Genomic DNA, 111,429 nt, shown 5'->3' on the forward strand with positions numbered 1-111,429 from the left:
CACCCGGCCGGCGGACAGTCCCGGCTGCACCTTGCGCCACAGCACCGGCGAGAGGTTGAAGCCGACCAGGTAGTCCAGCGCGCGGCGCGCCTGCTGGGCGTCGACCAGGTCGCCGGCGATAGAACGCGGCTGGGTCATCGCCTCCTTGATCGCGCGCGGGGTGATCTCGGTGAACACCACCCGGTGCATCGGCTTGTCGAGCCCGCGCTCGCGCAGGATCTCGGCGATGTGCCAGCTGATCGCCTCGCCCTCGCGGTCCGGGTCGGTCGCCAGCCAGATGTCGTCGGCGCCCTTGGCGGCCCGGGCGATGGCCTCGACATGCTTCTCGTTCTTCTCGATCAGGTCGTAGCGCATGGCGAAGCCGCGCTCGGGGTCGACCGCGCCCTCCTTCGGCACCAGGTCGCGGACATGGCCATAGGAGGCCAGGACGGTGAAGTCCTTGCCGAGGTATTTGTTGATCGTCTTGGCCTTGGCGGGCGACTCGACGATGAGCAGGTGCTTGGGCATGGCGGCATTCTGGGGGGTACGGCGGCGGTCCTTCCGGGACCGGATGCGGGCGGTGAGCGTCGTGTGAAGGAGCGTCCGCCAGAGAAGCCGACGCCCGGGGGAGGTCCCCCGGGCGCGGTCGCTGTCCTTTTTATACGTGAATCACGCCGCGGCCGGCCGTGTCAAGCCGGCCGCGCCCGGCCCCCGTCCCGGCCTACCCCTTCATCGAGGAAATCAGGCCGACCATGGCCAGGCCCACCGCCAGCGCGCCGGCGATGAACAGGCCGAACAGCACGAGGATGACCACGGTGACCGTGCCGAGGCCGCGTTCCTGCCACTCCGGGCGGTCGGTGAAGGCCCACTTGTCGACCACCAGGGTGTCGCAGAGCATGTCGTGCAGGGCCTGCTTGCGCTCGGTGAAGGCCACCATCAGGCCGGAGATCAGGACGCCGATGCCACAGGTCATCAGCACGAACAGGAAGTACGCCACGTACCGCAGCAGCGCGCGCCAGAAGCCCACCGGCTCGCCGCTGGTGCGCACCACCTTCACGCCCACGGCCATCTTGCCGAGGCTGGCCTGGGTGCCGGACGAGTGCATCCAGGCGAAGTACAGCGCCGGCAGGCCCAGGCTGATGCCGTAGTAGAGCAGCATGAAGGTCACGCTGGCGCCCGCGCCGGCCAGCTCGTTCTGTGCCAGGCTCGACAGGCTCAGGCCGAACAGCAGCATCAGCGGGATCAGCAGCGCGTAGGTGAGGATCGCGGTAACGATGCCATCGAGGAAGCTGGCCGCGACGCGGCGCCAGAGTCCGCCCATCACCACGTCGCCGCCGTGGACCGGGGCCGGGCCGGCGTGGCTGTCGAAACCGGTGGCCGGCGCCGCGTAGGGGCTGTAGGCGCCGGCCGCGGTCGCCAGCGTTTCCGCCGGCACGTCGCCCGCCGGGCCCAGGGTCGGTTCGACCCGGAAGTCCAGCGTCGCCGGCGCCTCGTCCAGGCCCAGTTCGCCGCGCAGCGACCCCAGCGGCTGCCACGCCGGCAGGCCGTCGCGCCAGACCAGGGTCGCGGCGTCGATCTCGCCGGCGCGGAAGCGCTGGGCCAATGCCTCGGCGCTCTGGGGGCCAATCTGCCGGCGCTGGCGGTCGGCGTAATACCACTCGGTCATGCGTTGCGTTCCTCGCTGTCGGATTCCATGGCCGCGGTTCAACCGCGGCAGAAGGCGGGCAGGTGCTTGTCCTCGATCTCGGAACTGCACTGCCAGGTGCTGCTGGCGGGGTCGTACTCGAGCCAGATCCGTTGCCCGTCGAGCACGGGCTTGCCGGGCGTGGCCAGGGTCGCCTGCAGCCCGCACAGGTCGCTGCCTTCGAACTCGCCGAAGGTGACGTCCGCCAGCGCGCCCTGGGTATACCGCGCGGGGTCGTCGAAACCGGTGTCGTCATTGGTCGGGCAACGGCCCTGGGCGTCGAGGAATTCGACGACCTGCGGCTGCAGCGCCTGCGCCTGGCTGATGGCCGCGGTGGCCTGCGCGCGCAGGGTGTAGTCCTGGTAGGCCGGCAGCGCGATCGCGGCGAGGATGCCCACCACCGCCACCAGGAAGATCCCCGCCACCGCGACCAGCGCGGCGATCGCGCAGCCGGACAGGCCGCTGGGCCGCGGCGTCGCCACCGTCGTCGCGGCCATGGCGGCGGGCAGCGGCGGCGGCAGCGCCGGCAGCTCCAGCTCGGCGGCGAATTCCTGGAGGGGGCGCCACTGGGCCATGCCCTCGCGCCAGACCAGGGTGTGGGCGCCGATCGTGCCGCCCGCGGCCAGCGCGCGCAGTTCTGCGGCCGGCAGCGGTCCGTGCCGCTGCCCGCTGGCAGTGGCGTAATACCAGTCGCTCATGGATTTTCCCCGTGGCTTGCGCGTCCAGTGTGCCGCATGGCCCCTGCGCACGGAAGCCGGCTTGCGCCGGCTTCCTGTCGGTACACGCGTCAGGCCTCGCCGCTCAATGCACCGGCTCGGGTTCCTCGCCGAACATCTGGGTCTCCAGCCAGGCATACGCCGCTTCGGCACCGGGCTGGTTGAACAGCACCATCAGCACCACCCACTTCAGGTCGTCCAGGTCGATCTCGTCCTGGTCCAGCGCCATCGCCCGGTCCAGCACCAGTTCGCGCTGGCCGGCGTCGAGCACCCCCTGCTGTTCGAGGAACAGCAGGAAGCCGCGGCAATCGACGTCCAGGCGGTCAAGTTCCGGGCCGTGGTAGACGCGCACCGGGCCGTCGACCCGCGCTTCGCCGCCGGCCAGGCGCTGCTGCGCCAGTCCGTCGAGCCAGTCGAAGGCCTTGCTGATCTCCGCGGGGCTGAAGCCGGCTTCGATCAGCCCGTCGTGCAGCGGATCGCGGTCGCGGAGGGTGTCCGCATCGTCGCCGATGTAGTGTTCGAAGAGGTAGAGCAGGACGTCCAGGATGCTTTCTTTCATTGCCCTCGGCCTGCGCCCGGTGGGGGGCGCCGTGGGGTGGGGAACCACGGTCGCGGCGCAGTGGCCGGTCGTCCGTGTCAGGCCGCTTCGCCGCCGCCCGTGGACCTGCGTGCGTAGCGGCCATGTTCGACCGCCACCCGCCCATCCAGTTCCATGGCCAGCAGCATGGCCGACAGGGCCGCAGGCGTCAATCCGGTGCGGACGGCCAGGATATCCATAGGGGTGGGGTCGGCACCGAGGGCGTCCCACAATCTGTCGTGGTCGGTGGGCGATGCCGGCAGCGACCGCGCGGCTCCCGGAGGAGTCGGGTCCACGACCGGTCCGGGGGCGTCCACGGTGCCGTACGACAGGGCCAACCGGCCGGCCAGCGGGGCGATCCCGGCCAGGACCTCGGCCGGATCCTCGACCAGCTGCGCGCCCTCGCGGATCAGCCGGTGGCAGCCCCGCGACAGCGGATGGTGGATCGATCCGGGAATCGCGAATACCTCGCGCCCGGCCTCGGCCGCCAGCCGCGCGGTGATCAGGGCCCCCGAGCGGGCGGCGGCCTCGACCACGAGCACGCCCAGCGAGAGCCCGGCGACGATCCGGTTGCGGCCGGGGAAATGGCCGGCGCGCGGCGGCGTGCCCGGCGGATGCTCGCTGACCACCGCGCCGCTGGCTGCGACGCGCTCGCGCAGGGCGGCGTGGTAGCGCGGGTAGGCGACGTCGACCCCGGTGCCGAGCACGGCCACGGTCCGGCCACCCGGCCATGCCAGCGCCGCCTCGTGCGCGGCCGCATCGATGCCCGCGGCCAGCCCGCTGGTGATCGCCAGCCCGCCCCGGCACAGGGCGCCGGCGAAGCGGCGGGTGTTCTCGCAGCCGGCCGCGCTCGCGTTGCGGCTGCCGACCACCGCGACCGCCGGCTGCCAGAGCGCATCCGGGTCGCCGTCGACGAACAGCGCCAGCGGCGGATGCGGGGCCTGTCGCAGCAGCGCCGGGTAGCGCGGATCGTCGCTGCCGACCAGGTGGTGGCCCGGCCCGGCCAGCCAGGCCAGGGCACGGTCCAGGGCGGACGCGGGCACGCCGGCCATGCGTGCCTGCAGGCCCGCATCGCCGGTCTCGCCCGAGCGCAGGAGTGCATGGCGCGAAGCGCGGCGCCCGCCGGCCAGGATCAGCCGCAGCAGGGGCAGGGGATCGACGGGGGGGGCGGGCGTTGGCATGCGCAGAGCCTGGCCCGGAAACGGCGACGGCGCCCTAGGGCGCCGTCGCGGATCGTTGTAGGACGCTTGCGCGACCGGCTTACTGCGCGTCCGGATGGCGCGCCTGGAAGCCGACCCGCACCGGCTTGGTGCCGTCCATCACCAGGGCGTAGCTGACCTTGTCGAAGGTGCGGAACACCATCGCGTGCGCGGCGTATTCCTCCGGCAGGGCGACGCTGCTGCCGCTGCCGGTGAACTGGTCGTCCATGCGCGAGGTACGCGGGCCGGTGACCTTGTCGTTGACGTGGCGGCCCGGGCGCCACAGCGAGTACACCGTGCCGTTGTCGACGCCGTCGAGGCGACCGGCCGAAATCGCGATCACGTCGCGCGGGCCACCGGCGGTGCCGGCGACGGCCACGGCCAGCACGCTGACATCGGCCGGTTGCGAGGCCGGCGGGTGCGGGAAGAACTGCAGGTCGTAGGCGGCGGCTTCGACCGGAACCACGCGGTCGCCGGCGCGCACTTCGTGGCCGCTGTCTTCCAGGCTGAGCGTGGCGACCTGCGCACCATTGGCGCCGGCGGCGCGGGTGATGGTGCCGACGTTGACCTTGGACAGCTCGAAACCGAGGAATTCGTTGCGGCTGCTCGGCGGCACGTACTGGCTCCACAGCACGCCATCGAGCGGCGTGGTGCTGCCGTTGGCCTCCAGCTGCTGGAACGGACGCGGCAGGGCGTAGCGCACGGTCGGGCGCAGGACCATGTAGCGCTGGCCGGCCTGGGCGGTGTCCAGCCCCTTCACGTAGGCCAGCTGGCCGGCGCTGCCGCGCAGGCGGTTGTCCTCGAAGCCGACCACGTAGGGCAGGTGCTCGAAGGCGTCGGTGACGCGCAGGTCCTTGAGGAACGGCTCGATCTCCGACAGCGGCACCGCGCCGATCGGGGCCTCCTCGCGCGGACCCGGCTGCACCGCCACGCGGTCCAGGTAGGCCAGGCTGAGGACGTCGCCCGGGAAGATCAGGTGCGGGTTGGCGACCTGCGGATTGGCCTGCCAGATCTCCGGCCAGAGCCAGGGCTTGCCGAGGAAGCGGCCGGCGATATCCCAAAGTGTGTCGCCCCGGACCACGACATAGGTGTCCGGATGGCTGCCGCGCGACTCGACGGCGGCGGCATAGGTGGCGACAGTCAGCATCGCGACGGCAAGAACCGTCCGAAGGCGTGTGAGCATGGTTGCGATCCCGCCTGATTCCCCAACAGGTTCGCGGACTATAGTCCAGAATTCAGGCCGTTGCGCAAGCTTCCGCGCTAGAATTGCGACGGCCGGCCGGTTTGCCCCGGCCACCCCCACCGGAGTCCGCCCATGGCCCTGCTGCCCATCCTCGAGTTTCCCGACCCGCGCCTGCGTACCCGGGCTGCGACGGTCGACGCCGCGCAGGTGGCCACCCCCGAGTTCCAGAAGCTGCTCGACGACATGTTCGAGACCATGTACGAGGCGCCCGGCATCGGCCTGGCCGCCAGCCAGGTCGACGTCCACCAGCGCTTCATGGTGATCGACGTGAGCGAGGGCAAGGATGCGCCGATGGTGTTCATCAACCCCGAGATCACCGCCCGCGACGGCGACCAGGTCTACCAGGAAGGCTGCCTGTCGGTGCCGGGGATCTTCGCCGACGTGACCCGCGCCAACCGCATCACCGTGCGCTACCTGGACCGCCAGGCGCGCGAGCAGGAGCTCACCACCGAGGGCCTGCTGGCGGTCTGCATCCAGCACGAGATGGACCACCTGGAAGGCAAGCTGTTCGTCGACTACCTCTCGCCGCTCAAGCGCGAGATGGTGCGCAAGAAGCTGGCCAAGCAGCGCAGGCACGCGGCCTGATCCCCTGCGGCGCGCGTGCCCCCGGCCTGCGCACCGTGTCCCGCCCGGCCCGCCGCCGCCATGCCCGCGGCGGCCGGGGCTGATGCCTTCCGCCCGCGGCCCCTGGAGTTCCTGACCCGATGAGGATCGTCTTCGCCGGCACCCCGGATTTCGCGGTGCCCTCGCTGCGTGCCGCCGCGCGCCACAACGAAGTGGTGGCCGTCTACACCCAGCCCGACCGCCCGGCCGGTCGTGGCCGCGGCCTGGCGGCCTCGCCGGTCAAGCGCGAGGCGGTGGCCCGGGGCATCCCGGTGATGCAGCCGGAAACGCTGCGGGGCAGCCAGGCCCAGCAGGACCTGCGCGACCTCGCGCCCGACCTGCTGGTGGTGGTCGCCTACGGGCTCATCCTCCCGCGCCGGGTGCTGGAGATCCCGACCCACGGCTGCTGGAACGTGCACGCCTCGCTGCTGCCGCGCTGGCGCGGTGCCGCGCCGATCCAGCGCGCGATCCAGGCCGGCGACGCCGAGACCGGGGTGTGCCTGATGCGGATGGAAGCCGGGTTGGACACCGGCCCGGTGCTGCTGGAGCAGGCCACGCCGATCGGCCCGGACGAGACCGGCGGCCAGTTGCACGACCGGCTGGCGGAAATGGGCGCACAGGTGCTGGAAGACGGCCTGGGGTTGCTGCGCGCGGGGCTGTTGCCGGTGCCGTGGGTCCAGCCGGAGGAAGGCGTGACCTACGCGCACAAGCTCGACAAGGCCGAGGCGCGGCTGGACTGGTCGCGGCCGGCAATCGAGCTGGCGCGCACCGTGCGCGCGTTCAATCCCTGGCCGGTGGCCGAAGCGATGGTCGCCGGCGAGCGCCTGCGCATCCATGGCGCGATCGCGGTGGACACCGGCCATGCGGCCGCGCCGGGCACGCTGCTGGCGGCCGGGCGCGAAGGGATCGACATCGCCTGCGGCGACGGCGCGTTGCGGCTGCGCGTGGTCCAGCGCGAGGGCGGCCGCGCGATCACCGCGGCCGACTGGCTCAACGCCCGTCGCGACGTGGCTGGAACCTGACCATGCCGCAGCCGCGCCCACCTTCGCAGCGTTCCCCGGCGGCCAAACCCGCCAGGCCCGAGCGGCGGCCGCTGGCACCGGGCGTGGAAGTGCGCGTGCTCGCCGCGCAGGTGCTCGATGCCGTCGTCCACCGCGGCCGTTCGCTCAAGTCCGAGCTCGCCGCGGCACTGCCGCGCCTGCCCGACTCCCGCGACCGCGCGCTGCTGGAGGCGATCGCCTTCGCCGCGTTGCGCGGCCGCTACCGTTACGCGCCGGCGCTGCGCGGCTGGCTGCAGAAGCCCCCCGGCGCCAACGACGGCCCGCTGCTGGCGCTGCTGCTGGCCGGCTGCGCCCAGCTCGACGCGCTGCACCTGCCGGCGCATGCCGCGCTCGATGCCACGGTGGAGGCGGCCCGCGCGCTGGGCCGGCCGCACCAGGCCGGGCTGGTCAATGCGCTGCTGCGGCGGGCGCAGCGCGAAGGCATTCCGCCCGCCGACCCGGCCGGCGCCTGGCCGGACTGGCTGCGCGCACGGATCGAGGATGCCTGGCCCGGAGATGCCGCCGCGGTATTCGCCGCCAGCGCGCAGCCGGCGCCGATGTGGCTGCGGGTGAACCGGGCGCGGACCACGCGCGACGACTACCTCGCCCGCCTGCAGGAGGCCGGCCTGGCGGCGGCGATCGAGCCGCGGCTGGCCGACGCGCTGCGCCTGGACACGCCGGTGCCGGTGGCGGCCCTGCCCGGTTTCGGCGAGGGCCTGGTCGCGGTCCAGGACGGCTCGGCGCAGCAGGCGGCCGACGCGCTGGCGCCGGAGCGCGGCGCGCGCGTGCTCGATGCCTGCGCCGCGCCGGGCGGCAAGGCCGCGCACCTGCTCGAGCGCGATCCGGCGCTGGAGCTGCTCGCGCTGGAGGTCGATCCGCGCCGGTTGCCACGGCTGGAAGACACCCTGCGGCGCGCCGGCGTGGCCGACCGCGCCCAGGTCCGCGCCGCCGATGCCACCCTGCCGGCGCTGTGGTGGGACGGGTTCACCTTCGACGCGATCCTGCTCGACGCGCCGTGCTCGGCCACCGGGGTGGTGCGGCGGCAGCCGGACATCCTGCTGCATCGGCGGCCGGAGGACCTGGAGGCGCTGGTCCAGTCGCAGGCGCGCCTGCTGGACGCGACCTGGCCGCTGCTGCGCCCGGGCGGGATCCTGCTCTACGCGACCTGTTCGATCCTGCCCGAGGAGAATGCCGGCCAGGTGGAAGCGTTCCTGGCCCGCACCGCCGATGCCGTCGCCGTGCCGTTGGCGGACGCGTTCGGCCATCGTGCCGGGGCCGGTCGCCAGCGCCTGCCCGGCGAGGACGGCATGGACGGCTTTTTCTATGCGCGACTGCGCAAGGCCGAGTGAGCGGCCGCTAGAATCGCCCGTTGTGAACGCACCGGCTCAATCGGCGCCCATGCCCAACTTCGACGCGCGTACCCGCGACACCTGGCTGTTCTGGATCACCGCCCTGCTCGTGCTCGGCGCCGGCCTGGGCCTGCGCGATCCGTGGCCGGCCGACGAGCCGCGCTTCGCGCTGGTGGCCAAGCAGATGGTGGAGAGCGGCAACTGGCTGTTCCCGCACCGGGGCATCGAGCTGTACTCGGACAAGCCGCCGATGCTGATGTGGCTGCAGGCCGCGTTCTACACCGTGTTCGGCAACTGGCGCGTGGCGTTCCTGCTGCCGTCGCTGCTGGCCGCGCTGGGCACGCTGTGGTGCGTGCAGGACCTCGGGCGCCGGCTGTGGACGCGCAAGGTCGGGCTGTACGCGGCATGGGCGCTGCTGTTCGCGTTCCAGTTCACCTGGCAGGCGAAGAAGGCGCAGATCGACCCGCTGGTCACCTTCTTCATCACCCTGGCCAACTACGGCCTGCTGCGCCACCTGCTGGCCGGCCCGGACTGGCGCTGGTGGACGCTGGGCTGGTTCGCCGCCGGCCTGGGCACGATCACCAAGGGTGTCGGCGCGATCGCCCTGCTGATGATCCTGCCGGCGGCGATCGCCTCCTGGCGCGGCTGGCCGCGGGTCAGGGTGCATGCGCGGGATCCGCGGTTCTGGCTGGGTCCGCTCGGGTTCCTGGTCGCGGTGTCGCTGTGGCTGGCGCCGGTGGTGAGCGTGGCGCTGGCCAAGAACCTGCCCGAGTACCGCGCCTACCTGGACGACATCCTGTTCCGGCAGACCGCCAAGCGCTACTCGCAGTCCTGGGACCACCACCAGCCGGCCTGGTACCACCTGGGCGTGATGCTGACGATGTGGATCCCGCCGGTGCTGGCGCTGCCCTGGGCGGTGCCGGCGTGGTGGCGGCGGCTGAAGCGGCGCGACGCGCGCTACCTGCTTCCGCTGGCCTGGTGGGCCATGGTGCTGGTGTTCTTCTCGATCCCCGACGGCAAGCGCGACGTCTACATCATGCCGGCGTTGCCGATGATGTGCCTGGCGCTGGCGCCGCTGCTGCCCGGCCTGTTGCGCCGCAGCTGGGCCAAGGCGCTGCTGCTGGCGCTGACCGCGCTGCTGGCGCTGCTGTTCCTGGCCGGCGGCGGCGTCCTGCTGCACGGCAGCGGCTCGCTGGTCGACCGCATGCACGACCAGCGCGGGCTGGATCCGGACGGAGTCCGCGCCCTGGGCTGGATGCTGCTGGCGGTCGGGGCCTGGGCGCTGGGCTGCATGCTGGCCTTCCGGCGCCGCGTGGTGGCGGCGCTGTTCGCGAGCCTGGCCGGCTTGTGGGTGGCCTTCAGCCTGGTCGGATACCCGGTCCTCAACGATGCCAGCTCGGCGCGCGGCGTCATGGCCGATGCCGGGCGCCGGATCGGCCCGGATGCCGAGCTCGGCCTGGTGGCCTGGAAGGAGCAGAACCTGCTGATGGCCGACCGCGAAGCGGCGAACTTCGGCTTCAACGTGCCGTGGGAGCAGCAGCTCCAGCGCGGCGTGGCCTGGCAGGCGCGGGCGCCGGGGCGCTGGCTGCTGGTGCAGGAGGCCGCGCTGGAAGCCTGCCTCGACCGCGACAAGATCGAGCTGGCCGGCATCTCCAACCGCCGGCGCTGGTGGCTGGTGCCCCCGGGCGCGGTGAACGGGGAATGCGTGGCGACGGAGGAAGAGCGCGCGCGCGCCGCCGCGGAGCAGGGGCGCGGGATCGACTAGGGATGCGGGGCCGGCTCAGCGCGTGTTCCGGCAACGGGCCGGAACATGCGCCGCAATCCGGCGCGGGATGGCAATGGACCAGGCGCGGCTGCACGAAATCTCCAAGGACTTGCGCTGGCGCTGGGCGTCGGCTTGCGCCGTGGTGGGCCTGTGGAGCCTGCCCGCGCTGACGCTGAGCATTCCCAAGGGCCTGTTGCCGTTCGGCTTGCTGCTGCTGGCCTCGACCCTGCTGGTGCCGTTGCGGGTGGCGCGGGCCACGCGCCAGATCGGCTGGCCCTGGATGCTGGTGGCCGTCGCCGGCGTCGTGCCGTTGCTGGTGGCGCTGGCGTCGATCCACCTGATGGATTCGAGCGAGGGCATCGACGGCCGCGATCGCCTGCTGGTGCTGCCGTGGACGATGGCCTGGGCCTGGGCGCTGGACCCGCCTCGGGTGATGTTGTGGCGCGGCGCCCTGGCCGGGCTGCTGGCGGCCGCGGCGTTGGCGCTGGTGCAGGTGCTGTCCGGCGCTGCACGCGCGGGCGGCTGGCTCAACCAGATCGTGTTCGCCGACGTGGTGCTGGTGCTGATGGTGCTGGCGGTCTTCTGCCGTCCGCCCCGCAGCTGGCACTGGTCCGCGTTCGGCCTCGCCCTGGGCGTGCTGGCCATCCTCCTGAGCGGCACCCGCGGGCCCTGGCCGGGACTGCTGCTGCTGTTGCTCGTGCTGGTGTTCGGCAGCGGCTGGCGCAGCCGTCGCAGCCGCGCGGTCCTGCTCGGCGGGCTGGTGACCGCGGGCATCGTCCTGCTGGTCTCGGTGCCGAGCCTGACCGAGCAGATGCGCCTGTCCGAACTGCGCCAGGACATCGAGCGGATGGATCGGGGCGATCACAACTCCTCGGCGGGCGCGCGCCTGGAGCGGCTGCAGGTGGCGGCCGACGCCTTTGTCGCCGCGCCGTGGACCGGCGTGGGCTTCGGCGAGTTCGACCGGGCGATGGAAAGCCTGCCGGTGTGCAAGGGCGACAGCGGGCGCAAGGTCAAGCGCTGCCACCTCGGCCATGCGCACAACGACCTGGCCGAGTGGGCCGCGACCATGGGCGTGCCCGGGGTGCTGTCCCTGCTGCTGCTCTACGGCGTGCCGCTGTGGCTGTTCCTGCGCCTGCGCCGCGGCGTGCGGCTGGGCCGGCTGCGAGGCTGCGCGTCGGCCGGCGCGATGCTGGTCACGGTATTCATCCTGTGCGGCCTGACCCAGTCGATGTTCGCCCACCAGACCACGACCAGCGTCTACGCCGCCTTCGGCGGCGTGCTGCTGGGACTGGCGCTGCGCGAGGCGCGCTGGCGCCAGCCCGGCGGCGCTTCCGCCCCGGTGGCTGTGCCGCGGCGATAGCGGAAGGGGCGCGTCCGGCGGCGGCCGGACATGCCGACGGGAGCGAATGCGCGGCCCGCGCCGGACCGGGAGTCGCGGAAAAAAAGACGCCGGCCCTTGGAGGGGCCGGCGCCGGGGGATGCCGGCGTCGCCGCCGGCGGGGGAAGGGACTACTTGGAGATGTCCACGTCCTTGGTCTCGCGCAGGAACAGCGTTCCCACCACCACGGTCAGCAGCGCGATGCAGATCGGGTACCACAGCCCGAAGTACATGTTGCCGGTGCCCGCCACCAGGGCGAACGAGATCGCGGGCAGGAAGCCGCCGAACCAGCCGTTGCCGATGTGGTACGGCAGCGACATGGAGGTGTAGCGGATGCGGGTCGGGAACAGCTCGACCAGGTAGGCGGCGATCGGGCCGTAGACCATGGTCACGTAGATCACCAGCACCCACAGGATGGCGAGCGTCATCGGGATGTTGATCCGGTCCGGATCGGCCTTCTCCGGATAGCCGGCCGCGGTCAGGGCCGCCTTCATCGTTCCCGCCAGCGCGGTGGCCTTGGCCTTGGCGTCGTCCTTGGCCAGGCCGGTCGCGTCGTACGACTCGAACGAGGCGCCACCCACCTCCACGCGGGCGACGGTGCCGGCCGGCGCGGCCTGCACGGTGTACGGCACGCCGGCCTTGGTCAGGGCCGCGGTCGCGATGTCGCACGCGCTGGTGAACTTGCGCACGCCCGCCGGATCGAACTGGAACGAACAGGTCGACGGATCGGCATGCACGATCGCCGGCGCGCTCTCGCGGGCTTCCTCGACGGCCGGGTTGGCGTAATGGGTCAGCGCCTTGAACAGCGGGAAGTACGTCAGCGCCGCCAGCAGGCAGCCGGCGAGGATGATCTTCTTGCGGCCGATCTTGTCCGACAGCCAGCCGAAGACGATGAAGAACGGCGTGGCCAGGGCCAGTGCGCCGGCGATCAGCAGGTTGGCGGTGGTGCCGTCCACCTTCAGCGCCTGGGTCAGGAAGAACAGCGAGTAGAACTGGCCGCCGTACCAGACCACGGCCTGGCCGGCGGTGGCGCCCAGCAGCACCAGCAGCATGAGCTTGAGGTTGCCGCCCTTGAGCGAATCACGGAACGGCTGCTTGGAGCCCTTGCCCTCGGCCTTCATCTGCTGGAACAGCGGCGATTCGCTCAGCTGCAGGCGGATCCACACCGAGATGCCCAGCAGCACGATGGACACCAGGAACGGGATGCGCCAGCCCCAGGCCTCGAACGCCTCGGTGCCCAGGCTCAGGCGGCAGGTCAGGATGACCAGCAGCGAGAGGAACAGGCCGAGCGTGGCGGTGGTCTGGATGAAGCTGGTGTACAGGCCGCGCTTGCCGTCCGGCGCATGCTCGGCGACGTAGGTCGCCGCGCCGCCGTACTCGCCGCCCAGCGCCAGGCCCTGCGCCAGCCGGAGCAGGATCAGGATGATCGGCGCGGCCACGCCGATGGTGGCGTAGGTGGGCAGGATGCCGACGATGAAGGTCGACAGGCCCATCAGCACGATGGTGACCAGGAACGTGTACTTGCGGCCGATGCGGTCGCCGAGGCTGCCGAAGAACGCCGCGCCGAACGGGCGCACCGCGAAGCCGGCGGCGAACGCCAGCAGGGCGAAGATGAAGCCCGTGGTCTCGTTGACGCCGCTGAAGAACTGCTTGGCGATGATCGCCGCCAGCGACCCGTACAGGTAGAAGTCGTACCACTCGAAGACCGTGCCCAGGCTCGAGGCGAAGATCACCTTCTTGTGGCCCTTGCCGAGTTCGCCCTGCGGCGAATGGTGGTGCGTTGTCGCGCTCATTTGGATCCCCTCCCTCAGAAGCTGTACTTGACGGATGTGTGGAAGCGCTTGAGGTCGCCTTCGCGGTCATCCTCGAGCGAACGCTGGCCCCAGCCGATCTCCGCGCCGATGTCCAGCTTCGGGAACGGCGAATAGATCAGGTTGGCGTGGTAGGACTGCGAGCGCTCGGTCACGCCCCAGCCGACCAGGCCCACGTCGTTGTCGAACGACGCCATCGAGTACATGAGGTTGGTGCGCAGCTTCGGGCTGAACACGTGGCGCCAGGCCACGAAGCCGCCCCAGCCGTCCAGCGCCTCGATGTCGCCGCTGGCGTCCTGCATCACGTCGCTGCCCAGGCCGAAGGCCATGTAGCGGCCGATGCCGCTGCCGTAGTTGGCCATGTAGCGGATGTCGTCGCTGGCGCCCACGTTGAACTTGCCCGACACGCTGACCGCGCCGCCCGAATCGGTGTTGTCCCCGGCCTTGAACTGGCGCAGCATGCCGGCCACCGAGAGGTGGCCCCAGTCGCCCTTCATGTTGTAGCGCCCGGTCAGGTCCGGGACGTTGTTGTCGCCGGTGGTGGTGCGCGCGCCGGCGGTGGCGGCGTTCGGTGCGTAGGCCTGCACGGTGGTGTTGGGATTCTCCAGCGCCACCGACCACGGGCCGTTGCTGTAGCGCACCTGGGCCTGGCGCACGAACACGGTGCCGTCGGTCACGCCGACGAAGTCCACCGCGTCGGGCAGCGCGGCCACGTCCTGGAAGTTGGACCAGGTCTGGCCGGCCAGCCAGTTGTTCCAGCTGACGTAGGCCTGGCGCAGGGTGACCGCGTAGGTGTTGGTGGCCACTTCGTTGCCGGCCAGGGCGTTGCTGCCGCCACCGAAGAAGTCCATCTCGACGTAGCCCTTGAGCTTGTCGCCGCCCTCGGTGACGTGGTCGGCGCTGAGCCAGAAGCGCGAGAACTGGGCGTGGAAATCGGTGTAGGGATCGCCGCCGTCGGCGCCGGCCCCGCCCACCGGGATGGTGCTGGGCACGTAGAACATCCGGCCGGACGAGCCGTCGGCGATGCGGCCGTCGCTGGTGTCGGTCACCATCGCGTCGAGCTTGATGAAGCCGCCGTAGGTGAACACCGACCCGGGGTTGCCCGCCGGCGTGATCGTGGTGCTCTGGATCGGCTGCTTGCCGGCCGGCACCGCCGCGACGGCGGGCGCGGCCGCCTGCGCGGTCTGGACCTGCGCCACCTGTTCCTGGGTGGTGGTGATCTGCGACTGTTGCTGCTGCTGCGCCGAGACCAGCATCTGCACCTGCCGCTCCAGTTCGGCCACGCGCGCCTCGAGCGCCTTCTCGCGCGCGGTCTGCGCGAACGCGGCGCCCGGCGCCACGATCGCCACCAGCAACGCGGCCGCCAGCGGCCGCCGCAAGAGCCTGGATGGATGTCTGCTCATTTCCCCTTTCTCCCTCGTAGTGGTGGCATGCACCGCGGATCGACGAGTGGCCGCGATGAGGCGGCCGGTGCACGGAGACTGCGCAGCGGACGGGCGGAGCGCCTATTCGCCATTAGTCGAAGGCGGCCCCCGCCGCCGGCCTGGGCCTGCGGCAACACGCGTTGCGCGGCCGCGGCCGCGGCGCAGCGGCACGTCGATTCGACCAAGGTCTAGCCCTCCCTGCTGCAATGCGTCACGGTGGATGCGTCAAACTGGCGCCCCGTCCATCGCGCGCCGCCGGCGCCGGCGATGGACCGCCGGGAGCCTTGAGGAGGGAGTAGCGATGTCCGACCTGTACCCCGTCAAGCCGGAGTTCGCCGCGCGCGCGCGGATCGGCAAGGACGACTACCAGCGCCTGTACCGCGAGTCGGTGGAGGATCCGGAGGGCTTCTGGCGCAAGGCCGCCGGGCGCCTTGACTGGTTCCGCGAACCGACCCGGATCAAGGACGTCAGCTATGCGCTGGACGACTTCCGCATCCGCTGGTTCGAGGACGGGCAGCTCAACGCCTCGGTCAACTGCCTGGACCGGCAGCTGGCCACGCGCGGCGACAAGACCGCGCTGCTGTTCGAGCCCGACAGCCCGGATGCGCCGGCGCAGAAGGTCAGCTATCGCGAGCTGTACGAGCGCGTGTGCCGGCTGGGCAACGCATTGCGCAACCTGGGCGTGGTCAAGGGCGACCGGGTCACGATCTACCTGCCGATGATCCCCGACGCGGTGGTGGCGATGCTGGCCTGCGCCCGCATCGGCGCGATCCACTCGGTGGTGTTCGGCGGCTTCGCCCCGAACTCGATCGCCGACCGCGTCGCCGACTGCGGCAGCAAGCTGGTCATCACCGCCGACGAGGGCCTGCGCGGCTCGAAGAAGATACCGCTCAAGGCCAACGTCGACGCCGCGCTGAAGCTGCCGGGCACCCACTCCGTCGAAACCGTCCTGGTGGTGCGCCATACCGGCGGCGCGGTGGACATGCAGGCGCCGCGCGACCGCTGGTTCCACGACGTGGTCGACGGCCAGCCGGCGCAGTGCGAGCCGGAGCGGATGGACGCCGAGGACCCGCTGTTCATCCTCTACACGTCCGGCTCGACCGGCAAGCCCAAGGGCGTGCTGCACACCACCGGCGGCTACCTGCTGTACGCGGCCTACACCCACGAGGCGGTGTTCGACCTGCGCGAGGACGACATCTACTGGTGCACCGCCGACGTGGGCTGGGTCACCGGCCACAGCTACATCGTCTACGGTCCGCTGGCCAACGGCGCCACCTCGGTGGTGTTCGAGGGCGTGCCCAACTACCCCAGCGTGTCGCGCTTCTGGGAGGTGATCGACAAGCACCAGGTGACCATCTTCTACACCGCCCCGACCGCGATCCGCGCGCTGATGCGCGAGGGCGAGGCGCCGGTGAAGAAGACCTCGCGCGCCTCGCTGCGCCTGCTCGGCAGCGTCGGCGAGCCGATCAATCCGGAAGCCTGGCGCTGGTACTACGAGGTGGTCGGCGACGGACGCTGCCCGGTGGTCGACACCTGGTGGCAGACCGAGACCGGCGGCATCCTGATCTCGCCGCTGCCCGGCGCCACCGACCTCAAGCCGGGCTCGGCCTCGCTGCCCTTCTTCGGCGTGCGCCCGGCGCTGGTCGACGCCGGCGGCGAGCCACTCGAAGGCGCCGCCGAGGGCAACCTGGTCCTGCTCGATTCCTGGCCGGGCCAGATGCGCACGGTCTACGGCGACCACCAGCGCTTCATCGACACCTACTTCCGCACCTACCCGGGCACCTACTTCACCGGCGACGGCTGCCGCCGCGATGCCGACGGCTACTACTGGATCACCGGCCGCGTCGACGACGTGATCAACGTCTCCGGCCACCGCATCGGCACCGCCGAGGTGGAGAGCGCGCTGGTGCTGCATCCGAAGGTGGCCGAGGCGGCGGTGGTCGGCTTCCCGCACGACATCAAGGGGCAGGGCATCTATGCCTACGTCACCCTCAAGGCCGGCGAGGTGCAGAGCGACGAACTCCTGAAGGAGCTGGTGGGCTGGGTGCGCAAGGAGATCGGGCCGATTGCCACGCCGGACCACCTGCAGTGGGCGCCGGGCCTGCCCAAGACGCGCTCGGGCAAGATCATGCGCCGGATCCTGCGCAAGATCGCCGAGAACGCCCCGGACCAGCTCGGCGACACCTCGACCCTGGCCGATCCGTCGGTGGTCGAGTCGCTGGTGAGCGAGCGCAAGGTGAAATGAGGTGATGCCGGCAGCACCGGCGGAGCGGGAGGGATCCGCCGGTCAGTGCCGCAGGGCATCGGCCCGCATACTGGTCCGGCCGAATCCACTGCAACCGAGCGCCTCCCCCGCATGTCCACGATCCTGATCGCCGACGACCATCCGCTGTTCCGCGAGGCCCTGCGCGGCGCGGTGCAGCGAATCCTGCCGGGGGCGACCCTGTGCGAGGCCGACAGCGTCGACGCGCTGTACGGACTGGTCGAGGCGCATGCGGACGCGGACCTGCTGCTGATGGACCTCAACATGCCCGGCGCGCACGGTTTCAGCGCGCTGGTGCACCTGCGCGCGTTGCACCCGCAGTTGCCGGTGGTGGTGGTGTCCGCGCGCGAGGAGCCCAGCGTCATGCGCCGTGCGCTGGACCACGGCGCACTGGGCTTCATCCCCAAGTCGGCCGATTCGGACACCATCGGCGAGGCGATCGGCCTGGTCCTGGAGGGGGAACGCTGGGCGCCGGCCGCCGCCGCCGCCGCACCGGCGATGGACCGCGACGAGCAGGCGGTCGCGCAGCGCCTGCGCGAGCTCACCCCGCAGCAGTTCCGCGTGCTGCAGATGCTCGGCGAGGGCCGGCTCAACAAGCAGATCGCGTGGGACCTGGGCGTTTCGGAGGCGACGATCAAGGCCCATGTCACCGCGGTGCTGCGCAAGCTCGGGGTGGGCAACCGGACCCAGGCGGTGCTGATGGCCGGTCGCCTGGCGGTGGATCCGGACGGCGTCGTGGCCCCGCCCGAAGAGCACGACTGAGCGGACCGAAGCACGGCGGTTTGGCGGCCCGGCTGGAAGCGGTTACCGGGCCTCGGGCCTGAACGGCTGCTGCGCCGCCGCTTGCGGCCGGCCGGGTGGTGCGCCGCACAATAGCGGTGCGGGACGAGCCCCCGGCGCCGTGGGGCGCAGCCGTCGCGACGCCAGGAGAGCCACGTGGTCGCAGCTTCCGATCCTTCCGCACGACGGCGCCAGGTGCATCGATGACCGCCCCGGTCGCCACTCCCGCGCCCGCGGCCACGTCCTGGTTGCCGGCGGTCGAATCGCCGCTGCCGATGCCGGGCCAGTCGCTGCGCGAGGGCCGGCTCGTGTCGCAGCGGCCGCCGACCTCGCCGCGCGGCATCGGCTGGCGTCGCCTGCTGGTGATCGGCGGCACCGCCGCGCTGACCGCGGTGGCGACGATGGGCATGCTGCAGGTGCTGCGCGTGGGCGGCCTCAGCGTGCTCGACCTGGTGTTGCTGGTGCTGTTCGTGGCGCTGTTCGCCTGGATCGCACTGTCCAGCGTCAGTGCCGCCGCCGGCTTCGTGCTGATGCTGGGGCGCGACCGCCTGCCGCTCGGCATCGAGCGCGACGGCCCGCTGCCCCGCCTGGCCACGCGCACCGCGCTGCTGATGCCGACCTACCACGAGGATCCGGCCCGGATCATGGCCGGCCTGCAGGCGGTCTATGAATCGGTCGCCGCCACCGGCCAGCTCGACGCCTTCGATTTCTTCGTGCTCAGCGACAGCCGCCGCGAGGAGGTCGCCGCGGCCGAGCTGGAGGAATTCCGTGCGCTGCTCGCGCGCACCGGCGGCGAGGGCCGCCTGTTCTACCGGCGCCGCGCCGACAACAGCGGGCGCAAGGCCGGCAACATCGCCGAATGGGTGCAGCGCTTCGGCGGCGCCTATCCGCAGATGCTGATCCTCGACGCTGACAGCGTCATGAGCGGCGCCACCCTGGTGCGGCTGGCCTCCGCTGTCGAGCGCCATCCCGGCGTCGGCCTGGTCCAGACCCTGCCGCGGGTGGTCAACGGCCAGACCCTGTTCGCGCGCATGCAGCAGTTCGGCGGCCACGTGTACGGGCCGGTCATCGCCCGCGGCGTGACCTGGTGGCACGGCAGCGAAGGCAACTACTGGGGCCACAACGCGATGCTGCGCACGCGCGCCTTCGCCGACCACGCCGGCCTGCCCGAACTGGCGGGGCGCAAGCCCTTCGGCGGCCACATCCTCAGCCACGACTTCGTCGAGGCGGCGCTGATGCGGCGCGGCGGCTGGGCGATCCACCTGGTCCCGCAGCTGGACGGCAGCTACGAGGAGGGTCCGCCGTCGTTGACCGACCTGCTGGTGCGCGACCGCCGCTGGTGCCAGGGCAACCTGCAGCACGGCAAGGTGGTCGGCAGCGCCGGCCTGCACTGGGTCAGCCGCACGCACATGCTGGTCGGCATCGGCCATTACTTCACCGCGCCGATGTGGGCGATGCTGATGCTGGTCGGCCTGGCCATCCCGCTCTACAGCTCCGACCTGGTCTGGGACGGCTTCCAGCTGCCGGGCTTCTCGCCGCTGCGCTACTGGGCCGCGCGCGACGCCGAGCGGGTGGCGTGGCTGTTCGCCGCGACCATGGGCGTGCTTTTCGCGCCGAAGGTGTTCGGCTACATCGCCACCGTGCTCGACCCGCAGGCCCGGCGCGGCGCCGGCGGCGGGCTGCGCGCCTTCGCCGGCGTGCTGATCGAAAGCCTGCTGGCCGCGCTGATGGCGCCGATCGTGATGTACCGCCAGTCGCGCGGCGTGGCCGAGGTGCTGGCCGGCCGCGACTCGGGCTGGGAAGCGCAGCGCCGCGACGACGGCAGCGTGCCGTTGTCCAGCCTGGTGCAGGGCTATGCGGGGCTGAGCCTGTTCGGCTTGTTCATGGGTGCGCTGGCGTGGGCGGTGTCGCCCGGCCTGGCGCTGTGGATGGCGCCGGTGGTGGTGGGCATGGTCCTGGCCATTCCCACGGTGTGGATTTCCTCGGCGCGCACGCCCGGGCGCTGGCTGCGCCGGCACCGGATCCTGTGCATCCCGGAGGAGCTCGATCCGCCGCCGGTGCTGCGCCGCGCCGCCGAGCTTCGCGCGGCCGCGGCGGCCACGCAGGCATAATGCCGGCGTCTACCGGGGAAGGACGAGAACCGATCATGCGGCTGGAATGCGTGGAGCAGGAGACCGGCCCGGCGCCGGCATGGACGGTGCTGTGGCTGCACGGGCTGGGTGCCGACGGCCACGACTTCGCCCCGATCGTGCCGGAGCTGTTGCGCCCGCACTGGCCGGCGCTGCGCTTCGTGTTCCCGCATGCCCCGGTGCGCCCGGTGACGATCAACGGCGGCATGCGCATGCGCGCGTGGTACGACATCACCGGCATGGATTTCGCCACCCGCGCCGATGCGGCCGGGATCGAGGAATCGGTGGCGCAGGTCGAAGCGCTGGTCGCGCACGAGGCCGCGCGCGGCATCGCGCCTTCGCGGATCGTGCTGGCCGGTTTCTCCCAGGGCGGGGCGATCGCGCTGGCCGCCGGCCTGCGCCGCAGCGAACCGCTGGCCGGCCTGGTCGCGTTGTCGACCTACCTGCCCGGCGGCGCTGCGGCGGCCGCGCAGCGCCACCCCAACGCGGTGGCGCAGCCGGTGTTCTTCGCCCATGGCGACAGCGACCCGGTCATCCCGGTGCAGTACGGCCAGGCCAGCGCGCAGGTGCTGGAGCGGGCCGGGTTCGAGGTGCAGTGGCACCGCTATCCGATGGCGCACCAGGTCTGCGCGGAGGAGATCGCCGACCTGGGCGACTGGCTGGACCGGCGGCTGGCGGCCTGAGCGATGCGCGACCCGCGCCGCGACCAGCCCTGGTTCCCCGACCTGTGCCGGCTGCCGCGGCTGGCGGCGCTGCTGGGACTGGCGGCGCTGGTCGTGGTGGTGCTGGCGCTGGCGCCCGACGGTGCGCAAGGCTGGAGCGCCTACCGTTTCCTGTCCGCCTGCGGCCTGGCGATGTGGCTGGCGCTGGCGGTGGCGGTACTGCTGTGCAAGCTGCGCGCACCGCTTTCGCGGCTGTCGCACCGACTGGGCGCGCTGGCCGCGCTGGCGGTGGCCGCGGCGGTGGCCTTCGCCGGGGCCGGCGTGGTGCACGCGCTGTACAGCACACTGGGCGCCGAACCGCTGGGCGTCGGCTTCTGGCGCTTCACCAGCGGCAGCGCGGCGGTGACGGTGCTGATCGTGGCGCTGGCGCTGCGCCACTTCTACGTCAGCGACCGATGGGCGGCCCAGGTCGAGGCCAATGCCCGGGCCGAGGCCGACGCGCTGCAGGCGCGGATCCGCCCGCACTTCCTCTTCAACAGCATGAACCTCATCGCCGGGCTGCTGCGGCGCGACCCGGCCGTCGCCGAGCGCGCGGTGCTCGACCTGTCGGACCTGTTCCGGGCCGCGCTCGGGGCCGGCGAGGGCGAGTCGACCCTGGCCGCCGAATGCGAACTGGCGGCGCAGTACCTGTCGATCGAACAGCTGCGGCTGGGCGACCGGCTGCAGGTGGCCTGGGAGCGCAGCGAGCCGCTGCCGTGGGAACTGCCGCTGCCCCGCCTGGTGCTGCAGCCGCTGGTGGAGAACGCGGTATTGCACGGCGTGTCGCGGCTGCCGGAGGGCGGCACGGTGTCGATCGCCCTGTGGACGGACGCGCAGTCGCTGCACCTGCGCGTGCGCAATCCGGCGCCGCCGCAGGATCCGTCGCTGGCCAGCCTGCACCGCGGCGCCGGCCACGCCCAGCGCAGCATCGCCCACCGGCTGGCGTGGCGCTTCGGCCCGCGGGCGCGGGTGACGGCCGGCTGGAGCGACGGCTACTATGCCTGCGAGGTCACGTTGCCCCTGGACGCATGAGCCTGAAACTGGTGATCGCCGACGACGAGCCGATGGCGCGCGAGCGCCTGCGGATGCTGCTCGCCGACGAATCCGGGGTGGAAGTGGTGGCCGAGGCCGGCGACGGCCAGCAGGTCCTCGATGCCTGCGCCGCGCACCGGCCGCACGCGGTACTGCTCGACATCGCCATGCCCGGGATCGACGGGCTGGAAACCGCGCGCCGGCTGGCGGCGGCGACGCCGCCCACGGCGGTGGTGTTCTGCACCGCGTACGACGCGCATGCGCTGTCGGCGTTCGAGGCCGCCGCCCTCGACTACCTGGTCAAGCCGGTGCGCCCCGAGCGCCTGGCCGCCGCGCTCGAGCGCGTGCGCACCTTCCTCGCCGGTCGCCCGGCGACCGCCAGCGGCAAGCGCACCCACCTGTGTGCGCGCCTGCGCGGCAGCCTGCGCCTGATCCCGCTGGAGGACGTGCGTTACCTGCAGGCCGAGGAGAAGTACGTGGTCGTGCACCACGCGCGCGGCGAGGACCTGATCGAGGAGTCGCTGAAGTCGCTGGAGGACGAGTTCGCCGACCGCTTCGTCCGCATCCACCGCAACTGCCTGGTCGCGCGCCAGGAGCTGGTCGAGCTGCGCCGCGGCACCGACGGCCACGTCATGGCGATGCTGCGCAGCGGAGGCACGCCGCTGGAGGTCAGCCGGCGTTGCGTGCCGCAGCTGCGGCAGACCCTGCGCCACCTCTGACCTCTTCCGGAAGACCGGCTGCCGCGACCTTCCGGCGGACCGCAGCACGCCGGTGCCCGGTGCCCATGCGCTGGCATACATGGAGCGCCCGTCACCGGGCCCGGGTTGTTGCAGGCGTCGGGCCCGTCCGCGACCCGGCACGGTCCGCACCCGCGGCGCGCTCGCGATCCGGGCGCCCGTGGCCCATGAACAGGCTGCTGCATCCGCATTCCACGCAGGCGCGGTTACCGCCGCCCGGCGCCTATCCGGGATAATGCGCGCATGGACAGCCTCCGCATCGCCACCCGCAAGAGTCCGCTCGCCCTGTGGCAGAGCGAACACGTCGCCGCGCGCCTGCGCGCCGCCCATCCCGGGCTGGAGGTCGTGCTGGTGCCGATGAGCACCCGCGGCGACGAGCAGCTGGACCGCTCGCTGGCGGCGATCGGGGGCAAGGGCCTGTTCCTCAAGGAGCTGGAACTGGCGATGCAGCGCGGCGAGGCCGATTGCGCGGTGCACTCGCTCAAGGACGTGCCGATGCAGCTGGAGCCGGGCTTCGAGCTTCCGGCCGTACTCGAACGCGCCGACCCGGCCGATGCCTTCGTCAGCAACGCCTTCGACGGCATCGCCGCGTTGCCGCACGGCGCCGTGGTCGGCACCTCGTCGCTGCGGCGCCAGGCGCAACTGCGCGCGCGCCGTCCGGACCTGCAGCTGCGCGACCTGCGCGGCAACGTCAACACCCGCCTGGCCAAGCTCGATGCGGGCGAGTACGACGCCATCGTCCTGGCCTGCGCCGGCCTGGAGCGCCTTGGCCTGGACGCGCGCATCCGCGACCGCCTGGCGCCGCCGGACTGGTTGCCGGCGCCTGCGCAGGCGGTGGTCGCGGTGGAGACGCGGGTGGGCGACGCACGCACCCGCGAGCGCATGGCCGTGCTCGAGCACGTGCCGACCCGCGTGCGGATCGAAGCCGAGCGTGCGCTCAACCTTGCGCTGCACGGCAGTTGCCACGTACCGGTGGCCGCGTATGCCGAGCTGGACGGCGAGCGCCTGCGACTGCGTGCGTGGGTCGGTTCGGCCAGCGACGGCAGCGGCGTGTCGGCGCAAGGCGAGGGCGACGCCACGCAGTCGCAGGCGCTGGGACGGGCGGTGGCGGCCGACCTGCTGGCGCAGGGGGCGGGACGCTTCCTGGACTGATCGCGCCGGCAGCGGCGGGCGCGCCTGGGTCGGCTCAGTGCGCCTGCCGGTATTCCAGCACCGATCCGGCCAGGATCGACAGCGCCACCAGCGGCCAGATCGCGCCCGCCGAGCCGGGCCACACGTAGAGCAGGCCGGCCAGCAGCAGCGGCAGCCCCGCGACCAGGCCCAGCACCAGCCAGTGCATGGGCGACCGCAGCCGGGAACCGAGTCCGCCGCGCGCCTGCCACAGGGCCAGCAACAGCACGGCGGTGACCGTCGCCAGCAGGGCCAGCGAAGGTACCGGGCCGGCGGCCGGCAGCGGGCCCTGCCAGCGCAGCACCATCAGTGCGAAGAACAGGGCGGCGCCTCCCAGCAACGCCAATGCCAGGTGCACGGAGAGCAGCGGTCCCGCCTCGCCGTCATCCAGAAGCGCCAGCGCCGCGATCGTGGCCAGGGCGCTGGCGCAGGCCACCACGGCGACGGCCAGCAGCAGCCCGGGCTCGGATCCGTATCGCCACTGCAGCAGCGCCAGCGTGGCGCCGCTCGCCAGCAGCAGCGCCAGCGCGACCAGCCCGCGCAGCCACCAGCGCCCTGGCGCGGCCGGACGCGGCAGCAGCAGGCCCAGTCCGGCAGCGGCCAGCACGACGCCCAGGCCCAGTCCCCAGGCCTGCAGGTCGACCAGCTTGCGCTGGGTCGCGCTGTTGCCGAGCAGCAGCGCGCTGCTCAGGGCCACCCAAAGCACCAGCCCGCAGCCGGCGCCGCACAACGACAGCAGCAACGCGTGCACGCCGCCGCGCGTCGAGGCCGCGCCCGTCGATCCGCCCGCGGCCGCTGGCGGTCGTTTCCCACTCCTGGATTCCATCAGCTCTCCCCGGTTCGGCGGGCCCGGCCACCACGCGTGGCCGTCCCGTCCCGACCGCGATTCTGCCACCGACCGCCAGGCCGTTCCGGGGCACCGGTCGGCAATCCCGGCAGGCCAGTCGCGGGGGGCGCCGCAACCACGCCATAATCGGCCCATGGACCGCTACGAACGCATCAACGCGCTGCACCGCATCCTCAAGGCCGCGCGTTACCCGGTGACGGTGCCGCGGTTGCAGGAGGAGCTGGGCTGCTCGCGCGCCACCGTGTACCGCGACCTGGCCTTCCTGCGCGATGCGCTGATGGCGCCGGTGGAAGGCGACGGCGAGGCGGGCTTCCGCTACGCGGCCGGCGAGAGCGACCGCTTCGAGCTGCCCGGCCTGTGGCTCAGCTCGGAGGAACTTTACGCATTGCTGGCTTCGCAGCAGCTGCTGCGGCGTACCGGCGGCGGGGTGCTGTCGACCGTGCTGGCGCCGCTGCAGCAGCGGATCGAGGGTCTGCTGGCCGCGCAGGCTGGCGCCAGCCGCTGGCCGGTCGAACGGGTGCGGGTGATTCCGCATCGCGGCCGGCGCCTGGACGAGAACAGCTTCCGGATGGTGGCCTCGGCGGTGCTGGAACGGCGCCAGCTCGCCTTCGAGTACCGCGCGCGCTCCACCGACGAGACCACGCGCCGCAAGGTCTCGCCGCAGCGCATCACCCATTACCGCGACAACTGGTACCTCGATGCGTGGGACCACGACCGCGAGGCGCTGCGCAGCTTCGCCGTGGACCGGGTCAGCCAGGCGCGGCTGCAGGACGCGCCGGCGCGCGACGTCGAGGAAGCCGTGCTGGACCAGCACCTGGCGTCCAGCTACGGCATCTTTTCCGGCGAACCCAAGGGCTGGGCGACGATCGTGTTCAGCCCGAAGGTCGCGCGCTGGGTGGCCGACGAGCACTGGCATTCCAAGCAGCAGGGCCGGTTCCTGGCCGATGGGCGCTACGAGCTCAAGGTGCCCTACAGCGTGCCCCGCGAGTTGTTGATGGACGTGCTCCACTACGGCGCCGATGCCGAGATCGTCGAGCCGACCATGCTGCGCGAACAGGCCAAATCGCTGCTGTCGCTGGCGCTGTCGCAGTACGACCGCTGAGGCGGCCGCCTGCGAAGCCCATCCCCATGGGCGACCTGGGGCATCGGTGCACCGGGACGTCGTCCGTACCCGTCGCCGGGTCGCCGATGAATCGGCTCCTACAGGGGAAAGGCCGCGCGCTCTGTCGTAGGAGCCCATCCTCATGGGCGACCCGGGGCGTTCGTGTGCCGGGATGCCGCCAGGACCCGCCTCGTCGGGTCGCCGATGAACCGGTCCCCACGCGCAACGAAGTGCGCATCGCAGCTCCTGAGATGGCGCCGGTCCAACCTGCGCCTCCCAACCGAAGGAGCCGCCGCCATGCCGACCTGGTCGCCCACGCCCGCCGTCTTCGCCCCGTACCTGCCGGGGCAACGCCCGGATCCGGCCCTGGACCGGCTGCTGCGGTGCTGGCTCGTGGCGGGCTTGCTGGCCGTGCTGCTGGTGCCGGCCCTGCGCGGTTCCAGTGCGTGGCTGGGATGGTGGCCGATGTGGCTGGTGGCGATGCCTGCCGCGGCCTGGTGGGCCCTGCACCGGTTCGCCCTGCCGGCCGGCCTGCGCGCGGTCGTGCGCGGCCCGCGACGCCGGCGCGGCGGCGGCCAGGCGCGCCGCCGCGCCATGCCACGCGGTGCCGGCCGGCCGGATCCGCGCATCGCACGCCGGGCGGCCTGACCCCGCCCGTGGCGGGGTCTTTACCGGCATTCGACTGCGCCTGACCATCGGCACAGGGGGCGCGGACGGGGCTGTGCTAGCGTCCCGGGTCTGTTTCGCAGCACCCGGAGCCGCTTGATGTCCCGTTTCGCCCAGGCCTGCCTGTTCGCAGGCCTCATCGCCGCCGGTGCGGCCCATGCCCAGGAGCCCGCCGTGGCCAACGACCCCTACCAGTGGCTGGAGGACGTGACCGGCGACAAGCCGCTGGACTGGGTCCGTGCCCAGAACGCGAAGACCGACGCCGCGCTGGCGTCCACCCCCGAGTTCAAGGCGATGGAGGCGGGCATCCGCGAGGTCCTCGATTCCGACGCCAAGATTCCCGGCGTGCAGAAGATCGGCGACTGGTACTACAACTTCTGGAAGGACCGGAACCACGAGCGCGGCATCTGGCGCCGGACCACGCTGGAGGAGTACCGCAAGCCGAACCCGGCCTGGGAGACGATCATCGACCTGGATGCGCTGAACAAGGCCGAGGGCGAGAACTGGGTCTGGCACGGCGCCGACTGCCTGCGTCCGGAATACAACCGCTGCCTGGTCGCGCTGTCGCGCGGCGGCGCCGACGCCGACGTCACCCGCGAGTTCGATGTCGCCAGCAGGCGCTGGGTCGAGGGCGGCTTCTTCCGTCCGGAGGCCAAGGGCGCGCTCGGCTGGATCGACCGCGACACCGTCTACGTCTACACCGACTTCGGCGCCGGCACGATGACCGAGTCCGGCTATCCGCGGGTGGTCAAGCGCTGGAAGCGCGGCACGCCGCTGGAATCGGCGCAGGTGGTGTACGAGGGCAAGGCGGACGACATGTACATCGCCGCCTACCACGACGACACGCCGGGCTTCGAGCGCGACTTCGTCAGCCGCACGCTGGCCTTCTACAACGACGAGCTGTACCTGGTCGGCAAGGACGGCAAGCTGGCCAAGGTCGATGCGCCCAATTCGGCCAACAAGGGCGTCAAGCGCCAGTGGCTGACCCTGGAGTTGCGCGAGCCGTGGACGGTGGGCGGCAAGACCTACCCGGCCGGCTCGCTGCTGGCCACGGACTTCGACGGCTTCATGGCCGGCAAGCGCGAGTTCGACGTGCTGTTCGAGCCGACCGACAGCACCTCGCTGGCCAGCTACTCGTGGACGAAGTCGCACCTGGTGCTGAACGTGCTGGACGACGTGAAGAACCGGCTCAGCGTGCTGACCCCGACCGCGCAGGGCTGGAAGCGCGGGGAATTCGTGGGTGCGCCGGCGTTCGGCACGCTGGGCGTGTCGGCGGTGGACGACGACGAATCCGACGCGGTGTGGCTGACCGCCACCGACTACCTGACCCCGACCACCCTGTCGCTGACCCAGTTGGGCAAGGCGCCGGAGCAGCTCAAGGCGATGCCGTCGTTCTTCGACGGCTCCAACGACGTGATCGAGCAGCATTTCGCCACCAGCAAGGACGGCACCCGCGTGCCGTACTTCCTGGTGCGGCCGAAGGGGCTCAAGGCCGATGGCAGCAACCCGACCCTGCTGTACGGCTACGGCGGTTTCGAGATCGCGCTGACCCCCGGCTATTCCGGCGGCCTGGGCCGTTCGTGGCTCGATCGCGGCGGCGTGTACGCGGTGGCCAACATCCGCGGCGGCGGCGAGTACGGGCCGCGCTGGCACCAGGCCGCGCTCAAGGCCAACCGGCACAAGGCCTACGAGGACTTCGCCGCGGTCGCCCAGGACCTGATCGACCGCAGGATCACCTCGCCGCGGCACCTCGGCGTGCAGGGCGGCAGCAACGGTGGCCTGCTGACCGGCAACATGCTCACCCAGTACCCGGAGCTGTTCGGCGCGGTGGTGGTGCAGGTGCCGCTGCTGGACATGAAGCGCTACAACAAGCTGCTGGCGGGCGCCTCGTGGATGGCCGAGTACGGCAACCCGGACACGGCCGACTGGGAGTACATCCGGACGTTCTCGCCGTACCACCTGTTCGATCCGGCGAAGACCTACCCGCCGGTGATCTTCACCACCTCCACCCGCGATGACCGCGTCCATCCCGGCCACGCGCGCAAGATGGCGGCGAAGATGATCGAGGCCGGCAAGGACGTGACCTACTACGAGAACATCGAAGGCGGCCACGGCGGCGCGGCCAACAACGCCCAGGCCGCGCACATGGCGGCGCTGGCGTACAGCTTCCTGTGGCAGCGGCTGTCGGCCGGCGCAGACGGCGGCGCCGACGGCGCCGTCGGCAAGTAAGGATCCACCCAGCGCCCCCGGAATCCGGGGGCGCTGCCCATGCGCGGCTTGGAATCGCTCCGACCGGACCCCATCGATGAAACTTCCCGCTTCGCTCCTGCTGGCCTTGCTGATGACCCTGCCGACCCCGCCCTCGAACGCCGCCGCGGCCCCGCCGGCCGCGCCTCCCGCGACCGCGCCCGATGCGGCGCGCAAGCCGCACCCGGTGACCGCGCCGTTCGGCGCCACCCGGGAGGACGAGTACTACTGGCTGCGCGACGACGACCGCAAGGACGCGGCCATGCTGGCCTACCTCGAGGCGGAGAACGCCTGGACCGACGCGGTGATGGCCCCGCTCAAGCCGCTGCAGGACAAGCTCTACGACGAGATCGTCGGCCGCATCAAGCAGGACGACAGCTCGGTGCCCTACCGCGAGCGCGGCTGGTGGTACTACTCGCGCTTCGAGAGGGGCAAGGACTACCCGGTGCATGCGCGCCGCCAGGACGGCCCGGGCATCGATGCGCTGTCGATCCAGGCCGCCAACGAGCGCGGCGACTTCGCCGGCGAACAGGTGCTGCTCGACGTCAACGCCATGGCCGAGGGCAAGGGTTACTTCAGCGTTGGCGACTATGCCGTCAGCCAGGACAACCGGATCCTGGCGTGGGCCGACGATGCGGTCGGCCGCCGCCAGTACACGATCCGCTTCCGCGACCTGGAAACGGGCCGGGTATGGCCGGAGACGATCGAGGGCGTTTCGCCCAACCTCGTCTGGGCCGACGACAACCGCACCCTGTTTTACGTCGAGAACGACCCGGAGACCCTGCTCACCGTGCGGGTGAAGAAGCACGTGCTCGGCACGCCGGTGGCGCAGGACGCGCTGGTCTACGAGGAGCACGACGACAGCTTCTACATGGGCATCGGCCGCACCCGCGACGACCGCTTCGTCACCATCGGCGTGGAAAGCACGGTCGCGTCCGAGCTGCGCTACGCGCCGGCGGCCGACCCGCGAGCGTTCACCGTGCTGGCCAAGCGCCAGCGCGACGTGGAATACGACGCCGACCACCTCGGCGGCCGCTGGGTGATCCGCACCAACGCGCCCGGCGCCGACGGCAGGCCGGCGACCAACTTCAAGCTGGCTACCGCGCCCAGCGACGCGACCTCGCGCGCGCAGTGGAGCGACTGGCTGGCGCACGATCCGGGCGTGTTCATCGAGGAGTTCGAGCTGTTCGACGGCTTCACCGCGGTGGCCGAGCGTTCCGGCGGCCTGGAGCGGATCCGCCTGCTCAAGGCCGACGGCAGCCAGCAGTACGTCGCCGCCGACGAGCCGGTCTACTCGATGGGCCTGTCGGTCAACGCCGAGCCGGACAGCGGCTGGCTGCGCTACGGCTATACCTCGCTGGCCACGCCGGCGACCACCTACGAGCTGAACGTCGCCACCGGCGAGCGCCGCCTGCTCAAGCAGCAGCCCGTGCCTGGCTACGACCCGGCGAAGTACGTGACCGAGCGGGTGTGGGTGACCGCGCGCGACGGGGCGAAGGTCCCGGTGTCGCTGGTATACCGCAAGGGGCTGCGCAAGGACGGCACCGCGCCGCTGTTCCAGTACGCCTACGGCAGCTACGGCATCTCGATGGATCCGGGCTTCAATTCGCCGGTGGTGAGCCTGCTCGACCGCGGCGTGGTCTACGCGATCGCCCACATCCGCGGCGGCCAGGAGATGGGCCGCCAGTGGTACGAGGACGGCAAGCTGCTGAAGAAGCAGAACACCTTCAACGACTTCGTCGACGTGACCCGCGAACTGGTGAAGCTCGGTTACGCCGCACCGGGACGCGTGGCCGCCTCCGGTGGCAGCGCCGGCGGCCTGCTGATGGGCGCGGTGGCCAACCAGGCCCCGGCCGACTACCGGGTGATGGTGGCGCAGGTGCCGTTCGTGGACGTGGTCACCACCATGCTCGACGAATCCATCCCGCTGACCACCAACGAGTACGACGAGTGGGGCAACCCGCAGGAACGGCGGTTCTACGACTACATGCTGTCGTACTCGCCCTACGACAACGTCAGGGCGCAGGACTACCCGGCGCTGTTCGTCGGCACCGGCCTGTGGGATTCGCAGGTGCAGTACTGGGAGCCGGCCAAGTGGGTGGCCCGGTTGCGCGACGTGAACACCGGCACCCGCCCGGTGGTGTTCCGCACCAACATGGAGGCCGGCCACGGCGGCAAGTCGGGCCGCTTCCAGCGCTTCCGCGAGCAGGCCGAGTACTACGCCTTCGTGCTCGACCAGCTGGGCGTGGCCGAGGCGAAGTAGCGCATCCGATCACCCCCTCCCCGCAGGCGGAGGGAGTTCTCTGTAGGAGCCGATTCATCGGCGACAGGTGCGTCGGAATCACGAGGGCTTCGCTTGTGCCGACAGCGTCGGGTCACCGATGAATCGGCTCCTGCAAGGCGGGCCGGCCGGCGCCTATCATGGGCACCGATGGGCGACCGCGACCGCAACCGATTCCGCTGGGCCTGGTGGCTGCTCGCCTACGCCAGCCTGGGCGTGGGCATCGTCGGCATCTTCGTGCCGGGCCTGCCGACCACCGTGTTCGTGATCGTCGCCGCCTGGGCCGCCACGCGCGGCTCGCGTCGGCTGGAGCGTCGGCTGCTGGCCCATCCGCACTTCGGCCCGGTGATCCTGGCCTGGCGCGAGCATGGCGCGGTCCCGCGCCGCGCCAAGTGGGCGGCGACCTGGATGATGCTGGCCTGCGCCGCGATCCTGCTGCTGGTGATGGCGACGGTACCTTCGCACAGCGCCTGGATGGCCGTCCTGCCGATCGCCTGCATGGCCGTGGTCGGCACCTGGCTGTGGCTGCGGCCGGAGCCGACGCCGCGCGAGCCCGGGCCTTGATGCGCACACGGCCCCTTGGCGCGGCCTCGTTATACTGCCGCGCATGAACCTCAAGACGATCCTTTCCGCCGTTGCCGTCGTCCTGGTCCTGGCCGCCTGCGGCAACAAGGGGCCGCTGGTGATGCCGCAGAAGCCGGTGCCGGTGGAGCAGGAGATGCCCGCACCGCCGCCGGCCGAAACACCCCCGGCCACCGAGCCCGGACCCGCCGTCGACCCGGCCCTGCAGGACCAGGCCGACGACGCGGTGGACGACCCGACCGGCGGCGACGGGGATGGCTGAGCCGCTGCGCTTCAGCAAGATGCACGGCGCGGGCAACGACTTCGTCGTCATCGACCTGCGCGACGGCACGCCGCCGCCCGACGCCGCGCTCGCCTCCCGGCTGGCCGATCGCCACACCGGCGTGGGCTGCGACCAGATCCTGACCATCGAAGCGCCGCGCAGTCCCGGCGCGGTCGCCGCGTACGGCATCTGGAACGCCGACGGCAGTCCGTCGGGCCAGTGCGGCAACGGCGCGCGCTGCGTGGCCGCCTGGCTGGTCCGCGACGGCAGCGCATCGGGTGCGCGCTTCGTGGTCGACAGCCCGGTCGGCCGCCACGAGGTGGAGAACGTGGGCGACGGCCGCTACGCGATCGCCATGGGCGTGCCGCGTTTCGATCCGGCCGACGTGCCGCTGGCCGGGCTCGCTGCTGCCGGCGACCAGTACGCGCTGGACCTGGAAGGCGGCAGCGTGGCGTTCGCCGCCGTGTCGATGGGCAACCCGCATGCGGTGATCGAGGTGCCCGACGTGGCCGCCGCCGACGTCGCCGGCATCGGCCCGGCCCTGCAGCGTTCGCCGGCGTTCCCGCAGTCGGTCAATGTCGGCTTCGTCCAGGTGCTGGCGCCGGACCACGTCCGCCTGCGCGTGTTCGAGCGCGGCGTCGGCGAGACCCTGGCCTGCGGCAGCGGCGCCTGTGCGGCGGTGGCTGCGCTGGTCCGCCGCGGCCGCATCGCGCGCGAGGCGACCGTGTCGCTGCCCGGCGGCGACCTGCGCATCCGCTGGCCGGACGACCGCGCGGAGGTCATCATGGCCGGACCGGCGGCTTTCGTATTCGAGGGGGAATGGCAGGCATGAGCGACCAGCTTCAGGACAAGCACGGCGAAAAGCTGGGCGCGCACGAGGTCGCGACCTGGCTGCGCCGGCATCCGGGATTCCTCAAGCAGTTTCCCGACCTGGCCCTGAGCCTGGTGGTGCCGCGCGACGACGGCCGTGCCGCCTCGCTGGCCAGCTACCAGCTGGAAGTGCTGCGCGACAAGAACCGCGAACTGTCGCGGCGGCTGGCCGAACTGTCGGCCAACGCCCTGGAGAACGAGCGGCTGGCGGTGCGCACGCACCAGCTGACCCTGTCGCTGATGCGCCAGGCTGACTACGCCGACACCCTGCGGGCGATGGCCGCCTCCCTGGCCGAGGACTTCAACGGCGACCTGGTGCGGATCGTCTCGTTCCGGCCGGTGACCGGGATGGAGGACGCCGAATGGCTGCAGGTACGCGGCGAAGGCGAACCCGAGCTCGTGCCGTTCCGCGACGCCCTGCGCGACGGCGAGCCGCTGTGCGGCCGCCTGCAGGCGGAAAAGAACGCGGTGCTGTACGGACCGCGCCAGGAGGAGGTGCAGTCCAGCGCGTTGCTGGCGCTGAGCGGCGTGGGCCTGGTGGCCGTCGGCAGCCACGACCCGAACCGCTTCTATCCCGGCATGGGCACCCTGTTCCTGCGGATGATGGGCGAGGCGCTGGTGGTGGCGCTGGAGCGTTTCGCCGACTGACGCCGATCGGCGCCGGCAGCCACAGGCTCCCGGCCGCAACGCAACCGGTGCCTGCGATTCTTCACCGTCCGTGGCGCGTTTGCGTTTTCCAGGATCGCCCTGCGTGGCGGGCTTGGCGTAGAGCGGGGCTTGCCCCGCTGTTCGCTACGCCGGTAGACGTCGCGAAGCGGGGCAAGCCCCGCTCTACGAGCACCACCACGAGGCCGGGATCGCGGCGTTGCCCGTTTGCGCGCATCATGCACCCATGCATGATGGCGGCCGCCCCCGATGAACGGCATCGACGACTTTCTCGAGCACCTGCGCGTGGAACGGGCGATGTCGGCGCATACGCTCGACGCCTACCGCCGCGACCTCGATGCGCTCGCCGGCTGGGCGCTGGCGCAGGGCGCCGGCGAGACGTGCCGGCTCGATGCGACCCACCTGCGCGAGTTCGTCGCCGCCGAGCACCGGCGCGGGTTGTCGCCCAAGAGCCTGCAGCGGCGCCTGTCCGCCTGCCGCAGCTACTACGCCTGGCTGCTGAAGAACGGCGCGATTCCGGCCAGTCCCGCTGCCGGCCTGCGCGCGCCCAAGGCACCGCGACGCCTGCCGCAGGTGCTGGACGTGGACGAAGCGGTGCGGCTGGTCGAAGTGCCGACCGATACACCGCTGGGCCTGCGCGACCGCGCGCTGCTCGAGCTGTTCTACTCCTCCGGCCTGCGCCTGAGCGAGCTGTGCGCGCTGCGCTGGCGCGACCTGGACCTGGACGCGGGCCTGGTCACCGTGCTCGGCAAGGGCGCCAAGCAGCGCAGCGTGCCGGTCGGCTCGCACGCGCGCCGCGCGCTGGGCGATTGGCGCGCCTCGACCGGTGCACAGGCCGACGACTTCGTCTTCCCCGGCCGCGGCAGCGGCGCCATCAGCCAGCGTGCCGTGCAGGTCCGCATCCGCCAGCTCGCCGCGCGCCAGGGCCTGTTCAAGAACGTGCACCCGCACATGCTGCGGCACAGCTTCGCCAGCCACGTGCTCGAATCCTCCGGCGACCTGCGTGGCGTGCAGGAGCTGCTCGGCCACGCCGACATCGCCACCACCCAGATCTACACCCATCTCGACTTCCAGCACCTGGCCAAGGTCTACGACGCCGCGCACCCGCGCGCCCGGCGCAAGCGCTGAGCCTGCGCCGCCGCCACCCGGCCTGCGCGCCGCCACGGCGGAGCCCGCGCATGCCATGTCCGGATCCGGCGAGCCGGCGGCGCGCGCGCCTGCGATCCTGCATGCCCCTCCTCTTGCAAGGTCCGCGCATGTCGCCGTTCCGCCTGGCTGGCCTGGATCCGGCCCCTTTCGAACCGTTGTTCCTGCTCGACGACGCGGAGCTCGCCGCGCGTGGCATCGTCCGCCGTTTCGCCGACGCCGATCGCGGCTTTCCATGCCGTGTCGGCCTGGAGGACGCGCGCGTGGGCGAGGAGCTGCTGTTGCTGAACCACGAACACCTGTCCGCACGCTCGCCCTACCGCGCCAGCGGCCCGGTCTATGTCCGCCGCGGCGCGCGCCGGCGCGTGCTGCCGCCCGGCCAGGTGCCGCCGTACGTGGCCAGCCGGCTGATCTCGGTGCGCGCCTACGACCGGGTGCACCGGATGGTGGACGCGCAGGTGTGCGAGGGCCGCGTGGTGGCCGCGTGGCTGGAGGCGGCGTTCGCACGCGCCGAGGTGGCCTATGCCCACCTGCACAACGCCCGCCACGGTTGTTACTCCTGCCTGGCCGAACGGACCTGGACGCCGGCGGTGCGGAAGGCTTGATCGCGGCCGGGCCTGTCCCCATGTCCGTGTGACAGCCCACGGAGGCCGCATGGACCCCAGCCAGAACCCCAACGTTTTCCACGCCACCACGATCGTCTGCGTGCGCCGCGGCGACAAGGTGGCCATCGCCGGCGACGGCCAGGTCACGCTCGGCCACACGGTGATGAAGGGCAATGCGCGCAAGGTGCGGCGGCTGGGGCGCGACGGCCAGGTGCTGGCCGGCTTCGCCGGCGCGGCGGCCGATGCGTTCACCCTGTTCGAGCTGTTCGAGGCCAAGCTCGAGAAGCACGGGCAGCTCACCCGCGCCGCGGTGGAGCTGGCCAAGGACTGGCGCACCGAGCGCCGACTGGGCAAGCTCGAGGCGCTGCTGGCGGTGGCCGACCGCGAGACCTCGCTGGTCATCAGCGGCACCGGCGACGTGATCGAGCCGGAGGACGGCATCATCGCGATCGGATCCGGCGGCAGCTACGCGCTGTCGGCCGCGCGCGCGCTCATGGCCCACACGCAGCTCGACGCCAGGACGATCGCCACCGAGGCGATCGGCATCGCCGGCGACATCTGCATCTACACCAACCGCAACGTCGTCGTCGAAGAACTCTGAGGCCGCGTCATCGCACCGGCGCCGTCGCCATGCGGTGTCGCCGCGCCGGGCGCCAAGCCTGTTCCAGATCCCGCATCCCGTGATCGCCCCCGGCCCGGGGGCCGTCCACCCGAAGGCCGGCGGCCGCATGGCCCCGCCTTACAGCCACCAGTGAGCACGTCCATGTCGCACAACTTCGACAACACCTCCGCCACCATGACCCCGCGCGAGATCGTGCAGGAGCTCGACCGCCACATCGTCGGCCAGCAGTCGGCCAAGCGCGCGGTGGCCATCGCCCTGCGCAACCGCTGGCGGCGCATGCAGCTGGACCCGGAGCTGCGCAACGAGGTGATGCCGAAGAACATCCTGATGATCGGCCCCACCGGCGTGGGCAAGACCGAGATCGCGCGCCGGCTGGCGACGCTGGCGAATGCCCCGTTCGTCAAGGTCGAGGCGACCCGCTTCACCGAGGTCGGCTACGTGGGCAAGGACGTGGAGCAGATCGTGCGCGACCTGGCCGACACCGCGGTGAAGATGTACCGCGAGCAGGCCAAGGTGAAGGTGCGCCTGCAGGCCGAGGAGCGCGCCGAGGAGCGCATCCTCGATGCGCTGCTGCCGCGCCGCGCCGCGGCCATGGGCTTCGATCCGGCCGCTCGCGCGGAGGTGCAGGTGTCCGGCTCCGAGGATTCGACCCGGGCCAAGTTCCGCAGGATGCTGCGCGCAGGCGAGCTGGACGAGCGCGAGATCGAACTGGACCTCGCCGCCAATGCCGGCGTCGACATCATGACCCCGCCGGGCATGGAGGAGATGGGCCAGCAGCTGCGGCAGATGTTCGCCAACCTGGGCGGCGACAAGACCCAGAAGCGCACCGTGTCGATCAAGGCCGCGCGCCCGCTGCTGGTCGAGGAAGAAGCGGGCCGGCTGGTCAACGAGGACGAGATCCGGGCGCAGGCGATCGAGGCCTGCGAGCAGCACGGCATCGTCTTCATCGACGAGATCGACAAGGTGGCCAAGCGCAGCGGCAACGGCATGACCGGCGGCGACGTCAGCCGCGAAGGCGTGCAGCGCGACCTGCTGCCGCTGGTGGAGGGCTCCAGCGTCTCCACCCGCTACGGCACGGTGAAGACCGACCACATCCTGTTCATCGCCTCCGGTGCGTTCCACCTGGCCAAGCCGAGCGACCTGATCCCCGAACTGCAGGGCCGCTTCCCGATCCGGGTCGAGCTGTCGGCGCTGAGCAAGGACGACTTCGTCCGCATCCTCACCGAGCCGAAGGCCGCGCTGACGCGGCAGTACGTGGAGCTGCTGGGCACCGAGGGCGTCACCCTGGCCTTCGCCCCCGAAGCGGTCGAGCGCCTCGCCGAGATCGCCGCGCAGGTCAACGAACGCCAGGAGAACATCGGCGCCCGCCGCCTGCACACCGTGCTCGAGCGCCTGCTCGACACGCTCAGCTACGAGGCCCCGGACCGCGACGGCCAGTCGGTCACGGTCGACCGCGCCTACGTCGACGCGCACCTGGGCGAACTGGTGCAGGACCCGGACCTGAGCCGCTACATCCTCTGAGTCGCATCCTGCGCCGGCCGATCAGCCGGTGCCGGCCGCGGCGACCGTCGCGTCCATCCATGCCTGCAGCCGCGCCTGCAGCGCGGCGTCCCAGCGGCCGGCCTCCGCGTCCCAGCGGCTGGCCGCCCCGGCGACGAACAGCGAAGGGCCCACCACGCGCAGGCCGATGACGCCGAGGACATGGCGCAGGTGCGCCTGCGCCAGCCGCGTTCCCCAGGGGCCGACGGTGGCACCGGCCACGGCCACCGGCTTGCCCGCGAGCCGGTCGGCATCGGTGCCGCGCGACAGCCAGTCGAGTGCGTTCTTGAGCGTGCCGGGGATCGACTGGTTGTATTCCGGCGCGGCGACCAGCAGGGCATCGGCGGCATGCACGGCCGCGACGAATGCGGCGACCGGGCCGCTGGCGAACGCCTGCGCTTCGATGTCCTCGCCGAAGTGCGGCAATGCCGACAGGTCGGGTGCCCATGCCACCTCGGCGCGGGCGGGCGCGGCTGCGGCCGCGGCATGCAGCAGCCGGGTGTTCCAGGAGTCGCGGCGGGTGCTGCCGGAAAGTGCGAGTAGCTTCATGGTCAGGGATTCCAGGTGCGGAGCAGGAGGTGTGCGGCCATCGCGGCCATCGCCACGGCCATGGCGCGGTTGAACAGGCGCGACCGGCGCGGCGTGGCGAGCAGGCGCGACATCAGCCGGCCGCCACCCAGCCAGATCGCCGAACACAGGAGGCTGGCCCCGGCGAAAACCGCGACCGTGGCGGCGGCGGAGACGGCGCCATCGGCGGCATGAAGCGCGGCCAGCGAAACGAGGAACGCCCAGGCCTTCGGATTGGCCAGCTGGAACGCAGCCATGGTCCAGAAGCCGGCCGGCGATGCGCGCAAGGGCGCGTCGCCGGGCCGCGTCACCCAGAGGGCCAGGGCCATCGCCAGCAGCATCGCCGCGCCGGCGCTTGCCAGCCAGGGCATGGCCGCCCGCGGAAGCGCGCCGGCGCCCAGCACGACCAGGGCGATCGCAAGCATCACGCTGCCACCGAAGGCGATCCCCAGGCAGGCCGGCAGGCCGGCGAGGAATCCGCGCGTCGCTCCGCGATGCAGCAGCACCAGGTTGTTCGGGCCGGGCGTGATGGTGGAAACGAAGATCAGCAGTGCAAGCGCGGCCATCGGCGGTACCCGGGAACGGACGGCGGCCAGTGTCGCGGCGGACGCGGTCGTGCGCCGGCAGCGCCATGGTCTAATCTGGAGACCATGGACAGGCTACCGCTCCAGGCCCTCGCCGCATTCCACGAGGTGGTCCGCCACGGTGGCGTGCGTGCCGCCGCGCGCCACCTGGGCATCGCCCATTCGGCGGTCAGCCGCCGCCTGGGCGAACTCGAACGTGCGGCGGGGGCGCCGCTGCTGCAGCCACGGCGGCATCCGGGCGACGCGATCGGCCTGACCCGCCGCGGGCAGGAGATCGCCGACGCCGCGGAGGCCGCATTCGCGCGCCTGCACTTGGCGCTGCACAGGGAGCAGCGGCCCGCGCACGCGCGCGAACTGGTGGTCTCCACCACCGAATCCTTCGCCACCCGCTGGTTGCTGCCGCGCCTGCCGGCGTTCCGCCAGGCGCATCCGCGGACGCGGATATCGGTCTCGGTGCGCTCGGACCTGGTCGACCTGTCGCGCGAGCAGGTCGACATCGCATTGCGCATGGGCGCCGGTCCCTGGCCGAACGCGCGGCCGTGGATGGACGATGCGCTGGTACCGGTCGCCAGTCCTGGCCTGCTGCGGCGGCGCACGCCATGGCCGCTGAAGACCTTGCTGGATCTGCCCCTGTTGCACGACCACGATCCGAACGCGGCGTGGTCGCGCTGGCGCGATGGGCCGGGCCCGGCGACGCTGGACGTATCGCAGGGGCAGTCGTTTCCGTCCTCGCACCTGGTGATCGAAGCGGCCGCGCAGGGTCTCGGCGTGGCCCTCGCGCGCCGGCGCCTGGCCCGGCGTGAACTGGACAGCGGCGTGCTGGTGCAGCCGTTTGGTCCCTATGAAATCCCGTTGCCGCAGGCGTACTGGATCGTGATGCCCGGCAACGGCAAGGTTCCGGCCGCGTTGGAGCGCTTCGTCGACTGGCTGCAGGCGCGCGCCGACGATTGAAGCGGCAGGCGTGTTCTTCCGGCCGGGCCCGACCGGGATGCGGCGTCAGTCCTCGCCGATGTCCTCGTTCCACACCGCCGGATTGGCCGCGATCCAGTCGCCGAGCATCGCGATGCACTCCGGGTCGGCCAGGTCCACCACCTCGACCCCGTGCTCGCGCAGCCACTCGTGGCCGCCGCAGAAGTTGGCCGACTCCCCCATCACCAACGTGCCGATGCCGAACTGGCGCACCAGCCCGCTGCAGTACCAGCACGGCGACAGCGTGGTGACCATGATCGTGTCGCGGTAGGAGCGCTGGCGGCCGGCCTTGCGGAACGCATCGGTCTCGCCGTGCACCGATGGATCGCCCTCCTGCACGCGGCGGTTGTGGCCGCGGCCGAGCAGGGTGCCGTCGCGGGCGAACAGCGCCGCGCCGATCGGGATGCCGCCCTCGGCCAGGCCCTGGCGGGCTTCTTCGACGGCGACGGCAAGCATGGCGCGGTAGTCGGGCGGGGCGGTCATCGGGCGTGGTCCACGGGGGGAGGGCCAGCGTACGCCAGCGCGACGCGCATCGGCAGCCGTCGGTCCATGTCCGGCGGCGGGCCGGTTCCGCCGGCAGGCCTGCCGCCGGGAGAACCGGTGCCGCTCCGCCAGCAGCCGTCCGTGATCGCTCTCCGCCCCGCGCCGCGGAGGCCCCACCGGCGACTGGAAGCCGCCGGCGGCGGGCGGGCGTGATCGCGGCCGCGGCCGCCGGTGCCATAATCGCGGCATGAGCCACGCACACGACAAGTCCTCCCCGTACGAAAGCGGCACCACCCACTTCGGGTTCCGCGACGTGCCGGCAGGCGAGAAGCAGAAGCTGGTCGGCGAGGTCTTCACCTCGGTCGCCGGCAAGTACGACCTGATGAACGACCTGATGAGCCTGGGCATCCACCGGGTCTGGAAGCGCTATTTCGTCGCGACCTGCCAGGTCAAGCCGGGCGACCGCGTGCTCGACCTGGCCGGCGGCACCGGCGACATCGCCGCGCTGCTGAAGCCGCGCGTCGGTGACTCCGGCACGATCGTGCTGGGCGACATCAATGCCGGCATGCTCTCGGTCGGTCGCGACCGGCTGACCGACCGCGGCCTGGTCGCCGGCCTGGACTACGTGCAGTGCAACGCCGAGAAGCTGCCGTTCCCGGATGCCAGCTTCGACCTGGTGACGATGGCCTTCGGCCTGCGCAACGTCACCGACAAGGACGCGGCGCTGCGCGAGATCGCGCGCGTGCTGCGCGTCGGCGGCCAGGCGCGGGTGCTGGAGTTCTCCGAGGTCAAGGCGGAGTGGTTCAAGCCGCTGTACGACTTCCACTCGTTCAAGGTGCTGCCGAAGTTGGGCAGCCTGTTCGCCGGCGACCCGGGCAGCTACCAGTACCTGGCCGAGAGCATCCGCAAGCACCCGCCGCAGGAATCGCTGAAGGCGATGATGGAAGAGGCGGGCCTGTCGCGCTGCGGCTACGTCAACCTGAGCGGCGGCATCGTCGCGGTGCACACCGGCTACAAGGTCTGAGCCGCCCGGCCGGCGCTTCCTGCAGGCGGCCGTCCCAGGATGACGGGGTGACGTCATGAGGGGCGCTGGCGCCGCTGCGGGCGTCGCGTCGCCGATGAATCGGCTCCTACAAAAAAGCAGCGGCGCATCTTTCCTTGTAGGAGCCCATCTTCATGGGCGAGCCGGGCGAAGGACGAACGAGGCCGTCGCCGGTGCCGACGGTGCCGCAGGCGCTTTCCCACGGACGGGTGTCCGGTCTCCCCGGCCCCATCGGGAGACGCGTGTGGCACCGCGTCAATGGCCGGACAGGGTGCGCACGGTAAACTGCGCGCTTCCCCGTTCCAGGCTCCGCCCCGCATGCGTCTTTCCCTCCTGTTCTCCCTCGCGATGGTGACCGCCGCCAGCGGCTGCTCCGGCGACAAGGCCCCGGCCGACGCCCAGTCCGCCGCCGAGCCGGCCAAGGCCGCCGCGGTATCCGAGCGTCGCCACGATGAAAGCTCCTTCGCCCAGCCCGACCAGGTCCGGATCACCGACCTGGCCCTGGAGCTGGCGCTGGACTTCGACCGGAAGCAGCTCGCCGGCACCGCCACCTACACCCTGGACTGGACCGATCCCAAGGCCACCCAGCTGGTGCTCGACACCCGCGAGCTGACCATCCAGAAGGTCGAGGGCCAGGCCGACGGCGCCTGGGCGCCGCTGCAGTTCGCCCTGGCCGACGCCGACCCGGTGTTCGGCAGCAAGCTGACCATCGAGGCGCCGCAGCGCAACCCGCAGGTCCGCGTCACCTACCACACCGCGCCGACCGCCTCGGGCCTGCAGTGGCTGGAGCCGTCGATGACCGAGGGCAAGCAGCTGCCCTTCATGTTCAGCCAGTCGCAGGCGATCCACGCGCGCAGCTGGGTGCCGCTGCAGGACACCCCGAGCGTGCGCTTCACCTACACCGCGCACGTGACCAGCCGCCCGGACGTGATGGTGCTGATGAGCGCCGACAACGACCCGAATGCGGCGCGCGACGGCGACTACACGTTCAAGATGCCGCAGCCGATCCCGTCGTACCTGCTGGCGATCGCCGCGGGCGACCTGGTGTTCAAGCCGATCTCCGGACGCAGCGGCGTGTGGGCCGAGCCGTCGATGGTGGACCGCGCCACCGCCGAGTTCGCCGACACCGAGCAGATGATCGCCACCACCGAGCAGCTGTACGGCCCGTACCGCTGGGAGCGCTACGACATGCTGGTGCTGCCGCCGTCGTTCCCGTTCGGCGGCATGGAGAACCCGCGCCTGAGCTTCATCACGCCCACCGTGATCGTCGGCGACAAGTCGCTGGTCTCGCTGATCGCCCACGAGCTGGCGCACAGCTGGTCGGGCAACCTGGTGACCAACGCCAGCTGGAAGGACATCTGGCTCAACGAGGGCTTCACCACCTACGTGCAGGGCCGCATCACCGAAGCGCTGTACGGCACCGAGATGGCCGAGATGGAGCGCCAGATCGACCAGACCGGGGTGAAGAAGGACATGGCCGGGATGAGCCCGGAGCAGCAGGCGCTGGTGCTGCCGCCGCTGAGCGAGCGCGACCCGGACGAGGCGCTGAGCGAAGTGGCCTACGTCAAGGGTTCGTGGTTCCTGCAGTTCCTGGAGCAGCGTTTCGGGCGCGAGGTGTTCGATCCGTTCCTGCGCGGCTGGTTCGACGACCACGCCTTCCAGAGCGCCGACAGCGACCAGTTCGTCGCCTACCTGAAGAAGAACCTGCTGCCGAAGAACCCCAACGCGGTGCGCCCGGAGGAACTGGACGCGTGGCTGAACCAGCCGGGGATCCCGGCGTTCGCGCCGCAGGCGCAGTCGCGCACGTTCTCCAACGTCGACACCGCGCGCATCGCCTGGCGCGGCAGCGCGCTGCTGCCCAACGCGCAGATCACCAGCGAGTGGGGCACCCAGGCCTGGGTGCACTTCCTGGAAGGCATGGGCGAAGCGCTCAAGCCCGAGCAGCTGGCCCAGCTCGACGCCGCCTACAAGTTCACCGGCACGGCCAATGGCGAGATCGCCATGCGCTGGTATCCGCTGGCGCTGCGCAGCGGTTACCTGGAGGCGCGCCCGGCCGCGGGCGAGTTCATCGAACGCGTCGGCCGGCGCAAGCTGATCATGCCGATCTACGAGGAACTGGTGAAGACGCCGGACGGCCTGGCCTTCGCGCATGAAGTATTCGCGCGCGCGCGCCCCGGCTACCACCCGATCACCACCGCCTCGGTCGAGGCGCTGCTGCAGCGGGCCGACAAGGCTGCCGCATTGGCGGCTCCGGCTTCCCCGCCGACGGCCCCGGCCGACGGGCAGGCAGAAGCACCGGCGGACGCATCGGCCGAACAGCCGAAGCAGCCGTAACCGGTCCATGCGCGCCGGCCCGACCGGCGCGCTTTCATTCCGCATCCGTCGAGGAGCGCGTCGATGCAACCTGTCCATTCCCGGCTCGCCCTGTCCGCGCTGATCTGCGGCGCCGTCCTGCTGGCCACTACCTCCTGCACCGACCGCGAAGCCCAGCGCCAGGCGCAGGCCGCCGCCGAAGCGCAGGCCAGGGAGCAGGCCGCCACCAAGCTGCAGGGCGAATACGACGCGGCCGTGGCCGCCAACAACTGGGAACTGGCGCGCATCCACGGCACCGCGTTGCTGGCGCAGTATCCGGGTACCGAGGCGGCGGCGGCGGTCGAGCCGGCGCTGGCCGACGTCACCGCCAGGGCGGACGCCGCGCGCGAGCAGCGCCGCCTGTCAGCGCTGTGGAACTACGCGCGCGTGGCCGCCGGCAAGGGCGAGCAGCGCACGGCGGCGATCTTCAGCAAGGAACCGCTCGATACCGGCGGCAGCGCCCCGGCCACGGTGCAGCTGGTGATCCGCGACCACCCGGAGTGGAAGCGCAGCGCCTACCTGGTGCTGGAAGGCGGCGATTTCGACTGCTACGGCGGCTGCAAGGTCAAGGTCGCCTTCGACGACGCGGCGGCGAAGCCGATGTCCGCCTGGCGGCCGAAGACCGACGAGGCCATCGCGATGTTCATCGAGGACTATCGCGGCCTGTGGAAGCAGATGCGCAAGGCGCAGCTGCTGGAAATCGAGTTCCCGGTGAAGGCCGGCGGCACCCGCACCGCGGTGTTCGAGGTCGGTGGCCTGGATGGCAGCCAGATGCCGGGCTGGGACTGAGCCGGCCGGCTACGCGCCGCCGATGATCCGGTCCGCCGTGCATGGAGGCTGGAGAAGCTGGGCGGGGCCCGGCGCACACGCGTGCGTCGCCACGACCTGGAGGCCTGGCTGCGGCGCATTCCCGCAGAGCGGGGCTTGCCCCGCTGCCTCGTGCGGCATGCATCGTAGAGCAGCGGGGCAAGCCCCGCTCTACAAGGGCGGCGGTCACGCGGCAGGGCACGTGGATTTCGAGGAACAGGGCGATGAGGCACGCCGCGTCATTCCACCAGGCAGGTACGGCAGGGCGGACCGCGGTGTCCAGGGACGCGAGCGCCGCCCGGATGGGAGCGGGCGCCGCCCTCAGGCCAGCGAATACCCGAACTGCTGCTTGAACTGGTCGTTGAATTCGTCGAAGTCGAAGCGCTGGTTCTGGGTGCCGGGATGCTCGACCTTCAGCGCGCCCATCAGGTTGCCCATGCGGCCGATGGTCAGCCAGTCGTAGCCCTTGTCGATGCCGAAGATCAGGCCGGCGCGGAAGGCGTCGCCGCAGCCGGTCGGGTCGACCACGCGGCGCTCGTGCGCCGGTGGCACGTCGTAGGTCTTCTCGGGCGTGTGCACCAGCGCGCCGCGCGGGCCCTGGGTGGTGATGTAGGCCTTGACCCGGGAGACGATCTCGCGGTCGTTCCAGCCGGTGCGTTCCTGCAGCAGGTTGGACTCGTAGTCGTTGACGACCACGTAATCGGCCTGCTCGATGAACTGGCGCAGCTCCTGCCCGTTGAACAGCGGCATCGCCTGGCCGGGGTCGAAGATGAACGGCACGCCCATCTCCTGGAACTCGTTCGCGTTCTGCAGCATGCCCTCGCGGCCATCCGGGCCGACCAGGCCCAGGGTGATGCCGGGCACGTCGCGGGCGTGGTTCTCGTAGGAGCGCATCATCGCGCCGGGATGGAAGGCGGTGATCTGGTTGTTGTCGTGGTCGGTGGTGATGAACGCCTGCGGGGTGAACAGCTCGTCGATCACCTTCACCCGCGACAGGTCGATGCCTAGCGCCTGGAAATGCTCGCGGTAGGGCCCGAAGTCCGAACCGACGGTGCCCATCGGGACCGGCTTGCCGCCCAGCAGGTGCAGGTTGTAGGCGATGTTGCCGGCGCAGCCGCCGAACTCGCGGCGCATCCGCGGCACCAGGAACGACACGTTCAGGATGTGGACCTTGTCCGGCAGGATGTGGTTCTTGAACTGGTCCGGGAACACCATGATGGTGTCGTAGGCAAGGGAACCACAGATCAGGGTGGACATCGTCTGGCTGCTCGGGAGGCCCGGGGGCGGGCAAGGGGCGCGGGCGGCGAGCGTGCGGGACGGCGCGCGTCCCGGCACCGCGGCGCCGGTGCGAAGGTTACCGGCTGCATCCCGGCACGGCCAGCCCGGCGGGGCGGCCCGATCCCCGCCCGGCGCCCGGGGACAGCGGCGAAAGTCGCGGTTTTGCCGTGGAATTTCCTTGCCCGGGCCGGGTACCGTTGCTAGGCTAGCCGGCCTTGTTTCTGCCCAAATTTTCGCCACCCTCGCCGCCCCCGGGCGCGGGTCGCCGGGCTTCCCCGCTGCTCCACCGCCAGACCCCAGGACCGCCTCCCCCGATGTTCAAGAAGCTCCGCGGCATGTTCTCCAACGACCTGTCCATCGACCTGGGCACGGCCAATACCCTGATCTACGTGCGCGGCCAGGGCATCGTGCTGAACGAACCCTCGGTGGTCGCGGTGCGCCAGGACCGCGCCATCGGCGGCACCCGCTCGGTCGCCGCGGTGGGCGCTGAGGCCAAGCAGATGCTCGGCCGCACCCCCGGCAACATCACCACCATCCGCCCGATGAAGGACGGCGTGATCGCCGACTTCACCTACACCGAGGCGATGCTCAAGCACTTCATCAAGAAGGTGCACAAGTCGCGCTTCCTGCGCCCGAGCCCGCGCGTGCTGGTCTGCGTGCCGGCCGGCTCGACCCAGGTCGAGCGCCGCGCGATCAAGGAATCGGCCGAGGAGGCCGGTGCCCGCGACGTGTACCTGATCGAGGAACCGATGGCGGCGGCGATCGGCGCCGGCATGCCGGTGTCGGAAGCGCGCGGCTCGATGGTCATCGACATCGGCGGCGGCACCACCGAAGTGGCGGTCATCTCGCTGAACGGCATCGTCTATTCGGCGTCGGTGCGCATCGGCGGCGACCGCTTCGACGAATCGATCACCAACTACGTGCGCCGCAACCACGGCATGCTGATCGGCGAAGCCACCGCCGAGCGGATCAAGGTCGAGCTCGGTTGCGCCTATCCGCAGACCGTGGTCCACGAGATGGAGATCTCCGGCCGCAACCTCGCCGAGGGCGTGCCGAAGATGATCAAGATCAACTCCAACGAGGTGCTCGAGGCGCTGCACGAGCCGCTGTCGGGAATTGTTTCCGCGGTGAAGCTGGCGCTGGAGCAGACCCCGCCGGAACTGTGCGCCGACGTCGCCGAGCGCGGCATCGTCCTGACCGGCGGCGGCGCGCTGCTGCGCGACCTGGACAAGCTGATCTCCGAGGAGACCGGCCTGCACGTGCAGGTCGCCGACGACCCGCTGACCTGCGTCGCCCGCGGTGGCGGCCGTGCGCTGGAAATGGTCGACATGCACGGCAACGAGTTCTTCGCCCCGGACTGACCGGACGCCACGTGGTGCCCGCCGCGGCGCGGCACCGGCGGGCGCAGGCCCGCGTCCGCCGCCATACTGCCCTCTTCGCCGCCGCGCCCCTGACCGTCCTCCGTGTCGTCCTATCCCGGACCTGCCGCCGCTGCCCGACCTGGTGACACCGCCGGCACGCTGCGCCTGCTGGCGTACCTGGCGCTGGCCGTCACCCTGCTGGTCCTGGACCATCGTGGCGGCTGGCTGCACCAGGCCCGCGCCCAGGCCGGCCTGCTGGTGCAGCCGGTGTGGGCGCTGGCCGGACTGCCGGGACGCCTGGGCAGCGGCCTCAAGGACGGGCTGGCCTCGCGCGAGGCGCTGCTGGAGGAGAACCGGCAGCTGCGCAACGACCTGCTGCTGTCCAATGCGCGCCTGACCCGGCTGCGCAACGCCGCCATCGACAACGCCCAGCTGCGCGACCTGCTCGGCGTGGTCGAGCGCGGCGGCCTGGACGTGCAGCTGGTGCCGATCCTCGACATCGACCTGGCGCCTTCGCGGCAGCGGCTGGTGCTGGCCGCCGGCAGCCGCGAGGGCGTGCGCCTGGGCCAGGCGGTGATCGATGCCGGCGGCCTGCTCGGCCAGGTGGTCGAGGTGACGCCGCTGCATTCGACCGTGCTGCTGCTGACCGATCCCGACCACGCGGTGCCGGTGATGATCGCGCGCAACGGCGTGCGCCTGATCGCCTACGGCGGCGGCGACCGCCTGGAGCTGCGCGACGTGCCGCTCAACCGCGACGTGGAGGTCGGCGACACCCTGGTGACCTCCGGCCTGGGCGGACGCTTCCCGCCGGGCTTCCCGGTGGCCACCATCACCGCGCTGCGGCCGGACGAGAGCCAGGCCTTCCTGGTCGGCGAACTGGCGCCGGCCGCGCAGCTGGACCGCGGCCGCGACGTGCTGCTGTTGCGCAGCGGTGCGCCGCTGCCGCTGCCGGCCGCCCGGGGCGCCGCGGCCGGGGCGGACGCGAATGCCGCCGCGAACGCCGCTCCGGCCAGCACCCCGGCGACCGTTCCGTCCAGCCCTCCGCCGCGGCCGGCAGCCACGCGCGATGGCAGCGGCGCAGAGGCAGACGCCACTGGCGCGGCGCGGCCGCCTGCCTCGACCCCGCCGCCAGCGGTGCCCAGCAACCCGCCGCGGGAGACGCCGCGATGAGCCGCCTGCGCGATGGCGGCTGGATCCTGCCGGCGAGCCTGTGCGTGGCCCTGCTGCTGGGCCTGCTGCCGCTGCCGGAGACGCTGCAGCCGCTGCGCCCGTACTGGCTGGCGCTGGTGCTGGCCTACTGGGTGATCGAAGCCCCCTCGCGCGCCGGCCTGGGCCTGGCCTTCTGCGTGGGGCTGGCGGCCGACCTGGCCTACGGCGGCCTGCTCGGCGAGCAGGCGCTGCGGCTGGTGATCATGGCCTTCATCCTGCAGCGTTTCCGCGCGCGGCTGCGGTTCTTCCCGCTGTCGCAGCAGGCCCTGGCGATCGGCGCGCTGCTGCTGAACGACCGCATCGTCAGCGCGGCGATCCACCTGGCGCTGGGACAGCCGACCCTGCCCTGGCATTACTGGTGGGCGCCGGTGCTGGGCATGCTGCTGTGGCCGCCGCTGTTCCTGCTGCTGGATGCGCTGCGCCTGGGCCGGCGTGGCGACTGAGCCGTGAACAGCCGTCGCCCGGTCAAGAACCCGCACGCGGAAGCCGAGCAGTTCCGCCGCCGCGCCGCGATCGGCTTCATCGGCGTGGCCCTGGCGCTGCTGGGCCTGGGCGCGTGGTACTTCCGCCTGCAGGTGCTGCAGCACGACGATTACGCCACCCGCTCGGAAGCCAACCGCATCCGGCCAAAACCCGTCGTGCCGGCGCGCGGCATGATCTACGACCGCCAGGGCCGGCTGCTGGCCGAGAACCTGCCGGCGTTCCGCCTCGACGTCACCCCCGACAAGGCCGGCGACCTGGACAAGCTGCTGGCCGAACTGGGCCAGGTGATCGCGCTGGACGAGGACGAGATCGCCCACTTCCGGCGCGAGCGCAAGTCCAGCCGCGGCTTCCTGCCGATCACCCTGAAGCTGCGCCTGAGCGACGAGGAGATGGCGGCCTTCGCGGTCAACCGCTGGCGCTTCCCGGGCGTGGAGCTGCAGCCCTACCTGACCCGGCACTATCCCCACGGCGACCTGTTCGCGCACGTGATCGGCTACGTCGGCCGGATCGACGAGGACGACCTGGCCAAGTTGGGCGAGGGCGGCGCGGCGCTGACCCACATCGGCAAGACCGGCGTGGAGCGCGCCTACGAGGAACTGCTGCGCGGCCAGGTCGGCTACGAGCAGATCGAGACCAATGTGCAGGGCCGCGCGCTGCGCACCGTGGGCCGTGTGCCGGCGCGGCCGGGTGCCGACCTGCGCCTGTCGATCGACGCCGAGCTGCAGCGCGCCACGGTCGCCGCGTTCGGCGAGCTGGAGGGCACGGCGGTGGCGATGGACCCGCGCACCGGCGAGATCCTGGCCCTGGTCAGCCTGCCGTCGTTCGACGCCAACCTGTTCGTCAACGGCATCTCGCACGCCGACTACCGCGCCCTGAGCGACAACCCGTCGCGGCCGCAGTTCAACCGCGCCGTGCTCGGCGGCGTGGCGCCGGGCTCCACGCTCAAGCCGTTCCTGGCCCTGGCCGGGCTGGACAGCGGCACCCGCCGGCCGGAGGACCGCACCCTGTCGACCGGCATGTTCTACCTGCCGGGCACGCGGCGCGGCTGGGGTGACTCGCACCGCGGCGGCCACGGCTGGACCGATGCGCGCAAGTCGATCGCCGATTCGGTCAACACGTACTACTACAAGCTCGCCCTGGACATGGGCATCGACGAGATCGACCGTTACCTGCGCCGCTACGGCTTCGGCCAGCCCAGCGGCATCGACCTGTCCGGCGAGAACACCGGGATCCTGCCCAATCCGGCCTGGAAGCTGAAGAACCGCAAGGAGCGCTGGTATCCCGGCGACACGGTGAACATCAGCATCGGCCAGGGCGACTGGAAGGTGACCCCGCTGCAGATGGTGCGCGGCACCGGCGCGCTGGCCGACGACGGCCGGTTGCGGCGGCCGCACCTGGTGCAGGCGCGGCGCGACCGCTTCGACGCGCCCTGGGCGCCGCTGCCGCAGCCGGCGCCCACCCTCATCAGCGACAGCCCGGCGGACCTGCAGGTGGTGCGCGAGGGCATGGTCATGACCGTGCACGGGCCCGGCGGCACCGCGCGCGCGATCGGTGCCGGCTCGCCTTACCTGATCGCCGGCAAGACCGGCACCGCGCAGGTGGTCAGCCGCCGCGGCACCGCGGCGGTCGATCCGCGCAGCCTGCCGATGCACCTGCGCCATCGCGCGCTGTTCATCGGCTATGCGCCGGCCGACGACCCGCAGATCGCGGTGGCGGTGGCTGTGGAGGGTGGCGGTTACGGCGGCAGCACCGCGGCGCCGATCGCCAAGGCGATCTTCGATGCCTGGCTGCTGGGCAAGCTGCCGGCGGGGCTGGAGCCGATCGACGGACCGGCGACGGCGCCGGCCTGCGCGCCGGAGGATGCAGCGTGCCTGCAGGCGCCGCCGGCGCCCGCTGCGGGCGCGTCGGGCGCGGCTCGCGTGCTGGTGGATCGGCCGGCGTCGGCGGCGCCCGGCAGCGATGGCACGAGCGGTGCCGGTGCCGCTACGCGGGTTGCAGGGCCTTCCGGGTCGGCCTCGACGTCACCGCTCGCCGGTCGGGCGGGCGACGCGGACGCCGCATCCCGTTCGGCGGCAGCAGCAGGGGCGGGGCCGCCAGCGTCTTCCGTCCCGGCGTCGGCCTCGGCACCGACGTCCCGCCCGGCGCCGCCGGTGCCCGCGCCTGCACGGGCGGACGCGGCCGAGCGTGACAGCGACAGCGCGGACGGACGCGAGGTGCGCCGGTGAGGGACTTCCTGCGCTGGCTGCTGGACATTGGCGCGCGTGCCACGCGCACCCTGGACTGGCCGCTGCTGCTGGCGCTGTTCGCGCTGATGGGCTTCGGCCTGGCGGTGCTGTACAGCGCCGGCGGCGCCAGCAACGGGCCGGCGCTGATTAAGGCCCAGGGCGCGCGCTTCGCGGTCGGCCTGCTGGCCATGTGGGCGCTGTCGCGGGTGTCGGTGATCCGCATGCGCGCGTGGTCGCCGCCGGTGTACCTGCTCTCGCTGCTGCCGCTGGTCGCGGTGCTGCTGGTGGGCACCGGCAAGCATGGCCGGCACTGGCTGGACCTGGGCGTGTTCTACCTGCAGCCGTCGGAACTTCTGAAGATCAGCCTGCCGATGATGGTCGCCTGGTACCTGCACCGGCGGCCGCTGCCGCCGCGCATCGACACGGTGCTGGTGGCCGGCGTGCTGGTCGCCGTGCCGACCGGCCTGATCCTGCTGCAGCCGGATTTCGGCACCGGCATGCTGATCGCGGCCAGCGGCGTGTTCGCGCTGCTGCTGGCGGGGTTGCCGTGGTGGTGGGTCGGCGTGGCCGTCGGCGGCGTGGCCGCGGTCGCGCCGGCGGCCTGGATCTGGCTGCTGCGGCCGTACCAGAAGGACCGCATCCTCACCTTCCTGGAGCCCGAGCGCGACCCGCTGGGCACCGGCTGGAACATCATCCAGTCCAAGATCGCGATCGGTTCCGGCGGCCTGACCGGCAAGGGCTGGGGCGAGGGCAGCCAGTCGCACCTGAACTTCATCCCCGAGCAGACCACCGACTTCGTGTTCGCGGTGCTGAGCGAGGAGTTCGGCTGGATCGGCGTGGCCACGGTGCTGGCGCTGTACCTGTTCGTGATCGGCCGCTGCCTGTGGATCGCGATGGAGGCGCGCGACACCTACTCGCGCCTGCTCGCCGGTTCGCTGGGCCTGGCGTTCTTCGTCTACGTGCTGGTCAACGGCGGCATGGTCTCCGGCCTGCTGCCGGTGGTGGGCGTGCCGATGCCGCTGCTCAGCTACGGCGGCACCTCGGCGGTATCGCTGCTGGCCGGGCTCGGGCTGGTGATGGCGGTGCGCACGCACCGCCCGGTACATGGCTACCGCTGACGCCGCGGGCCGGCGGATGCGACGGAAAATCCGGTGGTTCCGCGTGTTTGCGCACGATGCTACCCTGCCGTCGATGATGAAACCCGCGCTTGCCAGCCTGTTGGCTCTCGGTCTCCTCGGATGCATCCCGAAGGAGGCGTTCGTTTCCCCGCCGTCGTCGGCCGCCGCCGTCGCCAGGCCCGCCACGCCGGCCGAAGCGGCGCCGGAGAAGCCGGTCGCGCCGCCGGTCGATCTCACCCCGGTGCCATTCGAGATCGCGCGCGCCAACTTCGTGCGCGACACGTCGGCGCGTTTCGGCATCCCGGCCGCCGAGATCGAGGCGACGCTGGCGCAGGCGACCGTGCTCGACAGCGTGGTTACCGCGATGTCGCGCCCGGCCGAGCGGGTCAAGCCGTGGCACGAGTACCGGCCGATGTTCATCAGCCAGGCACGGATCGACGGCGGCCGTGCGTTCCTGGCCAAGCATCGCGAGGCCCTCGACAAGGTGCAGGCCAGGACCGGCGTGCCGGCCGAGCTGGTGGTGGCGATCATCGGCGTGGAGACCAGCTACGGCGGCAACACCGGCCGCTACTCGGTGCTCGACGCGCTGTACACGCTGGCCTTCAACTACCCGCGCAGCGGCGACCCGGCCAAGCTCGAGCGCGAAGTGCGCCGCGAACTGTTCTTCCGCGACGAACTGGCGCAACTGTTCGCGCTGGGGCGCGAGGAGAAGCTGGACATCGCCGCGCTCAAGGGCAGCTACGCCGGGGCGATGGGCATGGGCCAGTTCATGCCCTCGAGCTACCGCCAGTTCGCCGTGGACGGCGACGGCGACGGCCGCCGCGACCTGTTCGGCAGCCTGGACGACGTGTTCGCCTCGATCGCCAACTATTTCGTGAAGAAGGGCGGCTGGGTCGCCAACGCGCCGGTGGCGGCGCCGGCCACGCTCGCGGCCGGGCGGGAACCGTTCAACCCCGAGGACTGGACGCCGACCCACACCCTCGAGGAACTGGCCGCGCGCGGCTACGCGCCGGTGCAGCCGGTGCCGGCCGGCATCACCGCCACGCCGGTGTCGCTGGAAGGCAGCGCCGGCCCGCAGTACTGGCTCGGCTTCCAGAACTACTACGCGATCACCCGCTACAACATCTCCAAGATGTACGCGATGGCCGTCTACCAGTTGTCGCAGGCCATCGCCGGGCGCGAGATCCCGCCGGCATGAGCGCTCGGCCGGCGCGCGCGCTGGTGGCGGTGCTGGCCGTGCTCGCACTGGCTGCGTGCGGTAGCGCGCCGAAGAAGTCGGCCAGCGCTTCGGCCGGCGGCAAGCCGCTGGCAGGGGCCGGCGCCGGGCACGCGCCGATGGCCGCGCTGCCGGAGGGCTGCACCGGCAAGTCGCCGTATGCCCCGGCGCAGGAAGACCCGTCGACGCGCGGCGACTACAAGGCCGGCGGCCTGTACAAGCCCGGGGTCAGCGACACCACGCCGGCCTACGTGCCCAACGTGGCCTGCATCCCCGAGCCGGTGGTCACCCACGAGGCGCGCTCCCCGGTCGGCAACCGCTCGCCGTACACGGTGCTGGGCAAGCAGTACCACGTGATGGACCGGACCCGGGGCTACGTCGAGAAGGGCACCGCCTCCTACTACGGGGCCAAGTTCCATGGCCGCCGCACCTCCAACCAGGAGGTGTACGACATGTACGCCTTCACCGCCGCGCACAAGACCCTGCCGCTGCCCAGCTTCGCCCGGGTGACCAACCTGGACAACGGCCAGTCGGTGGTGGTGCGGGTCAACGACCGCGGCCCGTTCCACGAGGGCCGGGTGATCGACCTCAGTTACGCGGCGGCGGTGAAGCTGGGCATCGTCGCCCGCGGCACCGGACGGGTGGAGGTGCGCGCGTTGCAGCCCGGCGACGACGACGCCCCGCGCAGTGCCGCCGCGCGTGCGCCGCAACCGGCGCCCGTGCGCGCGGTGGCGACGACCGCTCCGGCCACCCCGGCCACCGCGATGGACCAGCTGGTCCAGGCGCTGCCGTCCACCGGCGGCGCGGTGGCCTCCACGGTGGCCGTACCGGCGACGCCGGACGTGGCCGGCGCGGTCGTGGCGATGCTGCCGTCCTCGCAATCGGGCTCCTATGCGCCGGCGGGCGCGGCATCCGCCATGGCCGCGACCCGGGTCGACAACGGCGCCATCGCCGCGCCGGCGGCATCCGCCGGCCCGGAGCTGCAGGTCGCCAGTTTCTCCAGCCTCGACAACGCCCGGCGCGCGCTGGAGCGGTTGCTGGCCGCCGGCATCCCCGGGGCGCGGCTGGACGACGTGGTTGCCGGTGGCCGCACCTTGTGGCGCCTGCGCGTGGCCCCCGGCGCCGCGGACACCGCGGAACTTGCCGGCCGCATCGCCGGTCTCGGATTCGGTACCCCGCAACTGGTCCGCGAATGATGAACCGGCGCGGCCAGCGCGCCGCGCTTACAATTCCCAGCCCCCGCGCGAACGTCGCCCCGCGACCGCCGCCGCCAATCCCGCCGGCCAACGGCCGGCCAATGCAGGAGTTCCCACCCGCATGAAGTTCCGTTTTGCCGCCGGCGCGTTCGGCACCGCCCTGGCCACGACGCTGTCGATCGGCCTGGCCCTGGCCCAGGCACCCGCTCCGGCGCCGCCACCCGCCGCCGCCGCGCCCGCTGCCGTCGCCATTCCCGATGCGCCCAAGCCGGCCCAGTCCACCGCCTGGCTGGTGATGGACTACGCGACCGGCCAGGTCCTGGCCGGCGAAAACGCCGACGCGCGCGTGGAGCCGGCCAGCATCACCAAGGTCATGACCTCGTACGTGATCGCCGCCGAGATCGCCGCCGGCAAGGTCAATCCGGACGACCAGGTGATGATGAGCGAGCGCGCCTGGCGCGAGGGCGGGGCCCGCACCGACGGCAGCTTCAGCGGCTTCCCGGTCAACCAGACCGCGCCGCTGCGCGACATGGAAAAGGGCATGGCGGTGCAGTCGGGCAACGACGCCGCGATCGCCCTGGCCGAGCACGTGGCCGGCACCCAGGAGGCGTTCGCCGACCTGATGAACAGCTACGCGGCGAAGATCGGCATGAAGAACAGCCACTTCGTCAACGCGCACGGCCTGTCGGCGCCGGAGCACTACAGCACCGCGCACGACCTGGCGCTGCTGGGGCGCGCGTTCGTGCGCGACTTCCCGGAGGCGTATGCCTACAACAGCATCAAGGAGTTCACGGTCAACGGCATCACCCAGCCGAACCGCAACCTGCTGCTGTGGCGCGACCCGAGCGTGGACGGCATCAAGACCGGCCACCACTCCGGCGCCGGCTACTGCCTGATGAGCTCGGCCAAGCGCGGCGACCAGCGTCTGGTCGCGGTGGTGATGGGTTCGAACTCCGAGCGCCAGCGCGCCGACGACAGCCTGGCCCTGCTCAACTGGGGTTTCCGCTTCTACGAGACCCACAAGCTGTACGAGCCGGGCAAGCCGGTGGCGCAGCTGAAGGTGTGGAAGGGCAAGGCCGACCAGGTGCAGCTGGGCGTGGCCCAGCCGCTGCTGGTGAGCGTGCCGCGCGGCCGCTACGCCGAACTGAAGCCGGCGATGGAGGTGCCCAAGTCGCTGGTCGCGCCGATCGAGGCGGGCCAGGCGATCGGCACGGTCAAGGTGAGCCTGGACGGCGAAGTCGTCGCCCAGGCGCCGCTGGTGGCGATCGGCGCGGTCGAGGAAGCCGGCTTCTTCAAGCGCCTGTGGGATGCGTTCTGGATGTGGTGGGAGTCGGACTGAGCTCCACCGCTCCGATCGATCACACACGCACGCGGCCCTTCGGGGCCGCGCTGCGTTTCCGGCCCCCGTGCCCTTCGTAGAGCGGGGCTTGCCCCGCTGCTTCCGCCGCATGGTGCCAGCCGGGCAAGCCCGGCTCTACGAAGGAACCTGCCGCCGCGCGGGGTATGCTCGACGGCCGCTGCTTGCGCGGATCGACGGGGAAGGGATCGTGAAGACATTCGCCGCTGGACTGTTGTGCCTGCTGCTGCCGGTGGCACCGGCATGGGCCGCCGAAGCGCCCATGCAGGTCTACACCCGCGCGGCGCAGTCGCTGGACGGCGAGTGGAAGGTGATCGTCGATCCGTACGAGAACGGCTATTACAACTACCGCTACCAGCCGTTCGACCAGCAAGCCGACCCGCCCAAGGGCGCGTACTTCCGCGACGCGAAACCCGAGTCGCCGACCGACCTGGTCGAGTACGACTTCGATACGGCGATGTCGCTGCAGGTGCCCGGCGACTGGAACACCCAGGATCCGAGGCTGTACTACTACGAAGGCAGCGTCTGGTACCGGAAGAAGTTCGATGCGCCGGCGCGCAGGCCGACCGACCGCGCGTTCCTGGAGTTCGGCGCGGTGAACTACCGCGCCGACGTCTACCTCAACGGCCGCAAGCTCGGCGTGCACGAGGGCGGCTTCACCCCGTTCCGCTTCGAGGTCACCGACCGGCTCCGGCCGCGCGGCAACTCGCTGGTGCTGAAGGTCGACAACAGGCGGCGCGCCGATGGCGTGCCCACGCTCAACACCGACTGGTGGAACTACGGCGGCATCACCCGCTCCGTCGGGCTGGTGGTGGTGCCGGAGGTGTTCGTCCGCGACTACCGTCTCGCCCTGGCCTCGCTCGCCGACCGCGAAGTCGCCGGCCGCGTGCAGCTGGACGGCGCGCGCGGTGGCGAGGAGGTCAGCGTGGCGCTGCCGGAGCTGGGCGTGCGCCAACGCGTGCGCACCGGTGCCGATGGCCAGGCGGAATTCCGCTTCCGCGTCCCGGGTGCGCGCCTGTGGTCGCCGGAGCATCCGCAGCTGTACCGGATCGAGATCGCCAGCGGCAGCGACACGCTGGTCGACCGGGTCGGCCTGCGCACGATCGCGACCCGCGGCCGGCAGCTGCTGCTCAACGGCGAACCGCTGTTCCTGCGCGGCATCTCGGTGCACGAGGAGTACGCGGCCGACGGCGGCGGGCGCGTGCGCGACGCGGGCCAGGCGCGCCGGCTGCTCGAGCGTGCCCGTTCGCTGGAGGCCAACTTCGTCCGCCTGGCCCACTACCCGCACAACGAGCACATGGCGCGACTGGCCGACGAGATGGGCCTGCTGGTGTGGTCGGAGATCCCGGTCTACTGGACCATCGACTGGGCCAACGAAGCCACCTACCGCAACGCCGAAGCGCAGCTGGAGGCGATGATCGGCCGCGACCGCAACCGTGCCTCGGTGATCATCTGGTCGCTGGCCAACGAGACCCCGGTATCGGACGCGCGCAACCGCTTCCTCTCGCGCCTGGCCGCGCGCGCCCGCGCGCTGGACGACAGCCGCCTGCTCAGCGCGGCGATGGAAAAGCATTACCGCGAAGACGATCCGGACATGGCGGTGGTCGAGGATCCGCTGGCCGAGCTGGTCGACCTGGTCAGCTTCAACCAGTACATCGGCTGGTACGACGGCACGCTGGACAAGATCGACCGGGTGCGCTGGCAGATCCCGTACGACAAGCCGGTGTTCGTCAGCGAGTTCGGCGCCGATGCCAAGCAGGGACTGCATGGCGACGCCGGCGCGATCTGGACCGAGGAATACCAGGCCGAGCTGTACCGGCGGACCTTGCGCATGCTCGACCGGATCGAGGGCTTCGCCGGTACCTCGCCATGGATACTCTCCGACTTCCGCTCGCCGCGCCGGCCGCTGGCGGGCGTCCAGGACGGATTCAACCGCAAGGGCCTGATGTCGGAGAAGGGCGAGCCGAAGCAGGCCTTCCACGTGCTGCGCGACTACTACCGGCAGAAGGCGGGGAACGCTCCGCCGTAAGCCTGCGGACCCGCTCCGCCACCTGTCCGCGCATGACGCCGCCGGAACGCGTCGAACACCCTGCCCGTCGCGGCCAGGTGCCGGCCGGGCCTGGAAGGCGAGGGGTGCGCGACATGGCTGCCGGGCGGCAGCCGCGTGCTGCACGCACTCCGGCAGGGACCGCCCGGGGCTCTGGTTTATGATCGGCGGACCGGCGTGGGGGGGCCGTATGCGTGCACTTCGATCGTGAAGGAACACGTTCGCCCGGTCAGCGCCGTCCACCAATGACGGAGAGTGCAATGCGTAAAGGGAATTCGGGCATGACGATTCTGGCCGCCGCGCTGCTGGCATCGATGGCGGCGCCGGTCGCGGCGCAGAGCGCGCAGGAGATGCGCCAGCAGCAGGCCGCGCAGATCCCGGTCTGCGCCAAGCCCCTGGGGACCATCTCGGTGATCGAGCCGGAAGATGCGGTCAACTGGTGGACCGGGCAGCAGCTGCCGGCGCCGTCGAAGCTGATCAAGGTGTTCGTCAACAAGTCGCGCTGCTTCACCCTGGTCGATCGCGGCGTCGGCATGGCCGCCGCCCAGTACGAGCGCGGGCTGGCCGCCGACGGCGAGCTGCGCGGTGGCTCCAACATCGGCAAGGGCCAGGTCAAGGCGGCCGACTACGTGATGATCCCGGACCTGATCGCGCAGAACAGCAACGCCGGCGGCAACGCGATCAGCGGCCTGGTCGGCGGCCTGCTGGGCGGCAACGCCGGCGCCCTGGTCGGCGGCCTGAACATGAAGAAGAAGACCGCCGACGTGGTCCTGACCGTCACCGACGTGCGTTCGTCCGAGCAGGTGGCGATGGCCGAGGGCAGCGCCAAGAAGACCGACATCGGCTGGGGCTCCAGCGGCGGCCTGTTCACCGGCAGCGGCTTCGGCGCGGCGGGCGTGGGTGGTTACGCCAATACCGAGATCGGGCAGGTCATCACCCTGGCCTACCTGCAGGCCTACACCGACCTGGTCGGCCAGCTCGGCGGCCTGCCGGAAAACGCCTCGGCGGCCAATGTCAGCCAGGCCCTGCGCGTGACCAAGCCGGCGCGACTGCTGGCCAACGCCAAGGGCACCGGCTCGGCGGTGCGCGAGCTCGATCCGGGGATGCTGCTGTACCCCACCGGCGCCAAGGAGGGCCTGATGTGGGAAGTGGACGACGAGCTCGGCAACAAGGGCTGGGTCAACTCCACCATGACCGAGCTGGCGCGGTAAGCGGCCTGCCGCGCGCCGGTACCGACCGGCGCGCGGCCCCCGGAGCCTGCGGGACGGTACCGCCGTCCCGCGGTCCACGCCCGGCATCGCCGGCCGGCGCCGGCGCCGCGACTTGGGTTCACCCCCTGCCGCCCCGATAATGCCGGCATGGAAATCAAATCCGACAATCCCGAACACGGCTTCCAGTTCCCCGGCACCTTCGAGCTCAGCGCGATGGGCACCGCCGACAAGGGCCTGGAGACCGAACTGCCGAAGCTGCTCGTCGAGTACGGCGTGGAGGTCCTGGAAGAGCGCATCCAGTGGAAGCACTCGTCCAACGGCAAGTATGTGTCGGTGCGGATCAGCTTCCGCGCCGACAGCCGCGAGCAGTACGACGCGGCCCACCAGGCGTTGCGCGACCATCCGGAAGTGAAGTGGACGCTGTGAGCGCGCCCGCGGTGGAGGCCGGGCCCGCCTGCGGGGTCGCTTCCCCGGCCCGCGCACCGCTCCCGGCACGGGTGTTCGACCTGGGCCGCCAGCCCTACGAGCCGGTATGGCGGGCGATGCAGCGCTTCACCGACGCGCGTGGCGAGGACACCGTCGACGAGCTGTGGCTGGTCGAGCACGAGCCGGTGTTCACCCTCGGCCAGGCCGGCAAGCCCGAACACGTGCTCGCCCCCGGCGACATCCCGGTGCTGCACGTGGATCGCGGCGGCCAGGTGACCTACCACGGCCCCGGCCAGATCGTGCTGTACCCGTTGCTGGACCTGCGCCGCATCGGCATCGGCGTGCGCGAGTACGTATGCCGGATCGAGCAGGCGATCATCGACACCCTGGACGAATGGAACATCGGCGCCGAGCGCCGCGAGGGCGCGCCGGGCGTCTACGTGGCCGGCGCCAAGGTCGCCGCGCTGGGCATCCGCGTCCGCCGCGGCTGCACCTTCCATGGCCTGGCCTTCAACGTCGGCATGGACCTGGAGCCGTTCCACCGGATCAATCCCTGCGGCTACCAGGGCCTGCAGGTGACCTCGCTGCAGGATTTGGGCGGTCCCTCGGGCATCGATGCGGTCAAGCCGGTGCTGCTCGACCACGTCGCCCGCCAGTTCGGGCTGGCCCTGCAGCCGCAGGCGGGGCTGCCCGGCACCGGCTTCTGAGCCCCGCCGGAGGCCTCGGGCGGCGAATGGGAGTCGTCCTGCCCCTGGAGCGCGGGTGTCGCGCCGGCCTGCGCGACCGCCGCCTCCCCGTCGTTCCGCCCGCCGCGACCACCGTTGCACCGGCGTTGGCCTTTCCGCCGGGCAGCGGGGCAAGCCCCGCTCTACAATAGGCGCCATGACTTCCACCGCCCCCCGCTCGATCCCGCTCCAGGTCCTGTCCGAACCGGCCGCGCCGGTGGCGGCGCCGCGCGATGGCGCGCTCCAGGAGGGCGCCAAGCAGCTGGGTGGCGACAAGATCGGCCGCTCCCCGGTGCAGTTCGCCGACGCGCCGGTGCTGCGGAAGCCGTCCTGGATCCGGGTCCGGATCCCGTCCGGCAACGCCGTGGCCAACCTCAAGGCCAAGCTGCGCGAGAATCGCCTGGTCACCGTGTGCGAGGAAGCCAGCTGCCCGAACATCCACGAGTGCTTCGGCCACGGCACCGCGACCTTCATGATCCTGGGCGAGGTCTGCACGCGGCGCTGCTCGTTCTGCGACGTCGCCCACGGCCGTCCCAAGCCGCCGGACGCCGGCGAGCCGGCGAACCTGGGCAGCACGGTCGCCGACATGGGCCTGAAGTACGTGGTGGTGACCAGCGTCGACCGCGACGACCTGCGCGACGGCGGCGCCCAGCATTTCGTCGACTGCATCGCCGCGATCCGCGAGCGCGCCCCCGGCACCCGGATCGAGATCCTGACCCCCGATTTCCGCGGCAAGGGCCGCATGGACCGGGCCCTGGAGATCCTGGCGCAGAACCCGCCGGACGTGTTCAACCACAACATCGAGACGGTGCCGGAGCTGTACCCGAACGTGCGTCCCGGTGCCGACTACCAGTGGTCGCTGACGCTGCTGCAGAAGTTCAAGGCCCAGCACCCGTCGGTGCCGACCAAGTCCGGGATCATGCTCGGCCTGGGGGAGACGATGGAGCAGGTCCAGGCGACCCTGCGCGACCTGCGGGCACACGACGTGGAAATGGTGACCATCGGCCAGTACCTGCAGCCGACCGCCCACCACCACCCGGTGATGCGTTACTGGACTCCCGAGGAATACAAGGCGCTGGAGGACTACGGCTACGCCCTGGGGTTCAGCCACGTCGCCTCCGGGCCGATGGTCCGCTCGTCCTACCATGCCGACCGCCAGGCGGCCGGCGCCGGGGTCGCGGCCTGACGGTCCGGGCCGTCGCCCGGCACCGGCGCGTCCCGCGCCGGGCGGTCCGGCCGCGGCGGCCGGCGATGGCGATCCGTTCACTTTTTCCTACGCGGCAGCCGCTAGCCTGCGATGAACGGTGCCGGCACGGGCCCGCGCAGGCCGGTGCAACTTCCGGCACTGGCCGCAGTCTCAGCCCTGGCACAGCCTGATCCGACCGGCGCCCGCCGGCCAAGAGCCACTACATGAACCGCAGATTCGCCGTCCCCCTGTCCCTGTTCGCCGCCCTCGTGCTGGCCACGCCGCTCGCCCTGCTGGCGCGCGCCGACGGCGGCAGCCCGCTGGCGATCACGCCCAACGCCGACCAGTCCACCGTCTCGAAGATGGTCTACGGCGCGCTGTCGGACAGCCGCCTGGCCTATCGCCCGCGGCCCGGCGACCAGGCGCTGTCGGAGGACATCTTCCGCCGCTACCTGGAGGCGCTGGACCCCAACCGGCAGTTCTTCACCGCCGCCGACATCGCCCGCTTCGAGCCGTACCGCGACGTGATGGGCGATGCCGTGCGCCAGGGCGATCCCGCCGCCGCCTTCGCCATGTTCGGCGTGTACCGCGAGCGGGTGGACCAGCGCGTGGCGCACGCGCGCAAGCTGCTCAAGCAGGACTTCGATTTCACCGGCGACGAGCGCTGGGAGTACGACCGCGAGAAGGCGCCATGGGCCGCCGACAACGCCGCGCTCGATGCGCTGTGGCGCAAGTCGGTGATGAACGACGTGCTGCGGCTCAGGCTCGCCGGCAAGGAGCCGGCCGAGATCCGCAAGACCCTGGACAAGCGCTACCAGCAGCTCGGCCGCTCGGTGGCCGAGCTCAAGAGCGAGGACGTGTTCTCGCTGTTCCTCAACGCCTATACCGCCTCGGTCGACCCGCACACCGACTACCTCAACCCGCGCAGCGCCGAGAACTTCAACCAGTCCATGTCGCTGTCGCTGGAGGGCATCGGCGCCCAGCTGCAGCGCCAGGACGACGTGGTCGTGATCCGCGAGATCATCCCGGGCGGTCCGGCAGCGATGGACGGCACGCTCAAGGCCGGCGACCGCATCGTCGGCGTCGGCCAGGGCCGCACCGGCGCGATCGAGGACGTGATCGGCTGGCGCATCGACGACGTCGTCGCCAAGATCCGGGGCACCAAGGGCACGCAGGTGAAGCTGGAGTACATCCCGGCCGAGAACGGCATCGACGGCGAACACCGCACCGTGACCCTGACCCGGCAGCGCGTGCAGCTGGCCGAGCAGGCCGCCAAGAGCAAGACCTACACGATCCCGGCGCACGGCGACATGCCCGCGCGGCTGATCGGGGTGATCGAGCTGCCCACCTTCTACCAGGACTTCGAAGGCCGGCGCCGCAACGGCAACGACTACACCTCCGCGACCCGCGACGTGGCCCGCCTGCTGGGCGAGTTCAAGGACAAGGGCGTGGACGGCGTGGTCCTGGACCTGCGCAACAACGGCGGCGGTTCGCTGGACGAGGCGGTGCAGCTCACCGGCCTGTTCATCGACCAGGGGCCGGTGGTGCAGCAGCGCGAATCCGGTGGCCGCGTGCAGGTCTATGCCGACCGCAGCCCGGGCGTGGCCTGGGACGGCCCGCTGGCGGTGGTGGTGAACCGCGCCTCGGCCTCGGCGTCGGAGATCTTCGCCGGCGCCATGCAGGATTACGGCCGCGCGCTGATCATCGGCGAGACCACCTTCGGCAAGGGCACGGTGCAGAACCTGCTCGACCTGGACCGCTGGCCGGCGGCCGGCGAGGGCCCGCGCTATGGCCAGGTCAAGCTGACCATCGCCCAGTTCTTCCGCGCCGACGGCGGCAGCACCCAGAACAAGGGCGTGGTGCCCGACATCGCCTATCCGCTCAGCGTGGATGCCAACGAGTTCGGCGAGAGCACCTACGACAACGCGCTGCCGTGGACCCGCATCGCGGCCGTGCCGCACGCGCGCTACGGCAACTTCGCGCCGCTGCTGCCGCAGCTGCAGAAGATGCACGAGGCCCGGATCGCCGACGACCTGGAGTTCCAGTGGTGGAGCGAGGACGTGGCCCACTACCGTGCCGAGGCGGCCAAGAAGTACCTCTCGCTCAACGAGGCCGAGCGGCGCGCCGAGCGCGAGCGCCAGGAAACGCAGCGCAAGGAACGCCAGGCGATCCGCAAGCAGAAGGGCCTGGCCCTGGATCCGCTGGCCGACGAGACCGACGATGGCCTGACCGCCAACGAACGCGACGTGGTCAAGGACGCCGAGCGCGAGAAGGCCGCCGAGAAGCGCCCGGATCCGCTGCAGCGCGAGGCCGCGGCGATCCTGGCCAATGCGATCGACCTGCTCGAGCAGGACCGCCCGCTGTCGGCGCAGGTATTGCCGGGCACCCAGTCGGCGGTGCGCTGGGCCGACTGAGGCCAGCCACGCACCACCTGCGACGCCAACATCGGCGGCCTCGGCCGCCGATGCTGTTTCCGGCAAGGGATTGCGGCCGTGGCATCCGGCCTGGCTTTCGATGCGCGTCGTAGAGCGGGGCTTGCCCCGCTGCCCCTTTCCCGCTGCGAGAGAGCAGCGGGGCAAGCCCCGCTCTACGGGTGAAGCAGAGCCGCGGGGCCGGGGTCCGAGCGCCGCTCAGTCCGGGATCGCCAGCGCCAGCGTCTCCTTGACCTCTTCCATCACGATGTAGCTCTTGGACTCGCGCACGTGCGGCAGGGTCAGCAGGCTGCTGCCGAGCAGCTTGCGGTAGGAGGCCATCTCCGAGATGCGGGCCTTGATCAGGTAATCGAAGTCGCCGGACATCAGGTGGCACTCCAGCACGTTGGGCAGCTTCAGCGCGGCGCGGCGGAACTCCTCGAAGATGTCGCCGGACTTGTAGGCCAGGCTGATCTCGACGAATACCAGCAGGCCGGCCTTGAGCGCCTGCGGGTTGAGCCTGGCGTAGTAGCCCTCGATCACGCCGTCGCGTTCAAGCCGCCGCACGCGCTCGGTGCACGGGGTGGTCGACAGGCCCACGCGCTCGCCCAGTTCGGTGAAGGAGATGCGGCCCTCCTGCTGGAGGATCCGCAGGATGTGCCGGTCGATCCGGTCCAGGTCGCGGGCAGCGCGTTCGGGGCGGGCCGGCTGGGCGCGTGGACGGGTGGGGCGGTCGGCGGCCAAGGAAACCTCCACGGGTGGCCCGGTTGTTAAGGCGAATCCACCTTAACACGGCAAAAAAACGGAAAAAACAACCAGTTGTTCGTCCATATACTGCGCGCCTTGCCGGCAGCTTCCCCATTCATCCAGTGGAAGTGCCTGAATCGAGGGTCGAGCGATGCAGCGGGTTCTGGTACTGGGCAGTGGCGTGATCGGCGTGACCAGCGCGTGGTACCTGGCGCAGGCCGGGTTCGAGGTGACCGTGGTGGACCGAGAGCCGGGTCCGGCGCGTTCGACCAGCTACGCCAACGCCGGGCAGATCTCGCCGGGTTACGCCTCGCCCTGGGCCGCCCCGGGCGTGCCGCTGAAGGCGATCAAGTGGCTGTTCCAGAAGCATGCGCCGCTGGCGATCAAGCCCACGCTCGATCCGGACCAGTACCTGTGGCTGGCGCAGATGCTGCGCAACTGCACGGCCGGGCGCTACGCGGTGAACAAGGAGCGCATGGTCCGGCTGGCCGAATACAGCCGTGATTGCCTGGACGAGCTGCGCGCCGACACCGGCCTGACCTACGAGGGCCGCCGCCTCGGCACCACCCAGCTGTTCCGCACCCAGGCCCAGCTCGACGCGGCCGCGCGCGACATCGCCGTGCTGCAGGAGGCCGGGGTGCCCTACGAAGTGCTCGACCGCGCCGGCGTGGCGCGGGTCGAACCGGCGCTGGCCGCCACCGCCGACCGGCTGGTCGGCGGCCTGCGCCTGCCCGGCGACCAGACCGGCGACTGCCAGCTGTTCTGCGAGCGCCTGGCCGCGCTGGCGAAGATGCGCGGCGTGGAATTCCGCTACGGCGCGAACATCGAGGCGATCGAAGCCGACGGCGACCGGGTCACCGGCGTGCGCATCGACGGCCGGCTGGAAACCGCCGACCGCTACGTGCTGGCGCTGGGGAGCTGGTCGCCGCAGCTGCTCAAGCCGCTCGGCATCCGCCTGCCGGTGTATCCGCTCAAGGGCTACTCGCTGACCATCCCGATCACCGATGCGGCGATGGCGCCGGCCTCGACCGTGCTCGACGAGACCTACAAGATCGCGATCACCCGCTTCGACCGCCGCATCCGCGTCGGCGGCATGGCCGAGGTGTCCGGCTACGACCTGTCGCTGGACCCGCGCCGGCGCGCGACCCTGGAGAAGGTGGTCGGCGACCTGTACCCGAAGGGCGGCGACCTGGCCCGCGCCGAGTTCTGGACCGGCCTGCGCCCGGCCACGCCCGACGGCACCCCGGTGGTCGGCGCCACCGGCCTGCGCAACCTGTTCCTCAACACCGGCCACGGCACCCTGGGCTGGACCATGGCCTGCGGCTCGGGCCGCTACCTGGCCGACGTCATCGCCCACCGCCCGACCCGGATCCGCAGCGAAGGCCTGGACATCTCCCGCTACGGCCGCGGCAGCGCCACGCCGGAGCTCGATGGCGAGGCGATTCCGGCGACAATCGGCGGGTGATCGTCCGCGCGATGGAAGCCGGGATGCGATGAGCCCCGGGCCACCGTCGATGGACTGGCGCCCGCGATCCCGCGGCGGGCGACCTCGATCCGCCGCGCCCGTTTTCCCTTACCCCGGCAGCCGATACCGATGCGTCCCGCCCGTGCCCTGATCGACCTGGAAGCGCTGCGCCACAACTACCGGCTGGCTCGCAGGCTTTGCGGCGGGGATGGCGGTGGCGCGCGCGCGCTGGCGGTGGTCAAGGCCGATGCCTACGGCCACGGCGCCGTGCGTTGTGCGCTGGCGCTGCAGGACGAGGCCGACGGCTTCGCGGTGGCCTGCATCGAGGAGGCGCTCGCCTTGCGCGAGGCCGGCATCCGCGCGCCGATCCTGCTGCTGGAAGGCTTCTTCGACGCCGCCGAACTGCCGCTCATCCTGCAACACGACCTGTGGACCGTGGTCCACGCGGGCTGGCAGGTCGAGGCACTGGAGCGCACGCCGCTGCCGAAGCCGTTGCACGTCTGGCTGAAGCTGGACTCGGGCATGCACCGCGTCGGCCTGGATGCAGCGGACTACCGCGACGCCTGGCAGCGGCTGCGCGCGTTGCCGCATGTCGGTGGCCTCGTGAAGATGAGCCACTTCGCCCGCGCCGACGAAACCGGGTGCGCGCGCACCGACGAGCAGCTGGCGACTTTCGCCGCCGCCACGGCCGGCCTCGCGGGCGACACCAGCCTGTGCAATTCGCCGGCCCTGCTCGGCTGGCCGCAGGCGCGTGCCGACTGGGCGCGCCCGGGGCTGATGCTGTACGGCGTGTCGCCGTTCGCGCAGCCCACCGACAAATCCGCGCAACTTCGTCCGGTGATGACGCTGGAATCGAAGATCATCGCAGTGCGCGAGCTGCCGGCCGGCGAACCGGTCGGCTACGGCGCGCGCTTCGTCACCGACGCGCCGACCCGGATAGGCGTGGTCGCCATCGGCTACGCCGACGGCTACCCGCAGTTCGCGGTCAACGGCACGCCGGTGGCGATCGACGGGAAGCCCGGTCGCCTGGTCGGTCGCGTGTCGATGGACATGCTCACCGTCGACCTCACCGACCACCCGCAGGCCGGTATCGGCAGCGGCGTGGAACTGTGGGGCAAGCAGGTGCCGGCCGCGGAGGTCGTCGCCCACAGCCAGACCAGCGCCTACCGCCTGCTGTGCGCGGTCAAGCGCGTGCCGCTGCAGTACGCGGGCTGAGGTTCCCTCAGTCCGCGGGTCGGGCGACCCGCACCATCCGCTCCATCAGGTGGTCGAGGGTGGCCGCCAGGTCGCCGTCGCAGCGGCCCATGTGCACCGGCGAAGTCTGGATGATCGCGCTGCGCCGCGCGGTGAGCCAGTGGAAGCGCGCGCGCGGCGGCAGCAGGCCGATCGGCGCGGCCGCCTCGCCGCCGCGGCAGATCGCCGGGATCGCGGCGAGGTGGCGGCCCACCAGCGCCAGGTCGATCGCCGGGTCCAGCGCCCGCAGGCGCACGGGGTCCACTTCGATGCGCGCCTCGAGGAAGCGTGCGCGCTCGCAGGAAAGGATCACGCCGACATTGACGAATTCCTCGCGCTCCACCCGTGGTACCACGCGGATGACGGCGTAGTCGTAGGTTTCATGCACGTGCACGGATCGCCTCCTGCACGAAGCCTTCGCGCGCGGCCAGCCGCTGGCACAGGTAGGCGACATAGGCGGCGCGCTGCGTGGCCGGATCGGCGAACGCATCCGGTCCCTGCAACCACTCGTCGGGCACCTGGCCGACGATGTCGGCGACGACCGCCTCGGGCAGGCGCGAAGCCATGTCCGGGTCCACGTCGGCGATGCGGTCCGCCCAGCGCAGCAGCACGTGGTCGCGCACCAGCGCGAACGGCTTGCCCGCCTGCTTGGTGTCGCCGTCCCAGCCATGGTGGAAGTACAGCGACGCGCCGTGGTCGATCAGGTACAGCCGGCCGTGCCAGACCAGCATGTTGGGATTGCGCGCGGTACGGTCGACATTGCTGGTGAACGCGTCGAACCAGACGATGCGCGAGGCCAGCTCCGGGTCGGGCTGCTCGGCGACCGGGTCGAAGTTCATCGCCCCGGGCAGGTAGTCCATGCCCAGGTTGAGCCCGGCGCTGGCCTTGATCAGGTCCTGGATCTCGGGGTCGCCCTCGGTGCGCGCCAGCTCGGCGTCGAGGTCCATCAGGACGATTTCGGGCATCGGCAGCTCGAGCGCACGGGCCAGGCCGCCGCTGATCGCCTCGGCGACCAGCGCCTTGGGCCCCTGGCCGGCGCCGCGGAACTTGAGCACGTACAGGCCCTGGTCGTCACCCTCGACCACGGCGGGCATGGAGCCGCCTTCGCGCAGCGGGGTGACGTAACGGGTGGCGCAAAGTCGACGGAGGGACATGCGCGAAGGATACCGCCCGGCGTGCCACGCCAAGCGGTGTCCTCCGGGTGTGCGCCCTCAGTGCGGGGTATTGCGGCCGTCGCGCCTGGCCTGGGTCCGCTTGCCACGTGTGCTGATGCTGCCCTGGATCGGCTTCATGCGGCTCTGCCCGGCATGCAGCCGCTTGGCCTTGCTGGCCGCGCTGGACGACTGGAAGCCGGGATCCGGCACCGACGGCGCGTCGACGCCGTCCATGGCCTGCCACGACCGGGGCGCGCGGTCCCGCTCGGTCTTCCTCTGCAGCAGCTTCTTCTTGGCCTTGACCGCCTGGATCCGCTTCTTCGCCGCCACGTCCCGCGCGCTGGCCTTGCGCACTGGCGCCTTCCTGGCCTCCGCCGCGCCGGTGTCGCCGGCGGCCTGGCGCAACGCGGCGCGCGATGCGACGCGGGGGGATGCCTGCTTCGGCTGGGCGGCGGTACGCCTGGCGGCGCTGGTCTTCCCGGCCGCTTTCGCGGTGGCTGGTTTCGCCGCGGCCTTCTTCACGGCGGGGTTCAGCGCACCCTCGAAGCGCTTGAGGATGTCGTCGAGCAGGGCGGCCTTGTCCTTGCTGCGCTGGTTGGCCTGGCCGCTGGTGCCGCGCTTGCTGCCGGTGGCGGCGCGCGAGGCCAGCTTCTGCCGCTGGGTCAGGTCGCGCGCCCGGTCGCGCGCGCGGCGCGCACGCGCGATCCGTTTTTCCAGGGCGGCGGCATCGAGCTTGCGCAGCGGGTTGCTGCGGCTCTCGTCGTACAGCTCCATCTCGCCGGCGTTGAGCAGGGCCTGGGCCTGGTGGCGGGTGATCGGCACGGCGGACTCCACGCATGGTATGGGCACGCCGAGCATACGCCGGTGGCGGTCCGGATTCCGTCATTTCGATGGAGGTGCCACGTCGCGCCATGTCGCGGCGCGGCGGAACCCAGCATTCCGCCAAGGTGGTTGAGCGGGCCACCGCCGGGGAGTGAAATGGCGATCCCGCTTCCCCCTCCGGAATCCCCCATGGAATACCGCTACCTCGGCCGCTCCGGCTTCCGCGTCCCCGTCCTCAGCTTCGGCACCGGCACCTTCGGCGGCAGCGGCGCGCTGTTCAGCGCCTGGGGCAGCACCGACGTGGCGCAGGCGCGGCGGCTGGTGGACATCTGCCTGGACGCCGGCCTGAACATGTTCGACAGCGCCGACGTGTACTCGAAGGGCGCGGCCGAGGAGATCCTCGGCGAGGCGATCAAGGGCCGGCCGCGCGATTCGTTGATCATCTCGACCAAGGCCACGTTCCGCTTCGGCGAGGGCGAGAACCAGGTCGGCTCCTCGCGCTACCACCTGGTCAATGCCGTCGACGCCGCGCTCAGGCGCCTGGGCACCGACTACATCGACCTGTTCCAGCTGCACGGCTTCGACGCGCGGCCGCCGGTGGAGGAAGTGCTGTCCACGCTCGACAACCTGGTGCGGGCCGGCAAGATCCGCTACCTGGGCGTGTCCAATTTCTCAGGCTGGCACCTGATGAAGTCGCTGGCCACCGCCGACCGCTACGGCTGGAGCCGCTATGTCGCCCACCAGGCCTACTACTCGCTGCTGGGCCGCGACTACGAATGGGAGCTGATGCCGCTGGCCGAGGACCAGGGCGTGGGCGCGGTGGTGTGGAGCCCGCTGGGCTGGGGTCGGCTCACCGGCAAGATCCGGCGCGGCCAGCCGCTGCCCGAATCCAGCCGCCTGCAGTCGCAGACCGCGGTCGATTCCGGGCCGCCGGTGGACTTCGAACACGTGTACAAGGTGGTCGATGCGCTGGATGAAATCGCCGCGCAGACCGGCAAGTCGGTGCCGCAGGTGGCGTTGAACTGGCTGCTGCAGCGCCCGACCGTGTCCACCGTGGTGATCGGCGCGCGCAACGAGGAACAGCTGCGGCAGAACCTCGGCGCAGTCGGCTGGAACCTCAGCGCCGAACAGGTGGCGAAGCTGGACGCCGCCAGCGCGGTGACCAAGCCGTATCCGTATTGGCACCAGGCCGGTTTCAAGTACCGAAACCCCACTCCGGTGTGAGCCAACCGCTCCTCGCCGCAACGGGAAGCGGGCATCCTCCCGGCAAGTGATTCGACAGGACGCGATGGACACCGGGCATCTCAAGGAGTTCTGTGCCGCATTGGCCGGCGCCGAAGTGCGCCTGCACGGCGCGCCGGCGAACATCCTGGTCTACTCGATCGGCGGGAAGTCGTTCGCCTATTTCAAGACCAGCGAACCGGAGCGCTGGCGTTTCAGTTTCAAGGCCACGCCCGAGCGGTTCCTCGAGCTGACCGACATCCCCGGCATCAAGCCCGCGCGCTGGCGCGGTCGCCACCAGTGGGTGACCGTGGTCGACGTGCGCAGCTTGCCCGATGCCTACCTGCGCGAGCTGGTCGAATGGTCGTACAACCATGCGCTGGGCAAGCTGAGCCGGGCCCGGCAGGTGGAGCTGACCGGCGCTTCGTTGCCGCCCAGGGCGCGTGCGCGGCGCGGCGACCCATAGCCGGTGCGGGCAGGCAGTGGCGGGCTGCGTGGACGGCTCAACCGGCCAACGGATTGCCTTGCGCATCGACGACGAAGCGTGCCCGCCTTCCTCCGTAGTAGAAGGATGCGCGCCACGTGCCGGCATCCTCGCCGGTGCCGCGTTCGCACAACACGGTGATCTTGCCGTCGTCCATCAACTGCCGGAACGCGGCCACGTCCAGGCCCATTGCACGGGCGACCAGGGCGCCGTCGATTTCCAGTTCCGGTCGGATCGTGTCCATGAGGGCGGTCAATGGGGGCGGATGCAGGGTCGCGCAAGGCGCGCGCCATCGCCTTGACCTGGATCAGGGGCCGGCAAGGCGCGCACACGGCGCACGTGGTCCGCGGGTGAATGCCGTGCCACCCGCCGCTGGGGTGGCGCGCCAGGCGGGGCCACGGTCCGCCAGCGATGGCGGATAATGGCCTGCCCGACGCCGTGCCCGCGCGCTTGAACCTCCACGACGATCCCCTGAAGGCCTTGCTGCTGCCGTTCGACGGTGGCCCGCTGGCATGGCCGGCGCAGGGCGATATCGCCTTCCTGCGCGCGCGCGACGGCTGGCCGTTGCGGCAGCATCCGCTGGATCGACTGCGCTGCGAGCAGGGTTTCAAGCCGCTGGCCGATGGCCTGGGCCAGGCCGGGCTCGATGTCCGTCCCGAGCTCGACTGCGCCGCCGAGGCTTCACTGGTGCTGGTGCTGCCGCCGCGACAGCGCGACGAAGCGCAAGCGCTGCTCGCCCGCGCCGTGGCCATGGCCGCCCCCGGCGCGCGCGTGGTCGCTGCGGTGGCCAATGACGAAGGCGCACGCTCCCGCGAGAAGGACCTGCAGCAGCTGGCCGGGCTCGACGGCACGCTCACCAAGTTCCATTGCCGGGTGTTCTGGACACCGCCGCTGTCGGGCGCGCGCGACCCCGCGCTCGCCGCGCGCTGGCGCCAGGCCGACGCGCCGCGGCCGATCCTGGGCGGACGCTTCCAGAGCCGCCCGGGCGTCTTCGCCTGGGATCGCATCGATCCGGCGTCAGCCCTGCTGGCCGCGCACCTGCCGACCGACCTGTCCGGTCGCGGTGCGGACCTGGGTGCCGGCTGGGGCTACCTGGCCGCCGAAGTGCTGGACCGTTGTGCCGGCGTGAGCGCATTGGACCTGTACGAAGCGGAGGCGCGCGCGCTCGAACTGGCACGCGCCAACCTGGCTGCCCGGGCCGGTCGCGCCGCGCTCGCGTTCCACTGGCACGACGTCACCACCGGGTTGCCGCAGGACGGTTACGACTTCATCGTCAGCAACCCGCCGTTCCACGCGCACGACCGTGGCGACCGGCCCGAGCTGGGCCAGCGCTTCATCGAGGTCGCCGCGCAGTCCCTGCGTCCCGGTGGCCGCCTGCTGCTGGTCGCCAACCGGCACCTGCCGTACGAGGCGACGGTGGCCGGCGCGTTCGCCAGCCGGCGCGTGCTGGCCGAAGGCGGCGGCTTCAAGGTGATCGAGGCGGTGAAGGCCCAGGCCACCCAGGCTCATGCGGCCACCGGCCAGGCGAGGAGCGGCCAGGCGATGAAGGAGAGGCGTCGATGAGCAAGTCGATGAAACTGGTCAAGCACTTGGCCAACCTGGGGTACGGCAGCCGCAAGGAAGTGGCGTGGATGTTCCGCGAAGGCCGGGTCACCGACGCCGCCGGCGAGGTGCTGTACGCCGACGATCCGCTCGACCACGGCAACGTGCGCGTGGATGGGGAGCCGCTGGATCCGCCGCAGGGCCTGGTGCTGATGCTGCACAAGCCGGCCGGCTACACGTGCTCGACCAAGGACAAGGGTCGCATCGTCTACGACCTGCTGCCCGAACGCTTCCGCCTGCGCGATCCGGTGCTGTCGACGGTCGGCCGGCTGGACCGCGAGACCACCGGCCTGCTGCTGATGACCGACGACGGCGGACTCCTGCACCGGATCGTCTCGCCGAAATCGAAGCTGGCCAAGATCTACGAGGCCACGCTGGCGCAGGACCTGCGCGGCGACGAGGCGGCGCTGTTCGCCAGCGGCACGCTGGTGCTCGAATCGGAGACCACGCCGCTGCTGCCGGCCCGGCTCGACGTGCTCGGGCCGCGCCGTGCGCGCCTGACCCTGCACGAAGGCCGCTACCACCAGGTACGACGCATGTTCGCCGCCACCGGCAACCATGTCGAAGCGCTGCACCGGCCGCAGGTCGGCGGGCTGGCGCTCGACGGCCTGCCCGAAGGCCAGTGGCGCGCGCTGGATGCCGCCGCCCTCGACCGCCTGTTCAACCCGGAGACCCCGTGAACCTGCCCGCCCCCGTCGCCCCGCTCCCGTTCGCGCCCGATGCCGTGATCTTCGACATGGACGGACTGATGCTCGACAGCGAGCGCGCGATCAACGCCTGCATGGCGCAAGCGGCGCGCGAACTGGGCCACGACATTCCCGACGCGCTGTGGTTGCGGATGATCGGTGGCGGCGATGGCCTGTGCCGGCGGCTGGTGGCCGAGCGCATCGGCGAGGCCGCGGCCGACGCGCTGCTGGAGCGCTCCGAAGTCCTGTACGACGCGGTCGCCAACGCCGGCATCGACCATCGCCCCGGCATCGTCGACCTGCTGGAGTGGCTGGTGGCGCGCGGCCTCCCGCGCGCGGTCGCCACCTCGACCCGGCGTCCGCTGGCCATGCGCAAGCTCCAGGCCGCCGGGCTGCTGCCGTACTTCGACGCGGTGTGCACCAGCAGCGACGTGGCCCGGCCCAAGCCGGCGCCGGACGTCTACCTGCTCGCCGCACGCACGCTGGACGTCGCGCCCTCGCGCTGCCTGGTGCTGGAGGATTCCCCGACCGGCGTGCGCGCCGCACTCGCCGCGGGCATGACGCCGATCCAGGTCCCGGATCTGTTGAGCCCGGATGCGGCGACCCTCGCCCTCGGCCACCGCATCGCGCCCTCGCTGGAAGTGGTCGTGCCGATGCTGCAGGCGGCGCTCGTCGCGGTCGAGGACGGACGCCCGGATTGAAGCGGCGCGGCTCCGGCCCGGGGACGGGATTCGCTTCGAGGCGAGCGCGAGCGACACTGGCGGCCGGCGCGCTATCGGACTTCCCGCCGGGCCGGAAAGGGACGGGCCGGATTGCAGGGCCGGGCGCTGGCGGCGTCGCGCCCCCGGAACGCAACGAGCGAGGAGCAGTCATGTTTCCGATCCATCCCGTACGAATCGCGCATGGCGTGTGGATCGCCGTCCTGGCTTCCGTGATGCTGCCGGTCCTGTCGCTGGCCGGCTGCTCGCGCGAGGCCGCGGTGCCGGCAGCGGAGACCGCCCCGCCCGGGGTTCCGGTGGCCACGGACTGGCCGCTGCCCGCGCCGGCGGGCGCCGCACAACCGGACCTCGTGCGGGCGCCGGATGGCCGCCTGCTGCTCAGCTGGGTCGAGCCGGCGGGAGAGCGGGGCCACCGCCTGCAGCTGGCGGCGACACTCGCCGGGGAAACCGGGTGGGCGCCGACCCTGGCCGTGGCCGAAGGCGAGGGCTGGTTCGTGAACTGGGCCGACACCCCGCGGGTGCAGGCGCTGGCCGACGGCTCGCTGTGGGCGCACTGGCTGGAGCGCACCGGCCCGTCACGCATGGACTACGGCATCGCCCTGGTGCGCTCGGATGACGGGGGCCGCCACTGGCAGCGCAGCGCGCCGGTCCATCCGCGCGGTCGCGGCGACCACGGCTTCACCACGTTCTGGCGCGCCGGCGATGACCGCCTCGGCCTGGCCTGGCTGGACAGCCGGCAGAAGGCGGCGGCAGGCGAGACCGAAGGCCACGACGGCCACCACGGTGGCGCCGCGGCGATGATGCTGCGTGCCGCGGTGCACGGGCCGGACGGCGGCCAGCAGGCGGAGTGGCCGCTGGACGCGTCCACCTGCGACTGCTGCACCACGGCTTCGGCGCAGACCGCACGCGGCGTGGTCGTGGTCTACCGCGGCCGCGGCGCCGGCGAGATCCGCGACACGCGCATCGTGCGCCTGCAGCCTGACGGCACCTGGACCGCGCCGCGCGACGTGCATCGCGATGGCTGGCATTTCCCCGGGTGTCCGGTGAACGGCCCGGCGGTGGCGGCCGAGGATCAGGACGTGTGGGTGGCCTGGTACACCGAGGCCGAGGCCGTGCCGGAACTGCGCCTGGCGCATTCGCGCGACGCCGGTGGCCGCTTCGATCCGCCGGTGGTGCTGGCGCGCGGGCCGCAGGTGCTGGGCCGGGTCGCCCTGGCGCAGGGCGGCGGGCACGTGCATGCGGCCTGGCTGGAGGAGGCGGGAGAGGGCGGCCAGGTCCTGCGCCTGGCGCGCTATGCGCCGGACCTGGCATCGCCGGCGGTGGTGCAGGTGGCCACCCTGCACGCGCGCGGCCGCGCCAGTGGCTTGCCGCGGCTGCAGTGGGCCGATGGCGCCGCGTGGCTGGCGTGGACCGACGTGGAGGCGGGCGCGCCGGTGCTGCGCGGCGCGGTGGTGCGCTGAGCTCAGGCGTACTGCATCTTCCGGCCCATGCCGCCGTCGGCGATGAACTCCTGGCCGGTGACGAAACCCGACAGCGCGGGTGCCAGCAGCCAGACCGCCAGGGTTGCGATGTCCTCCGGCGTGCCGACGCGCCCGGCCGGATGCTGGCCGTGGTCGCTCCGCGACAGCTTCGGCCGGCGCCGCCGCGCCGGCCCGCGCCAGGCCTCGGTGGCGATCCAGCCCGGGCTGATGCAGTTCACCCGCACCCGCGGCCCCTCGCTCACGGCCAGGGCGTGGGTGAAGGCCAGCAGGCCGCCCTTGGCCGCGGCGTAGACCTCGCTGTGCGGCTCGGACTGGTGGGCGCGGGTGGAGGCGATGTTGACGATGGCGCCGCCGCCGTCGGCCTGGCGCAGCGCGGGCAGCGCATGCCGGCTGCACAGGAAGGCGCCGTGCAGGCTGGACAGGCGCCGGTTCCACTCACCGAGGTCCAGCGCGTCCAGCGACGGCATGTGCGGGTCGGGCAGGCCGGCGTTGTTGACCAGGCCATCGATGCGGCCGAAGCGCTCCAGCGCCGCGGCGGCGAAAGCGGCCGCGCTGCGCTCGCTGGCCACGTCCAGGCGCCGGAACAGGGCGCGCGCCGGCGCGCCCCATTCGCGGATGCAGGCGCGGCCGGCGTCGGCATCGAGGTCGCCGATCACAACGCTGCCGCCGGCGCCGATCACCGCCTGGGCAATGCCGCGACCGATGCCTTGGGCGCCGCCGGTGACCAGCACCACGCGGTCCTGCAACGGCGCGGGATTCCAGGGACGGATCGGCGGGACCAAGGACATGGCGGGGCTCCGTGGGGTGCCGGGCCAGTGTCGCGCAGGCGGCGTGCAGGCGGTGCAGCCAGGCGCGACGCCGCCCCCGGGTCAGCCGGCGTCGCGTGGCGGAAACAGCGCCTTCCAGCCGGCATGGCCGAGCTCGCGCAGCGTCGCGTAGTTGCGCTCGATGATCGAATCCGGGTCCGGATAGGCGTCCACCGCGCGGCTGACGCTGTCCTCGCGCAGCAGGTGCAGGGTCGGGTACGGCGCGCGGTTGCTGTAGTTCTCGATGTCGTCCGGGCCGCTGTCGGCGAACTGGTAGTCCGGATGGAAGCTGGCCACCTGCAGTTCGCCGTCCAGTTCCAGTACCTCGACCAGGGCGTCGGCCTGTTCGAGGAAGTCGTTGTAGTCGAGGAAGTCCTGCAGCACGTGCGGGTGCACCAGCAGGGTGGTGTCGATCTGGTCGGCCGGGGTGTCGCGCAGCAGCAGCAGCTCCTCGCCGAGCTGCTCGATCAGCTGTTCGGGCGTGGTCGCGTCGCTATAGACGAAGCGCACCTGCTGCTTGGCGTACACCGCCTTGGCGAACGGGCACAGGTTCAGGCCGATCACCGCCCGCTCCAGCCAGCGGCGGGTGAGTCCCAGCGCCTCTTCCTCGCCGGGCTGCAGGCTGTCGTGGTCGGCGTTCATGGCCAGGCTCAGTCGCGGAAGTTTTCGAACTGCAGCGGGATGCCGAAGTCGGCCTTGCGCAGCAGGGCGATCGCCTCCTGCAGGTCGTCGCGCTTCTTGCCGTTCACGCGCAGCTTGTCGCCGTTGATCTGGCTGTCGACCTTGAGCTTGGCGTCCTTGAGCGCGGCCTGGATCTTCTTGGCGGTCTCGCGCTCGATGCCCTGCTTGATCGTGACCTTCTGCCGGGCCCCGGCCAGGTTGGTCTCCACGTCGCCGAACTCCAGGCAGCGCACGTCGATGCCGCGCGCGGTCAGCCGCTGCTTGAGGATGTCGGTCATCTGCTTGAGCTGGAAGTCGCTGGGCGCGGACTGGCTGACCACGCTTTCCTCCAGCACGAACTTCGCGTCCACGCCCTTGAAGTCGAAGCGGGTGGTGAGTTCGCGGCTGGCCTGGTCGACCGCGTTGGTCAGCTCGTGGGAGTCGACTTCGGAAACGACGTCGAAGGAGGGCATGCTCGTGGTCCGTCGGGGCAGGCGCGCATTCTAGCGCCGATGCGTGCCCGGCCGGCGCGCGGCGGGCGATAATGCAGGCATGTCCCCGATCCGTTCCCCGCTGGCCGCCATCGGCTGGATGCTCGCTGCCGTCGCCACTTTCTCGCTGATGGATGCCGGCATGAAGCAGCTCGCCGCGCACTATCCGCCGCTGCAGGTGACGATGCTGCGCGGCGCGGCATCGCTGCCGTTCGTGCTGGTCTGGGTGCTGGCCACCGCCGGTGCGCGCTCGATCGTGCCGGTGCGCTGGGGCCTGCACCTGCTGCGCGGCGTGCTGGGCATGGTGATGATCGGCTGCTTCGTGTTCGCGCTGAAGCGGATGCCGTTGTCCACGGCCTACTCGATCTACTTCGTCGCGCCGCTGCTGGTGGCGGCGCTGTCGGTGCCGCTGCTCGGCGAGAAGGTCGGCCCGCGCCGCTGGACGGCCATCGCCATCGGCCTGGTGGGGGTAGTGGTGGTGCTGCGGCCGGGGGTGGACGGGATCGTCTCGTTCCCGGGTCTGATGGTGCTGCTGGCCGCCACGGCCTATGCCATCGCCGCGGTCACGGTCAGCCTGCTCACCCGGACCGACACCCCGCAGTCGATGGTGGTCTGGTTCCTGGCGATCATGGCGGTCGGTGCCGGCCTGGCGGCGATCCCCGGCTGGGTGCCGCTGCGCTGGGACCACACCGCGCTGATCCTGGGCATGGGCCTGGCCGGTGCGCTGGGGCAGATCGCGCTCACCCGTGCCTTCATGTGCGGCGACGCCTCGCTGATCGCGCCGCTGGAGTACACCGGGCTGGTCTGGGTGATCGCCTGGGACTGGCTGTTCTGGCGCACCTTGCCCGACGCCACCACCTGGATCGGTGCGGCGATCATCGTCGCCAGCGGCCTGTACCTGCTGCGCCGCGAACGCACGGTCGGCGCGGAGCGCGCGGCGCCGATCGATTCGCTGTAGCGGCCGCCGCGGGCGCCAAGGGTAAGCTGGGCGCACGACCCGGAACAGGTGCCGCCGGATGCTGCTGGTGCTGTTGCTGCTCGCCCTGCCCCTGCTGGCGCTGCTGCTGGTCCTCTCGCTCGCGCTGTTGCCATGGCTGCTCTGGCAGCGCTACCGCGCGGGCAGTGCGCGACGGCGCGCGTGGAGCTGGATGCTGGCTCTGGGGTGGTGGACGTCGCTGGCGTCCACTGCGCTCTTCGCCGTATCGGTGCTGGTGGCCGGGTTCTTCTGGCCGGCGGCCTGGCGGCACTGCGCCATCGCCTGGCTGGCCGGGCTGCTGCTGGGTGCGTTCGGGCACGCGATCACGCGCTTCGAGGCGACGCCGCAGGGCCTTTACTACCAGTCCAACCGCTGGCTGGTGCTGGCGCTGACCCTGCTCGTCGCCGCGCGCATCGTGGCCGGCATCGTCCAGGCGACGCGGGTCTGGTTGTACGGCGCGACCTGGCCGGAAAGCGGCTGGCTCAGCCATGCGGGCCTGCTCGCCGTCGCGGCATTGCTGCTGGGTTACGCGACGGCGCAGGCCTTCGGCTTGCACCGGCGCGCGCGCCGGTTCGAGCGATACCGCGGCTACGACCGTTCACCGCGTTGAGGCCGGCGCCGCGCTCGCGGCTGCGGGGAAAAAGGAAAGGGCCCGTGTCCGGGCCCTTTCCATGCTGCTGCCAGGGTGGTCGCTTGGCTTAGAAGCGGGCACCCAGGCCCACGCCCACGGTCCACGGGTCCAGCTTCAGCTCCTGGCCGGTGCCCTCGCCGGCCACGCGCAGCTCCGGACGCGAGTGCATGTAGCGCACGTCGGTGCGGGCGAACCAGGTCTCGTTGATGTTCATGTCCAGGCCGACCGTGCCGATCGCGCCCTTGGCCGTTTCCAGGCCCACGTGCGGACCGCCGCCGGCGATGTCCTCGTTGCTGAAGTTCGACTCGTAGTAGCCCAGGCCCACGAACGGACGGAACACGTTGTCCGCCTGGCCGAAGTGCCACTGGCCGCTCAGCGCGATCGGCTGCTGCTCGACCGTGCCGATCTTGCCGACGCCGTCGCCGCGCACGCGGTGGTTGAACTTGTCCGCCGCGCCCCACAGCTCGACCGCGAAGTTGTCGGTGGCATACCAGCTGGCGCTCAGGGTCGGCGCGCCGTCGCCGTCGACCTTCAGGCCCGGTGCGGCGTCGGTCTTGGGGTCGAGGTGGGTGTAGCCGCCGACCACGGCAAAGCGCTTGCCGGCGGCGCTGCCGGTGTCGGTGGAGGTGTCCTGGGCGAAAGCCGGCGACGCGGCCAGCGAGGTGATCAGGGCCAGGCTCAGGATTCGAAAGGTCCGCATGGGAAGTCTCCTGCTTCGTTGTTATTGATGCCCTGGAGTGGGCGCGGCAGACCCTATAGGCGCGCCCATGAACGGAACCCCGCATGCGCGCGCACGCGGCGCATCCGGTTCAGCCACCCGGCCGAATCCATTGGAAATACGCGTCCGGCACGCTCGCGGCAGTTCATGCAGCTGATCGCCGCGTGAGGAACCGCGTCGCACGGCGCTCACGCGGTGCGCAGCCTGCGGCGCGCGACAGACCCTTGCACATGCGCCGGCGTACTGACGGGTGGTGCGGGCCGGGGCGATGGTCTCCACTGAAACCTGTCGCGGGACAGGCCGGCGCGACGCCACGACGCAGCCGGCAAAGGTTGGCGGGGGGGCGCGCAGGCGGACACAATAGGGGTCTTTCCCCACACACGTACCGCCGGAGTCCTGGCATGGCCGAAATCAAGGAAGCGCGCGTCCCCGACATCGGGGATTACAGCGACGTCCCCGTCATCGAAGTCCTGGTCGCCGTCGGCGACACCGTGGCCAAGGACCAGGGGCTGGTCACGCTGGAGTCGGACAAGGCCACGCTGGAAGTGCCCGCGCCGTTCGCGGGCGTGGTCAAGGAACTCAAGGTCAAGCTCGGCGACACCCTGTCCGAAGGCAGCGTGGTCGCGCTGATCGAGGCGGCCGACGGCGCCGCGCCGGCGGCCAAGGCCGCCGCCCCCGCGAAGGCCGAGGCGCCCGCCGCGCCGGTCAAGACCGCCGAAACCGGCGCCAAGGTCGAGCCGGTCGCGGTGGCGGCCGAGCCCGACAAGCTCGCCCAGCGCGAAATCGCGCAGGTGCAGGCGCCGCCGGCCGGCGGCGGCAGCGATCCGGAAGCCGCGCCGCGCACCCCGCCGGTGGAATTCGGCGCCGCCAGCGTGCTGCCCGACCAGGTGCCGTACGCGAGCCCGGCCGTGCGCCTGTTCGCGCGCGAGCTGGGCGTGGACCTGGCCCAGGTCAAGGGCAGCGAGCGCGGTGGCCGCATCTCGAAGGAAGACGTGCAGCGCTTCGTCAAGGCCGCACTGGCCGGCGGCGTGCCCGCCGCAGCGGGCGCCGCGCCAGTCGCCGGCGGTGGCGGCCTGAACCTGCTGCCGTGGCCGAAGGTCGACTTCAGCAAGTTCGGCGAGGTCGAGACCCAGCCGCTGTCGCGGATCAAGAAGATCTCCGGCGCCAACCTGGCGCGCAACTGGGCGGTCATCCCGCACGTGACCCAGTTCGACCAGGCCGACATCACCGAGCTTGAAGCGCTGCGCGTGCAGCTCAACGCCGAGCAGGAAAAGGCCAAGTCCGGCGTCAAGCTGACGATGCTCGCCTTCCTGCTCAAGGCCAGCGCCGCGGCCCTGAAGCAGTTCCCGGACTTCAACGCCTCGCTCGACGCGACCGGCGAGAACCTGACGCTGAAGAAGTACGTCCACATCGGCTTCGCCGCCGACACGCCGAACGGCCTGGTCGTGCCGGTGATCCGCGACGTCGACAGGAAGGGCGTGCTGCAGATCGCGCAGGAGATGGGCGAACTGGCGAAGAAGGCGCGCGACGGCAAGCTCGGCCCGGCCGACATGAGCGGCGGCTGCTTCTCGATCAGCTCGCTGGGCGGCATCGGCGGCACCGCGTTCACCCCGATCATCAATGCGCCGGAGGTGGCGATCCTCGGCGTGTCCAAGTCGAGCCAGCAGCCGGTGTGGGACGGCAAGCAGTTCGTGCCGCGCCTGACCCTGCCGCTGTCGCTGAGCTACGACCACCGCGTGATCGACGGCGCAGCCGCCGCGCGCTTCACCAGCTACCTGGCCCAGGTCCTCGCGGACATGCGCCGCGTGCTGCTGTAAGGGGACGCGACCATGGCGAACACGATCGAAGTGAAGGTCCCGGACATCGGCGACTACAGCGATGTGCCGGTGATCGAAGTGCTGGTCGCCGTCGGCGACCCGGTGAAGAAGGACCAGGGCCTGGTCACGCTGGAATCGGACAAGGCGACGCTGGAAGTACCGTCGTCGGCCGACGGCGTGGTGAAGGAGATCAAGGTCAAGGTCGGCGACCGGCTGTCCGAAGGCGGCGTGGTCGTCGTGCTGGAAGCCGCAGGTGCCGCGGCGCCTGCCGCGCCCAAGCCCGCAGCGCCTGCCGCGGCGCCGAGCGCACCGGCTCCGGCTGCCGCATCGACCCCTGCCGCGACGCCGGCTCCTGCTGCGCCAGCCGCTGCCGCGTCCGGCCCGGTCGAGGTCAAGGTGCCTGACATCGGCGACTACAGCGGCGTGCCGGTGATCGAGGTGCTGGTCAAGGTCGGCGACACGGTCAAGAAGGACCAGGGCCTGGTCACGCTGGAGTCGGACAAGGCCACGCTGGAAGTGCCGTCCACCGCCGATGGCGTGGTCAAGGAGCTGAAGGTCAAGCTCGGCGACGCGCTGTCGCAGGGCGACGTGGTCGCGGTGCTCGAATCGGCCGGTGGCGCACCCGCCGCCGCCGCGCCGGGCAGCAAGCCGCCGGTCGCGCCGTCGCATCGCGCACCGGCCGAACCGCCGGCGCCCAAGCCGGCGCTGGGCACCGGCAAGCCGGCCGACCTCGAATGCCGGATCGTGGTCATCGGTTCGGGCCCGGGCGGCTACACCGCCGCGTTCCGCGCCGCCGACCTGGGCCTGCATACGGTGCTGGTCGAGCGCTACGACACCCTGGGTGGCGTCTGCCTCAACGTCGGCTGCATCCCGTCCAAGGCGCTGCTGCATGCGGCCGCATTGATCGAGGAAGCGTCGCATTCGGACGACATCGGCATCAGCTTCGGCAAGCCGAAGATCGACCTCGACAAGCTGCGCGGCTTCAAGCAGGACAAGGTCGTCGGCCAGTTCACCAAGGGCCTGGCCGGCATGGCCAGGCAGCGCAAGGTGCGCACCGTGCAGGGCGTGGCGAAGTTCGTTTCGCCGAACGAACTCGAGATCGCCGGCGCCGACGGCAAGACCCAGCTGCTGCGCTTCGAGCAGTGCATCATCGCCGCCGGGTCGCAGGCGGTGAAGCTGCCGAACTTCCCATGGGACGACCCGCGGGTGATGGATTCCACCGACGCGCTGCAGCTGGCCGAGGTGCCGAAGTCGCTGCTGGTGGTCGGCGGCGGCATCATCGGCCTGGAGATGGCCACCGTGTATCGCGCCCTGGGCGCGGAAGTCACCGTGGTCGAGTTCATGGACCAGTTGATGCCCGGCGCCGACAAGGACATGGTCAAGCCGCTGGCCGACCGCCTGAAGAAGCAGGGCGTGGTCGTGCACCTGAAGACCAAGGCGGCCAAGGTCGAAGCCTCGAAGAAGGGCATCACCGTCTCGTTCGAGAGCGCCACCGAAGGCCAGAAGCCCGAGCTGGACTCGGGCACCTGGGACCGCGTGCTGGTCGCTGTGGGCCGCGCGCCCAACGGCGGCAAGCTCGATGCGGACAAGGCCGGGGTGCAGGTCACCGACCGCGGCTTCATCCCGGTCGACCGGCAGATGCGCACCAACGTGCCGCATATCTTCGCCATCGGCGACCTGGTGGGCCAGCCGATGCTGGCGCACAAGGCCACCCACGAGGGCAAGCTGGCCGCCGAAGTGGCCGCCGGCGAGAAGAAGGAATGGGTGGCGCGGGTGATCCCGTCGGTGGCCTACACCGATCCGGAGATCGCCTGGGTCGGCGTCACCGAGACCGAAGCCAAGACCAAGGGATTGAAGATCGGCGTAGGCAAGTTCCCGTGGGTGGCGTCGGCGCGCGCGGTCGGCATCGGCCGCGGCGAGGGCTTCACCAAGCTGATCTTCGACGAACACACCCACCGCATCATCGGCGCGGGCATCACCGGCGTGCACGCCGGCGACCTGATCTCCGAGCTGGCGCTGGCGATCGAGATGGGCGCCGAGGCCGGCGACATCGGCGCGACCATCCACCCGCACCCGACCCTGGGCGAGACGGTGGCGATGGCGGCCGAGGTGTACGAGGGCACGATCACCGACCTCTACATCCCGAAGAAGAAGTGATCGGAGCGCTCAGCGCTGCTTGAACGGGACAAGCCCCCTTGAGTCAAGGGGGCGCGCCGGCAGGCGCGGGGATGTGGAAGACGCCAAGCCGGGGCCCAATGTTTGCCGAAGCAAACATTGGGGTTCTGACGCGCGTCGCGCGTCAGAACGCCAGCGTCACGCCCACGACCGGGCCCTTGAACCGCTGGTCCCAGCCGACGATGCCGTCCTCGATGAAATCGCCGCGCACGTCGCGCTTGACGTCCAGCCGGTACCACTCGTAGCCACCGAACAGGCCGAAGTTGTCGGTGAAGCGGTACTCGGCGACCGCGTTGATGCGGCTGATGCTGCCGTCGTAGTCGCCGAAGTCGCCCCAGCCGGCGTCCAGGTACTGGCCCTGCAGGTTGAGCAGCCAGCGATCGCCCGGGCGCGCGGTGAAGCGCACGCCGACCACCGGCGCATAGCCGTCCTCGCTGGCGCGGTCGCTCCAGCGCTCGTCGCCGGCCTCGGCCAGCAGGCTGGCCTCGGCCTTGGCCCATTCGGCGCCGATCTGCAGGCCCAGGCTGAAGTCCTCGTTCTCCACCACCGCATAGTCGTAGAGCAGGCTGGCCAGCTGGAAGTCGAGTTCGGCACGGGCGAAGCTGCCGGCCGGGATGGTGATGTCGTCGAACGAGACGTCCTCGTCCAGCGACTCGCGCCGCTTCTTGTCGTAGTTGAAGTAGTCGAACACCAGGCGGTGGCGGTCGCCGAAGCGGAACACGCCGTCGATCCGCGGCACCCACTCGTCGCTGCCGAAATCCACGTTCTCCGAGAAGCGGTAGCGTTCGTCCATGAAGGTGGTCTCGGCCGACAGCGTGCTGTCGGCGGACGCGCTCATCGCGCCGACCCGCAGGGTGAAGCGGTCGCCTTCCTGGTCCTGGGCGTGTGCGGCGATGCTGGCCAGCGACAACGCAGGTGCGGCGGCGAGCAGGACCGGGAAGAGGGAGCGGCGGCGGGCGGCATGGGTCATGGGTGGCTCTCGGGGCGCGGGGGGGCTCCGACTATTCAGGCCGGGTGGTCCACAGGCCGTGATGCGCGCATCGATACGACGTGAAAGTCGTTCATCGACACTCCAACGCGCGCCAACGCCGTCCAATAGAAAGCCCCGGTGGGGGCCGGGGCTTGGGGTGCCGCGCTGGACCGACGAGGTTCTCCGCCACGGCAGAGGAACCGACCCGCGCCAGGCGGGGAAGTTCCATGCGCCCGCCCCAACCTCCGCCGGTTGTCCCCGAAAATGTCCCACTGCTATACTTTTGCGGCTCGGCAGGGCGCGTTTCATGCCTGCCTACCGCTTACTCCCGCAGGTAACCATCACGTGCTGAACTCCGTTGCCGCAGGCCGGCGACAGGCCGGTCGCGCGATTGCCTGGCAGGTGGGGGCGACGCTCCTGGTCGCGCTGGCCTGCCTCTGGCAGGGCCCGCACTGGTCGGTGGCGGCGCTGGTGGGCGGCGGGGCGGTGGTCCTGGCCGGGTGGTTCTCGGCCCGGATCGCGCTGGGAGGCGGCGTGGACGCCGCGCTTCCGGCGCTGGCCAGGCTGGTGGCCGGGGTGCTGGCCAAGTGGCTGGTCCTGGTCGCGGCGCTGGCGCTGGGCGTGGTCGCCCTGGGGCTGCCCGCGCTGCCGATGCTGGCCGCGGCGGTGGCAGTGCTGGCGGCGCAGGTCCTGGCCCTGGCATTGGCCCGCTGACCCAGTGCGGCACCGGCAAGCGCATCCGAACCATCTCATTCAAGCGGTTAGAACAGGAAAACGGGACCCATGGCGGCTGAGGCGGAACTGACCCCAACCAGCTACATCCAGCACCACCTGCAGAACCAGGTCGCGCACCTGGGCGAGGGGAGCTTCTGGACGCTGCACGTGGACACCTTCGTGACCGCGCTGCTGATGGGCCTGTTCATGGTGTTCATCTTCTGGCTCGCCACCCGCAAGGCCACCGCCGGGGTGCCGGGCAAGTGGCAGGCCTTCGTCGAGATCTGCCTGGAGTTCGTCGACCGCCAGGCGCGCGACACCTACCACGGGACCAGCAAGCTGGTGACGCCGATCGCGATCACCCTGTTCTTCTGGATCCTGCTGATGAACCTGCTGAAGATGATCCCGGCGGACTTCTTCGCGATCCCGCTGGGCTGGGTCGGCGTGCACTACTGGAAGCCGGTACCGACCGCCGACGTGAACGCCACGCTGGGCATGTCGATCAGCGTGTTCTTCCTGATGATCTTCTTCGCGCTGCGCGCCAAGGGCCTGGGGCACTTCACCCTGGAGTTCCTGACCGCGCCGTTCGGCAAGTGGATGATGCCGTTCAACCTCATCCTCAACATCGTCGAGTGGCTGAGCAAGCCGATCTCGCTGGCGATGCGACTGTTCGGCAACATGTTCGGCGGCGAGATCGTGTTCCTGCTGATCTGGGTGCTGGGCGGCGCCGGCATCGCCGGCATGTTCGCCGGCGCGGCCTTCGGCTTCGGCTGGATGATCTTCCACCTGCTGGTGATCCCGCTGCAGGCGTTCATCTTCATGATGCTGTCGATCGTGTACCTGAGCCTGTCCGAAGACAGCCACTGACGTTACCTCCCGATTTCACGCTTCACCTTTCCCTTCACCGCTTCACTTAAAGCAATCCGCTCCGGAGAAAACCATGGAAATCGCACTGACCGCCCTCGCTTCCGTCCAGGCTTCGACCGTTCTGGCCATCGGCATCATGATCGGCCTGGCCGCGCTGGGCGCCGGCCTGGGTCTGGCCATCATGGCCGGCAAGTTCCTGGAGTCGGCCGCGCGCCAGCCGGAGCTGATCCCGGTCCTGCAGGTCCGCATGTTCATCACCGCCGGCCTGATCGACGCCGCGTTCATCATCTCGGTCGCCGTCGGCCTGCTGTTCGCCTTCGCCTCGCCGTTCGTCGCGCCGTTCCTGGCCCAGCTGGGCGGCTGATCGAGCGTCGGGTGGCGCCCGCGCATCCGCACGGGCGCTGACAGGATGCAGGGGCTGGCCGGCACAGCCGTCGGCCCCGTCACCACAGGCAGAGCGCACCAATGAGCATCAATCTGACCCTTTTCGCCCAGGCGCTGGCCTTTGCCGCGCTGATCTGGCTGATCGCCACCAAGATCTGGCCGCCGCTGCTCAAGGCCATCGAGGAGCGCCAGCAGAAGATCGCCGAGGGCCTGGCCGCGGCCGACCGCAGCCAGAAGGACCTGGCGCAGGCGCAGGACAAGGTCAACGAGCTGCTGAAGGAAGCCCGCGTCAAGGCCAACGAGATCATCGACCAGGCCCACGCGCGCGCCAACCAGATCGTGGACGCCGCGCGCGAGGAAGCGCTCGCCGAGGCCGGCCGCCAGAAGGCGATCGCCCAGGCAGAGATCGACGCGTCCGCCAACCGCGCCCGCGAGGACCTGCGCAAGCAGGTGTCCGTGCTGGCCGTGAACGGCGCCGAAAAGCTGCTCCGCCGCGAGATCGACGCCAACGCCCACAAGGCGTTGATCGACGATCTGGCCGCGCAGCTCTGACCGGGAGCTGACATGAGCCAGGCCCTCACCCTCGCCCGTCCCTACGCACGCGCCGCCTATGCGGCCGCCCGCGACGAAGGTCGCGTGGACGCGTGGTCGCAGGCGCTGGGCTTCGCCGCCCAGGTCGCCGCCGATCCGCGCGTAGCCGGCCTGCTGCTCAATCCGGAGCTGCAACGCGACCAGGCGGTCGCGCTGCTGGCGCCGCAGGGCGCCGAGGCGGCGTTCACCCGCTTCCTGGGCCTGCTCGCCGACGCCGGGCGCCTGCCGCTGCTGGCCGAGGTCGCAGGCCTCTACGAGCAGCTGCGCGCCGAAGACCAGCGCGTGGTGCGGGCCACCGTCACCTCCGCCGTCGAGCTGTCGCCGCCGGAGCTGGCCAGGTTGCGCGGAGCGCTCCAGCAGCGCTTCGGCCGCGAGGTCGAGCTGGAGTCGGCGGTCGATGCCAGCCTGATCGGCGGCGCGGTCATCGACGCCGGCGACGTGGTGATCGATGGCTCGCTCAAGGGCAAGCTCGCGCGCCTGCAGACGGCGCTGGCGGGCTGACCGGACGCTGCACCAGACAGTTCACTTTTCAGGTCGCCAAGCCCCCGGCCGCGACTCCAAGGAATCCAAATGGCTACCACGCTCAACCCCTCCGAAATCAGCGACCTGATCAAGACCCGCATCGAGCAGGTCAAGCTGTCGGCTGAAGCCCGCAACGAAGGCACCGTGACCTCGGTGTCCGACGGCATCGTGCGCATCTTCGGCCTGGCCGACGTGATGCAGGGCGAAATGATCGAGCTGCCGGGCAACACCTTCGCCCTGGCGCTGAACCTGGAGCGCGACTCGGTCGGCGCCGTGGTCCTGGGCGACTACGAGCACCTGCGCGAAGGCGACGTGGCCAAGACCACCGGCCGCATCCTGGAAGTGCCGGTCGGCCGCGAACTGCTGGGCCGCGTCGTCAACGCGCTGGGCGAGCCGATCGACGGCAAGGGCCCGATCGGCGCGGCGCAGACCGCCCCGGTCGAGCGCGTCGCCCCGGGCGTGATCTGGCGCAAGTCGGTCGACCAGCCGGTCCAGACCGGCTACAAGACGGTCGACGCGATGATCCCGATCGGCCGCGGCCAGCGCGAGCTGATCATCGGCGACCGCCAGACCGGCAAGACCGCGCTGGCGATCGACGCGGTGATCAACCAGAAGAACACCGGCATCAAGTGCGTGTACGTGGCGATCGGCCAGAAGGCCTCGACCGTCGCCAACATCGTGCGCAAGCTGGAAGAGAACGGCGCCCTGGCCCACACGATCGTCGTGGCCGCCACCGCCTCCGAGTCGGCCGCGATGCAGTACATCAGCGCCTACTCCGGCTGCACCATGGGCGAGTACTTCATGGACCGCGGCGAAGACGCGCTGATCGTCTACGACGACCTGTCCAAGCAGGCCGTGGCCTACCGCCAGATCTCGCTGCTGCTGCGCCGCCCGCCGGGCCGCGAAGCCTACCCGGGCGACGTGTTCTACCTGCACTCGCGCCTGCTGGAGCGCGCCGCGCGCGTGTCCGAGGAGTACGTCGAGCAGTTCACCAAGGGCGAAGTGAAGGGCAAGACCGGTTCGCTGACCGCGCTGCCGATCATCGAGACCCAGGCCGGCGACGTGTCGGCGTTCGTGCCGACCAACGTGATCTCGATCACCGACGGCCAGATCTTCCTGGAAACCGACCTGTTCAACGCCGGCATCCGCCCGGCGGTGAACGCCGGCATCTCGGTGTCGCGCGTCGGCGGCGTCGCCCAGACCAAGATCATCAAGAAGCTGTCGGGCGGCATCCGCATCTCGCTGGCGCAGTACCGCGAGCTGGCGGCCTTCGCGCAGTTCGCCTCGGACCTGGACGAAGCCACCCGCAAGCAGCTCGAGCGCGGCCAGCGCGTGACCGAGCTGATGAAGCAGAAGCAGTACCAGCCGATGTCCATCGCCAACCAGGCGCTGTCGATCTACGCGGTCAACGAGGGCTACCTGGACGACGTGCCGGTGGCCAAGATCGGCGCGTTCGAGGAGGGCCTGCACGCCCACTTCGCCAACACCGCCGGCGCGCTGGTCGACCAGATCAACGGCACCGGTGGCTGGAACGACGAGATCGAGGCGGCGTTCAAGAAGGGCATCGCCGAGTTCAAGCAGACCGGCACCTGGTAAGCCGCGACATCGGCGGGCCACGGCCCGCGCGGTGACGGAACCAAGTCCAACGGCGGGCCAGGCGGCCTGCCACACGGGAAGAAGAGATGGCTGGCGGACGCGAAATCAAAACCAAGATCAAGAGCGTGCAGAACACCCGCAAGGTGACGCGCGCGCTGGAAATGGTCTCGGCCTCCAAGATCCGCAAGGCGCAGGAGCGCATGCGCACCTCGCGTCCCTACGCGCAGGCGATGAAGCAGGTGATCGGCCACCTGGCCCAGGCCAATACCGATTACCAGCATCCGTTCCTGGTCGAGCGCAGCGAGGTCAAGCGGGTCGGTTACATCGTCGTCTCGTCCGACCGCGGCCTGGCCGGCGGCCTGAACAACAACCTGTTCCGCAAGCTGCTGGGCGACGTGCGCCAGTTCGGTGAACAGGGCGTCGAGGTCGACATGGTCACCATCGGCCAGAAGGCGCAGGCCTTCTTCCGCCGCATCAAGGTGAACATGGTCGGCAGCGTCTCCCACCTGGGCGACGTGCCGCACCTGGACGACCTGGTCGGCGTGATCAAGGTCATGCTCGACGCGTACACCGAGGGCAGGGTCGACCGCGTTTACGTGGTCTACAACCACTTCGTCAACACGATGAGCCAGAAGGCCACGTTCGACCAGCTGCTGCCGCTGCCGGCGGCGCCTGCCGGCGTGCCGAACCACGACTGGGACTACATCTACGAGCCGGATGCGGCCACGGTGCTGGACCACGTGATCACCCGCTACATCGAGTCGCTGGTGTACCAGGCCGTGCTGGAGAACGTGGCGTCCGAGCATGCCGCGCGCATGGTCGCGATGAAGTCGGCCAGCGACAACGCGACCAAGCTGATCGGCACCCTGAACCTGGTCTACAACAAGGCCCGCCAGGCGGCGATCACGCAGGAAATCTCCGAAATCGTGGGCGGCGCCGCTGCGGTCTGAGCCGCGACGCCATACAGAATTCATCTAGAGGAATGCAGCAATGAGTCAGGGCAAGATCGTTCAGATCATCGGCGCCGTCGTCGACGTCGAGTTCCCGCGCGCCGAAGTGCCGAAGGTGTACGACGCGCTGAAGGTCGACAACACCGCCATCACCCTGGAAGTCCAGCAGCAGCTGGGCGACGGCGTGGTGCGCACCATCGCGCTGGGTTCCACCGACGGCCTCAAGCGCAACCTGGTGGCGACCAACACCGGCAAGGCGATCTCGGTGCCGGTCGGCGCCGGCACCCTGGGCCGCATCATGGACGTCCTGGGCCGCCCGATCGACGAGGCCGGCGACGTGCAGGCGACCGACCACTGGGAAATCCACCGTGGCGCGCCGTCGTACGAGGACCAGTCCTCGGCCAACGAGCTGCTGGAGACCGGCATCAAGGTCATCGACCTGATGTGCCCGTTCGCCAAGGGCGGCAAGGTCGGCCTGTTCGGCGGCGCCGGCGTTGGCAAGACCGTCAACATGATGGAGCTGATCAACAACATCGCCAAGGCGCACTCGGGCCTGTCCGTGTTCGCCGGCGTGGGCGAGCGTACCCGCGAGGGCAACGACTTCTATCACGAGATGAAGGACTCCAACGTCCTCGACAAGGTGGCGATGGTCTACGGCCAGATGAACGAGCCGCCGGGCAACCGCCTGCGCGTCGCGCTGACCGGCCTGACCATGGCCGAGTACTTCCGCGACGAGAAGGACGCCTCGGGCAAGGGCAAGGACGTCCTGCTGTTCGTCGACAACATCTACCGCTACACCCTGGCCGGTACCGAAGTGTCGGCGCTGCTGGGCCGCATGCCGTCGGCGGTGGGCTACCAGCCGACCCTGGCCGAGGAGATGGGCGTGCTGCAGGAGCGCATCACCTCGACCAAGACCGGTTCGATCACCTCGATCCAGGCCGTGTACGTGCCCGCGGACGACCTGACCGACCCGTCGCCGGCGACCACCTTCGCCCACCTCGACGCCACCGTCGTGCTGTCGCGAAACATCGCCGCGCTGGGCATCTACCCGGCGGTCGACCCGCTGGACTCGACCAGCCGGCAGCTGGACCCCAACGTCATCGGCCACGAGCACTACGACACCGCCCGCCGCGTGCAGGCCACGCTCCAGAAGTACAAGGAGCTGAAGGACATCATCGCGATCCTGGGCATGGACGAGCTGTCGGAAGAGGACAAGCTGGCCGTGTCGCGCGCGCGCAAGATCGAGCGCTTCTTCAGCCAGCCGTTCCACGTGGCCGAGGTGTTCACCGGCTCGCCGGGCAAGTACGTCTCGCTGAAGGACACCATCCGCGGCTTCAAGGGCATCGTCGACGGCGAGTACGACCACCTGCCGGAGCAGGCGTTCTACATGGTCGGCACCATCGACGAAGCCGTCGAGAAGGCCAAGAAGATCGCCTGATCGCGATCTTCCGGAACTGAGCACAGCGAGGCCCCATGAGCACCATCCGTTGCGACATCGTCAGCGCCGAGCAGGAGATCTTCCACGGCGAGGCCACCCTGGTCGTCGCCACCGGCGAGCTGGGCGAGCTGGGCATCGCGCCGCGCCACGCGCCGTTGATCACCCGCCTGAAGCCGGGCAAGGTCGTGGTCACCCTGGCCGACGGCTCGCACCTGGATTTCGCCATCTCCGGCGGCATCCTCGAGGTGCAGCCGCAGGTGGTGACCGTGCTGGCCGACACCGCGATCCGCGCCGAGGACATCGACGAGGCCGCGGTGCGCAAGGCCAAGGAAGAGGCCGAGCGGGTGCTGGCCAACCGCAGCGAGGCGATGGAAGTGGCCGAGGCGCAGCAGCGACTGGCCGAAGTCACCGCCCAGCTGCAGGCACTGGAGCGCCTGCGCCGCAACCTCAAGCACTGACCGCGCCTGGTCCGGTTCGCCGGACTGCGCAACGAACGACGCCGGCCGATGCCGGCGTTTTTCGTTCCCGGAGCTGGTGGCGCCGCGTGCTGCGTAGAGCGGGGCTTGCCCCGCTGCTTCTCGATCGCCGGGCAATGGCAGCGGGGCAAGCCCCGCTCTACGGCGATCCGCCTTGTTCCCGGCGCGCTAGACTCGCAGGGTTCCCCCGGATCCCTGCATGCCCATGACCATCACCCCCCAGGAAGCCCTGCAGCGCACGATCGAGCACCGCGAGATCTTCCACGACGAGATGGTCGGTCTGATGCGGCAGATCATGCGCGGCGACGTCTCGCCGGTGATGGCGGCGGCGATCCTCACCGGCCTGCGGGTGAAGAAGGAGACGGTCGGCGAGATCGCCGGCGCGGCGCAGGTGATGCGCGAGTTCTCGCGCACGGTGGAGGTGGCCGACCGCACCCACCTGGTCGACATCGTCGGCACCGGCGGCGACGGCTCGCACACCTTCAACATCTCCACCTGCTCGATGTTCGTGGCCGCCGCGGCCGGCGCGCGGGTGGCCAAGCACGGCAACCGCAGCGTCTCGTCCAAGTCCGGCAGCGCCGACGTGCTCGAGGCGCTGGGCGCGACGATCGAACTGCAGCCGGAACAGGTGGCGCAGTCGATCGGGCGCTGCGGCATCGGCTTCATGTTCGCGCCGATCCACCACCCGGCGATGAAGGTGGTCGCCCCGGTGCGGCGCGAGATGGGCGTGCGCACCATCTTCAACATCCTCGGGCCGCTGACCAACCCGGCCGGCGCGCCGAACATCCTGATGGGCGTGTTCCATCCCGACCTGGTCGGCATCCAGGCGCGCGTGCTGCAGGAACTGGGCGCCGAACGGGCGCTGGTGGTCTGGGGTCGCGATGGCATGGACGAGATCTCGCTGGGCGCGGCGACCATGGTCGGCGAGCTGCGCGACGGGGTGGTGCGCGAATACGAGATCCACCCGGAGGATTTCGGCATCGCCATGTCGGCCAGCCGCAACCTCAAGGTCGCCGACGCGGCCGAATCGCGTGGCATGCTGCTGGGCGTGCTCGATGGCGCGCCCGGTCCGGCGCGCGAGATCGTGGTGCTCAACGCCGCCGCCGCGCTTTACGTGGCCGGGGTGGCGGTGGACATCGCCGATGGCATCGTGCGCGCGCGCCGTGCGATCGACGACGGCAGCGCGCGGCAGGCGCTGGCGCGCTACGTGGAAACTACCCGCACCCTGGCCGCACAGGCGACGGTGCCGTGAGCGACGCCGGTTTCGCGCGCCTGCCCGAGCCTCCGTACTACGCGGTCGTCTTCAGTTCCCTGCGCAACGGCGAAGACCCGGCCGGCTACGCCGCCGCGGCGGAGCGGATGATGGCGCTGGCCGCCGTCCAGCCCGGCTTCCTCGGCGTGGAGTCCGCGCGCGAGGCCGGGGGATTCGGCATCACCGTGTCCTACTGGGAGAGCGAGGCGGCCATCCGCGCGTGGCGGCTGCATGCCGAGCACGCCGAGATCCGCCGGCACGGGCGCCAGCACTGGTACGCCCGCTACGCGCTGCGGGTGGCCCGGGTGGAGCGCGCTGCGGACTTCGATGCCGGCTGACCCGGCCGCGGTCGAGCGGCCATCCCCGGCATCCGTGGGCCGTCCGGCTCGTGCGAGAATGCCCGTCCGCCGCGTGCCGGACCGCGATAGCCGATGAGCGACATCCTCCAGACCATCCTCGCCCGCAAGGCCGAAGAGATCGCCGAGCGCAGCGCGCGCGCGCCGCTGGCCGAGGTGGTCGCGCGGGCGCGCGATGCCGGTCCGGTCCGCGGGTTCGCCGCGGCGCTGCAGTCGGCGATCGCCCTCGGCGACCCGGCGGTCATCGCCGAGGTGAAGAAGGCCAGTCCGTCCAAGGGTGTGATCCGGCCGGACTTCCGCCCGGCCGAGATCGCGGTGGGCTACGAGTTCGGCGGCGCCTCCTGCCTGTCGGTGTTGACCGACGTCGACTTCTTCCAGGGCTCGGACGAGTACCTGCAGCAGGCCCGCGCGGCCTGCACGCTGCCGGTCCTGCGCAAGGATTTCACCATCGACCCGTACCAGGTCCACGAGGCCCGCGCGCTGGGCGCCGACTGCATCCTGCTGATCGTCGCCGCGCTCGACGACGTGCAGCTGGCCGACCTGTCCGGGCTGGCGCTGGAACTGGGCATGGACGTGCTGGTCGAGGTCCACGACATCGACGAGCTCGAGCGCGCGATCCAGGTACCGGTGCCGCTGGTGGGGATCAACAACCGCAACCTGCGCACCTTCGAGGTCTCGCTCGACGTGACCCTGGAGATGAAGGCCGCGGTGCCCCGCGATCGCCTGCTGGTCACCGAGAGCGGCATCCTGGTCCACGACGACGTGGCGCGGATGCGCGCGGCCGGGGTGCATGCCTTCCTGGTCGGCGAGACGTTCATGCGTGCCGAGGAGCCGGGCGAGGCGCTGCGGCAGCTGTTCTTCGACCGCTGAGCCATTCGATGGGACGGCGCGCATGATACGCACCACCTATCCGCCGCCGCGCGAGGATGCGCCGCTGGTGGTGTTCGACTTCGACCACACCCTGTACGACGGCGATTCGGGCAGCCACCTGTTCGCCTGGCTGATCCGGCGCAACCCGCTGCGGGTCCTGGCCGCGTTGCTGGCCACCCCCGTGCTCGGGCCGATGGTCGCCTTCCTGCCGACCCGGCGCTGGGGCATTTCCGGCTACGCGTGGATCGGCAGCTTCGGATTGCACGCGGCACGCGACTTCGACCGGGTGATCGACCGCTACGTGGCCAGGCATCGCGAGCAGATCGCCGCCCGGCTGCTGCCGGTGGCGCTGGAGGTGTTCGCGCGTCACCGCGCCCAGGGCGACCGCGTGGTCGTGGCCACCGGCGCGCCGCCGGAGCTGGCGCGGGCGATCCTGTCCTTCGTCGCCCACGAGGACGTGCCGGTGGTCGGCACGGCGGTCGGTCCCAGGCTGGGCGCGGTGATCGCCACCCGCCACTGCCACAACGAGGAAAAGGTGCGGATGCTGCGCGAGCGCGGTTATGCCGGCATCGAGATGGCGTACTCGGACTCCTCGGCCGACCTGCCGCTGCTGCTGGCCGCGCGCGAGCCGGTGGTGGTCAATCCCAAGCGCAGCCGGGTCGAGTTCTTCCGGCGCGCGCTGCCGCCGGGAACGCCGATCCTCAACTGGGGATGCCGCGACCGCGCGGGCGAGCCGCCGCGGCCGTCGTAGGAGCCGATTTATCGGCGACCGGGCGCCGGAACCACGACCGCGTCGCCTGTGGCCGACGATGCCGGGTCGCCGATAAGGATCGGCTCCTACAGCAAGCGCGCCAGTGCGTGCCCGATCTGGTACAGGCTGATGCACAGCACCAGCAGGCCTACCGCCACCAGCACCCACTTTTCGCGCACCCGCCTGACCAGCAGCGCGGCCACCGGCGCGGCGATCATTCCGCCGACCAGCAGGCCGAGCACGATCTGCAGGTGTTCGATGCCGATCGACAGGAAGAAGGTGATCGACACCGCCAGGGTGACCACGAATTCGGCCGCGTTGACCGAGCCGATCACGGTGCGGGCCTGGCCGCCCCCGGCCAGCAGGGTGGAGGTGGCCAGCGGGCCCCAGCCGCCGCCGCCGCTGGCGTCGAGCAGGCCGGCGAAGAAGCCCAGCACCGGCACCCGGCGCACTTCCCGGCGCGGCACCATCCGGCCGCTGGCGCGGACCAGGATCAGGACCGCCAGCACCAGCAGGTAGAGGTAGACGAACGGCCGGATCAGGTCGCCGGGCAGCTGGGTCAGGACGTAGGCGCCGATGACCCCGCCGACGACGCCCGGAATGGCCAGGCGCAGGAACAGCCGCCGGTCGACATTGCCCAGCGCGATGTGCGAGGCGCCCGAGGCGCCGGTGGTGAAGACCTCGGCGGCGTGGATGCTGGCGCTGACCTGGGCCGGCGGCAGGCCCATGCCCAGCAGCACCGACGAGGACACCAGGCCATAGGCCATGCCGAGCGCCCCGTCGACCAGCTGCGCGGCCAGGCCGATGAGTACGAACCAGAAGAAGGTTTCGCCGAATTCCATCAGCGGCGTGCCGGTTCAGCAGGGGGCGGGGAGGGGCGTCGCCGGCGCCGCCCGCGGCGGGTCGCCGGCGGCCGACGGCCGGTCAGCGGGTGCCGTACAGCACCACGGTCTTGCCGCGCGCATGCAGCTGGCCGTCGGCCTGCAGCTTCTTCAGGACCCGCCCGGCCATCTCGCGCGAGCAGCCCACCAGGCGCGCTAGCTCCTGCCGCGACACGCGCATCTGCGTGCCCTGCGGGTGGCTCATCGACTCGGGTTCCTTGGCCAGGTCGTGCAGCGTGCGGACGATCCGGTCGGTGACGTCGAGGAAGGCCAGGCGGCTGGCCTTGCGGCTGGTGGTCAGCAGCCGCCGCGACAGCTGCACGCCGATCGAATAGAGCAGGCGCGGGGCGTCGGCCGACAGCGGGCCGAGCATCAGCTGCTGCAGGCGGTCGTAACTGATTTCGGCCAGCTCGCAGGCGCTGCGGGTGCGCAGGATGACCTCGCGGCTGTCCGACTCGATGAACAGGCCCATTTCGCCGACGAACTCGCCGGCGCCGTAGTAGCCCAGCACCAGCTCGCGGCCGTCCTCTTCCTCGGCGATGATGCTGACCGAGCCGTTGACCACGTAATACAGGGTCCCCGCCGGGTCGCCCGGGCGGAACACGTCGGTACGGTTGGGGTAGCGGCGGCGCTGGCAATGCGCCAGGAACCGCTCGACGGCGGACTGGTCCAGCGACAGGGGACTGCTGGCGAAGCGCACGGGGGACACGGTGGTGGGCTTCCTGGCGTTCATGGATGGGGGGTCGGGGGATGCCGCAGCGTAGCCGTATGTGCGCCGGTCGGCAAACCGTGGCCCGCCGGGTACATACCCCCGTCACCGGGTTTGCCCCATAATTGCGCGTTCCCCATCCTCCAGAGGCATGACCGCCGTGGTCAAACCCCTGCCGCGCCTGAGGCTGCAAGGCTTCAACAACCTCACCAAGGCGCTGAGCTTCAACATCTACGACGTCTGCTACGCGGTCTCCGAGGACGAGCGCCAGCGCTACATCGAGTACATCGATGAGGCGTACAACGCCGACCGCCTGACCCAGATCCTGACCGACGTGGCCCAGATCATCGGCGCCAACATCCTCAACGTGGCCCGGCAGGACTACGACCCGCAGGGCGCCTCGGTGACCATCCTCATTTCCGAGGAGCCGGTCATCGACAAGAAGGCCGCCGGCAAGGAAGTGATCTCCGACGCGGTGGTCGCGCACCTGGACAAGAGCCACATCACGGTGCACACCTACCCGGAGACGCACCCGCAGAACGGCATCGCCACGTTCCGCGCCGACATCGACGTGGCCACCTGCGGCGTGATCTCGCCGCTGAAGGCGCTGAACTACCTGATCGAGAGCTTCGAGTCCGACATCGTGGTGATGGACTACCGCGTGCGCGGCTTCACCCGCGACATCAAGGGCAAGAAGCACTACATCGACCACAAGATCAACTCGATCCAGGACTACCTGGCGAAGAACATCAAGTCCCGCTACGAGATGATCGACGTCAACGTCTACCAGGAGAACATCTTCCACACGAAGATGCACCTGAAGGAGTTCGACCTCGACACGTACCTGTTCGAGGAGAAGGCGCGCAACCTCTCGTTCAAGGAGCGCATGCGCGTGGAAGCGCTGCTCAAGCGCGAGATCGAGGAACTGTTCCACGGGCGCAACCTGTCCGAGTGACCGGGGAACCGCGCGCCGCCGCGGGTGGCGCGTGGTTCAGGCGGGCGGTGCCAGGATGGCGCCACGAATTCGCGGGACGTCCCGCGCGCGGCCCCGGCCGCGGACCAAGACCGACGGCGGTCCGGAGCCATGCTCCGGGCCGCTTTTTTTTTGTTCCCCGTCCCCGGGGTCGTTGCCGGGCGGCGTTCACCGAGGAGAATCGACGATGGCGTGGACCTACCTGCTGCTGGCGGGACTGTTCGAGATCGGCTTCGCCCTGGGCCTGAAGCACACCGACGGCTTCACCCGGCTGTGGCCCAGCCTGGGCACCGCGGCCGCCGCGGCCGTCAGCCTCTACCTGATGACCCTGGCCATGCGCTCGATTCCGGTCGGCACCGCCTACGCGGTGTGGACCGGCATCGGTGCGGCCGGCGTGGCGGCGATGGGGATCATGCTGCTGGGCGAGAGCGCCTCGCCGATGCGGCTGGCCTGCATCGGCCTGATCATCGCCGGCGTGATCGGCCTCAAGCTGGCATCGCCGGCTTGACCGCAACGCCCGGGCTGCCGAGCCGCACGGGCGCCGACATGGACCGTAGAGCGGGGCTTGCCCCGCTGCGCCTCACCCGGCGCCGATCAAGAGCAGCGGGGCGAGCCCCTCTCTACGAGTAGCGTCCTGCGTAGCGGAGCGAGCCCCGTCCTCGAGGTTGGCCGAAGAATCGGCAGGTCGAGCGGGCGGGTGGGCACAGCGCGGACGAGGGTGCGCCTCAGAGCCGGTACGCGACCAGCTTCATCAGCCGGGACGCCAGCGCCATCGCCTGCGGGATCGGCGGCGGCAGCGCCCGGGCGCCGGCGTGTTCGGCATGGTCGGCGTGGCGTGCCTCGTCTTCCTTCATCACCCGGAGGATCTCGCGGCTGCGCTGGTCGGTGGCCGGCAGGGACTGGAGGTGCTCGTCCAGGTGGGCCTCGACCTGGCGCTCGGTTTCCACCACGAAGCCCAGGTTCCAGCCATCGCCGCGCAGGCCGGCCGCGGTGCCGATCGCATAGCTGCCGGCGTACCAGAGCGGGTTGAACAGGCTGGGCCGGCTATCGAGTTCGCGCAGGCGCCTGGCGCACCAGGCCAAGTGGTCGGTCTCTTCCTGGGCGGCCTCCAGCAGGTGCGCGCGGGTGGCGGGGTCGCGCGCCACCGCGGCCTGGCCGAAATACAGGCCCTGGGCGCAGACCTCGCCGACGTGGTTGATCCGCATCAGGCCAGCCGCATGGCGGCGGGCGGCGGCGGGCAGCACCGGGTCCTCGGCGCTGGCGGGGTAGGGCCGGGCGGCGGACGGGTCGCCCAGGGTCGTTTCGAGGGCGCGCTGGGCCTCGACCAGGAAGCGGTCGAGCGGGGTCAGGTGGCGGACGGCGGACATGCGGGCTCCGGAGGCGGGTCGTCCGGGCCGCCGGGCGGCCCTCCCCGGATTGTCCGCCCGGCGGCGAGGCGCTGCCAAGCGCGTGGGCCGCACGGCCGGGCCCGGGTTGCCGGCAGGTTGCGCGGACGCGCGTGGGCGGGTATCATTCCGCCTCTTTGCTGCACCCTTGACAACGCGAGGCGAAGTTCCGTCCGGGCAACCCGGCCGCGGAACCAACCCGACCAACGACCCGAGTTCCCATGAAGACTTTCATCGCCAAGTCCGAGACCGTCCAGCGCGACTGGTACCTCGTCGACGCATCCGGCAAGACCCTCGGCCGCCTGGCCGCCGAACTTGCCCACCGCCTCCGCGGCAAGCACAAGCCCGTCTACACCCCGCACGTCGATACCGGCGACTACCTCGTCGTGGTCAACGCCGAGAAGATCGCGGTGACCGGCAAGAAGCTGCAGGACAAGATGTACCACCGCTTCACCGGCTACATCGGCAACCTGAAGAGCGAGACCCTGGCCCAGGCGCTGGAGCGCCACCCGGAGCGCGTGCTCGAGATCGCGGTCAAGGGCATGCTGCCGAAGGGTCCGCTGGGCCGTGCGATGTACCGCAAGCTCAAGGTCTACTCCGGTTCCGAACACCCGCACGCGGCCCAGCAGCCGCAGCCGCTGGACATCTAAGGCACAACGATGGCTACCACTCAGAATTACGGCACCGGCCGTCGCAAGTCCTCCACCGCCCGCGTGTTCCTGCGCAAGGGCAGCGGCAGCATCACCGTCAACGGTCGTCCGCTGGACGAGTTCTTCGGCCGCGAGACCGCGCGCATGATCGTGCGCCAGCCGCTCGAGCTGACCCAGAGCACGGACAAGTTCGACATCGTGGTCACCGCCGCCGGCGGCGGCACCACCGGCCAGGCCGGTGCGATCCGCCTGGGCATCGCCCGCGCGCTGGTCGAGTACGACGAGTCGCTGAAGAGCGACCTGCGCAAGGCCGGGTTCATGACCCGCGACGCGCGCGAAGTCGAGCGCAAGAAGGTCGGCCTGCACAAGGCACGCCGCGCCTCGCAGTTCTCCAAGCGCTGATGCGCCTGGCGGGCCGCATCGCCTCGCCTGGGGCATGCGGCCACGGCGGACCGGGCCAGGCCGGCCCGGTTCCGCCAACACGGTGGAATGCCCCGGTGGGATGCATTCGACCGCCGGCGGGACTATAATTCCGCCCTGCCTACAGCCCCGTCGCCAAGCGGTAAGGCACCTGACTCTGACTCAGGCATTCGGTGGTTCGAATCCATCCGGGGCTGCCATATCCAAGGAAAAGCCCGGCCGAAAGGCCGGGCTTTTTCGTGTCCGGCGTGCACGTCCGGACCGCGGAGGCTGGCATGGCATGTTTCTTGCTGTTTTCCGGCATCGCTATGCTGCCGCCGTCATGCCCGACCGTTCCGCCAAGACCGATTCCGGTGTCCTGCACTTCGTGCGGTACACCTGTGCCATGCGCGCGCTGGGATTCTTCGCCGCCATGCTCGGCATCGGCTCGGCCCTGGTCGGGCAGGATGCCGCGGCGCCGGTGCTGCTCCTGCTCGCGTTCACCTGCCTGGGCTGGCCGGTGCTGGCCTGGCGCCTGTCGACGCAGTCCTCCGATCCGCTGCGCGCCGAGTTCCGCAACCTGACCATCGACACGGGGCTGGCCGGCTTCTGGATCGCGATGGCGCAGTTCGACCTGCTGCCCAGCGCGCTGCTGGTGGCCATCATGGCGATGGACCGGACCGGACCGTCGCCGGCGGCTGGTCGCTGACCCGTCGCTCGATGGGCGTGATGGCGCTGGTGGCGCTGGCGACCGCCGCGCTGAACGGCTTCGGCTTCCAGCCGCGCACCCAGTTCCCGACCATGCTGTGGTGCATGCCGTTCCTGCTGTGCTACCTGCTGGCGGTCGGGGCCTCGACCCGCATGTTCGCCGACAAGGTACGCGCGCAGAAGCGCGCGCTGGAACACGGCTCGCGCATCGATGCGCAGACCGGGCTGGCGACGCGGCCGCAGTGGCTGGCGCTGGTCATGGCCGAGCTGCGGCGATTCCACCGCTACGGCGCGGTGTCGTCGCTGCTGATGGTCGATATCGACCGTTTCAAGCGCATAAACGACGGTGCGGGGCACCTGGCGGGCGACCAGGTGATCCACCAGGTCTGCGCGATCCTCCGCGAAAACCTGCGCAGCGCGGATACCGCCGGGCGCTACGGCGGCGACGAGTTCGGCGTGCTGCTGCCGGGCACCGGCCGCGAGGCCGCGCTGGAAGTGGCCGAGCGGCTGCGCCGTGCGGTGTCCTCGCGGGTCGCGGTCGGCAGCGTCCCGGTGACGCTGAGCATCGGCGTGGCCGAGCTGGCGCCGGGCATGGAGGCGATCGAGGACTGGACCGGTGCGGCCGACGAGGCGTTGTACCGGGCCAAGGGCGACGGTCGCGATTGCGTGCGCGCCTAGGCCGCGCCTCCGACGACATCCGCTCCTCCTGCCAGGTAATGGCGACGACGCGACTGCGTCCGCACCTGGCCCGCACGGCAAGGCGCGACGACGCGAACCGCGCCTGGCGAGGCCAGGTAGGCGCGATCGGCGCCCTGGCGCCCGCGCATCACCCGATCGGGCACTTTCAGCCGGCGAGGGGGCGGCAGCCCAGCGCCGCCAGCGGGCCGTGCAACGCGGGCACCTGCATCAGCCACGGCGCCGACAGGGTCAGCAGGCCCGCGCCGAGGACCACGCCACCCAGCGCGTTGCGCAGCGCCCGGCGTTGCAGCCAGCGGTTCATGCGCGCGCCCGACCAGGTCAGCGGCAGCATCACCGGCAAGGTGCCGAGGCCGAAGGCGGCCATCACCAGCGCGCCGCCAGCGGCGCTGGCCTGCAGCCAGGCCACCGTCAGCAGGCCCACGCTCAGGCCGCATGGCATCCAGCCCCACAGGCCACCCAGCGCGATCCGGCGCCAGGCGCGGTCGGCCGGCAGCAGGTGCCGGTGCAGCGGTTGCAGCCAGCGCCAGGCGCGCGCACCGGGTTTCGACAGCAGGTCCATGGGTCCGCCGCGATCGAGCAGGCGCAGCGCCACCAGGACCAGCGCGAGGCCCGCCGCCATGCGCACGCCGGTGGTCAACGCCTCGATGCGCACCAGCCGCAGCAGGCCGCCACCCAGTCCACCGGCCACCGCGCCAGCGACGACATAGCCGCCGATCCGGCCCAGGTTCGCCTGCCAGGCCACCGCCAGCGGACGCCCGGGCGCCATGGCCGGGAAGCCTGCGGCGATGCCGCCGCACATCACCGCGCAATGCGCGCCGCCGAGGACGCCGGCGAGCGCGGCTGCGACCAGGGTCGGCAGGTCGACCGGCATGTCAGCCGCCGGGCCGGTCGCGATCCGGCGGCGGAGCGGGGCGGTCGTCGTCCTCGAGGATGTCCAGCGCCGGGGTGTCGAGGTCGTCGAACTGGCCGCGCTTGACCGCCCACACGAACGCGGCCACCGCCACGCCCAGCAGCACCAGGCTGATCGGGATCAGCAGCAGCAGGATGTTCATGCAGCGGACCTCGCCGGTAGGAGGGACGCGGCCGGGCCGGCAGGCGTGCCGCGTGCCAGGCGCAACGCGTTGACGGTGACGGCCAGCGAGGACAGCGCCATGCCCAGCGCGGCCAGCCACGGCGTGACCAGCCCGGCGGCGGCCAGCGGCAGCGCCAGCAGGTTGTAGGCGGCCGCCCAGGCCAGGTTCTGGCGGATGACGCGATGGGTGCGCCGCGCCAGCGCAACCGCGGCCGGGATCCGCGCCAGGCTGCCGCCGGTGGTGACCAGGTCGGCGGCCCGGTGCGCCAGCGATGCGCCCCCGGCCATGGCGATGGAGACATCGGCGCCGGCCAGCACCGGCGCATCGTTGAGGCCGTCGCCGACCATCGCCACGATCCGGCCCTGCGCCTGCAGCGCGCGCACGCGCTCGAGCTTGTCCTCCGGCGACTGCCGGGCGTGGATCCCGTCGAGCGGCAGCGTGGCGGCCATGCGGTCCACCGCCGCCTGGCCATCGCCGCTGGCCAGGTGCACCTGCAGTCCCTGCGCGCGCAACGCGGCCAGCGCTTCGGCCGCGTCCGGGCGCACGCGCTCCTGCAGCGTGAAGCGCGCGCTGGCGCCAGCGCCGTCGCCGAGCCACAACGCGCCGTCGTCGACGCCGCCGCTGGCGAAGTCCGCGCGACCGAGCCGCCAGTGCCGGCCATCGACCTCGCCCTGCACGCCGCGGCCGGGCACCGCCTGGACCGCGGTGGCCTGCGTGGCAGGACTGCCGTGGCGGGCGAACGCGGCGGCCAGCGGATGGCCGCTGTCGCGCTCCAGCGCCGCTGCGATGCGCAGTGCCTGCGTGCCTTCGATGTCGAACCCCTCGGTCGCCACCAGCACCGGACGCCCGTCGCTGAGGGTGCCGGTCTTGTCGAACACGATGTCGGTGGCGCGGCCCAGCGTGTCCAGCGCGTCCGACCGCACCGCCAGCAGGCCGATCCGCGCCAGCGCGCCGTGCGCGGCGGCCAGCGCGGCCGGCACCGCCAGCGACAGCGCGCACGGGCAGCTGATCACCAGCAGGGCCAGGGTCACTTCCAGGGCCCGCGAGGCGTCGTATTGCCACCATCCGGCGAACACCAGCGCGGCCACTGGCAGCAGGAACAGGACGAAGCGGCCGGCGATGCGATCGGCGGTGCGGGCCAGCGCGGGCCGGTGCGCCTGCGCCTGCTCGACCAGGCGGGTGAGCTGCGACAGGCGCGTGGCCGCGCCGGTGCAGGTCACGCGCAGCCGCGCCGGACGTTCGCGGCAGACCGTGCCGGCGAAAACCTCGTCGCCCGCGGTCTTGCGCACCGGCGTGGACTCGCCGGTCAGCAGCGCTTCCTCGAACCAGGCTTCGCCGTCGAGCAGCAGGCCGTCGGCCGGCACCGATTCGCCCGCGGCCACGCAGGCCACGTCGCCGGGCCGCAGGGCGGCCAGCGGCACCGTCTCGCGGCCACCGTCGCCGCGCTCACGGGTCGCGAAGGCCGGCCGCGCCCGCGCCAGCGCATCGACCTGGGCGCTGGCCACGCTGCGCGCGCGCTGCTCGAGCATGCGTGCGGCCAGCAGCAGGAACACGAACATCACGGCCGCGTCGTACCAGACGTGCTCGCCGCCGCGGATCGTCTCGAACAGGCTGGCGAAGTACGCCAGCAGGGTGGAGCCGGCGATGAGCACGTCCATGCCCAGGCGCCGCTGCCGCAGTTCGGCGATCGCACCGGCGATGAAAGGCCACCCGGCGTAGAACACCACCGGCGTGCTCAGCAGGAAGGCCAGCCAGCGGAAGAAGTCGCGCGTGGCCAGCGGCATGCTGCCGTCGAAATCCAGGTACAGCGCCTCGGCCAGCATCATCGCCTGCAGCGTGCCCAGCCCGGCGACGCCCAGCCGCAGCAGCCAGCGCCGGCGTTCGCGGATGCGTTCGCGTTCCAGTGCCTCGCTGCCGGCGAGGTACGGGCGGTAACCGAGCATCGCCAGGCGCTGCAGCGGCACGGACAGCGCGGTGCGCGCCGGATCCCAGGTGAGGTGGATGCGCCCGGTCACCGCGTTGGCGGTGCAGTCGACCACGCCGGGCTCGCGCGCCATCGCGCGGTCGATCAGCCAGGCGCAGGCGGCGCAGCGCATGCCGTCGGTGAGCAGGGTGATCTGGCGGCCGCCAGCCACCGCGCGGCTGTGCTGGGCCTGGACGTCGTCGCGGTCCCACACCGACAGGTCGGGCAGGTCGTCGCCGACGCGCCCGCCACCGGCATCGCGCAACCGGTAGTAGCCCGATAGGTCGGCGTCGGCGATCCATTCGGCGGCCGCGGCGCAGCCGTGGCAGCAGAAGGCGTGTGTGCGGCCCTCGAACTCCTGCAGGCAAGGCTGCGCGGGCAGCGGCTCGCCGCAATGGCGGCAGCCGCCGGTGGCCAGGGCGCGCGGAACCTGCATGGCCAGGCCGACGGCCACGGCGGTTCAGCCGCCCGCGCCGGGCGCAGGCGCGCCCAGCGAGGGCGCCAGGCGCGCGGCGTGCCGGTCCCGGGGCAGCCGGCCATGCAGCCGCCAGCTGCCATCGGCGGCCTGCAGCTGCACGATCCAGTCGTGCCTTGGGTCGACGTCCTGCTGCAGGCGCCAGCCCGGGCCCTCGGGCGCCAGCCGCAGGTGCAGGTCCTCGGCCTGGGTCACCGGATGCTCGAGCAGCAGCTGCAGCGGCTGGTCGCGCGGGAAGTCGCCGGTCGCCGGCAACACCTCGACGACGCCGTCCTCCACCCGCAGCACCGCGCTGAGCCCCAGCCGCTTCGCCGCCGCGTCCGGTCCCAGGTCGGTGGTCTGGATCTGGGCCACGCGGCGGACCGGATCGTTGACCGGGTCGGCGCCGCCGGTGCGCACCGCGGTGACCACCAGGCCGACGCCGGCGACGATCGACAGCAGCGGCAGGCCGACCACCAGCCACATCACCGGGTTGCGCCAGTGGGAACGCGCGTGGCCGCTGGCGTCGGGGTCGGTGTCGGTGCGGCGGGATTCGTTCATGGGTTGGGTCCGAAGAAACTGCTCTCGATGATGCGCCGTTCGCGCCCGTCCTCGCTTTCGACCACGAAGCGGATGTCGCGGCGGCCGCCGGTGCCGGCGTCGGCGGCCACGCTCAGGGTCACCGGCAGCACCTGCTCGGGACCGGCCTCGACCACCGCCGGCCCGGACAGCCGCAGGCCGTCGCCGGCCGGCTCCAGGGAGATGCGATACCGGCGCGTCTCCTGGCTCTTGTTGATCAGCTTGAGCGTGTAGTCGTTCTCGACATGGCCGTCGGCCGCCTCGCGATACAGCGCGTTGCGGTCGCGGAGCACTTCGGCGATCAGTTCGCTGCGGTGGGTCACGCCCCACAGCCAGGCGCCGCACAGGCCCAGCAGCAGCAGGCCGTAGACGAAGATGCGCGGCCGCAGCACGCGCGTGTCCTTGCCGTCGATCGCGTTCTGGGTCGAATAGCGGATCAGGCCGCGCGGGTAGCCCATCTTGTCCATCACCTCGTCGCAGGCATCGATGCACGCCCCGCAGGCGATGCACTCGTACTGCAGGCCGTTGCGGATGTCGATGCCGGTCGGGCAGACCTGCACGCAGATCGTGCAGTCGATGCAGTCGCCCAGTTCCTCGTGGGCGAACTTCGGCAGCGGCTCGGCGACCGCGCCGGCGCCGGCCAGGGCGATGGTGCCGTGGGCCTGCAGGCGGTTGTCGGCGGCGGTGGGATGGCGGCTGGCGCGGAACACGTAGTCGTAGGCGGTGCGCGGGTCGAGCAGCCCGCGCGCGCGCTCGAGCACGCTGCCGAGGCCGCGCTTGCGCGGGCCGCGCGGCTCGCCGCGCATCGGGTCGTAGGCGATCAGCAGGGTGTTGCGGTCGAACATCGCGCTCTGGAAGCGCGCGTACGGGCACATGTACTTGCACACCTGCTCGCGCAGGAAGCCGGCGTTGCCCCAGGTCGCCAGCCCGTAGAACAGCACCCAGAACGTTTCCCAGCCACCCCACTGGAACGGCACCAGGCGCGCGGCCAGGTCGGTGATCGGGGTGAAGAAGCCGACGAAGGTGAAGCCGGTCCACAGCGCGAACAGCGCCCACAGCGCGTGCTTGGCGCCCTTGCGCAGGATCTTGTCGCGGTTCCAGGGGCCGGCGTCGAGCTTCATCCGCTTGCCGCGGTCGCCCTCGGTCCAGCGCTCCATCCACAGGAACACCTCGGTCCACACCGTCTGCGGGCAGGCGTAGCCGCACCACAGGCGGCCGGCGAGCGCGGTGAAGAAGAACAGCGCCATCGCCGCCATGATCAGCAGCAGGGCCAGGAACAGGAAGTCCTGCGGCCAGAACGCCAGGCCGAACACGTAGAACTTGCGCGCCGGCAGGTCGAACAGCACCGCCTGGCGGCCGTCCCAGCGCAACCAGGGGAACAGGTAGAACATGCCCAGCAGCCACACCACCGCGGCCACCCGCAGCCGGTTGAAGCGGCCGGAGACGTCGCGCGGGTAGACCTTGCGTTCGCTGACGTAGAAGGAGTTGCCCTGCTCGTCGACGACGTCCAGCGGGATGCGCTTGCTCATGGCTGCCGTCCTGGCTGCGGCATCGCGCGCCGGGAGGGGCGTCGGCCGTGGCGGGTGGATTCGGTTGCGGTCATGTCGGTCGGCTTGGCCGCGCATGGCGGCGTGGCTGGCGGATCGTGCCTGCTTGCCTGCCACCAGTATCCGCGGTTCCGCGCCGCGCGCCAGACGACAGATTGTCGCAGTGGCGCCGCGCCGCGGGCGCGCCGGCCTAGTCGGGCGGCAGCGCGCGGTTGAAGCGGCTGGACGGGCGCAGCAGGATCCAGGTGAACAGGCTCGACGAGGCGGTCGCCAGCCAGAACATGAAGAATCCGATGGTGTAGCCGAGCTCGCGGGTCAGCGGCAGGTCCGGGAAAGTCAGGTCGCGCAGCGCCAGCGGATCGACGAAGGCGAAGAACACCATCGTCGCCACGCCCGCCGCGAAGAAGCTCGGCCAGGCGATCGCCCCGACCCGCTGGGCGAGCGGGCGGGGCGGATGGTCGAAGCGCGGCTCGCTGAAGTCGGTCACTTCCTGCCCTCATTGTTGCGACGGCTGGCTCCCCGTCGTGGCCGCATTATGCGACAGCGACCAGACGTAGGCGGCGACCAGGCGGGCGCGGGTTTCGCCCAGCAGCTCGCGGTGCGCCGGCATCACGCCGTGGCGGCCGTGGACGATGGTCTGGTAGAGGCTGTCGCGGCTGCTGCCGTACATCCAGTAGTCGTCGGTCAGGTCCGGGGCGCCGATGTCCTGGTTGCCCTTGCCGTCGATGCCGTGGCAGGCCACGCAGACGCCTTCGTACAGCTTGCGGCCGCGGGCGGCCATGTAGTTGTTCTGCAGCGTTTCCGGCGCCGCGAGGGTGCGCACGTAGGCGATGGTGTAGTCCACCGCCTCCGGGCCGCCCATGCCGGTGAGCACCGTGCCCCATTCCGGCATCACGCCTTCGCGGCCGTCGAGCACCGACTGCAGGACGTGGTCGGGGGTGCCGCCCCAGTTCCAGATCGCGTCGGTGAGGTTCGGGTAGCCGATCGCGCCCTGGCCGCTGGAACCGTGGCAGGTGGCGCAGGTATTGCTGAAGATCGAGCGGCCCAGGGCCACCGCCTTGGGATCCTGCGCCAGGGTGTCGATGGCCATGCCGGCGAACGGCTTGAAGGTCTGTTCGAGCTTGGCGTCCTCGACCGCCTTGGCCTTGGCGTGCTCGCCGACCGAGGTCCAGCCGCCGTAGCTGGGCACGCCGCCCAGCCCGCCGAACCAGAACAGGTAGGCGATGGCGAAGATGATGGTCAGGTAGAACAGGTTGATCCACCACTTCGGCAGCGGCTTGTTGTACTCGGTGATGTCGCCGTCCCAGACATGGGAGGTGTCCTCGGGCTTGGGGTCGCCCGGGCGGCGGCGCGCGGTCCACCACAGCAGCCACACGCAACCGAGGATGTTGATGGCCACCAGGATGATGACGAACCAGGTCCATCCGCTTGTCATGCCACGTTCCCCTTCTCTTGCTGGCCGGCGTCGCCATCATCCAGCGGCAGTCGTGCCGCTTCGTCGAACGCCTGCTTGCGCTTCGGGCTCCAGGCCCAGATCCAGCCGCCGATGAACAGCACCAGCAGCGCCGCGGTGAACAGCCCGGCGATCATGGCTGGCCTCCGCGCGGCGCGTGCCGTCCCAGCGCCTGCAGGTAGGCCACCACCGCGTCGAGCTCGGTCTTGCCCTCCACGTCGGCGGCGGCCTGCGCGATCTGCTCCTGGGTGTACGGGTCGCCCAGGGTCCGCAGCGCCTTCATGCGGCGGGTGACGGTGGCGCCATCGACCTCGTTCCGCGCCAGCCAGGGGAACCCGGGCATGTTCGACTCGGGCACGACGTCGCGCGGGTTGATCAGGTGGACGCGGTGCCAGTCGTCCGAGTAGCGGCCACCGACCCGCGCCAGGTCCGGCCCGGTGCGCTTGCTGCCCCACTGGAACGGGCGGTCGTAGACCGATTCCCCGGCCAGCGAGTAGTGGCCGTAGCGCTCGGATTCGAAGCGCAGGGTGCGGACCATCTGCGAGTGGCAGTTGTAGCAGCCCTCGCGCACGTAGACGTCGCGCCCGGCCAGCTGCAGCGCGGGGTAGGGTTCCACGCCTTCCAGCGGCTCGATCGCCTCGGCCTGGAACATCAGCGGCACGATCTGCGCCAGGCCGCCGAAGGAGATGGCCACGGCGATCAGCACCGCCATCAGGCCGACGTTCTTCTCGATCTTCTCGTGGGGATTCTGGTTGTGTTCGCTCATGGGGTCCTCAGGCGCGCACTTGCGAGGCGTCGACCGGCAGCACCGGCTGCGACTCGATCGCGGGGGCGGCGCGGTAGGTGCGCAGCACGTTCCAGGCCATCACGAACATGCCGGCCAGGACCAGCAGGCCGCCGAACAGCCGGATCAGGTAGTACGGATAGGTGGCGGCGAGCGCTTCGACGAAGCTGTAGGTGAGCGTGCCGTCGTCGTTGGTGGCGCGCCACATCAGGCCCTGCATCACCCCGGCGATCCACATCGAGGCGATGTAGAACACCACGCCCAGGGTATGCATCCAGAAGTGCAGGTCGATCGCCTTGGTCGAGAACATCTGCTCGCGGCCCAGCAGCCGCGGAAGCAGCGAGTAGATCGAGCCGATCGAGATCATCGCCACCCAGCCCAGCGCGCCGGCGTGGACGTGGCCCACGGTCCAGTCGGTGTAGTGGGAGAGCGAATTGACCGTCTTGATCGACATCATCGGCCCCTCGAAGGTGGCGATCATGTAGAACGAGATGGCGACGATCAGGAACTTCAGGATCGGGTCGGTGCGCAGCTTGTACCAGACGCCCGACAGGGTCATGACGCCGTTGATCGCGCCGCCCCAGGAAGGCGCCAGCAGGATCAGCGAGAACACCATGCCCAGCGACTGCGCCCAGTCCGGCAGCGCGGTGTACAGCAGGTGGTGCGGGCCGGCCCACATGTACACCGCGATCAGCGCCCAGAAGTGCACGATCGACAGCCGGTAGGAGTAGATCGGCCGCCCGGCCTGCTTGGGCACGAAGTAGTACATCATCCCGAGGAAGCCGGCGGTCAGCAGGAACCCGACCGCGTTGTGGCCGTACCACCACTGCACCATCGCATCGACCGCGCCGCTGTAGACCGGGTACGACTTGCCCAGCCCCACCGGGATGGCGATGTTGTTGACGATGTGCAGCAGGGCGATGGCGATGATGTAGGCGCCATAGAACCAGTTGGCCACGTAGATGTGCTTGACCCTGCGCTTGACGATCGTGCCGAAGAACAGCGCACCGTAGGCCACCCACACGACCGTGATCAGCAGGTCGATCGGCCATTCCAACTCGGCGTATTCCTTGCCCTGGGTCATGCCCAGCGGCAGGGTGATCGCCGCCAGCAGGATCACCAGCTGCCAGCCCCAGAACACGAAGGCCGCCAGCCCGTCCGAGATCAGCCGCACGTGGCAGGTGCGCTGGACCACGTGCAGGCTGGTGGCGAACAGGGCGCTGCCGCCGAAGGCGAAGATCACCGCATTGGTGTGCAGCGGGCGCAGGCGCCCGTAGCTGAGCCATGGCAGGTCGAAGTTCAGCGCCGGCCAGTAGAGCTGCGCGGCGATGAGCACGCCTACGGCCATGCCGACGATGCCCCAGACCACGGTCATCACCGCGAACTGGCGCACCACCTTGTCGTTGTAAGTCCCCTGCACGCTTTGCATGCGTTCCGTCCCTCAATCTGTACGGGGGTGATCATCCCCCCTCGGGGTGATCCGGGCCTTGATCGGGATCAATGCCTGCCGGATGACGTCGGGTTACCCATTGGCGCAGGGCGCGTGCCGCGTGCCGGCACCGGGTCGGAACTGCCTGGCCGGCCGGCGCTGGGTAAATCCTTGCGCCAAGCATAGGCCGAACCCGGCCGTCGTGCCCCGGTCAGATTGTCCGGGGGTGGGGAAGCGGCGCAGGCCGCGGTATGGTGGCCCGGCGCAGGCAAGGAGCATCGGCGGCATGAGTACCTACGCCCTGGACGCGGTCTTCCGCCCCAAGTCGGTCGCCGTGGTCGGCGCCAGCCCGCGCGAGCGCTCGGTCGGCCGGGCGGTTGTGCGCAACCTGCGCGAGGCCGGCTTCGCCGGTCCGGTGGGCCTGGTCAACCCGAAGTACCGGCAGATCGACGGGCTGCCCGCGGTGGCGCGCCTGGCGGACCTGCCGTTCCAGCCGGAGCTGGTGGTCGTGACCACGCCGCCGGACACGGTGCCGGGGGTGGTCGCCGAGGCGGTGGCCGCCGGCGCCCGTGCCGCGGTGGTGGTCACCGCCGGCCTCGGGCAGGGGCCGGGTTCCCTGCTCGAGCGCCTGCGCGAGGCGGCGCGCCCGCACGGCCTGCGCGTGGTCGGGCCCAACTGCCTGGGGGTGATGGCCCCGCATGTCGGGCTCAACGCCAGCTTCGCCGCGCGCAGCCCGCTCAAGGGCGACCTGGCGCTGGTGTCGCAATCGGGCGCGATCGCCTCGGGGCTGGTGGAATGGGGCGTGGCGCGCTCGATCGGGTTCTCGGCCGTGGTTTCGCTGGGCGACGCG

The 111,429-nt window shown here is 71.2% G+C and carries 110 protein-coding genes and 1 tRNA gene (2 of these 111 only partly in view); 75 read left to right on the plus strand and 36 right to left on the minus strand.

The features are described from left to right. From CSC66_RS08095 to CSC66_RS08120, 6 genes are all read right to left on the minus strand, one after another. Positions 1-507, minus strand: partial view of a DNA topoisomerase I gene (locus CSC66_RS08095; protein WP_162376893.1) — the 5' portion only. The gene continues 2,004 nt to the left of window position 1, outside the view; only the first 507 of its 2,511 coding nucleotides appear in the window; it begins with the start codon at positions 505-507; its stop codon lies beyond the left edge, outside the window. 193 nt (positions 508-700) lie between these two features. Then, positions 701-1,645: an RDD family protein gene (locus tag CSC66_RS08100; protein ID WP_162376894.1), complete on the minus strand. Its 945-nt coding sequence runs from the start codon at positions 1,643-1,645 to the stop codon at positions 701-703. Between the two features lie 38 nt (positions 1,646-1,683). Then, positions 1,684-2,361 (minus strand): GYF domain-containing protein, encoded by a 678-nt coding sequence (locus CSC66_RS17700; protein WP_162376895.1) that lies wholly within the window; start codon positions 2,359-2,361, stop codon positions 1,684-1,686. Between the two features lie 103 nt (positions 2,362-2,464). Then, positions 2,465-2,938, minus strand: coding sequence for a DUF494 family protein (locus CSC66_RS08110; protein WP_162376896.1), 474 nt, complete (start codon positions 2,936-2,938; stop codon positions 2,465-2,467). Positions 2,939-3,015: 77 nt separating this feature from the next. Continuing rightward, positions 3,016-4,137, minus strand: coding sequence for a DNA-processing protein DprA (gene dprA, locus CSC66_RS08115; RefSeq protein WP_162376897.1), 1,122 nt, complete (start codon positions 4,135-4,137; stop codon positions 3,016-3,018). Positions 4,138-4,216: 79 nt separating this feature from the next. Further along, positions 4,217-5,338: a LysM peptidoglycan-binding domain-containing protein gene (locus tag CSC66_RS08120; protein WP_162376898.1), complete on the minus strand. Its 1,122-nt coding sequence runs from the start codon at positions 5,336-5,338 to the stop codon at positions 4,217-4,219. Positions 5,339-5,470: 132 nt separating this feature from the next. On the opposite strand from CSC66_RS08120, the gene def reads away from it, so the two are divergent. The 5 genes from def to CSC66_RS08145 all read left to right on the plus strand — a co-directional run bounded on the left by def (position 5,471) and on the right by CSC66_RS08145 (position 11,515). Continuing rightward, positions 5,471-5,983, plus strand: coding sequence for a peptide deformylase (gene def / locus CSC66_RS08125; protein ID WP_162376899.1), 513 nt, complete (start codon positions 5,471-5,473; stop codon positions 5,981-5,983). Positions 5,984-6,102: 119 nt separating this feature from the next. After that, the gene (fmt, locus tag CSC66_RS08130; protein WP_162376900.1) at positions 6,103-7,023 is read left to right on the plus strand and encodes a methionyl-tRNA formyltransferase; all 921 of its coding nucleotides are present in this window, start codon (positions 6,103-6,105) and stop codon (positions 7,021-7,023) included. A 2-nt stretch (positions 7,024-7,025) separates the two neighbouring features. After that, a complete protein-coding gene (gene rsmB, locus CSC66_RS08135; RefSeq protein ID WP_162376901.1) occupies positions 7,026-8,390 on the plus strand; it encodes a 16S rRNA (cytosine(967)-C(5))-methyltransferase RsmB in 1,365 nt (454 codons plus the stop codon). A 49-nt stretch (positions 8,391-8,439) separates the two neighbouring features. After that, positions 8,440-10,155 carry an ArnT family glycosyltransferase gene (locus tag CSC66_RS08140; RefSeq protein ID WP_162376902.1) on the plus strand — a complete coding sequence of 572 codons (1,716 nt, stop codon included), beginning with the start codon at positions 8,440-8,442 and terminating at the stop codon, positions 10,153-10,155. 73 nt (positions 10,156-10,228) lie between these two features. Next, entirely contained in the window at positions 10,229-11,515 is a 1,287-nt protein-coding gene (locus CSC66_RS08145; RefSeq protein ID WP_162376903.1) for an O-antigen ligase family protein, read from the plus strand. 149 nt (positions 11,516-11,664) lie between these two features. Here the strand turns inward: CSC66_RS08145 and CSC66_RS08150 are convergent, their stop codons facing one another. Both CSC66_RS08150 and CSC66_RS08155 read right to left on the minus strand, forming a co-directional pair. After that, the gene (locus CSC66_RS08150) at positions 11,665-13,326 is read right to left on the minus strand and encodes an MFS transporter (protein ID WP_162376904.1); all 1,662 of its coding nucleotides are present in this window, start codon (positions 13,324-13,326) and stop codon (positions 11,665-11,667) included. 14 nt (positions 13,327-13,340) lie between these two features. Beyond that, on the minus strand, positions 13,341-14,747 hold the full coding sequence (locus CSC66_RS08155) for a DcaP family trimeric outer membrane transporter (protein WP_162376905.1): 1,407 nt from the start codon (positions 14,745-14,747) through the stop codon (positions 13,341-13,343). 322 nt (positions 14,748-15,069) lie between these two features. Between CSC66_RS08155 and acs the strand changes: the two genes are divergently transcribed. From acs to hemC, 7 genes are all read left to right on the plus strand, one after another. Further along, positions 15,070-17,013 (plus strand): acetate--CoA ligase, encoded by a 1,944-nt coding sequence (gene acs / locus CSC66_RS08160; RefSeq protein ID WP_162376906.1) that lies wholly within the window; start codon positions 15,070-15,072, stop codon positions 17,011-17,013. Positions 17,014-17,124: 111 nt separating this feature from the next. Further along, a complete protein-coding gene (locus tag CSC66_RS08165) occupies positions 17,125-17,793 on the plus strand; it encodes a response regulator transcription factor (protein WP_162376907.1) in 669 nt (222 codons plus the stop codon). Positions 17,794-18,014: 221 nt separating this feature from the next. Next, on the plus strand, positions 18,015-19,922 hold the full coding sequence (gene mdoH / locus CSC66_RS08170; RefSeq protein ID WP_162376908.1) for a glucans biosynthesis glucosyltransferase MdoH: 1,908 nt from the start codon (positions 18,015-18,017) through the stop codon (positions 19,920-19,922). A gap of 35 nt (positions 19,923-19,957) precedes the next feature. Beyond that, positions 19,958-20,623: an alpha/beta hydrolase gene (locus CSC66_RS08175; protein ID WP_162376909.1), complete on the plus strand. Its 666-nt coding sequence runs from the start codon at positions 19,958-19,960 to the stop codon at positions 20,621-20,623. 3 nt (positions 20,624-20,626) lie between these two features. Next, a complete protein-coding gene (locus CSC66_RS08180) occupies positions 20,627-21,673 on the plus strand; it encodes a sensor histidine kinase (protein WP_162376910.1) in 1,047 nt (348 codons plus the stop codon). Continuing rightward, positions 21,670-22,392 (plus strand): LytR/AlgR family response regulator transcription factor, encoded by a 723-nt coding sequence (locus CSC66_RS08185; protein ID WP_202935616.1) that lies wholly within the window; start codon positions 21,670-21,672, stop codon positions 22,390-22,392. The genes CSC66_RS08180 and CSC66_RS08185 overlap by 4 nt, the downstream gene beginning before the upstream one ends. Positions 22,393-22,653: 261 nt before the next feature. Beyond that, positions 22,654-23,562 (plus strand): hydroxymethylbilane synthase, encoded by a 909-nt coding sequence (hemC, locus tag CSC66_RS08190; protein ID WP_162376911.1) that lies wholly within the window; start codon positions 22,654-22,656, stop codon positions 23,560-23,562. 34 nt (positions 23,563-23,596) lie between these two features. On the opposite strand, the gene CSC66_RS08195 is transcribed toward hemC, so the two are convergent. Beyond that, on the minus strand, positions 23,597-24,331 hold the full coding sequence (locus CSC66_RS08195; RefSeq protein ID WP_162376912.1) for a hypothetical protein: 735 nt from the start codon (positions 24,329-24,331) through the stop codon (positions 23,597-23,599). A gap of 229 nt (positions 24,332-24,560) precedes the next feature. On the opposite strand from CSC66_RS08195, the gene CSC66_RS08200 reads away from it, so the two are divergent. The 12 genes from CSC66_RS08200 to hslU all read left to right on the plus strand — a co-directional run bounded on the left by CSC66_RS08200 (position 24,561) and on the right by hslU (position 36,997). After that, the gene (locus CSC66_RS08200) at positions 24,561-25,529 is read left to right on the plus strand and encodes a helix-turn-helix transcriptional regulator (protein WP_162376913.1); all 969 of its coding nucleotides are present in this window, start codon (positions 24,561-24,563) and stop codon (positions 25,527-25,529) included. Positions 25,530-25,826: 297 nt separating this feature from the next. After that, entirely contained in the window at positions 25,827-26,177 is a 351-nt protein-coding gene (locus CSC66_RS08205; protein ID WP_162376914.1) for a hypothetical protein, read from the plus strand. 117 nt (positions 26,178-26,294) lie between these two features. Then, positions 26,295-28,424 (plus strand): prolyl oligopeptidase family serine peptidase, encoded by a 2,130-nt coding sequence (locus tag CSC66_RS08210; protein ID WP_162376915.1) that lies wholly within the window; start codon positions 26,295-26,297, stop codon positions 28,422-28,424. A 76-nt stretch (positions 28,425-28,500) separates the two neighbouring features. Beyond that, on the plus strand, positions 28,501-30,705 hold the full coding sequence (locus tag CSC66_RS08215) for a S9 family peptidase (protein ID WP_162376916.1): 2,205 nt from the start codon (positions 28,501-28,503) through the stop codon (positions 30,703-30,705). A gap of 168 nt (positions 30,706-30,873) precedes the next feature. Continuing rightward, complete coding sequence (locus tag CSC66_RS08220) at positions 30,874-31,287, plus strand: YbaN family protein (RefSeq protein ID WP_162376917.1); 414 nt, start codon at positions 30,874-30,876, stop codon at positions 31,285-31,287. Positions 31,288-31,330: 43 nt separating this feature from the next. Beyond that, entirely contained in the window at positions 31,331-31,567 is a 237-nt protein-coding gene (gene lptM / locus CSC66_RS08225; RefSeq protein ID WP_162376918.1) for an LPS translocon maturation chaperone LptM, read from the plus strand. Next, a complete protein-coding gene (gene dapF / locus CSC66_RS08230) occupies positions 31,560-32,399 on the plus strand; it encodes a diaminopimelate epimerase (RefSeq protein ID WP_162376919.1) in 840 nt (279 codons plus the stop codon). The genes lptM and dapF overlap by 8 nt, the downstream gene beginning before the upstream one ends. Then, on the plus strand, positions 32,396-33,085 hold the full coding sequence (locus tag CSC66_RS08235) for a DUF484 family protein (protein ID WP_162376920.1): 690 nt from the start codon (positions 32,396-32,398) through the stop codon (positions 33,083-33,085). The genes dapF and CSC66_RS08235 overlap by 4 nt, the downstream gene beginning before the upstream one ends. 267 nt (positions 33,086-33,352) lie before the next feature. Next, a complete protein-coding gene (xerC, locus tag CSC66_RS08240; protein WP_162376921.1) occupies positions 33,353-34,231 on the plus strand; it encodes a tyrosine recombinase XerC in 879 nt (292 codons plus the stop codon). 101 nt (positions 34,232-34,332) lie between these two features. Next, positions 34,333-34,854, plus strand: coding sequence for a DUF1203 domain-containing protein (locus CSC66_RS08245; RefSeq protein WP_238394334.1), 522 nt, complete (start codon positions 34,333-34,335; stop codon positions 34,852-34,854). A gap of 49 nt (positions 34,855-34,903) precedes the next feature. Beyond that, positions 34,904-35,455 (plus strand): ATP-dependent protease subunit HslV, encoded by a 552-nt coding sequence (gene hslV, locus CSC66_RS08250; RefSeq protein ID WP_162376922.1) that lies wholly within the window; start codon positions 34,904-34,906, stop codon positions 35,453-35,455. 195 nt (positions 35,456-35,650) lie between these two features. Continuing rightward, positions 35,651-36,997, plus strand: a complete 1,347-nt coding sequence (hslU, locus tag CSC66_RS08255; protein ID WP_162377013.1) for an ATP-dependent protease ATPase subunit HslU — start codon at positions 35,651-35,653, stop codon at positions 36,995-36,997. A 21-nt stretch (positions 36,998-37,018) separates the two neighbouring features. On the opposite strand, the gene CSC66_RS08260 is transcribed toward hslU, so the two are convergent. Next, positions 37,019-37,564 (minus strand): NADPH-dependent FMN reductase, encoded by a 546-nt coding sequence (locus CSC66_RS08260; RefSeq protein ID WP_162376923.1) that lies wholly within the window; start codon positions 37,562-37,564, stop codon positions 37,019-37,021. A gap of 2 nt (positions 37,565-37,566) precedes the next feature. Beyond that, positions 37,567-38,148 carry a LysE family translocator gene (locus CSC66_RS08265; RefSeq protein ID WP_162376924.1) on the minus strand — a complete coding sequence of 194 codons (582 nt, stop codon included), beginning with the start codon at positions 38,146-38,148 and terminating at the stop codon, positions 37,567-37,569. Positions 38,149-38,232: 84 nt separating this feature from the next. Here CSC66_RS08265 and CSC66_RS08270 point away from each other — a divergent pair, with 84 nt between their 5' ends. Further along, positions 38,233-39,117, plus strand: a complete 885-nt coding sequence (locus tag CSC66_RS08270) for a LysR substrate-binding domain-containing protein (protein ID WP_162376925.1) — start codon at positions 38,233-38,235, stop codon at positions 39,115-39,117. Positions 39,118-39,162: 45 nt separating this feature from the next. Here the strand turns inward: CSC66_RS08270 and CSC66_RS08275 are convergent, their stop codons facing one another. Further along, positions 39,163-39,618, minus strand: coding sequence for a nucleoside deaminase (locus tag CSC66_RS08275; protein WP_162376926.1), 456 nt, complete (start codon positions 39,616-39,618; stop codon positions 39,163-39,165). Between the two features lie 247 nt (positions 39,619-39,865). On the opposite strand from CSC66_RS08275, the gene ubiE reads away from it, so the two are divergent. The 3 genes from ubiE (at position 39,866) to CSC66_RS08290 (ending at position 43,801) form a co-directional block, all read left to right on the plus strand. Next, positions 39,866-40,642 (plus strand): bifunctional demethylmenaquinone methyltransferase/2-methoxy-6-polyprenyl-1,4-benzoquinol methylase UbiE, encoded by a 777-nt coding sequence (ubiE, locus tag CSC66_RS08280; RefSeq protein ID WP_162376927.1) that lies wholly within the window; start codon positions 39,866-39,868, stop codon positions 40,640-40,642. A gap of 336 nt (positions 40,643-40,978) precedes the next feature. Further along, positions 40,979-42,994: a M1 family metallopeptidase gene (locus CSC66_RS08285; RefSeq protein WP_162376928.1), complete on the plus strand. Its 2,016-nt coding sequence runs from the start codon at positions 40,979-40,981 to the stop codon at positions 42,992-42,994. A gap of 63 nt (positions 42,995-43,057) precedes the next feature. Beyond that, entirely contained in the window at positions 43,058-43,801 is a 744-nt protein-coding gene (locus CSC66_RS08290) for a hypothetical protein (protein ID WP_202935617.1), read from the plus strand. Between the two features lie 339 nt (positions 43,802-44,140). On the opposite strand, the gene CSC66_RS08295 is transcribed toward CSC66_RS08290, so the two are convergent. Then, positions 44,141-45,076, minus strand: coding sequence for a carbohydrate kinase family protein (locus tag CSC66_RS08295; RefSeq protein WP_162376929.1), 936 nt, complete (start codon positions 45,074-45,076; stop codon positions 44,141-44,143). Between the two features lie 335 nt (positions 45,077-45,411). On the opposite strand from CSC66_RS08295, the gene CSC66_RS08300 reads away from it, so the two are divergent. The 14 genes from CSC66_RS08300 (at position 45,412) to CSC66_RS08365 (ending at position 63,271) form a co-directional block, all read left to right on the plus strand. Beyond that, the gene (locus tag CSC66_RS08300; RefSeq protein ID WP_162376930.1) at positions 45,412-46,458 is read left to right on the plus strand and encodes a rod shape-determining protein; all 1,047 of its coding nucleotides are present in this window, start codon (positions 45,412-45,414) and stop codon (positions 46,456-46,458) included. 102 nt (positions 46,459-46,560) lie between these two features. Next, positions 46,561-47,628 carry a rod shape-determining protein MreC gene (mreC, locus tag CSC66_RS08305; protein ID WP_162376931.1) on the plus strand — a complete coding sequence of 356 codons (1,068 nt, stop codon included), beginning with the start codon at positions 46,561-46,563 and terminating at the stop codon, positions 47,626-47,628. Beyond that, positions 47,625-48,110: a rod shape-determining protein MreD gene (mreD, locus tag CSC66_RS08310; protein ID WP_162376932.1), complete on the plus strand. Its 486-nt coding sequence runs from the start codon at positions 47,625-47,627 to the stop codon at positions 48,108-48,110. The genes mreC and mreD overlap by 4 nt, the downstream gene beginning before the upstream one ends. 3 nt (positions 48,111-48,113) lie before the next feature. Beyond that, complete coding sequence (gene mrdA, locus CSC66_RS08315; protein WP_162376933.1) at positions 48,114-50,375, plus strand: penicillin-binding protein 2; 2,262 nt, start codon at positions 48,114-48,116, stop codon at positions 50,373-50,375. Then, positions 50,372-51,493 carry a rod shape-determining protein RodA gene (rodA, locus tag CSC66_RS08320; protein ID WP_162376934.1) on the plus strand — a complete coding sequence of 374 codons (1,122 nt, stop codon included), beginning with the start codon at positions 50,372-50,374 and terminating at the stop codon, positions 51,491-51,493. The genes mrdA and rodA overlap by 4 nt, the downstream gene beginning before the upstream one ends. A gap of 73 nt (positions 51,494-51,566) precedes the next feature. Beyond that, the gene (mltB, locus tag CSC66_RS08325) at positions 51,567-52,691 is read left to right on the plus strand and encodes a lytic murein transglycosylase B (protein WP_162377015.1); all 1,125 of its coding nucleotides are present in this window, start codon (positions 51,567-51,569) and stop codon (positions 52,689-52,691) included. Beyond that, a complete protein-coding gene (locus CSC66_RS08330; protein WP_162376935.1) occupies positions 52,688-53,905 on the plus strand; it encodes a septal ring lytic transglycosylase RlpA family protein in 1,218 nt (405 codons plus the stop codon). The genes mltB and CSC66_RS08330 overlap by 4 nt, the downstream gene beginning before the upstream one ends. Before the next feature lie 121 nt (positions 53,906-54,026). After that, positions 54,027-55,244 carry a D-alanyl-D-alanine carboxypeptidase family protein gene (locus tag CSC66_RS08335; protein ID WP_162376936.1) on the plus strand — a complete coding sequence of 406 codons (1,218 nt, stop codon included), beginning with the start codon at positions 54,027-54,029 and terminating at the stop codon, positions 55,242-55,244. Positions 55,245-55,452: 208 nt separating this feature from the next. After that, positions 55,453-57,291, plus strand: a complete 1,839-nt coding sequence (locus CSC66_RS08340) for a glycoside hydrolase family 2 protein (RefSeq protein ID WP_202935618.1) — start codon at positions 55,453-55,455, stop codon at positions 57,289-57,291. A 278-nt stretch (positions 57,292-57,569) separates the two neighbouring features. Beyond that, the gene (locus CSC66_RS08345; protein ID WP_162376937.1) at positions 57,570-58,520 is read left to right on the plus strand and encodes a CsgG/HfaB family protein; all 951 of its coding nucleotides are present in this window, start codon (positions 57,570-57,572) and stop codon (positions 58,518-58,520) included. Between the two features lie 147 nt (positions 58,521-58,667). Next, complete coding sequence (locus tag CSC66_RS08350; RefSeq protein WP_162376938.1) at positions 58,668-58,946, plus strand: DUF493 family protein; 279 nt, start codon at positions 58,668-58,670, stop codon at positions 58,944-58,946. Continuing rightward, positions 58,934-59,653 (plus strand): lipoyl(octanoyl) transferase LipB, encoded by a 720-nt coding sequence (gene lipB / locus CSC66_RS08355; RefSeq protein WP_379655893.1) that lies wholly within the window; start codon positions 58,934-58,936, stop codon positions 59,651-59,653. Before CSC66_RS08350 ends, lipB begins: the two co-directional genes overlap by 13 nt. A 175-nt stretch (positions 59,654-59,828) precedes the next feature. After that, positions 59,829-60,857, plus strand: coding sequence for a lipoyl synthase (lipA, locus tag CSC66_RS08360; RefSeq protein WP_162376939.1), 1,029 nt, complete (start codon positions 59,829-59,831; stop codon positions 60,855-60,857). 224 nt (positions 60,858-61,081) lie between these two features. Then, positions 61,082-63,271, plus strand: coding sequence for a carboxy terminal-processing peptidase (locus tag CSC66_RS08365; RefSeq protein ID WP_162376940.1), 2,190 nt, complete (start codon positions 61,082-61,084; stop codon positions 63,269-63,271). A 216-nt stretch (positions 63,272-63,487) separates the two neighbouring features. On the opposite strand, the gene CSC66_RS08370 is transcribed toward CSC66_RS08365, so the two are convergent. Continuing rightward, positions 63,488-64,012 carry a winged helix-turn-helix transcriptional regulator gene (locus tag CSC66_RS08370; protein ID WP_162376941.1) on the minus strand — a complete coding sequence of 175 codons (525 nt, stop codon included), beginning with the start codon at positions 64,010-64,012 and terminating at the stop codon, positions 63,488-63,490. 154 nt (positions 64,013-64,166) lie between these two features. Between CSC66_RS08370 and CSC66_RS08375 the strand changes: the two genes are divergently transcribed. Further along, on the plus strand, positions 64,167-65,480 hold the full coding sequence (locus CSC66_RS08375; protein ID WP_162376942.1) for a D-amino acid dehydrogenase: 1,314 nt from the start codon (positions 64,167-64,169) through the stop codon (positions 65,478-65,480). 129 nt (positions 65,481-65,609) lie between these two features. Further along, entirely contained in the window at positions 65,610-66,695 is a 1,086-nt protein-coding gene (gene alr / locus CSC66_RS08380) for an alanine racemase (RefSeq protein ID WP_162376943.1), read from the plus strand. 7 nt (positions 66,696-66,702) lie between these two features. Here the strand turns inward: alr and CSC66_RS08385 are convergent, their stop codons facing one another. Genes CSC66_RS08385 through CSC66_RS08395 form a run of 3 tightly spaced genes read right to left on the minus strand, consistent with a single transcriptional unit; the run spans position 66,703 to position 68,689 of the window. Continuing rightward, positions 66,703-67,107, minus strand: a complete 405-nt coding sequence (locus CSC66_RS08385) for a DUF3037 domain-containing protein (RefSeq protein WP_162376944.1) — start codon at positions 67,105-67,107, stop codon at positions 66,703-66,705. Further along, on the minus strand, positions 67,094-67,867 hold the full coding sequence (locus tag CSC66_RS08390) for a HipA family kinase (protein ID WP_162376945.1): 774 nt from the start codon (positions 67,865-67,867) through the stop codon (positions 67,094-67,096). Before CSC66_RS08390 ends, CSC66_RS08385 begins: the two co-directional genes overlap by 14 nt. A 57-nt stretch (positions 67,868-67,924) precedes the next feature. Beyond that, the gene (locus CSC66_RS08395) at positions 67,925-68,689 is read right to left on the minus strand and encodes a hypothetical protein (protein WP_162376946.1); all 765 of its coding nucleotides are present in this window, start codon (positions 68,687-68,689) and stop codon (positions 67,925-67,927) included. A 189-nt stretch (positions 68,690-68,878) separates the two neighbouring features. Between CSC66_RS08395 and CSC66_RS08400 the strand changes: the two genes are divergently transcribed. Next, the gene (locus CSC66_RS08400; protein ID WP_162376947.1) at positions 68,879-69,913 is read left to right on the plus strand and encodes an aldo/keto reductase; all 1,035 of its coding nucleotides are present in this window, start codon (positions 68,879-68,881) and stop codon (positions 69,911-69,913) included. 64 nt (positions 69,914-69,977) lie between these two features. Continuing rightward, positions 69,978-70,376, plus strand: a complete 399-nt coding sequence (locus CSC66_RS08405) for an MmcQ/YjbR family DNA-binding protein (RefSeq protein ID WP_162376948.1) — start codon at positions 69,978-69,980, stop codon at positions 70,374-70,376. Positions 70,377-70,413: 37 nt separating this feature from the next. Here the strand turns inward: CSC66_RS08405 and CSC66_RS08410 are convergent, their stop codons facing one another. Beyond that, positions 70,414-70,638: a DUF6522 family protein gene (locus tag CSC66_RS08410; RefSeq protein ID WP_162376949.1), complete on the minus strand. Its 225-nt coding sequence runs from the start codon at positions 70,636-70,638 to the stop codon at positions 70,414-70,416. Positions 70,639-70,805: 167 nt separating this feature from the next. On the opposite strand from CSC66_RS08410, the gene CSC66_RS08415 reads away from it, so the two are divergent. The 4 genes from CSC66_RS08415 to CSC66_RS08430 all read left to right on the plus strand — a co-directional run bounded on the left by CSC66_RS08415 (position 70,806) and on the right by CSC66_RS08430 (position 74,861). Beyond that, a complete protein-coding gene (locus tag CSC66_RS08415) occupies positions 70,806-71,957 on the plus strand; it encodes a class I SAM-dependent methyltransferase (protein ID WP_162376950.1) in 1,152 nt (383 codons plus the stop codon). A gap of 8 nt (positions 71,958-71,965) precedes the next feature. Next, complete coding sequence (locus CSC66_RS08420; protein WP_162377018.1) at positions 71,966-72,676, plus strand: pseudouridine synthase; 711 nt, start codon at positions 71,966-71,968, stop codon at positions 72,674-72,676. Further along, positions 72,673-73,383, plus strand: coding sequence for an HAD family hydrolase (locus tag CSC66_RS08425; protein WP_162376951.1), 711 nt, complete (start codon positions 72,673-72,675; stop codon positions 73,381-73,383). Before CSC66_RS08420 ends, CSC66_RS08425 begins: the two co-directional genes overlap by 4 nt. Positions 73,384-73,553: 170 nt before the next feature. Further along, the gene (locus tag CSC66_RS08430) at positions 73,554-74,861 is read left to right on the plus strand and encodes a sialidase/neuraminidase family protein (protein WP_162376952.1); all 1,308 of its coding nucleotides are present in this window, start codon (positions 73,554-73,556) and stop codon (positions 74,859-74,861) included. A gap of 2 nt (positions 74,862-74,863) precedes the next feature. Here CSC66_RS08430 and CSC66_RS08435 read toward each other — a convergent pair whose 3' ends face one another. From CSC66_RS08435 to CSC66_RS08445, 3 genes are all read right to left on the minus strand, one after another. Then, entirely contained in the window at positions 74,864-75,670 is an 807-nt protein-coding gene (locus tag CSC66_RS08435) for an SDR family oxidoreductase (RefSeq protein WP_162376953.1), read from the minus strand. Between the two features lie 81 nt (positions 75,671-75,751). Beyond that, a complete protein-coding gene (locus CSC66_RS08440) occupies positions 75,752-76,330 on the minus strand; it encodes a DUF1415 domain-containing protein (RefSeq protein ID WP_162376954.1) in 579 nt (192 codons plus the stop codon). A gap of 8 nt (positions 76,331-76,338) precedes the next feature. After that, positions 76,339-76,821, minus strand: a complete 483-nt coding sequence (locus CSC66_RS08445) for a YajQ family cyclic di-GMP-binding protein (protein ID WP_162376955.1) — start codon at positions 76,819-76,821, stop codon at positions 76,339-76,341. Between the two features lie 79 nt (positions 76,822-76,900). On the opposite strand from CSC66_RS08445, the gene CSC66_RS08450 reads away from it, so the two are divergent. Further along, positions 76,901-77,797 (plus strand): DMT family transporter, encoded by an 897-nt coding sequence (locus CSC66_RS08450; protein WP_162376956.1) that lies wholly within the window; start codon positions 76,901-76,903, stop codon positions 77,795-77,797. A 58-nt stretch (positions 77,798-77,855) separates the two neighbouring features. Continuing rightward, positions 77,856-78,425: a CcdC protein domain-containing protein gene (locus CSC66_RS08455; protein WP_238394336.1), complete on the plus strand. Its 570-nt coding sequence runs from the start codon at positions 77,856-77,858 to the stop codon at positions 78,423-78,425. 88 nt (positions 78,426-78,513) lie between these two features. Here the strand turns inward: CSC66_RS08455 and CSC66_RS08460 are convergent, their stop codons facing one another. Further along, positions 78,514-79,146, minus strand: coding sequence for an OmpW/AlkL family protein (locus CSC66_RS08460; protein ID WP_162376957.1), 633 nt, complete (start codon positions 79,144-79,146; stop codon positions 78,514-78,516). Between the two features lie 419 nt (positions 79,147-79,565). Here CSC66_RS08460 and aceF point away from each other — a divergent pair, with 419 nt between their 5' ends. Together aceF and lpdA are read left to right on the plus strand one after the other, a co-directional pair. Beyond that, positions 79,566-80,981 (plus strand): dihydrolipoyllysine-residue acetyltransferase, encoded by a 1,416-nt coding sequence (aceF, locus tag CSC66_RS08465; RefSeq protein WP_162376958.1) that lies wholly within the window; start codon positions 79,566-79,568, stop codon positions 80,979-80,981. A 12-nt stretch (positions 80,982-80,993) separates the two neighbouring features. Next, positions 80,994-83,138 (plus strand): dihydrolipoyl dehydrogenase, encoded by a 2,145-nt coding sequence (gene lpdA / locus CSC66_RS08470; RefSeq protein WP_162376959.1) that lies wholly within the window; start codon positions 80,994-80,996, stop codon positions 83,136-83,138. A 142-nt stretch (positions 83,139-83,280) separates the two neighbouring features. Here lpdA and CSC66_RS08475 read toward each other — a convergent pair whose 3' ends face one another. After that, the gene (locus CSC66_RS08475; RefSeq protein ID WP_162376960.1) at positions 83,281-84,126 is read right to left on the minus strand and encodes a hypothetical protein; all 846 of its coding nucleotides are present in this window, start codon (positions 84,124-84,126) and stop codon (positions 83,281-83,283) included. Between the two features lie 345 nt (positions 84,127-84,471). Between CSC66_RS08475 and CSC66_RS08480 the strand changes: the two genes are divergently transcribed. The 13 genes from CSC66_RS08480 to CSC66_RS08540 all read left to right on the plus strand — a co-directional run bounded on the left by CSC66_RS08480 (position 84,472) and on the right by CSC66_RS08540 (position 94,893). Beyond that, positions 84,472-84,840, plus strand: coding sequence for a hypothetical protein (locus CSC66_RS08480; protein WP_162376961.1), 369 nt, complete (start codon positions 84,472-84,474; stop codon positions 84,838-84,840). A gap of 69 nt (positions 84,841-84,909) precedes the next feature. Next, entirely contained in the window at positions 84,910-85,707 is a 798-nt protein-coding gene (atpB, locus tag CSC66_RS08485) for a F0F1 ATP synthase subunit A (RefSeq protein ID WP_162376962.1), read from the plus strand. 73 nt (positions 85,708-85,780) lie between these two features. Next, positions 85,781-86,071, plus strand: coding sequence for a F0F1 ATP synthase subunit C (gene atpE, locus CSC66_RS08490; RefSeq protein ID WP_162376963.1), 291 nt, complete (start codon positions 85,781-85,783; stop codon positions 86,069-86,071). A gap of 101 nt (positions 86,072-86,172) precedes the next feature. Beyond that, positions 86,173-86,643, plus strand: a complete 471-nt coding sequence (locus CSC66_RS08495; protein WP_162376964.1) for a F0F1 ATP synthase subunit B — start codon at positions 86,173-86,175, stop codon at positions 86,641-86,643. 12 nt (positions 86,644-86,655) lie between these two features. After that, positions 86,656-87,183 carry a F0F1 ATP synthase subunit delta gene (locus CSC66_RS08500; protein ID WP_162376965.1) on the plus strand — a complete coding sequence of 176 codons (528 nt, stop codon included), beginning with the start codon at positions 86,656-86,658 and terminating at the stop codon, positions 87,181-87,183. Positions 87,184-87,252: 69 nt separating this feature from the next. Then, the gene (atpA, locus tag CSC66_RS08505) at positions 87,253-88,800 is read left to right on the plus strand and encodes a F0F1 ATP synthase subunit alpha (protein ID WP_162376966.1); all 1,548 of its coding nucleotides are present in this window, start codon (positions 87,253-87,255) and stop codon (positions 88,798-88,800) included. Positions 88,801-88,886: 86 nt separating this feature from the next. Continuing rightward, positions 88,887-89,750, plus strand: coding sequence for a F0F1 ATP synthase subunit gamma (gene atpG / locus CSC66_RS08510; RefSeq protein ID WP_162376967.1), 864 nt, complete (start codon positions 88,887-88,889; stop codon positions 89,748-89,750). A 40-nt stretch (positions 89,751-89,790) separates the two neighbouring features. Further along, a complete protein-coding gene (gene atpD, locus CSC66_RS08515; RefSeq protein ID WP_162376968.1) occupies positions 89,791-91,188 on the plus strand; it encodes a F0F1 ATP synthase subunit beta in 1,398 nt (465 codons plus the stop codon). A 35-nt stretch (positions 91,189-91,223) separates the two neighbouring features. After that, on the plus strand, positions 91,224-91,646 hold the full coding sequence (locus CSC66_RS08520) for a F0F1 ATP synthase subunit epsilon (protein WP_162376969.1): 423 nt from the start codon (positions 91,224-91,226) through the stop codon (positions 91,644-91,646). A gap of 223 nt (positions 91,647-91,869) precedes the next feature. Beyond that, positions 91,870-92,916: an anthranilate phosphoribosyltransferase gene (trpD, locus tag CSC66_RS08525; RefSeq protein ID WP_162376970.1), complete on the plus strand. Its 1,047-nt coding sequence runs from the start codon at positions 91,870-91,872 to the stop codon at positions 92,914-92,916. Beyond that, a complete protein-coding gene (locus CSC66_RS08530; protein ID WP_162376971.1) occupies positions 92,913-93,254 on the plus strand; it encodes an antibiotic biosynthesis monooxygenase family protein in 342 nt (113 codons plus the stop codon). Before trpD ends, CSC66_RS08530 begins: the two co-directional genes overlap by 4 nt. 93 nt (positions 93,255-93,347) lie before the next feature. Next, entirely contained in the window at positions 93,348-94,142 is a 795-nt protein-coding gene (gene trpC, locus CSC66_RS08535) for an indole-3-glycerol phosphate synthase TrpC (RefSeq protein ID WP_162376972.1), read from the plus strand. Positions 94,143-94,164: 22 nt separating this feature from the next. Continuing rightward, positions 94,165-94,893, plus strand: coding sequence for a haloacid dehalogenase-like hydrolase (locus CSC66_RS08540; protein WP_379655892.1), 729 nt, complete (start codon positions 94,165-94,167; stop codon positions 94,891-94,893). 86 nt (positions 94,894-94,979) lie between these two features. On the opposite strand, the gene CSC66_RS08545 is transcribed toward CSC66_RS08540, so the two are convergent. Continuing rightward, a complete protein-coding gene (locus CSC66_RS08545) occupies positions 94,980-95,735 on the minus strand; it encodes a sulfite exporter TauE/SafE family protein (protein WP_162376973.1) in 756 nt (251 codons plus the stop codon). Positions 95,736-95,817: 82 nt separating this feature from the next. Further along, the gene (crp, locus tag CSC66_RS08550) at positions 95,818-96,507 is read right to left on the minus strand and encodes a cAMP-activated global transcriptional regulator CRP (RefSeq protein ID WP_162376974.1); all 690 of its coding nucleotides are present in this window, start codon (positions 96,505-96,507) and stop codon (positions 95,818-95,820) included. 136 nt (positions 96,508-96,643) lie between these two features. On the opposite strand from crp, the gene speD reads away from it, so the two are divergent. Both speD and sugE read left to right on the plus strand, forming a co-directional pair. Continuing rightward, entirely contained in the window at positions 96,644-97,438 is a 795-nt protein-coding gene (speD, locus tag CSC66_RS08555; protein ID WP_162376975.1) for an adenosylmethionine decarboxylase, read from the plus strand. A gap of 205 nt (positions 97,439-97,643) precedes the next feature. Continuing rightward, a complete protein-coding gene (gene sugE, locus CSC66_RS08560; RefSeq protein ID WP_162376976.1) occupies positions 97,644-97,964 on the plus strand; it encodes a quaternary ammonium compound efflux SMR transporter SugE in 321 nt (106 codons plus the stop codon). Positions 97,965-98,181: 217 nt separating this feature from the next. On the opposite strand, the gene coq7 is transcribed toward sugE, so the two are convergent. Next, positions 98,182-98,823, minus strand: coding sequence for a 2-polyprenyl-3-methyl-6-methoxy-1,4-benzoquinone monooxygenase (gene coq7, locus CSC66_RS08565; RefSeq protein ID WP_162376977.1), 642 nt, complete (start codon positions 98,821-98,823; stop codon positions 98,182-98,184). A gap of 239 nt (positions 98,824-99,062) precedes the next feature. Here coq7 and rplM point away from each other — a divergent pair, with 239 nt between their 5' ends. The 5 genes from rplM (at position 99,063) to CSC66_RS08585 (ending at position 101,276) form a co-directional block, all read left to right on the plus strand. Beyond that, positions 99,063-99,491: a 50S ribosomal protein L13 gene (gene rplM, locus CSC66_RS08570; protein WP_162376978.1), complete on the plus strand. Its 429-nt coding sequence runs from the start codon at positions 99,063-99,065 to the stop codon at positions 99,489-99,491. A 9-nt stretch (positions 99,492-99,500) separates the two neighbouring features. Continuing rightward, the gene (rpsI, locus tag CSC66_RS08575) at positions 99,501-99,893 is read left to right on the plus strand and encodes a 30S ribosomal protein S9 (RefSeq protein WP_162376979.1); all 393 of its coding nucleotides are present in this window, start codon (positions 99,501-99,503) and stop codon (positions 99,891-99,893) included. Between the two features lie 143 nt (positions 99,894-100,036). After that, positions 100,037-100,111 (plus strand) — tRNA-Gln (locus CSC66_RS08580). A 122-nt stretch (positions 100,112-100,233) separates the two neighbouring features. Then, positions 100,234-100,599, plus strand: a complete 366-nt coding sequence (locus CSC66_RS17600; RefSeq protein ID WP_238394337.1) for an MASE2 domain-containing protein — start codon at positions 100,234-100,236, stop codon at positions 100,597-100,599. A 20-nt stretch (positions 100,600-100,619) separates the two neighbouring features. Continuing rightward, positions 100,620-101,276, plus strand: a complete 657-nt coding sequence (locus CSC66_RS08585) for a GGDEF domain-containing protein (protein ID WP_238394338.1) — start codon at positions 100,620-100,622, stop codon at positions 101,274-101,276. Between the two features lie 166 nt (positions 101,277-101,442). Here the strand turns inward: CSC66_RS08585 and CSC66_RS08590 are convergent, their stop codons facing one another. The 10 genes from CSC66_RS08590 to ccoN form a co-directional block, all read right to left on the minus strand. Beyond that, positions 101,443-102,168 carry a sulfite exporter TauE/SafE family protein gene (locus CSC66_RS08590; protein WP_162376980.1) on the minus strand — a complete coding sequence of 242 codons (726 nt, stop codon included), beginning with the start codon at positions 102,166-102,168 and terminating at the stop codon, positions 101,443-101,445. Position 102,169: 1 nt separating this feature from the next. Next, positions 102,170-102,349 (minus strand): cbb3-type cytochrome oxidase assembly protein CcoS, encoded by a 180-nt coding sequence (gene ccoS / locus CSC66_RS08595; RefSeq protein WP_162376981.1) that lies wholly within the window; start codon positions 102,347-102,349, stop codon positions 102,170-102,172. Beyond that, entirely contained in the window at positions 102,346-104,787 is a 2,442-nt protein-coding gene (locus tag CSC66_RS08600; protein ID WP_238394339.1) for a heavy metal translocating P-type ATPase, read from the minus strand. Before CSC66_RS08600 ends, ccoS begins: the two co-directional genes overlap by 4 nt. A 6-nt stretch (positions 104,788-104,793) precedes the next feature. Further along, complete coding sequence (locus tag CSC66_RS08605) at positions 104,794-105,348, minus strand: FixH family protein (protein ID WP_162376982.1); 555 nt, start codon at positions 105,346-105,348, stop codon at positions 104,794-104,796. Beyond that, the gene (locus CSC66_RS08610) at positions 105,345-106,895 is read right to left on the minus strand and encodes a 4Fe-4S dicluster domain-containing protein (RefSeq protein ID WP_162376983.1); all 1,551 of its coding nucleotides are present in this window, start codon (positions 106,893-106,895) and stop codon (positions 105,345-105,347) included. Before CSC66_RS08610 ends, CSC66_RS08605 begins: the two co-directional genes overlap by 4 nt. Before the next feature lie 208 nt (positions 106,896-107,103). Beyond that, positions 107,104-107,400, minus strand: a complete 297-nt coding sequence (locus CSC66_RS08615; RefSeq protein ID WP_162376984.1) for a hypothetical protein — start codon at positions 107,398-107,400, stop codon at positions 107,104-107,106. Positions 107,401-107,409: 9 nt separating this feature from the next. Further along, entirely contained in the window at positions 107,410-108,348 is a 939-nt protein-coding gene (ccoP, locus tag CSC66_RS08620; RefSeq protein WP_162376985.1) for a cytochrome-c oxidase, cbb3-type subunit III, read from the minus strand. After that, a complete protein-coding gene (locus CSC66_RS08625; protein ID WP_162376986.1) occupies positions 108,345-108,503 on the minus strand; it encodes a cbb3-type cytochrome oxidase subunit 3 in 159 nt (52 codons plus the stop codon). Before CSC66_RS08625 ends, ccoP begins: the two co-directional genes overlap by 4 nt. After that, positions 108,500-109,132: a cytochrome-c oxidase, cbb3-type subunit II gene (ccoO, locus tag CSC66_RS08630; RefSeq protein WP_162376987.1), complete on the minus strand. Its 633-nt coding sequence runs from the start codon at positions 109,130-109,132 to the stop codon at positions 108,500-108,502. Before ccoO ends, CSC66_RS08625 begins: the two co-directional genes overlap by 4 nt. A 7-nt stretch (positions 109,133-109,139) precedes the next feature. Continuing rightward, positions 109,140-110,579 (minus strand): cytochrome-c oxidase, cbb3-type subunit I, encoded by a 1,440-nt coding sequence (gene ccoN, locus CSC66_RS08635; RefSeq protein WP_162376988.1) that lies wholly within the window; start codon positions 110,577-110,579, stop codon positions 109,140-109,142. A gap of 286 nt (positions 110,580-110,865) precedes the next feature. Between ccoN and CSC66_RS08640 the strand changes: the two genes are divergently transcribed. Next, positions 110,866-111,429, plus strand: partial view of a bifunctional acetate--CoA ligase family protein/GNAT family N-acetyltransferase gene (locus CSC66_RS08640; RefSeq protein ID WP_162376989.1) — the start only. Its footprint extends 2,139 nt past the window's final position; the window shows 564 of its 2,703 coding nt (coding positions 1-564); it begins with the start codon at positions 110,866-110,868; its stop codon lies beyond the right edge, outside the window.

It is taken from the genome of Pseudoxanthomonas kaohsiungensis (assembly GCF_010211765.1).
GTDB lineage: Bacteria > Pseudomonadota > Gammaproteobacteria > Xanthomonadales > Xanthomonadaceae > Pseudoxanthomonas > Pseudoxanthomonas kaohsiungensis.

Excerpts from the sequence above, each read along its gene's own strand:
- CSC66_RS08100 (WP_162376894.1), bottom strand. The coding sequence starts at position 1,645 with ATGACCGAGTGGTATTACGCCGACCGCCAGCGCCGGCAGATTGGCCCC.
- CSC66_RS17700 (WP_162376895.1), bottom strand. The coding sequence starts at position 2,361 with ATGAGCGACTGGTATTACGCCACTGCCAGCGGGCAGCGGCACGGACCG.
- CSC66_RS08110 (WP_162376896.1), bottom strand. The coding sequence starts at position 2,938 with ATGAAAGAAAGCATCCTGGACGTCCTGCTCTACCTCTTCGAACACTAC.
- dprA (WP_162376897.1), bottom strand. The coding sequence starts at position 4,137 with ATGCCAACGCCCGCCCCCCCCGTCGATCCCCTGCCCCTGCTGCGGCTG.
- CSC66_RS08120 (WP_162376898.1), bottom strand. The coding sequence starts at position 5,338 with ATGCTCACACGCCTTCGGACGGTTCTTGCCGTCGCGATGCTGACTGTC.
- def (WP_162376899.1), top strand. The coding sequence starts at position 5,471 with ATGGCCCTGCTGCCCATCCTCGAGTTTCCCGACCCGCGCCTGCGTACC.
- fmt (WP_162376900.1), top strand. The coding sequence starts at position 6,103 with ATGAGGATCGTCTTCGCCGGCACCCCGGATTTCGCGGTGCCCTCGCTG.
- rsmB (WP_162376901.1), top strand. The coding sequence starts at position 7,026 with ATGCCGCAGCCGCGCCCACCTTCGCAGCGTTCCCCGGCGGCCAAACCC.
- CSC66_RS08140 (WP_162376902.1), top strand. The coding sequence starts at position 8,440 with ATGCCCAACTTCGACGCGCGTACCCGCGACACCTGGCTGTTCTGGATC.
- CSC66_RS08145 (WP_162376903.1), top strand. The coding sequence starts at position 10,229 with ATGGACCAGGCGCGGCTGCACGAAATCTCCAAGGACTTGCGCTGGCGC.
- CSC66_RS08150 (WP_162376904.1), bottom strand. The coding sequence starts at position 13,326 with ATGAGCGCGACAACGCACCACCATTCGCCGCAGGGCGAACTCGGCAAG.
- CSC66_RS08155 (WP_162376905.1), bottom strand. The coding sequence starts at position 14,747 with ATGAGCAGACATCCATCCAGGCTCTTGCGGCGGCCGCTGGCGGCCGCG.
- acs (WP_162376906.1), top strand. The coding sequence starts at position 15,070 with ATGTCCGACCTGTACCCCGTCAAGCCGGAGTTCGCCGCGCGCGCGCGG.
- CSC66_RS08165 (WP_162376907.1), top strand. The coding sequence starts at position 17,125 with ATGTCCACGATCCTGATCGCCGACGACCATCCGCTGTTCCGCGAGGCC.
- mdoH (WP_162376908.1), top strand. The coding sequence starts at position 18,015 with ATGACCGCCCCGGTCGCCACTCCCGCGCCCGCGGCCACGTCCTGGTTG.
- CSC66_RS08175 (WP_162376909.1), top strand. The coding sequence starts at position 19,958 with ATGCGGCTGGAATGCGTGGAGCAGGAGACCGGCCCGGCGCCGGCATGG.
- CSC66_RS08180 (WP_162376910.1), top strand. The coding sequence starts at position 20,627 with ATGCGCGACCCGCGCCGCGACCAGCCCTGGTTCCCCGACCTGTGCCGG.
- CSC66_RS08185 (WP_202935616.1), top strand. The coding sequence starts at position 21,670 with ATGAGCCTGAAACTGGTGATCGCCGACGACGAGCCGATGGCGCGCGAG.
- hemC (WP_162376911.1), top strand. The coding sequence starts at position 22,654 with ATGGACAGCCTCCGCATCGCCACCCGCAAGAGTCCGCTCGCCCTGTGG.
- CSC66_RS08200 (WP_162376913.1), top strand. The coding sequence starts at position 24,561 with ATGGACCGCTACGAACGCATCAACGCGCTGCACCGCATCCTCAAGGCC.
- CSC66_RS08205 (WP_162376914.1), top strand. The coding sequence starts at position 25,827 with ATGCCGACCTGGTCGCCCACGCCCGCCGTCTTCGCCCCGTACCTGCCG.
- CSC66_RS08210 (WP_162376915.1), top strand. The coding sequence starts at position 26,295 with ATGTCCCGTTTCGCCCAGGCCTGCCTGTTCGCAGGCCTCATCGCCGCC.
- CSC66_RS08215 (WP_162376916.1), top strand. The coding sequence starts at position 28,501 with ATGAAACTTCCCGCTTCGCTCCTGCTGGCCTTGCTGATGACCCTGCCG.
- CSC66_RS08220 (WP_162376917.1), top strand. The coding sequence starts at position 30,874 with ATGGGCGACCGCGACCGCAACCGATTCCGCTGGGCCTGGTGGCTGCTC.
- lptM (WP_162376918.1), top strand. The coding sequence starts at position 31,331 with ATGAACCTCAAGACGATCCTTTCCGCCGTTGCCGTCGTCCTGGTCCTG.
- dapF (WP_162376919.1), top strand. The coding sequence starts at position 31,560 with ATGGCTGAGCCGCTGCGCTTCAGCAAGATGCACGGCGCGGGCAACGAC.
- CSC66_RS08235 (WP_162376920.1), top strand. The coding sequence starts at position 32,396 with ATGAGCGACCAGCTTCAGGACAAGCACGGCGAAAAGCTGGGCGCGCAC.
- xerC (WP_162376921.1), top strand. The coding sequence starts at position 33,353 with ATGAACGGCATCGACGACTTTCTCGAGCACCTGCGCGTGGAACGGGCG.
- CSC66_RS08245 (WP_238394334.1), top strand. The coding sequence starts at position 34,333 with ATGCCCCTCCTCTTGCAAGGTCCGCGCATGTCGCCGTTCCGCCTGGCT.
- hslV (WP_162376922.1), top strand. The coding sequence starts at position 34,904 with ATGGACCCCAGCCAGAACCCCAACGTTTTCCACGCCACCACGATCGTC.
- hslU (WP_162377013.1), top strand. The coding sequence starts at position 35,651 with ATGACCCCGCGCGAGATCGTGCAGGAGCTCGACCGCCACATCGTCGGC.
- CSC66_RS08260 (WP_162376923.1), bottom strand. The coding sequence starts at position 37,564 with ATGAAGCTACTCGCACTTTCCGGCAGCACCCGCCGCGACTCCTGGAAC.
- CSC66_RS08265 (WP_162376924.1), bottom strand. The coding sequence starts at position 38,148 with ATGGCCGCGCTTGCACTGCTGATCTTCGTTTCCACCATCACGCCCGGC.
- CSC66_RS08270 (WP_162376925.1), top strand. The coding sequence starts at position 38,233 with ATGGACAGGCTACCGCTCCAGGCCCTCGCCGCATTCCACGAGGTGGTC.
- CSC66_RS08275 (WP_162376926.1), bottom strand. The coding sequence starts at position 39,618 with ATGACCGCCCCGCCCGACTACCGCGCCATGCTTGCCGTCGCCGTCGAA.
- ubiE (WP_162376927.1), top strand. The coding sequence starts at position 39,866 with ATGAGCCACGCACACGACAAGTCCTCCCCGTACGAAAGCGGCACCACC.
- CSC66_RS08285 (WP_162376928.1), top strand. The coding sequence starts at position 40,979 with ATGCGTCTTTCCCTCCTGTTCTCCCTCGCGATGGTGACCGCCGCCAGC.
- CSC66_RS08290 (WP_202935617.1), top strand. The coding sequence starts at position 43,058 with ATGCAACCTGTCCATTCCCGGCTCGCCCTGTCCGCGCTGATCTGCGGC.
- CSC66_RS08295 (WP_162376929.1), bottom strand. The coding sequence starts at position 45,076 with ATGTCCACCCTGATCTGTGGTTCCCTTGCCTACGACACCATCATGGTG.
- CSC66_RS08300 (WP_162376930.1), top strand. The coding sequence starts at position 45,412 with ATGTTCAAGAAGCTCCGCGGCATGTTCTCCAACGACCTGTCCATCGAC.
- mreD (WP_162376932.1), top strand. The coding sequence starts at position 47,625 with ATGAGCCGCCTGCGCGATGGCGGCTGGATCCTGCCGGCGAGCCTGTGC.
- mltB (WP_162377015.1), top strand. The coding sequence starts at position 51,567 with ATGATGAAACCCGCGCTTGCCAGCCTGTTGGCTCTCGGTCTCCTCGGA.
- CSC66_RS08330 (WP_162376935.1), top strand. The coding sequence starts at position 52,688 with ATGAGCGCTCGGCCGGCGCGCGCGCTGGTGGCGGTGCTGGCCGTGCTC.
- CSC66_RS08335 (WP_162376936.1), top strand. The coding sequence starts at position 54,027 with ATGAAGTTCCGTTTTGCCGCCGGCGCGTTCGGCACCGCCCTGGCCACG.
- CSC66_RS08345 (WP_162376937.1), top strand. The coding sequence starts at position 57,570 with ATGCGTAAAGGGAATTCGGGCATGACGATTCTGGCCGCCGCGCTGCTG.
- CSC66_RS08350 (WP_162376938.1), top strand. The coding sequence starts at position 58,668 with ATGGAAATCAAATCCGACAATCCCGAACACGGCTTCCAGTTCCCCGGC.
- lipA (WP_162376939.1), top strand. The coding sequence starts at position 59,829 with ATGACTTCCACCGCCCCCCGCTCGATCCCGCTCCAGGTCCTGTCCGAA.
- CSC66_RS08365 (WP_162376940.1), top strand. The coding sequence starts at position 61,082 with ATGAACCGCAGATTCGCCGTCCCCCTGTCCCTGTTCGCCGCCCTCGTG.
- CSC66_RS08375 (WP_162376942.1), top strand. The coding sequence starts at position 64,167 with ATGCAGCGGGTTCTGGTACTGGGCAGTGGCGTGATCGGCGTGACCAGC.
- alr (WP_162376943.1), top strand. The coding sequence starts at position 65,610 with ATGCGTCCCGCCCGTGCCCTGATCGACCTGGAAGCGCTGCGCCACAAC.
- CSC66_RS08390 (WP_162376945.1), bottom strand. The coding sequence starts at position 67,867 with ATGTCCCTCCGTCGACTTTGCGCCACCCGTTACGTCACCCCGCTGCGC.
- CSC66_RS08400 (WP_162376947.1), top strand. The coding sequence starts at position 68,879 with ATGGAATACCGCTACCTCGGCCGCTCCGGCTTCCGCGTCCCCGTCCTC.
- CSC66_RS08405 (WP_162376948.1), top strand. The coding sequence starts at position 69,978 with ATGGACACCGGGCATCTCAAGGAGTTCTGTGCCGCATTGGCCGGCGCC.
- CSC66_RS08410 (WP_162376949.1), bottom strand. The coding sequence starts at position 70,638 with ATGGACACGATCCGACCGGAACTGGAAATCGACGGCGCCCTGGTCGCC.
- CSC66_RS08415 (WP_162376950.1), top strand. The coding sequence starts at position 70,806 with ATGGCGGATAATGGCCTGCCCGACGCCGTGCCCGCGCGCTTGAACCTC.
- CSC66_RS08420 (WP_162377018.1), top strand. The coding sequence starts at position 71,966 with ATGAAACTGGTCAAGCACTTGGCCAACCTGGGGTACGGCAGCCGCAAG.
- CSC66_RS08430 (WP_162376952.1), top strand. The coding sequence starts at position 73,554 with ATGTTTCCGATCCATCCCGTACGAATCGCGCATGGCGTGTGGATCGCC.
- CSC66_RS08435 (WP_162376953.1), bottom strand. The coding sequence starts at position 75,670 with ATGTCCTTGGTCCCGCCGATCCGTCCCTGGAATCCCGCGCCGTTGCAG.
- CSC66_RS08440 (WP_162376954.1), bottom strand. The coding sequence starts at position 76,330 with ATGAACGCCGACCACGACAGCCTGCAGCCCGGCGAGGAAGAGGCGCTG.
- CSC66_RS08445 (WP_162376955.1), bottom strand. The coding sequence starts at position 76,821 with ATGCCCTCCTTCGACGTCGTTTCCGAAGTCGACTCCCACGAGCTGACC.
- CSC66_RS08450 (WP_162376956.1), top strand. The coding sequence starts at position 76,901 with ATGTCCCCGATCCGTTCCCCGCTGGCCGCCATCGGCTGGATGCTCGCT.
- CSC66_RS08455 (WP_238394336.1), top strand. The coding sequence starts at position 77,856 with ATGCTGCTGGTGCTGTTGCTGCTCGCCCTGCCCCTGCTGGCGCTGCTG.
- CSC66_RS08460 (WP_162376957.1), bottom strand. The coding sequence starts at position 79,146 with ATGCGGACCTTTCGAATCCTGAGCCTGGCCCTGATCACCTCGCTGGCC.
- aceF (WP_162376958.1), top strand. The coding sequence starts at position 79,566 with ATGGCCGAAATCAAGGAAGCGCGCGTCCCCGACATCGGGGATTACAGC.
- lpdA (WP_162376959.1), top strand. The coding sequence starts at position 80,994 with ATGGCGAACACGATCGAAGTGAAGGTCCCGGACATCGGCGACTACAGC.
- CSC66_RS08475 (WP_162376960.1), bottom strand. The coding sequence starts at position 84,126 with ATGACCCATGCCGCCCGCCGCCGCTCCCTCTTCCCGGTCCTGCTCGCC.
- atpB (WP_162376962.1), top strand. The coding sequence starts at position 84,910 with ATGGCGGCTGAGGCGGAACTGACCCCAACCAGCTACATCCAGCACCAC.
- atpE (WP_162376963.1), top strand. The coding sequence starts at position 85,781 with ATGGAAATCGCACTGACCGCCCTCGCTTCCGTCCAGGCTTCGACCGTT.
- CSC66_RS08495 (WP_162376964.1), top strand. The coding sequence starts at position 86,173 with ATGAGCATCAATCTGACCCTTTTCGCCCAGGCGCTGGCCTTTGCCGCG.
- CSC66_RS08500 (WP_162376965.1), top strand. The coding sequence starts at position 86,656 with ATGAGCCAGGCCCTCACCCTCGCCCGTCCCTACGCACGCGCCGCCTAT.
- atpA (WP_162376966.1), top strand. The coding sequence starts at position 87,253 with ATGGCTACCACGCTCAACCCCTCCGAAATCAGCGACCTGATCAAGACC.
- atpG (WP_162376967.1), top strand. The coding sequence starts at position 88,887 with ATGGCTGGCGGACGCGAAATCAAAACCAAGATCAAGAGCGTGCAGAAC.
- atpD (WP_162376968.1), top strand. The coding sequence starts at position 89,791 with ATGAGTCAGGGCAAGATCGTTCAGATCATCGGCGCCGTCGTCGACGTC.
- CSC66_RS08520 (WP_162376969.1), top strand. The coding sequence starts at position 91,224 with ATGAGCACCATCCGTTGCGACATCGTCAGCGCCGAGCAGGAGATCTTC.
- trpD (WP_162376970.1), top strand. The coding sequence starts at position 91,870 with ATGACCATCACCCCCCAGGAAGCCCTGCAGCGCACGATCGAGCACCGC.
- trpC (WP_162376972.1), top strand. The coding sequence starts at position 93,348 with ATGAGCGACATCCTCCAGACCATCCTCGCCCGCAAGGCCGAAGAGATC.
- CSC66_RS08540 (WP_379655892.1), top strand. The coding sequence starts at position 94,165 with ATGATACGCACCACCTATCCGCCGCCGCGCGAGGATGCGCCGCTGGTG.
- CSC66_RS08545 (WP_162376973.1), bottom strand. The coding sequence starts at position 95,735 with ATGGAATTCGGCGAAACCTTCTTCTGGTTCGTACTCATCGGCCTGGCC.
- crp (WP_162376974.1), bottom strand. The coding sequence starts at position 96,507 with ATGAACGCCAGGAAGCCCACCACCGTGTCCCCCGTGCGCTTCGCCAGC.
- sugE (WP_162376976.1), top strand. The coding sequence starts at position 97,644 with ATGGCGTGGACCTACCTGCTGCTGGCGGGACTGTTCGAGATCGGCTTC.
- coq7 (WP_162376977.1), bottom strand. The coding sequence starts at position 98,823 with ATGTCCGCCGTCCGCCACCTGACCCCGCTCGACCGCTTCCTGGTCGAG.
- rplM (WP_162376978.1), top strand. The coding sequence starts at position 99,063 with ATGAAGACTTTCATCGCCAAGTCCGAGACCGTCCAGCGCGACTGGTAC.
- rpsI (WP_162376979.1), top strand. The coding sequence starts at position 99,501 with ATGGCTACCACTCAGAATTACGGCACCGGCCGTCGCAAGTCCTCCACC.
- CSC66_RS17600 (WP_238394337.1), top strand. The coding sequence starts at position 100,234 with ATGCCCGACCGTTCCGCCAAGACCGATTCCGGTGTCCTGCACTTCGTG.
- CSC66_RS08585 (WP_238394338.1), top strand. The coding sequence starts at position 100,620 with ATGGCGCTGGTGGCGCTGGCGACCGCCGCGCTGAACGGCTTCGGCTTC.
- CSC66_RS08590 (WP_162376980.1), bottom strand. The coding sequence starts at position 102,168 with ATGCCGGTCGACCTGCCGACCCTGGTCGCAGCCGCGCTCGCCGGCGTC.
- ccoS (WP_162376981.1), bottom strand. The coding sequence starts at position 102,349 with ATGAACATCCTGCTGCTGCTGATCCCGATCAGCCTGGTGCTGCTGGGC.
- CSC66_RS08605 (WP_162376982.1), bottom strand. The coding sequence starts at position 105,348 with ATGAACGAATCCCGCCGCACCGACACCGACCCCGACGCCAGCGGCCAC.
- CSC66_RS08610 (WP_162376983.1), bottom strand. The coding sequence starts at position 106,895 with ATGAGCAAGCGCATCCCGCTGGACGTCGTCGACGAGCAGGGCAACTCC.
- ccoP (WP_162376985.1), bottom strand. The coding sequence starts at position 108,348 with ATGACAAGCGGATGGACCTGGTTCGTCATCATCCTGGTGGCCATCAAC.
- CSC66_RS08625 (WP_162376986.1), bottom strand. The coding sequence starts at position 108,503 with ATGATCGCCGGGCTGTTCACCGCGGCGCTGCTGGTGCTGTTCATCGGC.
- ccoO (WP_162376987.1), bottom strand. The coding sequence starts at position 109,132 with ATGAGCGAACACAACCAGAATCCCCACGAGAAGATCGAGAAGAACGTC.
- ccoN (WP_162376988.1), bottom strand. The coding sequence starts at position 110,579 with ATGCAAAGCGTGCAGGGGACTTACAACGACAAGGTGGTGCGCCAGTTC.